Below are 115,343 nucleotides of genomic sequence, written 5' to 3'. Positions count from 1 at the left end.
ATTACCGTAGCCGTTTTGCAGCTTTTTAGCAATAAGTGCTTTTAGCAACCTCTGTGCTTATGTCAGCTCTTTTCTATGCCATGACTTTTTTTTACATTGCACCAATTTTTTATCTCCTTCCCCGTTATGGTGCGGCTTATTAACAATCGTGCACTAAATTAACGAAAATGACAGACAATATTTAATTATTGCTCAATTATTACGTGATTATTGGCTTTTTTGACTTGGCACGGAACTTGAACGCTTAATAACTGTTCAGGAGCAGTATTTTACCTTTTGTGTCTATTTAGGAGATGTCCATGTTTTCGTTACCAACTTTAGCTAACCCTCAGTTTGTTGACGCTCACCTACACGGCAAAATCAAATCACGCTTGTCGTTACTAGCAATTGCCGTCGTTGGTAGTCTGAGCCTCGCTGGCTGTCAAAAGCCTGCCGAAACTGCGGCATCGACAGAGACAACGGCTGAAACCACGACACAGACAACGACCACTCCTGCCGCTGATGGCGATACGATCAAAGTGGGCATCTTGCACTCGCTATCTGGCACCATGGCCATTTCTGAAACTTCGCTAAAAGACACTGCACTCATGACCATTGATGAGATCAACGCCAATGGCGGCGTACTCGGTAAGCAACTAGAGCCAGTAGTCGTCGACCCTGCCTCTGATTGGCCATTGTTTGCTGAAAAAGCCCGCCAGCTACTTACTCAAGATAAAGTCGATGTCATCTTTGGTGGTTGGACATCAGTATCGCGTAAGTCAGTATTGCCAGTGGTTGAAGAGCTGAACGGCTTGATGTTCTATCCAGTGCAGTACGAAGGCCAAGAGCAATCAGAAAACATCTTTTATACTGGCGCGGCGCCCAACCAGCAAGCGATTCCAGCGGTAGAGTATTTGATGAGTGAAGAAGGCGGCGGTGCAGAGCGCTTTGTATTATTGGGTACGGATTACGTATATCCACGAACCACCAACCAGATTCTAAAGGCATTTTTGAAATCAAAAGGCGTGGCCGATGCAGACATCATGGAGGAGTACACGCCATTTGGTTTTAGCAACTATCAAACCATCGTCTCTAATATTAAGAAATTCTCAACAGGTAAAAAGACTGCGGTGATCTCTACTATTAATGGCGACTCAAACGTGCCGTTTTATCGTGAGCTTGCCAACCAAGGTATCAAAGCCTCGGACATTCCCGTCATGGCATTCTCGGTTGGTGAAGAAGAGCTACGCGGTATCGATACCAGCTTGCTACAAGGTCATTTGGCGGCATGGAACTATTTTATGTCGATCAAAAACCCAACCAATAGCGATTTCACCAAACGCTATAAGCAATACGCGCTGGAGAAAAAACTACCAAATGCTGACAAAGTCGTGACCAATGATCCTATGGAAGCCACCTATGTGGGTATCAATATGTGGAAACAAGCTGTCGAAAAAGCAGGCACCACCAATGTCGATAAAGTCCGTATTAGTATGGCAGGACAAACCTTTGATGCACCTTCTGGCTACACCCTAAAGATGGATGACGAAAATCATCATTTATGGAAACCTGTGATGATTGGACAAATTCGTACCGATGGTCAATTTGACATTATTTACAAAACGCCAGAAGTTATCCAAGCGCAGCCATGGAGTGAATACATTCCTAAATAAAAGGTCTCCTAAATAAAGTTGTACTGAAAAATGCATAGATAGTCGGTAGATGGATAAATGAAATAAATAAGCCAACGCCTACTCTTCACATTTATTTTCAACACTTATTTTCAAAACTTTAAACACCTCAAAACCTTATCATCACTTCTGCTGCTTAGTCCGCTAAGCAGCAGAGGCTAAGGGTTTGTTGTCTGTAAAAATAGGGAGCCGCACATGCAGCGCCATACTTTACGCCCGTTTGCAGGGCAAACATCATCCGAACATGGTAATAGTCCAAAAGCATCAGTCAGTAAAGTCATGCGGCACGCGGCTCGTTTTTCCATCTATGCGTCGCTACGGTTACTTGCATTGATGGCGTTATTCATAACCGCCACTGCCCATGCTGATAACGATTCCCAATCGGCAAATATCGCCATTGTCACCTCAGAGTCGATGACCGATAGCAGTGACACGCTACGCAAAAATAACGAGCGATCATTGACTACGCCTACACAAGCCTCAGCTGCTGCATCAGGCGACGCTATCCAACAATTTGTGGCGGGCGATTTTAGTAAGCGCCAAGCCATGCTAAGCGATTGGCCAGGGTCAATTGAGAGTTTGGACAGTTTTGTTGAGTTGATTGCCAATGATGAGCTGTATCAAGGCAACGGCGGACAGACTTATTTACTCAACGCAGAGGATCAACTATTTACTTATCCTGATAAAAAAGAAACGACCGATTGGCCAAGTGATCTATCACAAATCACCCTGACCAATGCCTTACGATCCGCGCTTATTTTTGGACAAGCCAAGGTAAAGCTCGAGTCTGACAAGCCAGCACAGCGCCTGCAAGCGGTGGATATTTTGGCTGATAATATTGACCAAGTTGATCCAGCCATTATCACAACAGCCGCCGCAAACGAAGACAATGCCAACGTTCAAAAAGCATTAACTGCACTACAGGCGCGTATTGATTTCAAAAATGGCGACCTACCTACTCAGATTGCAGCGGTCAATCGACTCGCTGACAGCGACAGCCCGCAGGTATTGGTCGATATTGAGTCTGCCATTGCATCTGACAACTTAGATCCGACGCTTGAGGCGGCACTTATTGATGCCAGAGATAGCGTGGCACGCCGTATTCAGATAAGCACATGGACAGGTCATATTTTCACTGGGATGAGTACGGCCAGTATTTTACTGCTCGCGGCACTCGGTCTTGCGATTACTTTTGGACTGCTTGGCGTGATTAATATGGCGCATGGTGAGCTGATTATGATTGGCGCGTATACCACTTATATGGTGCAAAATTTATTTCAAGCTTATCTGCCAGATATGGTTGGCTGGTATTTGCTTGCGGCTGTTCCCGCTGCATTTTTAGTCAGTGCTGTTATCGGTATGATTATTGAGCGCATTGTCATTCGTCCGCTATATGGTCGTGAACTGGAGACGCTATTGGCAACCTTTGGCGTGAGTCTCATTCTGATGCAGTTGGTACGGATGATTTTTGGCGCGCAAAACGTTGAAGTCAGCAATGTGGCGTGGCTCAGCGGCGCCTATCAAGTGTCATCAAGTTTGGTACTGCCTTATAACCGTATTGCCATCATCGTATTTACGGTCATCATCGTGGCGCTACTGGTGTACTTGCTCAACAAAACCCGCTTTGGTTTGTTTATACGCGCCGTCACTCAAAACCGTCAAATGGCACGTGCCGTTGGTATCCATTCTGCGCGCATCGATATGATGGCATTTGGTTTGGGCTCTGGACTGGCTGGTATGGCTGGTTGTGCGCTTGCTCAAGTGGGCAACGTGGGTCCTGATCTGGGTCAGACGTATATTATTGATACGTTTTTGGTTGTGGTCGTTGGCGGGGTCGGACAAGTATGGGGCGCGGTATTGGCCGCCTTAGGACTTGGCGTCAGTGGCACGGTACTTGAGATTGGCATTGGTGCGGTATTGGCCAAGATTGTGTTATTGGTTCTTGTGATTCTGTTTATTCAGAAGCGGCCACAAGGTTTATTTGCGCTCAAAGGCCGCTTTGTCGAATAAGGAGACTCTTATGATATTGACCAAATTACTGTCTGACACGCGGCGCAGCGCCATTTTAATCGGTTTATGCTTTGCCATACTACTGATATTACCTTGGCTACACCTTATGCCAGAGACCTCACCTTTTCATCTCTCAGCTTACTGGATTACGCTTATTGGTAAGATCATGGCATTAGCGATGGTGGCTTTGGCTTTAGACCTCGTTTGGGGCTACGCTGGTATTTTGAGCTTGGGACATGGTCTATATTTTGCATTGGGTGGTTATGCCTTTGGTATGTACTTAACGCGTGAGGCTGCTGGCGATGGTCTGCCTGATTTTATGCGTTTTTTGAGCTGGACTGAGATGCCGTGGTATTGGGCTGGCACGCAGCATTTTTGGTGGGCGATGGCATTGGTGATCTTAGTACCAGGACTGATTGCCTTTATCTTTGGCTTCTTTGCCTTTCGCTCCAAGATCAAAGGCGTATATTTCTCCATCATCACCCAAGCAATGGTCTATGCCGCAGCGTTGCTATTCTTCCGTAACGAAACAGGCTTCGGTGGTAATAATGGCTTTACCGGTTTTACCACCCTCTTAGGTTATGACATTACTGCTGCCTCAACCCGTGCGGTGCTGTGTTTTGTCACTGCCTTGGCGCTCCTCGTGTCTTACATGGGACTGCGTTATTTAATGAACCAGCCTTATGGACGCGTATTGGGTGCGATTCGCGATAGCGAAAACCGCTTGCAGTATTTAGGCTATCGCACGCTATGGTACAAGCTCTCCGCTTGGGTATTATCCGCTGTCATTGCTGGTGTCGCAGGCGCGCTCTATGTACCGCAAGTCGGCATTATCAATCCAAGTGAAATGAATCCCGTAAACTCCATTGAAATGGCAGTTTGGGTCGCGACTGGTGGTAGAGGCAGCTTAATTGGCGCTATTTTGGGAACAGGTGTGGTGAACGCGGTAAAAACCTACTTTACGGTCGCCTACCCTGAGTTTTGGCTATTGATATTGGGCGGGCTATTCGTTGTGGTCACGTTGTTTTTACCCAATGGCATTATGGGCTTGTTCGACCGCTTTAAAAAGGAGAAAGAGTAATGCTAACTGATAAATCAACAACGTCCGAGCAGCTAACCAATGAGTATGGGCGTACTCATGGTGGCTCTGGCCGCAGCCATCCAAAGCCGTCAGGCGTTGATTTTAGCCATGGTATTGCGCTATATCTAGAAGAGGTAAGCGTTTGGTTTGACTCGTTTCGGGCCCTTAACAATCTGTCGCTCTATATTGAGGAAGGTGAGCTACGCTGTATTATCGGCCCCAATGGCGCGGGCAAAACCACACTGATGGATGTCATCACTGGTAAAACCCGCCCTACCGAAGGCAGCGTGTTTTTTGGTCAAACGCACAATCTTGCCAGCCTATCTACTGAAGAAATCGCTGAGGCTGGTATTGGTCGTAAATTTCAAAAACCCACTGTCTTTGAAAACTTCACCGTCATGGATAATTTGCTACTTGCCGCGCCAAAAGACAAGCGCGTTGTCAAAAGCTTGTTCAATAAACTTGATGCCGATACTCGCGACACCCTCGATGCCACCCTACAGCAGATTCGCCTGACTGACAGAATCAATAAGCCAGCTGGCCTGCTCTCTCATGGTCAAAAGCAGTGGCTAGAGATTGGCATGCTCCTTATGCAAAGTCCCAAGCTAATTTTGCTCGATGAGCCTGTAGCTGGTATGACCGACGCCGAAACCGAGCATACCGCCGAGCTGTGCCTGCGCCTAAAAAAGAACCATACCTTAGTGGTGGTCGAACATGATATGACTTTTATTGATGCCATTAGTGAAAAAGTCACTGTATTAGCCCAAGGGGCGATATTGGCGGAAGGCACCTTAGCGGAAGTGCAAGCCAATGAAGCGGTGATTGAGTCCTATCTGGGTCGATAGTTGGATAATAATTCAATACATCGTTAGCCAATAAGCCGCTAAACCATGCAAATATTAAAAATCATTGAAAGATTAGGAGACCGTCATGTTACAAGTCAATGGTATCAATCAATATTACGGCGGCAGTCATATTTTACGAGATGTCTCGTTCACAGCGCATGTAGGCGCGTGCAGCGTCGTACTTGGCCGTAATGGCGTGGGCAAAACCACGTTACTCAAATGCCTGATGGGGATATTACCAATCAAATCAGGGCAAATTTTGCTCAATGACCAAGACATCAGCAAACTCTCACCCGAGCAGCGTGTGCGAGCAGGACTGGCTTATGTGCCGCAAGGTCGCGATATCTTTTCGACACTGACGGTAGAAGAAAATATATTGATCGGTATGGCAAAGTTTTCACGCAGTAAAGCCAAGCAAGTTCCTAAGCATTTATATGATATTTTCCCAGTACTTGATGAGATGAAACATCGTCGCGGTGGTGATTTATCTGGTGGACAGCAACAGCAGCTAGCCATTGCTCGCGCGCTCGCCTCCGAGCCGTCAGTACTGATTTTGGATGAGCCAACCGAAGGTATACAGCCGTCTATCATTAAAGATATCGGCCGTGTGCTTCGGGACTTGGCTGACAAAGGGGACATGGCCATTGTACTGGTCGAGCAGTTTTATGAGTTTGCTGAAGAGCTTGCTGACAACTATACCGTATTATCACGCGGTAAGGTCGTGTCTCAAGGTGCAGGCGATACGATGATCGAAAACAAAGTACAAGAACTGGTGGCTATCTAACTGTTTTAATCCTATTTACTTGGTAGTGGATATCTTTTATGTGCTAAGAACGTCATGCTCTTATTAGACTGTCCGCTATCAATCACGTCTATTGTCACTTCAACACTTTCTTTTGTTACTGCAACTATATCTGAGATCTATCACTCTTTATTTCTTACATCCATAGCCTATCAATCTATCGACGACACTCAAAACCAGTAGCCAATCTCCTAGCGCCCACTGATTGGGTTGGAGCAATTATGTATGCTGGGCGCATGAAATTTGCTATTATAGTCAGCACTTTATTATCAATATTATGACACCCTTATGATGATTCATCCTCAGTACGATCCTGTCGCCTTGGCACTTGGGCCCGTCGAAGTCCACTGGTATGGGCTGATGTATTTACTGGCGTTTGCTGCCGCTTACGGTCTGGCATGGTATCGCAGCACCAAGCGTGAGGGCTGGACGACAGATATGGTCTCAGATCTTGTGTTCTTTGGTGCACTGGGCGTCATCTTGGGTGGTCGTGTCGGTTACGTGTTGTTTTATCAATTTGGCGAGTTGCTACAAAACCCAGCCTACCTCTTCAAGGTTTGGGAAGGCGGCATGTCATTCCATGGTGGCCTAATCGGTGTCATGCTGGGAATGCTGTATTTTGCTCGTAAATATAAAAAGACCCCGTTTCAAGTGCTCGATTTTATCGTGCCTTGCGTACCGACGGGTTTGCTGTTTGGTCGCATTGGTAACTATATCAACGGTGAGCTATGGGGCCGTGTTTCTGATGGTGGCTATAACTGGCTCACCTACTTTCCCCAAGCGGCTGGCTTTGATATGCAGCAACTACAAGCCAATCCTGAGCTACAAGAGGTGATGACTGAGGTCAATGGTCAGTACTTATTGCCTCGTCACCCGTCGCAACTGTATGAAGCCTTTGCCGAAGGTCTGCTGTTGTTTTTATTCTTGTGGTGGTACTCATCAAAACCTCGTCCGCGCATGGCAGTGACGGGTGTCTTTATGTTGGGCTATGGCTTGAGCCGCTTCATCATTGAGTTCTTCCGTCAGCCAGACGTTGACCAAGGATTTATTTTGTTAGGTTGGGTGACCAAAGGGCAAATATTGAGCACGCCGATGATTATTATCGGTCTGTTCTTAATCGGTTACGCTTATAAGCGCGGTATCTATGATTGGGGTAAGCACGCCGCTTACTAAGGGTCTCGCCTTACTGATAAAACGATTAATCACTTGAATAAGAGGGTACGCCTCATAACGCATACCCTAGCAATACTTTTAACAATGATAGCGTCTATATGGATTACTAGCCTAATCTGTGGACGCTGTCAGCAGTAATTAAAGAGCACTTTTATGAGCAATGGCACCCAAAGTAACAATGAGCAAGCGTATCTTGATTTGCTGCGCCACGTCTTAGACAACGGTACTAAAAAAGGCGATCGTACGGGTACGGGTACGCTGAGTCATTTCGGCGCACAGCTGCGTTTTGACTTAGCGGCAGGTTTTCCACTATTGACGACCAAAAAAGTCCACTTCAAATCCATCGCCTACGAGCTATTATGGTTTTTGAGTGGCAGCACCCACGTTCAATACTTGCAAGACAATGGCGTGCGTATCTGGAATGAATGGGCGACAGCGGAGCAGACCGCACGCTTTAACCGTCCTGCAGGCGACTTAGGTCCCGTATATGGTCATCAGTGGCGTAACTATGGTGCAAGTAAAGGCGCAGACGGCAGCTATAACGATGATGGTGTCGATCAAGTCGCACAGGTCGTTGAGCAAATCAAAACCAACCCTAACTCGCGCCGCTTGATTGTATCAGGCTGGAATCCAGGTGAAGCAGAGCAAGTGGCACTACCGCCGTGTCATACGCTGTTTCAGTTTTTTGTCGCAGACGGTAAACTCTCCTGCCAGCTATATCAACGTTCGGCTGATCTTTTTTTAGGTGTGCCCTTTAACATTGCCAGTTATGCGTTATTGACGCATATGGTTGCGCAGGTTTGCGGCCTAGAAGTTGGTGAATTTGTTTGGACAGGTGGTGATTGCCATATTTACCAAAACCACCGCGCGCAAGCTGAGCTACAACTGACACGCTCGCTGTATACGCCGCCAACATTAACACTGAACCCAAAAGTTAAAGATATTTTTGCTTTTGAATACGACGATATTAGCGTCAATAACTATGAGTCTCACCCGACGATCAAAGCCAAAGTTGCCGTTTAAAATACGTCTCATGCACGACAATAAATAAGACTGTGAGTTAAAATACAGACGTTTAAAAATATAATAGAAAGGACACATTATGAGTTATGCCCACACTGAAGTTGCCCAAATCGCCGCCATAAGTAGCAATCGCTGTATCGGTAAGAACAATGAGCTGCCGTGGCATATCTCAGCAGACCTGCAGCATTTTAAACAATTGACCACACGTGACCCGCAGAATACGGCCTCGAGTAGCGATATGCAGGGCATCGTCATCATGGGTCGCAAGACGTTTGAATCAATGGGTAGCAAACCATTACCAAAGCGTGTGAACTTTATTGTCTCCACTCAGATGGACTATGCAGAGCAAAAAGGACTGGTAGGACACGCCCATGCGCATGTGGTTCACAACTTAGATGACGCCCTGACGCATGCCGCAAGTTTGGCACATGGACTGCATTTAGATACCATTTGGGTGATCGGCGGTGAGCGTATATTCAATGATGCCATGATGTACACGGATCGCATTGAGCTGACCCATGTAGACACCGACATTACCAATGGTGATGCTTTTTATCCTAAGCTACCTGCACGTTATAAAGTAGCTGAGGAGTCTGAGCAGATGCATGACGAAAAAAGTGATTTAAGCTTTAAATTTGTGACTTATAAGGTAGAGAAGACTGACCAATAGTATTTGATTGACTCAAAAAAGGGCTGCCGCAAATAAATTAAATTATCTGCGGTAGCCCCTTTTTTTGGACGTTATCAAGTTAATGGTGGAAATAATGGATCAAGCTATTCATGCAGCACTTTATAAACCGTCTTCGCCAGTACTGGTCCAATGCCTTGCACACCTGCCAGTTCCTGCTGTGACGCGCCAAGCAATTGCTGCATACCGCCGAAGTGATTGAGCAAATCGCGGCGGCGCTTTTCACCCAGACCCGGGATGACCTCAAGCACCGATGATGAACGACGCTTGTCGCGTTTTTTACGGTGTGCAGTAATGGCAAAACGATGCGCCTCATCACGAATATGCATCAATAAATGCAGCGCTTTGCTATCCATGGGCAAATCTAATGGCTCATGATCCAAGAAGTGCAAGACTTCGAGTCCCGCTTTACGCCCTTCTCCTTTCGCGACACCAATGAGCAACGTATCACCAAGAATACCCAATTCAACCAGTACTTCTTTTGCCATACTCAGCTGACCCTTACCACCATCAATCAGCAGTAAATCAGGCAACGGCTGCTTTTTATACCGCCGTGTCAGTACTTGTTTCATTGCCGCATAGTCATCGCCGCCTTGGATATCATGAATCGCATACTGGCGGTAGTCACGCCTGCGCGCGCCGCCTTGATCAAACACCACGCAGCTACCAATGGTCGCCTCGCCCATGGTATGCGAGATATCAAAACATTCGATGCGATCGACCGTTCTGTCTGTCACATCTGATAATACATCTTTTAGCGCGCCAAAGCGTGCGTGCAATTCTAAATAATCACCAAGCTTGGTCTTTAGCGCATTACTGGTATTCAGCGTTGCTAAGTCCAGCCACTCTGAGCGATGCTCACGCACATTGGTTTTGATGACCACTTTATTGCCAAAATGCGTTGCCAATGCTTCACTGACCGCCACCTGATCGGGGATCTCATGACTCAATATAATCTCGGCTGGTAGATCGTCCGTCACCTGGAAATAAAACGAGGTAATAAAAGCCGATAGGTTATCTGCTAGCGGCTCGCTACTGTCTACATCAGGGAAATAATTTTTGCCGCCCAATACTCGGCCGCCGCGTACGGTTAGTACATTGACACACGTCATGCCCGCTTGACTGGCAATGGCTATCACATCTGCCTCACCTTGCACCGTATAGACGGCCTGCTTTGCTTGCACTTCGCGTAGCATCGACAGCTGATCACGATAAAGGACGGCTTTTTCAAAATCTAGCGCTTCAGCCGCCCCTTCCATCTTTTCAATCAGCGTGCTATGAATATCGCTAGAATCGCCCTTCAAAAAGCGAATGGTATTATTAACGTCCTCTTTATATTCTTCTGGCGATACCAATCCTACACAAGGCGCACGGCAACGCTTAATCTGATACTCCAGACAAGGACGCTGACGCTGCTTAAAAAAGGTGTTGGTACATTGGCGCATTTGAAACATTTTCTGCATCAACACCAGTGTTTCTTTTGCTGCATGGGCAGAGGGGAATGGGCCAAAGAAACGGCCCTTTTGATGGTTTCCTTTACCGCGTCCATACGCCAAACGTGGATAAGGCTTATCCGCTGAGATAAACACGTATAGATACGACTTATCATCACGCAGCAAGACGTTATAAGGCGGACGATACTCTTTAATTAAGTTCTGCTCGAGCAACAGCGCTTCGGTCTCACTACGCGTGATAATGGTCTCAATATTATGAATCCGTGCCACCAGCGCCCGCGTCTTTGGATGATCAATTGTCTTGGCAAAGTAACTATTCACGCGGCTTTTTAGCGACTTGGCTTTACCAACGTATAAAATATCGCCGTTTTTGCCCAGCATCTTATATACTCCTGGCAAATTAGGCAGGTTCTTGATCAGATGCTTAAGACGGGCTTTTTTATCATCGACAGGACTCGATTCTGAGACAGTAACCATAGAATTTATTGCTCTTAAAAATCTTAGTAATACTGCTAGTTATGGGGCAGGAATCGTGGTTTTGCAAGCTGATTATTACCCCAATAGCACGCATAAAAAAGCCAGCGTTATGCTGACTTCGTTTATTCGGTCATATACTAATCATGAATGGTCTAATGACGGAAGTTTACCATTAATGCTGGAATACCCGGCAACATACCAACGATAGCCATCACGCCAGTCAGTACCACAAACATGATACCCGGTATGATCCAGCGGCTCATTTTAGTCAAACTGGCGCTGCGCTCTTTTGAGCCAATCAAGCCCAAATTATCAAGCAATAGCGTGAGTGACCAACCAAAAGCTGGGTTCACCAAGGCAGAAGCAAACACCACAATAGCAGCAGACTGCGTGGTTTTACCTTCGCGCGTCATCTCTATACCAGCCTCTAGTAGTGGAATAAACACCCCAACGATCAATGCCACGCACATCACTGGTTGCCAAATGGCCAAATCCATTGGATAGCCCCAAATACCCGCGATAATACAAAATAAGGCTGTCAATAAAGCACCAGCAGGAATCGGACGTTTCGCAATCGCCGCAGGAACAATATAAGTACCCCAAGATGACGCAAAGTTGGCACCGCCTAGCACAGAGCCCACTACCTGACGAAATGAAGCGCTGGTCATCGTATCATCGATGTCCATGAGCACTTTTTCAGTACGCTTAGGATAGCTGATTTTTTGAAATACTTGATGACCTAAGAAGTCTGGCGACCACATAGCAACTGCCAAGATAGCAAACGGCAATACCACAATGAAGCTTTCAATCGTGGGCAGGCCCAACATCCAACCTGTGTTCTCGCCCCACCAGTACATCGGATTCATGTTTGGTAGACCTGGCGATGTCTGAAACTCAAAAGGTGCGCCCAAGGCAAAGGCAAGACCACCGCCCAATACACAGCTGAGCGGAACCGCAAGCCAGCGCTTTTGCCAATGCTCAAGCAATGCATACAGCAGAATGGTTGCCAAAATAATAAAGAATGCAATGTGCGACATACCGATCCCTTCTGCCCAAGCAAAGAGATTCTTGACTTGTGATGTCGTACCGATAAATCCTAAATAAATAAGCAGACCACCGCAGACACCTTTGCTGGTCAAATTCGCCAGCAAACTGCCCCCTTTACTGATAGCGAGAAGCAGACCAAAAGCTCCAATGAGCAAGCCAAATGCCATCGGATGACCACCAGCGGCCACGACAATGGGAATGAGTGGAATAAGCGGCCCATGAGTACCAGCGAGGTTGGCTGTCGGTAGCAAAAACCCTGAAAACAGAACGATAAAGAACGACACAATCAACAGCTCATAGCGTACATTTTCTAGAACAAAAGCATCACCCAATCCTAGCGGCCCTGCAAACGTTGCTGCAATCGCGCCAACCATAACCACTTTACCGATGGTCGCTGCCATTGCTGGAATAGTATCTTCGTACTCAAAACGATAGTCGCGAAACGGTAAATTGGGACGCCAGCGTTTTGGCTGCATGATCTGCAACTCATGATTCAAATAAGCATCACGATTGTCAAAACTTGAGCTTGGCTTATGCAACTCTATATAACTACCTGGCAATTCGCTGTCTTGATTGGTTGGGTTTGGTCGCGGCGTGTTAGACCCTGAAGATGAGGTCTGAATATTACTCATCACATTTCCTTGTGTTGATTGCATTTTTAATTGGCTAAGGATTTTAATTTGATATTCGCTAAATGACCGATCGGTCATAATAAACGGAAAACCATTGTATGTTAAGGGATAAGGAAATGCGAATTTAAGGTAAATTAAAGAGACTGTATGTATCGTTATGACACATAAACTAAAGTTTTCATTGATACAGGAATGAACTTAATAGGAAACTATTAGGAAAAAACAGCGCCGATCTGGGCGTAAAATTAAATCAAAGGCCAGTTTTATTAAGAATGACTTACATCTGAATGTTTTTTATCATATAACTAAATACTAAAGATAGTTATAATAAATACTAAATATCGCTTTGTGATAACTATAAAGACTATGCCCAGTTACGCTTTAAGGCTAGCGAGCGCAGTCATTTTTAACTATGATAAATGTCTTTGTCGTTTATCATCTAATAGTAAGCACTAAAAAAACAGCGTTACCCATATCACTGAAAAATCAACAAAAGCAACAGGATAGATTTATGAGTGTACTACCCAGCAATTTTGAGACTTTGAAGCGTAGAGCCAAGCAAAGTATCATGCCGCTACTGACCCCGCACCTACTAAAGCTGCGACTCAATACTTACGCACCCTATATCGGCGCAGGCATCAAAATCGACCACATCAGCCTCGATCAGGGATTGTGTGTGGTCAGCATGGGACTGACCACTCTCAACAAAAATATCGTCGGTACTCAATTCGGCGGTAGCTTATACTCCATGGTTGATCCTTTCTATATGCTCATGCTGATGCATCAATTGGGTAGTAACTATGTGGTCTGGGACAAAAGCTCACATATTGATTTTGTCGCACCGGGAAATAGCAGAGTCACAGCACGAATGAAAATACCTAGCTCTGAGGTGATTACCATTCAAGAGTTAGCAAAAGACGGTGAACCTGTGTTTCGTGAATATAAAGTCAATATCGTAGACGAACAGCAAAAGCTCATTGCTACCGTCACCAAAACCTTGTATATCAGACTGCGCAAATACAGTAAATCCAAGGAGCAAGCTAGCCGAATTGAAACGCCTCATACTGAATAGCTCTCGACTATCCGTAAGAAGTAGCACCTGTTATCTGTTAATATCCAGCTAATCACCCCGCAAGCCTAAATTGATAAGCGTGCACATACAAAAACCCCAATCCAGCATTCGCATAGATTGGGGTTTTGTCTTTTTTGGTATGGCCCGCTTATTTATAAATAAACCTATGAATAAGGGCTTGTATCTACTATTACCTTGTTTTGAGTCAATTCTAAAACTATACAATCAACTCAAAACGGCAAACTTGTACTTAGATACCAGGCGCAGTATCAACTGCATCAGGTACGCCAGCGTCAGTCTTTTTCTGAGCTGGACGTGGCGCAAGTTTTTCGCGGATACGTGCTGATTTACCAGAACGCTCACGTAAGTAGTACAGTTTCGCACGGCGAACAGCACCACGACGTTTCACTTCAATACTATCGATGATTGGTGAGTGCAATTGGAATGCACGCTCAACGCCAACGCCGCTTGAGATTTTACGTACGGTAAACGCTGAGTTTAGACCGCGGTTACGCTTAGCAATTACAACGCCTTCAAAAGCCTGTAAACGCTCACGCTCACCTTCACGTACTTTTACTTGTACCACAACGGTATCGCCGGGTGCAAAGTTTGGGCGCTCGATCAATTGAGCGTTTTCGATGACCTGAACCAATGGATGCTTGTTGCTCATGAGAGTTATCTCCTCACATTAGATAATAGAGGCTTTACGCATATCACCTGTTTGTAATAATTAATCGTATCTCTTTATAGTGAGATACAACATAAATGGGTTATAACCAACGGCCACTATGCGATGACTCGTTTTATTATTGCTCAAAATTCTGTTTCTTAACTGTTTATCAAGCTTAATGACGATAAAATCAGGTATCAACAACCTACTTTTTATCTGCTTTTGCTAGTGCTTTAAGCCACTTCGCTTGCTCTACCGTCGGAGTAAACGCTTGCCACAAATCCGGACGACGCGCTTGCGTACGACTGACTTGCTGACTAAAGCGCCATTTTGCAATATTGGCATGGTGACCCGAAAGTAACACTTCAGGAACCACCATACCCGCAAACTCATGCGGCTTGGTATAGTGTGGACAATCAAGCAAACCATCGACGAACGAGTCTTGCTCTGCTGACTTATCATCACCCATGATATCGGGTAGACGACGTATCACACTATCCATTAGCACCATTGCTGGTAGCTCACCACCAGTCAACACGTAATCGCCCAATGATACTTCCATATCGACATATTGTGACAGCAGGCGCTCGTCGATGCCTTCATAACGACCGCATAATAAAATCATGCCATCATAATCAGTCATACCGACGACGCTACTCTCACTAAGCGTTTGCCCTTGCGGTGACATATAAATCACCGGACAATGCTCACTATCGACACGGCAACCATATTGCTTGGCACGCAAGCGTGCATCCTCAATGGCTTTCGATAATGGCTCAGCCATCATCACCATCCCAGGACCGCCACCATACGGGCGCTCGTCAATACGGCGATAGTTATCAGTGGTATAATCACGTGGATTAATGCATTCAATCGTAACTTGCTCCTGAGTCACTGCCCGTCCCGTGATTCCAAACTCACGAATCGTGGCAAACATCTCAGGAAAAATACTAATTACGGCAAAATACATCTGATGTCTACTTGCATTGAGGCTAAAATAATCGGTGTGACTATCAATAAACACTAACTAAAAGCTAGAACCGATATTAATAATCACTCGGCCATGCCACAAGTACTGTTTTTTCAGCCATATTGACCTCTATTACAGTTTGCTTATGCCATGGAATTAGGCGCTCTTCATTATCCAAACTGTCTGAATTGGCTGCCACGCGCATAATGTCGTGGGCACCAGTTTCAAACATTTCAGTGATATTGCCTAGATACTCATTCTGCTCGTTCATCACGCGCAGACTGACCAAATCCGACCAATAATATTCGTCTTCAGCTGTTTCCGGCAAGACGTTTTGTTCGACCCAAACGGTAACACCGTTCATGGTCTCAGCAACATTGCGATCAGGAATCTGCTCAAATTGAGCCACAAGTCCTGTGCCTTGCTCACGCCAAGCTTTCACAGTCAAAGGTTTCATGCCAGTAGCGGTTTTCATCCACCACGGCTTCATGTCGAATATCGCTGTACGATCATCCGTATCACTAAACACCCAAAGCCAGCCTTTGATGCCATAAGGCTTCTTAAGTTGACCGATTTTCATAAGGGCACTAGCGTTTGGAGTGGATGACATAGCAGCTAACCTAACAATGATTAAAACAGCAATTGCAAAAACAATTGTGTCAAAAGCGATAAACAGTTAATGGCGCACCCTGGTCAGACCAGTTACGCTATGTATTCTAAAGTCTACTGAATCGTCTTGTAGTCATACTACAAGTGGCTCAGTAGCAACGAAAACTTAAGCAGTTGCTTCAGTTTGTGCTGCAGACTTGTTGTAAGCTTTTGCTAATGAAGCAACGCGATCTGAAGGTTGTGCACCTTTTGCGATCCACGCATTGTACGCTTCCATGTTTAGGCGTACTGCTTCTTCAGACTCTTTAGCGAGTGGGTTAAAAAAGCCGATGTTTTCAATATAGCGACCGTCACGCGCGCGGCGTTGATCAGCAACAACTACTTGATAAAATGGGCGTTTCTTGGCACCGCCCCGTGCTAAACGAATAACAACCATGTGAATTCTCTCTTTCGCAGGTATACCAAAAAGGGCATAATTATATCACAGTCTTTATTTGTTGAAAACATAAACTGTGCATATTTAATTATTTATTAACAATAGCTTAAATACCAGTCTATGTAAAACATAATCGAGCATAACCATGCGTTTTATACAATTATTAAGGACGGTCTATCTTAATCAGTTACTAAAATATACCGTGCTTTAATTTTGATATTATTAAAATATTGGAGAGGCACATAACAAACTACTTAAATAAATAGCCTCACAGTACGATTCATTGATTATGCTATTCTATGGTGTGTTGAAAGAGACTGACACACCCTACTCTCAGCCGCCATTTTTAAAAACAACCTGCTCTTTCTCCAAAATAAAATCGCGGCTTAACTCAAAACCAAATTTAATCAGACATTTTCTTAATCTGCTGGATTTATATGATTACTCCAAACTCAAAGCCCCGTCGCAAAGGTTGGCTACCACGTTCTTATTCCAATACTTGGCTGACAACCTTGATGGTCGCTTTTATTGTCCTCATCAGTGTGAGTTTGTCGATTTTATTCTTTTGGCGTAGTCTGTACCTACCAGAACTCAAAAACCATGCGCGTTATTTGACGAGTGAGCTGCGATTAATTAATAGCGTCAATAAAGATTGGCAATATCGTCCCGATATCCGCCAATGGGTTTATCAACATTCTCATGTAGTGGTGGTGAACAACCCCAGTGACTTTCCGGAGGTGGCTGACAAAGCATTTGTGAGCTTCTTTACTGATGTACTTCAGTATGAGATTGGTGCGCAGCTGGGTCGACCTGTCGAAGTTTATTTCAAGTTCAAACCAACGCCGCAGCTTTGGGTACAAGACAGTCGCGATGACAGCTTCTGGATTCGTGAGCCAGTGGTTTACTACTCGCAGTACAGCCCAACATTGCTCATATTGTTTTTGATTGGATTGCCTATCTTATCGCTGCTGACCATTATCTTGTTAGCACGTCAATTGAACCGTCCACTACGTTATCTACAACGTGCAGCGACTAACTATATTCGTCTGGGTCATGCGACTACACTGCCAACGCAAAAAGGCCCTACCGAGATACGACAAGTAAACATGGCTTTTAACCGTCTATTTACAACGTTGAATCAAGCCCAAAAAGAGCGAACTATTATGCTCGCTGGTATCTCACATGACCTGCGGACACCTTTGACTCGTATGCGTCTGACTGCTGAGATGCTACCAGATGATTTTTTTCGTGAAGGATTAATTTACGACATTGAGGATATGGATGCGATTTTGGAGCAGTTCATCTCATTTATGAAAGATGGTTCCGATGAGCCAGTTAGCTTGACCAATTTGGACACGATATTTAATGAGATCATGGTGCAGTTTGCACCGATGAAGTTCGTTTATCAATCAGAGTGTCACAAGGTCGTTCCTGTACGCCCCTTATCCATCAAGCGTCTCATCATCAATCTGATCAATAACGCCAATCGTTATGGTAAACCGCCGATTTATCTATCAGCCACGGTGATACCAACATTTATAGAAACAGTTGAAGAAGAAGATAGCGATGTCGTCAGTGAGAACGTTGTCAATAAAGAAGCACAAGAGCAACTGATGATTTGTGTGCGTGACTGCGGTGATGGTGTGGCAGAGGATCAATTGGAGCGTATCATGCAGCCATTTGAGCGCGGGGAGACCGCACGTACTACTCAAGGTAGCGGTCTGGGGCTGGCCATTGTAGATCGCATTGCGCGGTTACATCATGGTACGGTCGAGGCCATTAATCACCCTGATGGTGGGTTACAAGTATGTGTGCGTATACCGCTACTTTCTAAAGTTGCTGGAGATAATACCTTGGCTGCTGATGCAGTCGATGACACATCTACAGTCAATAGTATTACATCGAATGAAGATGAGCTATAAATCTATCTTTTGAATAAATTAAGTATCAGGAGATTAATCTTTGCTGCCGATGATGGGCGGAATATATTCAGCACTATTGGTAAATGTCAATGGCTGAGTAATCTCTTCTTTGGCTGTCTTTAGCGTTTGGGTTGTTGATGGCTGCTTTAGAAACAAGTAGTAACCCAGCGTAATCGCATTCAATAGCACCAAGCCACCAAATAAATATGGCATCCTTTGCCTCCTATATTGTCAAACTACCCTAGAATAAGCTGCTGCAAACAAGACACCTGATTATCAAAATATCGGTAATCAGGTTCGTTTAATGATGATAACTTTTCACTTATCATCATTGTTCAGCATTGTTATTTAGTGTCAAAATCGCGTTCGCTTTTTTCTTGCGTCAATTCGTCAGCAGCCAAAATTTGTGTCAATGGTTTGATAGGCCATGTCATTACGAATCTTGCGCCGCCAAGATCTCGGCTCTCATCTACTTTCATACTACCATTAAACCAAAAGGCAATGCGCGATACAATAGACAGACCTAGGCCGTAGCCGCCTGATGCTCGTGTACGGCTATCATCCAAGCGCGAAAACGGTATAAATACTTTTTCACGATCAGCCTCAGGAATACCATGACCGTCATCTTCGACACTGACAAATGCATTGCCCTTTTTGACACCAGCACTAATAATGATCGTGGTCTCGGCATAACGTAAAGCATTACCTGCAAGATTCTGAATCACACGGTGCAGATAGCGTCGATCGGCAATCGCGGTTACTTTTGCATTTGGTAAGTTGGTCACTATTTTAATCGGCTTACCTAATGCATTGGTCTCACGCTCAATCTGCTGTAGCAATTCTCTGAGATTTACTGGTTCTAAATCTAATTTTGGCGAGCCCTCTTCGAGCTTGGCATAAGTCAAAATCTCGTCAATCAAGCCATTAAGTGATTCGATATCTTCATCGATATAGTCACGCTGCATGAAACGTGAATCTTCGTCATCAGTATCAGCCAGCATATCTACTGCAAATCGGATACGAGCAACTGGTGTACGAAGCTCATGTGATACGGCTCGCGTGAGCTCTCGTTGCGACTCAATCAAACGCTTGATATGTGACGTCATTGCGTTAAAGGTCGCTGATAAACGCGCGATCTCATCTTGACCAATTACTTGTACTTGAATATCCAGGTTGCCTTTACTCACCTCATTAACACCAACTTGAATCAGCTGCAGCTTGCGCTCAAGTGGGAAAATGAGCGCATAAACACCCAAACTGATTAAAAACATACTAATCAGGATCATACTAATAATCAAATTAAGTGGGAACCAGTTAAACAATGGTACAGGGCCTATCAATACTGCCATATCATTAATTTCAGACGGAACCACTATCTTGATGGCCGAACTACTGGTACTGCTATTAGGATCTTGTAATGAGATGACTACTTCATCACGGCGTAGGCGCGACATTTGATCTGAATCTAAATCTAGCGTGTTAACAGGCACAAATGCCAGAGGGAAAGAAAATTTCTCCTCAAGTTCAGCCAAGCGTGCACGTTTATCAGACAAGGTGACTTCATAAGACAAGTCGTCCAATAAAAAGACAGCAATTGCTCTGACTTGTTGTTCCGTGACTTCCGATATCCGCGCTGTTAGGACATTCTCATTATCCGGCAAGCGATAATAAACATCTGCATAGACAGGCTGTTCGACGTAACGAACGACAGTATTATCATTTTTAAATCGTCGTAACTCGCTGGCAGTAAAATCTACTTCATCAATAGGTATGATTTTAAAATTTGCACCAAATAAACTACTGGCATCAGATAACCAGTATTCACGCTCTTCTGCAGTATTTTGGTGAGAGATGCCTTCGCTCACCAAATGAAAAGCCCCCATTGCCATGTTTTCACGGTAGGACTGTACACGCTCCTTATTGATAGTACCCATCAATAACTGCGCAAACAATGCTACGCACAAACAGACTATGAGTAGTCCAGCATAGATACGGACAAAAATACTGTGTTTTAAAGAAGAGACTAGTGACATACGTGCCGTGACCAACTTAATAAATAAAAACTGCTGACATCATCTAGCATATAATCGCTGCTATGTGATTGATATCGAACACTGTTGAATAGGATTATCAGACGCTAAATAGTATATTTTAATGGATATGCAATGATCATCCAAAAAGAATAGACATTTTATGCATTTAGTTCGCGTCTATAATAAGTGCTTAATTAAACCACATAACACCGCATTTAAGTTCAAAAATTAGAATTTAGCCACAAAAAAAAACCAGCAACTAGGCTGGTTTTTTCAAACGGCGATCAATATTTAGTCATTAAATGAGCAAAAATGACTTAGTTACCTTCTTTCACAAACAGATAACCCTTACTACGTACTGTCTTGATACGTTTTGGATTTTCTGGATCATCACCGATTTTTGGACGGATACGTGAGATACGTACATCGATTGAGCGATCTTGTCCATCATACTCAATACCACGTAGACGCTCAAAAATATCTTCACGAGATAAGATACGGCCTGCGTTAGATGCAAGCAACCATAGTAGATCGTATTCTGCACTGGTGAAATCAACCAATTCATCACCTAGATTGACTGAACGACCACCATTATCAATGACCAACTCGCCAAACTCTAGACGCTGTGGCACGTCTTCTGATGGTGCATTTTCTGAACGACGTAGCAAGGCCCGAATACGGGCAAGCAATACACGTGGCTGAGCAGGCTTGGCAACATAATCATCAGCACCCATCTCAAGACCCAATACCTGATCCATGTCTTCAGTACGTGCAGTCAACATCAAAATTGGATTTTGATAATGCGGGCGCACTTCACGGCATACGGTCAGACCATCGCTACCAGGAAGCATAACATCAAGTACGACCATGTCTGGTTGCTCATTGACGATACGGCGTATAGCACGGTTACCATCAGTTTCAATTGCTACTTCTAAACCATTTTTGACCAAGTAATCTTGAGTCAACATGGCCAGACGCTCATCATCTTCAACAATCAAGATTCGGGGGGTGTTGTCTTCTTCAGTCGTTGTCATTGTTATATCCTCTAATACATCTAATTTAAAAGCAGTAAAAGTAAGAGCGGTAAAAATTAATAGCACCATAAAGTGGCACAATCGATGTTCGTATAGCTGTTACAAACTTAGCAGCACAGTATACTATTAAACGTATTGCTTCCTATACTATAGCTGATAGTCGTTAACAAAACCTATAAACTATATCGACTAAAACTTTAGTTTACGTCCAAAAATAATGTCATATATTTCTGCATCAGCTAATGGTTTTACTTTTGCAGACTACTTAATATCTAAGTAAATATGAATTATCAAATGAATGATTAAGGTTGCTCAAATACACTCAATCATCGCTGTTTATTTACGATGTTCCATTATCTAATATAACGACATATTACGATTGTCGCCAGTAACTTTTCGGAATATTCTAATATTGTTTCTCTCAATCTTAGATGAACGATTTTACTTTAAAGAATAGAGAATTCATTTACTCATACCTCAGAGCTGAGCGAGGTCAATCATGATAAAGTGAATCAATCATTAACGAGTAGACATAAAAAAACAGCCCATATAATGGACTGTCTTTTTATCATTACTTCTAGCGATAACTCTAAATAATTAGCTAGAACTATCAGTAATGAATTATGCGCGGTTTTTATACTTACGAATAGTCTGTAATTGTCCTACTGACTCTGCAAGTGAGGCCAAAGCCGCATTGGTTTGTAATGTATCAGATTGATTGACCAGCATTTGCTCCGCTTTTTTACGTGCTTCAACGATTTTGCTTTCGTCAAGATTATGCGCACGCATGGCCGTATCAGCCAGTACGGTAACCATTTTTGGTTGTACTTCTAATACGCCACCTGAAACATAGATCACTTCTTCTTCGCCGTTTGCTTTTTGCACTCGCATTGCACCCGGTTTTAGCAAAGTAATAAGCGGTGTGTGACCTGGCAATACACCAATCTCGCCTTCGGTACCAGTAGCTATTAACATGCTAATTTCGCCTGAATACAACTCTTCACGAGCACTTACGACGCGACATTGTAACGTTGCCATACTTAACTCCTTACGATCAAAACTGCGATGCGTTACTTAGTGGCAAATAGAGTTGTGGTAACCTATTTGCCTTTTAGCAAGTGCGAGCACAACTTACGCTGATTTAGACTTCATTTTTTCTGCTTTAGCAACAACTTCATCGATGCTACCAGCCATGTAGAACGCTTGCTCTGGTAGGTCGTCGTATTCACCGGCGATAATTGCTTTAAAGCTCGCAATGGTATCGCGTAGTGGTACGTATTTACCAGGTGCACCAGTGAAGACTTCGGCTACGTGGAATGGCTGAGACAAGAAGCGCTGGATCTTACGAGCACGATAAACAACCAGTTTATCTTCTTCTGATAACTCATCCATACCCAAGATAGCGATGATGTCTTTAAGCTCTTTATAACGCTGTAGAACTTCCTGAACACCACGAGCAACATTGTAATGCTCTTCGCCGATTACTTGTGGATCTAGCTGACGTGACGTTGAATCGAGTGGATCAACCGCAGGATAGATACCTTGTGATGCGATATCACGGCTTAGTACAACTGTTGCATCCAAGTGAGCAAACGTTGTAGCAGGTGATGGATCGGTCAAATCATCCGCAGGTACGTATACCGCCTGAACTGACGTAATAGAGCCTGACTGAGTTGACGTAATACGCTCTTGTAGTAAGCCCATCTCTTCAGCTAGTGTTGGCTGATAACCAACTGCTGACGGCATACGACCAAGCAATGCTGATACTTCTGTACCCGCTAGTGTATAACGGTAGATGTTATCAACAAACAATAGTACGTCACGACCTTTGCCAGTAACAGGATCTTTGGTATCACGGAAGTACTCAGCCATGGTCAAACCAGACAGTGCAACACGTAAACGGTTACCCGGTGGCTCATTCATCTGGCCATATACCATTGCAACTTTAGACTTACTGAAGTCTTCGGTGTTTACAACGCCAGCTTCTTGCATTTCGTGATAGAAATCGTTACCTTCACGAGTACGCTCACCAACACCAGCAAATACTGACAAACCTTCATGTTTTAGAGCGATGTTGTTGATCAGCTCCATCATGTTAACGGTTTTACCAACACCAGCACCGCCAAACAGACCAACTTTACCACCTTTAGCAAACGGGCAAAGTAGATCGATAACTTTAATACCAGTCTCTAGCAGCTCAGTGCTGTTTGATTGCTCAGCATAGCTTGGTGCTTCACGGTGGATAGACCATTTATCGTCAGCAACAACAGGACCTTCTTCATCGATAGGACGACCAAGAACATCCATGATGCGACCTAGCGTACCAGTACCAACAGGCACAGAAATAGGTGCACCAGTATTAGTAACAGGTAGGTTACGCTTTAAACCTTCGGTTGAACCCATTGCAATAGTACGTACGATACCATCACCTAGCTGTTGCTGTACTTCTAGGGTAGTTTCGGTACCATCTACTTGCAAGGCATCAAAAATTTGAGGAACTTCATTACGGTTGAACTCAACGTCAAGAACCGCGCCAATAATCTGTACAATACGACCGCTACTCATTGCGTTCTCCTTGAACTTCTATATATAGGTGTAGTCAATTATGAAACAGCAGCAGCACCGCCAACGATTTCCGAGATTTCTCGGGTAATCGCCGCTTGACGCAGCTTGTTATAAACCAACTGTAAATCGTTAATAAGGTCACCAGCATTATCTGTTGCCGCTTTCATCGCAACCATACGTGAAGACTGCTCAGAGGCGATGTTTTCCATTACCGCTTGATAAACAATCGACTCGATGTAGCGACCAAGTAATTCATCAATCAACGTCTTGATATCAGGCTCGTAGATATAATCCCAGCTAAGTTCTGTCTGTAGACCACTGTCTTCATCACCAAATGACTGCTCTGGTAGAGGAACCAACTGATTGACTGTTGGTTTCTGAGTCATCGCATTGATGAATCGGTTGTAGACCACATAGATACGGTCAATATTGCCGTTACTATAGTCTTCAAGCATCGCTTGAACCGGTGCATTCAATTGCTCAAACGTTGGTTTATCGCCATAGTCGGTCACAGCCGATGTGACTTTACCACCAAAGTTTTTGAAGAAACTCACACCTTTGGCACCGATGACTGCAAACTCAGCTTGTACTGACTGATCTTGATAATCTTGGATACTTTTAGTTAAAGCTTTGAATAGGTTAATATTCAAACCACCCGCTAGGCCACGGTCAGAGGTAATGACAATATAGCCAACCTTATTGACTGGACGCGATACCATATACGGATGTTTATAGTCTGATGAGGCATGCACCAAATGTGAAATAACCCGGCGCATACTATCAGCATACGGGCGACCCACTTCCATGCGCTCTTGGGCACGGCGCATTTTACTTGCCGCTACCATTTGCATCGCACGAGTAATTTTCTGGGTGCTTTTAATACTGGTGACTTTGGCACGTATCTCTTTTAAGCTTGCCATAATGATTCCAATATAAGAGGGTTAAAAAGCATTGGCGCATGCGACAATCGTTTGATATACAACATCAATTTTATAGAATAACATTTTATATCTTGTGGCATTACGCGATCTAATACCGATCATGGTTAAAACAGTGGCGCAAATATCTGATCAGACAACGCGCCACTTTTCAAATAACAGTTATAACCAATTCGGCTTAACCCGTTAAATTAATAACTGTGATTTTGTTTAAAGGTCTCTAGAGATGACTTTAAACGACCTGCGATATCGTCGTTGTAGTTCGCAGTGTCATCAATCTCACGCATCAATTCACTTTGCTCATCATGCATATAACGCAAGTACGCTTCTTCAAAAGAACCAATCTTTTCGACAGGTACATCAGCTAAGAAGCCTTCGTTTGAAGCATAGATAACGGCTGCTTGCTCAGAGATTGACATCGGCTGATACTGCTTTTGCTTCATCAATTCAGTTACACGCTCACCATGATCAAGCTGTTCGCGAGTGGCGTCATCAAGATCTGAGGCAAACTGAGCGAATGCTGCTAGTTCACGATACTGAGCTAGAGCGGTACGAATACCACCAGATAGCTTTTTGATGATCTTAGTCTGAGCGGCCCCGCCCACACGAGATACCGAGATACCAGCGTTGACTGCTGGGCGGATACCTGAGGCGAATAAACTAGACTCTAAGAAGATCTGACCATCAGTGATCGAAATCACGTTGGTTGGTACGAATGCAGATACGTCACCAGCTTGGGTTTCAATGATTGGTAGTGCGGTTAAAGAACCAGTTTTACCTTTCACTTCACCGTTAGTGAACTTTTCTACATAATCAGCGTTTACGCGTGATGCACGCTCAAGTAGGCGTGAGTGTAAATAGAATACATCACCAGGATACGCTTCACGACCTGGCGGACGGCGTAATAGTAGTGAAATCTGACGATAAGCAACGGCTTGTTTTGATAAGTCATCAAATACAATCAGTGCATCTTCGCCGCGGTCGCGGAAGTATTCGCCCATCGTACAACCTGAGTACGGTGCGATATACTGAAGTGCTGCAGGCTCTGAGGCTGAAGCAACAACAACGGTGGTATATTCTAGTGCGCCAGTTTGCTCAAGCTTACGTACGACGTTAGCGATAGTCGAACGTTTCTGTCCGATAGCCACGTATACACATTTAATGCCTGAAGCTTTCTGTGCGATGATCGCATCGATAGCCATCGCTGTTTTACCAGTCTGACGGTCACCAATGATAAGCTCACGCTGACCACGACCGATTGGAATCATGGTATCAACGGCTTTATAACCAGTCATTACTGGTTGATCTACTGATTGACGGTCGATAACGCCTGGAGCGATCTTTTCGACTTTATCAGTCATCTTGGCATTGATTGGACCTTTGCCATCAATAGGATTACCCAAAGCATCAACAACACGGCCTAACAGCTCAGGACCTACTGGTACTTCAAGAATACGACCAGTACAATAGGCTTTTTGACCTTCTTGCAGCTTTAGGTAATCGCCAAGTACTACCGCGCCAACAGAATCACGCTCTAAGTTTAGAGCCATTCCGTAGATTTCGCCTTCAAACTCAATCATTTCGCCGTACATGGCATCTTCAAGACCATGAATCTGCACGATACCGTCAGATACTTTGACAATCGTGCCTTCATTCTTTGCAGTTGCACCCGCATCAAGGTCTTGAATACGCTGCTTAATCAGGTTACTGATTTCCGCTGGATTCAATTGTTGCATTGCCTTGTTTCCTTTAATTTATGATAACCCGCCCACTGACTCAAATGCTCTTGCTATGACGCAGATAATATATGACTGCATCGATAAATGGCATTAGGCAGTTAGCTGTGTTTTTAACTGTTGTAACTTGCCGCGCATCGAATCATCAATGACTTTATCACCGACTTTGATTGTAGCGCCTGCCAATAAACTTGGATCAACTGATTCGTGAATCACTACACTGGCATTTAGCGAGGTAGCAAGACGCGTTTGTAGCATTTGACGCTGGTCATCAGTCAATGGGTAGGCAGAAGTCACATATGCGTCAAGCTGCTTTAAGCTTATTGCCTTGTGACGGCGATAATGCTCATAAACTTCAGGAAGCAGCGCTAGACGCTCTTGTTGCGCCAACTGCTTAACAAAATTATTGAGCTGGGGTGATACTTTAGGGTAGCTAATACTGTTACCGTAGCGAGAACCTTTTCTCTCGCCTAGTAGCTGTTTAAAAGCAGAGTCGCTATCACCGGCCACTTGTGAGTCATAAAGATCGACCAAAGCAGCTGACTTATGCTCAGCAGAAACAGCTGGATTGTCTAGCCAAGTACTGAACGACTTGTCATTGACAACAGTGCTAGCGACAAGTAAGAAATCTTCCCACTCGTGTACAGCGCCGTTTTCATTGGCATAGTCAAACGCGGCTTTAGCGTACGGTCGTGCTAAGGTTGATAAGTCAGCCATTATATCCTCACAATTACAGCTTCGCCGCCAGTTGGTCTAACATACTGGCATGTTTTTGCACATCGACTTTGTCTTGCAAAATCTTCTCTGCACCAAGTACAGCCAGTTCAGCAACTTGGGCACGTAATGATTCACGCGCTTGATTGATTTCTTGGTCGATAGACGCTTGCGCTTGTTGACGAATGCGCTCGCCTTCCGCTTGGGCTTGCGATTTTGCATCTTCGATGAGCTGATTGGCACTCTTGTTTGCTTGCTCGATTAGAGCGGCAGCCTTGGTCTTTGCAAGATCAAGTTCCTGCTGGACATTTTGCTCCGCGGTCGCCAAATCTGCTTTTGCTTTTTCTGCGGCATTCAGACCTTCAGCAATTTTACGCTGACGCTCATTGATGGCACCGATAAGTGGTGGCCACACGAATTTCATGCAAAAAATCACAAATATTGCAAAAGCAATGGCTTGACCGACGAGGGTAAAATTGATATTCACGTGATCACCTCTTTGTTAATGAAAAATCAGTTTCATTGATCATGTTTGGTAGTCAAATCTTGACTATATTTAATAGAAAACCCTTGAGCACCAAACATGTACAACTGAGCTTTCGGATTAACCTGCTAGAGGGTTAGCAAACAACAATAGCATAGCAATACCAACACCGATCATCGGAATAGCATCCAAAAGACCTGCTACGATGAACATACGAGTTTGCAACTGTGAGCCAAGCTCTGGTTGACGAGCTACGCCTTCTAAGAATTTACCACCTAGAATAGCAAAACCAATACCTGTGCCAAGTGCGCCAAGACCGATAAGTAGTGCTACTGCGATAACTGTGTAACCACCTAATACTGGATCCATTGATGTATCCTCATTTACCTATTGAATGTCTAATTAATGTTCAGTTGATGATGCAAGCGACATATAAACTATCGTCAGCATCATGAATACGAACGCTTGAAGTGTAATAACTAAGATGTGGAAGATAGCCCACGGTACCGATAACGCCCATTGAATCCAAAACGGCATTAGAGCAATCAGTATGAAAATCAATTCCCCAGCATACATGTTACCGAATAGACGCAAACCAAGTGATACAGGTTTTGCTATTAAGGTAACTGCTTCTAGGATGAAGTTGATCGGGATCAAAATCGCTTGTACGATTGGGTTTTTGGCGCTAAATGGATGCAATGTTAACTCACCAATAAAGCCGCCCAAACCTTTTTCTTTAATGCTATAAAAGATAATCAGTGCAAAGACAGAGAACGACATGCCAAGCGTGATGTTAGGATCAGTCGTTGGAACAATCTTAAAGAAAACATGATGTGGATCGTGACCCATGGCGGCGCCAACTTGACCTGCAATACCTGGAATAAAATCAACAGGTATCAAATCCATCAAGTTCATCAAGAAGATCCAAACAAAAATAGTCAACGCCAATGGCGCGATCAATTTTGATGTACCACTGTACGAATCACGAACGTTGTTATCAACAAACTCAACGATCATCTCAACCGCTGCCTGAGTTTTGCTTGGTACGCCTGAGGTGACTTTTTTGGCAACCATCCAAAAGATGGTACAAAATAAAATACCTAGACCAACTGACCATAGCATAGAATCAAGATGGATAGCATTGAAGCCCATTTGCCCTGCTTCTTCAGCGTTATAGGCAACTTTCCAACCTTCGCCCGGCAAATAGCCGTACGTCCAATTCGTTAAGTGGTGAGAGATATATTCTGATGATGTTTGCTCGGATGCCATAATGTAAGCTTCTTATTAATCAACGATTTAATCAACTACCAAAAATATGGTTGTCATCTGATGGGGTTTAGTATTTCTATTTGCCTTACAATTAAGCAAACAAATAAATCATACTAAAAGCACCCATGTAACCAACAACATCCAACCCATAGTTCTATTACTAATGCTATATTTGATAACTTGACATAAATTTTAGCTATCAAAAAAGGGCTTATGATAACTCAGTAATAGCCCTTGCATGTATACGCAAAATTATTATATGTGCTTGTCTACTGGCCGTTTTTTACGACCGGCGCTTAGTGTAGCGCTCATAAACAAAATATTTAGCTGCCTATATTAATGCAGCGTTGTATTCGTGTAAAGTCAATTATGATTTTATTATCCACTGTATGAATAAGTTAGCTGACAATAACGGCTACTAATATAGTTAGTCGTCCATAACTAAACTGTAAAAATTTAATCATCAGTGAGGCTAATAGCTTGGTCAACTCTACCCTATCACTGTGTCGTTGCATACTGCGCCTGACATAGAGGCTCATACTTCGATTTTTATAATCATTGGTGCTGTCATAGGACAGTTTTGTACTTTGACTTTCTGAACTAGTCATAGAGAAGTTGGACGGCAGGGTGACTTGCCAGTACTATGAATAAATTATCTATGTAGTGATCATTTATTAGCGCTAGCGTATATGCCACAACATCCAACTGTGACTAATTTGCATTACCATAAAACCGATAAACAGCGCTGGCGCCGATAGGGGTTGTACGGTAATAAAAATTAGTGCGAAACCAAACACAGTCAACAGCCATTTAGCCATTTGACCTCGATATAGCTGGCTAACGATATGTTGGCGCGCGCGATATCCAGTGTACCAAAAGATAAAAAAAGCAAAAACGGCTTGAGTCGTAAAGCTGAGTAGTGCACCAATGGCGGCGCTCTTTGCTACAGTAAGCTCACTACGTAACCAAATCGTATCTATCATCCAAGCAATAATGATAAGGATAAACAATATCCATGCTTGGCGTTTGATATAGATGCCTATTTTATCTTTTTGCGTGCGTTTGGCAGGCTTGGTCATCGATATTCCTATAGCCTTTCAGCATTGGGATAATATAGCATACTTGCGACACTTTTATCCGTAAATGACTTACTCTACAGGCATTACCTTTAAACCAAAATAAAACGCCACTTATTATAAGGAGACCGCCACTATTAAGCAAGTAAAATATGACTTTTATCAGTCACCTAACGCAACCCACTGGTATTGCTATGTTACATAGCCATAGCAGATACTTGAAAAACAGCTGTCTCACTCTTCCTAAAAACTCTAGCCTCTAAAACAACCCTAACGAATGGCTTCCTATCCTAGGATATGCATTGGTGGATTTGCTGAGCCATTGCTGTCCATCCTTCTACAAAGTCTTGGCTATCGCTCATGTCTTCGATTTGGACAGTGGTATTGATAGGCTGCAATTTGGCAAGCAATCCTTTGCTAGCGGTGCTTTGATTGACCAAGCACATCTGTTTGTCTGGACGATTGTCATTAAGCCAGCGCAATTGACTTGCTTTCGGGGCAAGGTGATGGTCTGGACTTAAACTACCTGCCAGCTTTATTTGTGTAGCATTTTCGATATATTGATAGGCGTCGTGATAGGCCCAATAAGGACGCTGTTTTTGTGTGGATTGCTGTATCTTCGCTACAGCATTGTCCATACGCTGCGCAAATTTTTTGGCGTTGGCTTGGTAGGTGCTTTTATACTCTGGATTGGCATGGCTATGAATAACAGCTAAGGCACGAGTAATGGCCTTTGCATTTTCAGGATCAAGCCAGATATGTGGGTCGAATGTGCCCGCAATAGGTTTTCCTTGAATATCACGAAGAGGATGTCGAGTAAAAGCATCAAAAGCAAATAGGTCAATGGCATTAGGTGCCATCTCTAAACTACCAGTCAGGCTGTTCTCTAATGAGGGACCAAACCAAACCACAAATTTACTATCTTGAATGGCTTTCTTATCACTTGGACTAATACTGCCATGGTGACCCACATCGCCAGCTTGTAAAATTTGGTTGGCAGAAGGCGTGCCTTCCGTCACAGCTTGGCTAAGTAAAAACATGGGATGATTGCTGACACTGACCGTTGCTGCGTGCGCGCTTACTGTAAAAGAGCCTAAGACTACCAATCCTGTAATCAGTAAGCGCTGTAACGTAATGATTGAGCGTCGTAAATAAGTAAAAACAGAGTTCATGGTAAGCTCTTTAATCAATGAGTAACAAAATTATGAGTCACAGTGTCGTGCCGCATCATGGATAAAAAATGATCAATATATATAAGAGAGGTAAGACAACTGATTCGATTCTATGTTTATTATGTTATACTATAACAATAAAAAACGCTATCATAAAAAACGTCATGCGATTACCATGCTATTTTTGGGAGCCTGTACTATGTCTACTACCTCATCGAATTGCGAACATTTACATGATGTGCAAGATTTGACTCCGCATGACGTTATTGAACGCTTAACAGCAGCAAAAGAGCACTGTCGTCTGAGTGGGGCACGTTTTACCCCTTTGCGCCAGCAGATATATCAGCTGGTTTTAGAGTCTGATCAACCTGTTGGTGCTTATGACTTAATCACGCAATTGCAGCAAATGCGCCTATTTGAAATGGATGATAGTGATACGCTAAAAGCATCAGGCTTATCAAAGCAATCTGCAGAAAAACCATCAACCAAAAAGCGAGCACCAAAAAATGTTGCGCCGCCAACGGTTTACCGCAGCTTAGAGTTTTTACTAAGTGAAGGTTTGATTCATCAATTAACGTCTATCAATGCTTATGTTCCTTGCTGCCATCCCAGAGCACAGCACACTGCTGCCTTTTTAATCTGCGATCAGTGTCAGCGAGTTCAGGAATGTAGCAGCTTACCAGTACAAGAAATGATGAGTTTCGCTGAGCAAGATGTCGGTTTTACGGTTGAGCGTAGTGTTATTGAGCTTAGTGGTCGTTGCCAAGTTTGCCAGTAAGATTTATTCAGGCTCTTTGGTTGCCTAAAAAGTATGTCACTGTCATTGATTGTTTATTTGTATTATTCATTTACCTATTCGTTGTCATCCTATGAGCCTGTCTACCTCACCCTCTAACCAGTCGACTACTACTATTGTGAATAGTAGTACCACGAATGAAGCTGGCAAACTGCTGAGCTTGAACAACGTCAGTTACCATATCGGGCATCAACGTTTGCTCTCACATATTGATATCGATATTGCAATCAATGAGACCGTCAGTATTATTGGACCTAATGGTGCTGGTAAGTCAACGTTGGTCAAGCTTATTTTGGGTCTGATCGAATCCACAAAAGGCAGTATTACAGCCCATCAACAGCTACAGCTTGGCTATGTACCGCAGCGATTTGCTGTGCCGCCCATATTGCCGCTGCGCGTCTGCGATTTGTTGGGACAAGCAGATAAGAAGCGTCTCACTTCTGAGCAGCGACAGTTTATATTTGATAATTTGTCACTAACGCATCTATTGTCACGACAAATGCTGCACTTATCAGGTGGTGAAACACAGCGAGTACTATTGGCGAGGGCGCTATTAGATAAGCCCAATCTACTTATCTTAGATGAACCGATGCAGGGTCTCGATCCAGATACCGAGGTTTGGTTATATCAATTTATCGATGAGCTGCCGGAGTTTTTGCGCTGTGCGATGCTGGTAGTATCACATGATCTGCACTGGGTAATGAAAGGCAGTCGCCGTGTCATTTGTCTCAACAAGCACATTTGCTGTGAAGGACAACCAAGCGAGCTTGCTATCAGCTCTGAGTTTCAAAAGCTATTTGGTCATCATTATGAGCAGCCATATGTGCATCAGCCGCATGCTTGCGAGCATCATGCACCAAGCGAGTTATAACGATAATGACCAAAAACGTTGATGATCTAAATCGAAAATAGCTAACATCAAATTCGTTAAAGCTAGCGTGACCAGACCGATAGATAGCACTAACTTTTTTTATAAAAATTTTACGGACACTTCTTATGACCGCTTGGTTAGCCATTATTGCACCTGCTTGGATCGCTGGCAGTATTTTAGCACTACTATCAGCGCCTTTAGGATGCTTAGTCTTGTGGCGACGCATGGCATTCTTTGCCGATGCTTTAGCACATGGTACCTTGCTTGGAGTTGCACTTGCTGCTTGGTGGCAGTTGCCCATGGGTATAGGTGTTGCGTTGGTTAGTGCAGCGGTGGTGCTGTGTCTGGTACTGATGGATGATGACCGTCTGCCAGCTGATGCCGTGCTCGCGGTGGTAGCCGTCACGCTGTTGTGTTTGGGGCTATTGACTTTAACGCAGTTGACCAATCAACAAGCCAATGTCTTGGGGTTTTTATTTGGTAACTTACTTGAGCTGGACTGGGCGGATTTGCCACTACTCGCTGGTAGTGTACTGGCTGGGTTGGGGCTACTATTGTATATTTGGCCCGCTCAAATAAAACTGGCGACTCATGAAGCACTAGCTCGTATTCAAGGCATTAACCCGACCCGCCAGCGACTATTTTTTATGGGCGTTCTCGCAGGGTTTTGTGCGATTGCGCTACAGGCTGTTGGCAGCTTATTGATCAGCGGTTTATTGGTGTTACCTGCACTGACGGCACGCTTATGGTCTTCATCACCAAAGCAAATGGTGGTCACAGCGTTTATCATTGCGCAGCTCGGCGTGACGCTTGGCGTGTGGGGAAGTATCTGGCTAGATATCCAGACGGGACTCTCTATCGTATTGATACTAGCGATATTGTTTTTTATCGCGCTAATTGTTTCGAAACTAGCCAAAATAAAATTTCGGTCAGCGCGCTAGCGTGCTGATATATAGGCCGCAGCAGTATTATACACCTCCTTTAGTCAACTTTATTTCATTAATATTACTAGAGCTTTCATTGGCTTTATGTTATAAACTTGCTTTACCATTATTTGTACCGATTCACTATATGACTCGTCATTAAATAGTGTTAATAATAGATTAATATAATTTTGAAAATAGTAGATCATTTATCCATACTCGTTCTCACAATGACCATTGTTTTGATTCGATAAGGGACTAACCCAATGCCGAACTATCCCGTCAATAAAATCAGCACGCCCGATGAACAGATAAATATTTTACAAATCACTGATTTGCATTTATCCACGCCTGTCGCTGCTGATACTGACAGTAGTCATGTCAATGAGGTGGGTGATTGTCAGCGTAATTTTGAAGCTGTACTGCAGCAAGCACTGAATGAAGATATTCGCTGTGATTTGATTATCGTGACTGGCGATCTGGTCAGTAAAGTTAAGCCTGTCACCTATGATCATATCTTTAATGTACTACAGGCAACCCAAATTCCTTTTGTATGTATTGCTGGCAACCATGATGTGACTGATGAGAATGGTGAAGACTTGCCGTTTTTTCAGCGGACACTCATTGCCCAGCCTGCTGACTCCCGCTTACTCAGTCGGCACATCATTGAGAGTGATCACTGGCAGCTGCTGTTACTAGACTCGTCTATCACAGGGAAAGTGGCAGGTGAGATAACCACTACAGATATTGACTGGCTATGCAAACGGCTTGAGGCATGTGATAAGCCTGCGCTTATCGCTCTACACCATCACCTCGTCCCAGTAGATTCTGACTGGATTGACACCCATATGGCGCAAAACGCTGAAACTTTTTGGGAGTATATGGCGCCTTTTGAGCATTTACAGGTGATCATTAGCGGTCATACTCACCAAGAGCAGATTCGTTATCGCCAAGGTGTGACTGTTTATAGCACGCCATCTACCTGCTATCAATTCAAACCTTATTCGCATGATTTTGCTTACGACGAAGCGTGTTCGCCTGGTTACCGCTGGTTGCAATTAGCCAACAATGGAAAGGTTGCAAGCTGGATTGAAAGACTGGATACTTAATGCCCATATTTATTGGTGCATAAAATAGCTATAGCGCTTACACCTCATGGATTTAGCACTTATTAATTGAGGTAGCGCGAGAGAGTATATTAAGAAAAAATGAGATCAGTATAAAAAATAACTTCATTATTATTAAAAACAGTGATACAACTTGTAAAATTAAGCGAAATGACCTGATATCTCATATTAGTCAGCAGTAATTTACCACATGATGGCAGCCATGCTATTGAACCAAAATGTTGCATCGCAGTATACCTAAGCAATGGTGTGTCGATACCGATAGACCAACATAATGATATTATTTGATCAGCTGTGTTACTTGTGTTACCAAGTGGTAAAACGTTTGATAAAGGGACAAATTATAGCGTTTGTAAAACTGATAACGTCTTGTCTTTTGATACGTCGTTTTATTGAATTAATTTGAAAAAGTAGGATACCCATATGAGCACCGTGACCACAAATCCAAGTGAAGTCAAGTTTACTCCTTATGTGCCAGCATCAGACGAAGAGTATATGTCTGATGCACAGTTAGAGCATTTTAAGGCAATTTTGTTGGAATGGAAAAACCAACTGATTGGCGAAGCGGATCGTACCAAAAACTACATCCAAGACGAATCAAGCGCCATGCCTGATATCAATGACCGTGCAACTCAAGAAGAAGAGTTTGCGCTCGCTTTGCGCACACGCGACCGTGAACGCAAACTTATCCGCAAAATCGACAAATCCATACTAGAAATTGAAAATGATGACTATGGATTTTGTGAAACTTGTGGCGTAGAGATTGGTTTACGCCGTCTTGAAGCACGTCCAACAGCGACCCAATGCATCGACTGCAAGACTTTGTCTGAGATTAAAGAACGCCAAAACCAAGGCGCTTAAATCAGATAGAACTAAGATGACTGTAAACCAAAGCGACCCTATGAGTGGTCGCTTTTTGCATTTTAGACGACCGTTTAGACGACCGCCTCCTCACACAAACGCTCCCCCTACTCTGTTTTTGATTATATGACTGATAAAGCATTGGTGAAATGTTGCCTTTGCTCACGAAACAATCTCATTTAATAAATATCTTTTGAACCTGATTTTTATTATTCTATCTGTATTATTTTTATCGATAGCCATTTATTGTGAAAACTATTCCTACTGATATGCCATCTCATATCAAATCATCCCAGCCTATTGGCCGCTTTGCGCCTTCACCAACGGGTGAGTTGCACCTTGGTTCTTTGACCACGGCACTTGCAAGCTTTTGCCATATCAAATCGCTCGGTGGACAGTGGCTGCTGCGTATCGAAGATACGGATACCGAGCGCTGTGATAGGCAGTTCACTGAACAGATTTTGATGGACCTAGAGGTGCTTGGGTTGCACTGGGACGGTGATGTCATTTACCAATCTGAACGTATTGATATTTATAACGAATACTTGTCTTCATCACTACGCCCATTGACCTACGGCTGCCAGTGCTCACGCAAAGACTTAGAGCAATATTGGGCGCAAGAGGAAATTAATAGACATCACAATAATGCGAATTTAACACAACCATGCAACCAAACGCAGCCAAACAGACAGCGTTACCCACGACGCTGTGTCGCTTCTAACCTTGATAGACAACAGCATAAATTACGTATACAGCTGCCAGACTATAAAATTGGCTTTCACGATGGTATCCAAGGACTGCAATGGGACAATCCGCAGCAGACACTAGGAGATATGGTGGCTCGTCGTCAAGACGGCATGATCAACTATATACTGGCAGCCAGCATTGATGACGGCCTACAACAGGTGACTCATATCATGCGCGGTTTGGATATCTTACCCATGACCACAGCGCAGATCAGTATCATGCAGGCGGCACAACTGCCAACCATCGACCATTGGTATCATCTGCCATTAATCAACAATGCTGATGGTCAAAAGCTCTCTAAGCAGAATCTTGCGCAGCCAATTGATACCTCAGATCCAAGCCAGCTTATCGCTGATGCCTTAAAACTCCTACAGCAACCAAAGGTCGATATCGATATACCAGAGAATATGCTCAAGCAAGTAATTGCTCAATGGGACAATACGCCGCTACAAGGGAAACAGCAGTTGAATTCGCCTTATTGAAGATAACTAAAAAGTAATTCACAAAATACAGATAGCAAAAAGCGCCACTATTTGCGGCGCTTTTTTAGTGCTTAATCATAGAATGTATAGACTATGTTTAAACTTTTTAGTAGTAGCGGCATTGGCTTTTTTCAATCTCAGGACTTTCTTTATATATTTTCAATAATAAGGCCACCATAACCAAGCTAATCAACATTGAAGAACCCCCATAACTAAAGAATGGCATGGTGAGGCCTTTGGTAGGAATGGCACCCATGTTCATCGCCGCATTAATAATCGTCTGCGCAATAAACACCACACCGATACCGAACGCGGTATAGCTCATGCGCATTTGGCGACGTTTTAGTGCGTTGTAGCTGATACGCATCGCACTACCGATAATCAGTGCTTCGAGTATCAATACCATACTGACACCAACAAAGCCCAACTCTTCACCCGTAATCGCCAATAAAAAGTCAGTATGCGCTTCAGGCAAATGCGACAGTTTTTGTACGCTTTCGCCATAGCCAACCCCAGTGAACTGTCCACGGCCAAAAGCAATCAGACTACGTGCCAGCTGATAATCGGTATCTTGCACATCATCAAACGGATCCATGAACGACATCACACGTACCAACCGGTACTCTGCCGTGGTCACCATCAACACTGCGCCACCAACGGCAGCCGCACCCAATGCCAAGAAGTGCTTATAAGGTGCTCCAGCGATATAAAAAATCGCGAACAGCGTCCCCAAAATAACGACAAAAGAACCGAAATCTGGCTGCGACAATAGCAGTATTGTTATCAGTGCTACCACTAGCATAATCCGTAAAAAGCCATCTAGGCCATTACGAACCTCAAAAGAGCGGCGCACCACAAAATCAGAGACAAACACAATCATGACCAGCTTGGCCAATTCTGCTACCTGAAAGTTAAAGCCACCCAGCGTGAGCCAGCGCTTAGAGCCGTTAATGGGCGTACTAAACAGCGTTGCCACCAGCAAAATACCCGTGATACCCAACAGAATAAACTGAGTTTCAGTCTTATATAGCGTCCGTAATGACACGCCATAATAAGGAATAATGGCGACGATTAACCCAATCACCATATACAGTAGCTGATTATTGAAAAAATACAGCTCCGTCATACCGCGACTGAGCGCAAAAGGAATAGAAGCAGAAGCCACCATCAGCAAACTGAGTACCATGATACAGCCGACGCTCGATAATAAAACTGCGCGCGCTGATGGCATAGAAAGAACACCGTCTGAGCCAGAGGCTTGTTTGGTTTTGGGCGAAGAACGAAAAAAAGAAGAGAGCGCCATAATTTTATATACACTAACAAACGAAAAAACACGGCGTCTATGAAACGCCACCGTTTAAAAAATCATAAAGTAAATCTTACTAGATAGACGATAAAAACCCTCAATATCAAAAAATGCTTGAGCAATCATTTATCTAGCAATCAGAGTCGTTACGGTTGACAGTAGCAGCAATTTATAAGCAAAACAATCATTTATAAGAGAAATGCTGCTCTGGTTAATAAGTAACTCATGTGCTACTACACCATCTATGCTGGCCTGTTCGAGCCTATAGCCATTTGAAAATTTTAACTGATAATCGTGCTATCTAATTGTGCCGTATCTAACTGAGCAACCAATCGACTGAAATGCTCACCGCGAGCCGCATAACCACTGTATTGATCAAAACTGGCACAGGCAGGTGACAACAATACCGCTTGTACTTGCGATAAGCTGCTAGCAGTGACTTGCTGAATAGTGACAAAGGCGTTTTCTAATGTTTGGCATTGGTGCAATGCGACATCATCGCTTAATTTCGTTGCGCGTAAATGCTGCTCAATTTGCTTGCCATCCTCACCAATAAACAGCACTTGGCTGACATACCGATTGATAAAGGGCGTCAACTCGCCAAACTGCTGACCTTTACCTTGCCCGCCCAAAATCAATAATAGCTTACCATCTTTTGGTGCATAGACCGCACCTAGCCCTTCGATAGCAGCCATGGTCGAGCCAATATTGGTGCCTTTAGAATCATCAAAATAGTCGATATTAGCAAAGCTCCCTACATACTGGCAGCGATGCTCAAGACCTGTAAATTGCTGTAACGTCTCGAGCATACTTTCAAGCGGCAAACCTGCAAGCTCACCAAGTGCTAAAGCTGCTTGCGCGTTGAGCAGATTATGACGCCCTTTAATCAACAGTTTGTCTGCGGACAGTAATCTTTCTGTACCGCGTGCAAGATAAGTTTGGCCTTCTGTGTCTGTAATGAGACCATATTGACCTTTATCAGGCGCATGGATACCCGTACTGATTCTGGGTAGGTTGTCTGCGACCAATGGACGGGTGAGCGCATCTTCGCGGTTAATGACCACTGACTTGGCACCTTGAAAGATACGATGCTTGGCTTGATGATAGCCAAGCATATCACCGTGACGATCTAAATGATCAGGTGACATATTGAGGACAGTCGCTACTTTTGCCCCCAAGTTAGTGACAGTTTCTAATTGAAAGCTAGACAACTCCAGCACTGCCAACTCCATATCTGCATTATCAAGCAAAGTCAGTGCTGGCACGCCAATATTGCCGCCAACACCAACATTGACGCCAGCATCTGCCGCCATTTGTCCAACCAAGGTCGTTACGGTACTTTTAGCGTTAGAGCCTGTGATCGCCACTATCGGTGCAGTACAGGCTTCACAAAATAGCTGAATATCGCTAACTACTGGAATATTTGCTTGGCGCGCGGCTGCAATTGCATCATTTTCGAGCGAAATGCCTGGGCTGATAATAATGCGTGCCGCTTGTTGTAAGAGCTCTGCGTCAATTGCACCAAATTGACGAACCTCGATCTCAGCGGGCAGTTGCTCTGCCAACTTAGGCGCAGCTTGTGCATCTGTTACCGCTACTCGATAGCCTTGCTTGGCCAGATAGTGCGCGACCGATAACCCAGACTGTCCCAAACCGACCACGACCTGTAGACCGTTGCCTTTATGGATTAAGGTTTCTGTTGCGGTATTAGCGGTCATATCTATTCCTTCTAGTAAACGAGCAAAATGGCGTCAAGCAAACTGGGCGTACAGCGACTCTAAATGACACCGGCAAGATGACAAGCATCATAACGGTATCGTTCATATTTCGGTACTGATTTTTTATGGCTTTGTGCTATTATTCGCCTGTTTTTATATTCAGTGGCTAATGCTATAATAGTTAGCTTGATCGATATGTGACATTGTTATGTGACAAGGCGTTTCGCCTGGCTATTTTAGTTTAGCATGTTGTCACATTTATCGCGCTATTGTCACGTTTCTTTAGCAACGATTCGTGTGTGATAGTAATATGCCAGATAGTAGTCATGATTTGGCAGATTGTTTATCACCCTCTACTGCAGCAAGCGATTGCTGATTCTATGTCTTATGGTAGGTGTTTTTTATAGCCTATTTTAAACAACCTGATTCAAACCATATTTTTAGGTCATTTTACTGTCCTTATCATCGTATTGATTATTGATGAGCGTATTCGTGATACCAAAAAAAATCAGTAGACATACTTATTATTGACCTTTCACACTCCAACACAGCAACATGATCCAGTACATGTTGACGTAAAAGAAAAATGAATAGCTATTACTAGCGACGCGATCATTTTATGAATGAGTAATGATTACTTTTTTTGCCTCTAACCCTATGTAGTTTACTTATGACATCTTTTATTGATAACTTGCGTGACGAGTGGTTTTCCAATGTTCGCGGTGACGTTTTATCGGGCTTGGTTGTCGCCTTGGCGCTTATTCCAGAAGCCATTGCCTTTTCTATTATCGCAGGTGTTGATCCAAAAGTCGGCCTATATGCCTCATTCTGTATCGCGGTCGTGATCAGTTTTGTTGGTGGTCGTCCAGGTATGATTTCGGCAGCAACAGGTGCTATGGCCTTAGTCATGGTCGATTTGGTTGCCGATCATGGTTTGCGGTATTTACTGGCTGCGACCTTATTGTGCGGCGTCATTCAGATCGTCATGGGCATCCTAAAGCTGGGTAATTTGATGCGCTTTGTCTCGCGCTCAGTCGTCATTGGCTTTGTCAATGCATTGGCAATACTGATATTCGCCGCCCAGTTACCAGAACTGAATCCTATGACCGAGCGTGTCGGTATGACTGTTTATATCATGACCGCTGTAGGCTTGGGGATTATCTACCTATTTCCACTTATCCCTAAAATCGGTCGCATTATTCCGTCACCATTGATTTGTATCGTTGGGTTGACGGCTGTTGCGATGTATATGAATCTTGATATTCGTAACGTCGGTAGCATGGGTGATCTGCCAGATTCGTTGCCTGTGTTTTTGTTGCCTGACATTCCATTAAACCTAAATACATTGCTGATTATTGCGCCTTATTCTATTGCGCTTGCCATTGTGGGTTTATTAGAGTCTATGATGACTGCGACGATTGTCGATGAGTTGACCGATACGCCAAGTGATAAGAACAAAGAGTGCCGTGGTCAAGGCATAGCCAACGTGGTGTCAGGTTTCTTCGGTGGTATGGCAGGCTGTGCGATGATTGGTCAGTCAATGATTAATGTAAAATCCGGTGGACGCACGCGCCTTTCTACCTTGATCGCAGGTGTGGTACTGCTCATCATGGTGGTATTCTTAAGTGAATGGGTCAGCCAAATCCCAATGGCAGCTCTCGTTGCCGTCATGATTATGGTATCGATTGGCACGTTTAACTGGCAATCTATTCGCGAATTCAAAACGCACCCTATGTCATTCAATATAGTGATGCTAGCGACGGTATTGACCACCGTCTTTACGCACAACTTAGCTTATGGCGTTGGTGTTGGTGTGTTGCTATCTGCCTTGGCATTTGCCAATAAGATTGGTCAGTTCTTAACCATATTCAGTGAGTACGATGATAGTAGCAATACCCGTTATTATTATGTCCAAGGACAGGTGTTCTTTGCCTCTACGACACAGTTTTTGAATAGCTTTGATACCAAAGAAGCGGTAGACAGCATTCAAATTGACGTCAGCCATGCGCATTTTTGGGACATCAGTGCTGTTGATACTTTGGACAAGCTGGTCATGCGCTTGCAACGTGAAGGTATTGATGTCAAAGTGGTAGGACTCAACAATGCGAGTCGAACACTGATTGACCGCTTCTCTGTTCACGATCGCCGAGATATTGGCTTATTAGATTAAGCAAATCAGCGTCTACCTTGTCATTGATGTATGGCAAGGTTGTATGAATCGATGAATGATTTGTGAACCAATGGATGAATAGACAGCTGCGTTGGTCAAAAGAGTTGGGTATGTACGTGATGCCTTAGCCTTATGCTGAGTGGCTGATTTTTATGATTAAAGTGATGTGGCCGTTTTATGAGTAACTTAAAACCAGATAGTGTCATTGCCTGCTTGGACTGTCCTGATCATGTTCAAGCTGTATTAGAGGCCAGCATGTGGGCTTCTATTCGCTTGCGCGCGCCTGTAGGACTACTACATTCAGTCCCAAGCTTACAGCAAAAAGCTGCGGTCAACTATTCTGGTTGTCTCAATATCGATGATGAAAATGCCTTGCTTGAGCAGTTCACAACCAAAGAGCATTTGAGCAACTGTGAGCTAAAAGCACAGGGCAGACTATTACTGTCTCAAGCAACCACGTATTGCGAGCAAAAGCCTCATAAGCTCAAAACTTATACCTTGCATCGTCATGAAAACCTGAACCAGAGTATCGATTACGTCGATGACAAGGCACAATTGATCGTTATCGGTCATCATGTCACGTGCAAATCGACATTAGGACAATTGATCAGAGTCAGCCACTGCCCCATTTTGGTGACACATGCACCATTTTTGCCCCCTACTACCGCTTTATTTGCTTTTGACAACAGTCCCACATGCCATAAGTTACTTAATTGGTTGTGTAAGACCCCGCTCGTGCGAGCCTTGACCATTCATATTGTCATGATCGGTAAAGAAACTTCTGATAACTGTGACGCCCTGCGTGAAGCATACGCGAAGCTCAAGCAAGCAGGTATCAAATCTAAAAAAACATTATTAGACTGCCGTGATGTTGCGGCGGCTTTAAATTATTACCAAAACCAAAACGATATCGGCCTACTCATAACAGGCGCATTTGGCCAGTCGCGTTTACGTGGGTTGCTACAAGGTAGCGATACTAAGAAGTTACTTGGCAGTACCCAAACACCATACCTCCTTTTTCCTAAAGCTTAAGCGTCTGTTTATCTACACTAACATAGCCTATCTATTTAAGCGCAGAGCACCAACGACTCTTTTGGCCTCTGCCACTGACCGCAACCTCTCTTCTATTTAGCTTCAATAAGCTGTCAACAAACGTTTATCTTATTAGTAAACTCAAGTTAGCAAATCGTCACATGAAATAGAAGGATAGCCTCCCCAAGCACCTAAAAAGTTGGTTATAATAAAGTTTTCATTAACCAAACGCTAAAGGTTGATTTACTTTCACTGTGTTTATAATGATGGCTCTCATCATTACATCGTCACTCATATGCTCTGTTGCAACCGCGGTTATTTTTGAATAAATAAACCCAATTCTACCTCCCCCTTGAGTAGGTTGGCACAGTTCTTGAATAACTTACCGTAAGCAAAGCAGAGATACGACGATGCACCATAATGCCTCTATCAATCTGCGGCATCACACAAATAAGGAATTTTTTATGAAGCTAATCACTGCGATCTTAAAACCGTTTAAGCTCGACGATGTGCGTGAAGCGCTTTCTGACATCGGTGTTAAAGGTGTTACCGTCACTGAAGTCAAAGGTTTCGGTCGTCAAAAAGGTCACACAGAGCTCTATCGCGGCGCAGAATACGTGGTGGACTTTTTACCCAAGGTAAAAGTCGAAGTCGCTGTGATCGATGAGATGGTCGAACCTGCTATTGAAGCAATCACTCGTATTGCTAGCACTGGCAAGATTGGTGACGGCAAAATCTTTGTCACTGCGCTTGAGCAAGTCATTCGTATCCGTACGGGCGAAACCGGACCTGATGCTATCTAGATTTGAGGCCATATCTATAAACATCGATTTATAGGAAAAGGCTCTTACTGCATTTTTATCTATCGGTCACGCCGATATCTATATCGTAAATTCAAGGGGAATTTAAATGGAAAGTCAAATCTTTGAGCTTCAGTATGCGCTCGATACGTTTTACTTTTTGATCTGTGGGGCGTTGGTCATGTGGATGGCAGCCGGCTTCACTATGTTAGAGGCCGGACTGGTCCGATCAAAGAATACGGTCGAAATCTTAACTAAGAATGTCGCGCTATTTGCAACCGCTAGTATCATGTACATGATATGCGGCTACGCTATTATGTATGGTGGCGATCTGTTCTTGAGCGGAATTGCAGGCGGCGATACCTTGGTAGAAGACGCGTTAGCAGCCTCTGCTGAAAACGGCTTTGGTGGTGACTCTGTCTACTCTGCAGCCTCAGATTTTTTCTTCCAAGTAGTCTTTGTAGCGACTTGTATGTCAATCGTTTCAGGTGCTGTTGCTGAGCGTATGAAGCTGTGGGCTTTCTTATTATTTGCTGTTGTCATGACTGGTGTTATCTATCCATTAGAAGGCAGTTGGACTTGGGGCGGCAACGATGTCTTTGGGTTATTTAACCTAGGTGACATGGGCTTTTCTGACTTTGCAGGCTCTGGTATCGTCCATATGGCGGGTGCTGCTGCTGCTCTAGCAGGTGTCTTGCTCTTAGGATCACGTAAAGGTAAATACGGTCCTAACGGTGAGATACGTGCGATTCCTGGTGCTAACCTACCACTTGCGGCACTTGGTACGCTAATCCTATGGATGGGTTGGTTCGGCTTCAACGGTGGTTCAGTACTTAAACTCGGCGATATCGCAAGTGCCAACTCTGTTGCCATGGTATTCTTGAACACCAATGCTGCTGCCGCTGGTGGTGCTGTAGGCGCTCTGATAATCGCTCGTATCATCTTTGGTAAAGCGGATCTAACCATGCTCCTAAACGGTGCATTAGCAGGCCTAGTCGCTATTACTGCAGAGCCATCAACCCCTTCTGCGCTACAAGCCACTCTTTTCGGTGTTGTCGCTGGTGTCATCGTCGTGTTATCAATCTTAGCGTTAGATAAAATCAAAATTGATGATCCAGTGGGTGCAATTTCAGTTCATGGCGTGGTTGGTCTGTTTGGTCTACTAATCGTACCAATTACCAACCCAGCATCTACCTTTATCGGTCAGATTGTGGGTGCGGCGACCATCTTTGCTTGGGTATTCATCGCTAGCTTGATCGTTTGGGGAATCCTCAAAGCAGTCATCGGTATCCGTATCTCTGAAGAAGATGAATATGAAGGTGCTGATATTGCAGAGTGTGGTATGGAAGCTTATCCAGAATTTATCAGATAAGATCTCTCAATAGTCTAAACCCTATCGTGCGATACGCTGATACTATTTACCGTAGTATCAGCGTTTATTATTTTAGGGCGTGTCCCTAACTCAAACGTTTTTCACTAAATAGGGACACGCCTTAGTCATCAAGCAATCCCCCTTTCTTAAAACGATAAAATAAGAAGTATAAAAAATCCCGCAAAACCTTTCGGTAATGCGGGATTTTTATCTGTCAAGTTGGGACTTGATAGTTAGGTTTTTATAGATTTATTTCTTTTTCCATACTTGGCTACGTGAGAATGGACCGATATAACCTTTTATGTTTAACGAGTTACCGTTTAGAGTTGCAGTCATACGATAGTCTTTACCTTTTGCTGGATCAGTAATCGTACCCCCACTATATTTACCGTTACCATCAGATTTCAGACCTTTAATGACCGTCGTACCAACATATTGTTTGCCTTTTTCTGTATTGGCAGCAATGAGTTTGCCGGTTAGTACGCCATTAGATTCAGTGATTTTCACCGTGCCTTTTGGTTTACCTTCATCAAATGTCTGCCAAGTAGTATTGGCTAATGGATCAGCGGCAAATGCCATACTAGCAACACTAATACCAGCAACTGCCAAAGTGGTTTTTGTAAATAACTTCATAGATTGACTCCCTTCATACAATGGTTGCTCGAAACATTATGTTTCTGATGTCCTATGCTTATCCTTTGCTAGAATCTTTTATTACAAGCTTTGCGATTCTCTACTTATAAAGCGTAGGTTATCGATATTGCTCATAACTCTTTGTCAAAGATTTTGAGCGACATAAGCGATGTCTTGACTCATTATAAGCAATTTTCCGACTTTGCCTAGTAATTTTTTTATACTTTATTATTTCTATAAAATAAAACCATATCAAAGACTTATAAGAAGGGATTGTCGATATCTCTGCCCGATTGGTCATCATTTTCTTTTGACTTATCACCATTATTATTATAAAGGTTTTTGCTTTCAAATGCGTTTATGACCCGACTCATTAGCTCATGCAATTGCTGAGCGTGTTCATATCCGGATGCATCCAAAGTCAGGTCTATATCACCATAGATAATGACTTTGTCCTTTTGGTTTTCGATAACAAGATCACCAACCTGCATACTTTGGTGATCATTGGCGAATGGGTCAATCATGTGTTCATCCTTATGGTGTATTTAAAACCCAAAAAGTATTCTATGTTTTGCTCTATGCCTTTAGCTGTGCAAGTAACCACTCCAAAATAGCCCAGACAAATAGCATCCAATCCGGCTCCTGAGCTGACGTATCAGTTGTCTCTGAGCTCTCACCTGCCTTTAGCGGCAAATCAAATGCTTCTCGCTTAGTTTGAATGTCCAACATCGGCAAGACATCAATACCAGTTTCAGCGGTCAACTCATCAATACTAATAACATCGATGCGCTCTGACTCGTCATTTGGTGCGTAATATACCCCTGCCTGATTGGTCGCGGGTATATACACTGCTTTGAAAAAATGGCTGGGTACAAGCACACGATTGGCGAGCTGCTTGGTTTTTTTATTGGTAAATGCGACACCTGTAATGGTATAAACCTCACCATATTGCTGCGTCAAATACCGAGTAGCAGACTCAATATTACGCCAAATATAACGATTGTTACGTGGTGACTGCGGCGCAATATTGGCCAGACTGAAGCTATCGTACTGTTGGCTGCGCGTTGCCATATCGGCATTTGGTGCTAGGTGCCCGCGATCATAACCAGAGCCCGAATAATCAGATAATGAAGCACGTGCTGATTCTGGAAGCTTGCTTTCTTCATGAAAGCTATCTTCACGGTCGATCTGTTTGGCTTGCTGCAGACGTGTGCGATCTAGATGTTCTGCTGACCACAGCGGTGTGCGTGATACACCAGAGTACATAACGGCAAAGCCATCCATGCATAATGCTTGTGTCTTATTACTCAGCTTGGTGTTAGTAAATTCAGGATAGATACCGCCATAGAAGGATTGACTACACTGCATGAAATCATCAGCATGTGCCTGAGTGACACCTATTACAACTGTTATGACAGTCATTAGTATGCTGTGTTTAAGTCCATATGTGTGCTCACGGAAACTTATCATTCAATTTTCAACCATTTATACTCATCATTGCGTATCTGCTATCCTAGCAGGCAGTTCGCAATAAAGAAAGATAGCGTGCAAGTCGTGACATTTTAAATGGTATCCGCTATACTTAGGCGTTCAAAAAACGGTGAAGTGGGTGAGTGGCTGAAACCGCACGCCTGGAAAGTGTGTATACGTTCATAGCGTATCGAGGGTTCGAATCCCTCCTTCACCGCCAATCTTATTAAGCCTCAGTTTTCCTATCTTGCCCTACTCTGTCCCAAACACTGCTTAAACCCTTTATAAATAACGCGTCTAGCGTTTTTTTTATGCTTGTTATTTACCTATAGATGATATTTCAATTCTGAATGATTCAGCCTTGTCGATGATATTGGCTCATGATGAGAAATAGTGCATAAAAAACCCCAAGCCACTAAAAAGTTGCTTGGGGCAAAAAATCGATACAGTCTATCAATAATTAATCGTCATGATCCACATGACTACTCAGGACCTTACCCGTTATGCTATCGACCACGACGTCATGAACTTGATTGCCTTTACCAATTTCAATCTTATAAACAGGCTTATTAGCATCCATGTCAAACTCAGCTTCAAGCACTGTACCGTTTAGCGTTTTATTGGCACTTTTCATGGCTTGCGATAGGCTAATTTTTGCTTGTTTCATGGCGTTATATTCGGCCAAGTCATCTCTATCTAAACGCTCCATCTTATCTTTTATCACTTCGCCTGTATTGGCATTTATGATGACTTCTTGCTCATTGTTATTGGCAATAATTTTAATCTCATAATGGTTATTTTCCATACGATCTTCTTGATCAAAGCCTGCACTAATAATATTGCCTGCTACCGCCTTATTGGCGAGAACCATCGCTTGCTCTAGGCTGATTTTACTCTGCGAAGCCGCGACGGTTTCATTCATTGACGTAGCGGCTTGGCTCATTGGAATAGCAACCACGTTAAGGGTAGCGACACTCAAGGCTATTGCTAATAATTTTTTTGACGTTGATATGTTTTTCATAATAAGGCCTTCGGGTTTTCCAGATATGTTATCGAGATCGTTATTTACTGAAATAATGTCGTGAAAGATGGTGACACAATCCGCCGTGTTCTGTCTAAATGAATTATGCTGATAAAACGTAACTTGTGTTGTGTTTACAAGGTAAAGTATTTTGTAACTATGTCAAAGCGTGGACAAATTGTTTGCTACTTTTCAACATATAGGAAACATCAAAACTAACCCCAAAACTTATTACCAGAAGCATTAAAGGATGAGAATCCGTTCAATATTTTGAGATTGGTTAACGGTGAAATGACCCGAAATAAAATTCAGTATGAGAAATTAACGAAAAAAAAAGAGACCAATGAATGGTCTCTTTTTTTATTATATATACTATTAAAAAATGACGCCCATTTAAGGCGCCATTTTTGGATTATCGAAGGTTAGTTTTAAGAACGATGTTCGTGAGCATTTTTACCTTGATATTTACCTTTCACCTTATATTTAGCAGCTGCCGCCTTTGATCTATCGTGAGAATCCTTCGCCTTATTTTTGACAACTTTATGCTTACTATCTGCCTTGTTACCATGTTTTTGGTGTTGTACTTGAGACGCATGATGTTGTGAATAATTTGGTGCAGCATTGGCTTGACCAACCATCGACAAACAAGCAGTAGCGGCTAGAATCGAACTTACTATTATCTTTTTCATTGTTTTTCCTAATTTAATTCATATTAATAAATTATGATTAAAGATACCTTATGAAGTATCACGATAAAGCATCGCTCTATCGACAAAGAAAATGATAACTGGTTCTCGTATTAAGTAGCTTTATGAAACTTGAAGAAAGGTTGCGATTGTTACCACTGCTAAGCGTATTCACACACTAAACGGTAGAAAGCTACAGAGTTGTACTATTGGCTGGTATTCATTGAACCCACCAATCTCTATATGATGATTTTCCCAACCGTACAACTAATTTATATCGATTAGCATCTGACAACTATACACAGCGCAACTATTCTATCAGCGCTGATTGGATAACAAATTTATGTGTGGGTTATTACGTGTTTTATTAACTGTAATTGGGGCGATACTAATTATCGACTGCGTTACTTTGATTGCCGTTGATAAGGTCAATTTTGGTACAGTGCTGCCTTTTTTGATAGGCGTGGTTTTTGTAGGGCATGGACTGTTTGCGCCCTTAATTACGAAAATACTTTCCAACAATCCTTTATTGCGGCGTGTTTGGTACGGATTGTGGCTGATGTTTGGGTTATGGCTCGCCAGCTTTTTGGTCTTTGTTTATTCATTGCAGCAGCAAATTGCCCAGGGCAGACAAGATTTGCCACCTGTAGCAGCTATTATTGTACTCGGTTCTGGGACGGTCGATGGTAAGCCTACCCCCACCTTAGCTAGTCGCTTGGATACAGCAGCACGACTGATCGAGCAGCAGCCACAGGCGCTCATTATTACGAGTGGCGGTGTGGGCTATGAGCGCACGCGCAGTGAGGCGGACATCATGGCGACTTACTTGCAGCAAGCACATGATATTCCACTAGATCGTATTTATCAAGAAGGTAAAAGCACCAGTACTGAGGAGAATTTGGCGTACAGCCAAGTCATACTTGAACGGCATGGTATTGATAAAGAGGCATCCATCGCGATTGTCACCAGCGATTTTCATACTATCCGCGCGGCCGCTATAGCTCGCCATCAAGGTTATACGCAACCAATCACGCTTGCCAGTCCAACCCCATTGTCTATTCGCTACAATGCATGGTTTCGAGAGTATTTTGCCTTTGGTAGCGGTTGGCTACTACAAGAATACTGATTAATGGATACCGTAACAAAAATATTAAAAGGCGCTCAACTTAACGCTTTTTTTTGCAAAATATAAACCACGAATTTTGCCTCTGTTTTAAATGATGCTTTCTCTACTGCTGTCAGCAACGCTTGTCTTTTTTCACTACGTGCGCGATAGGCATATGGGGTCATGGTCATTAAATCAGCCAAATCATCCGTTGATAATGTCATCTCTGTACTGACATTATCAGTCCCAAGCAACGTAAAGTATGGTGCCAATTCGTGTAAAAACTTATCAGAATCATGCTCACGCACGTCATCAAACAAAGCATCACGCATCGTCGCTAAGTGTCCGGCATCTGGTTTAGCAATGATTAAATATCCATCATCAGCCAATACTTCAGCAAACGCTTCAGGCAAAATAGGACTAAAAATACTGCTAATACCCGTCACACTACGAGAGCGTAACGGTAGATGCGCGGCGCTGGTCACTAGCGGATAAATCGCCGTCGTTTTGGCAGCGCTACTCTCATTTTGTTGATACCAAAGACGACCTGCTGCTTTACTCACTTTAGCCAATTCCACTAATGCAGGTTTGCTGATATCCGCCGCTATGAGAGTATCTATAATATCCGAGCCCAGTTGTGCCATTGCTTGCGTGTAGTAGCCTTCGCCGCAGCCAATATCAAGCCAATTCACAGACTGAGTATCCTTCGCCTCTGTCGCCTCACTTTTTGACAGTAACGCTGCCATCTTTTGGACAATCAGATTTTGTAACGGTGCATAGTGACCATGGTTCAAAAATCGTTTGCGGGCATTGATAGATTCTTGACTGTCGCCAGGTGCTTTTGATTTCTTCTGCTGTACAGGCAACAGGTTGACGTAACCTTGGCGAGCCACATCAAACGGGTGTGAGGTTTGCTTGGGGTGTAAACTACCATCACAGCGCCACGTATCTGCAGCTGGCTGTAGTGGTGACTGGCAAAGTGGACAAATAAATAAGGACACAGGTATCTCAAAGTCATAGCAATATGACCCGCATTTTAACAAATTTCGTGTGCCTTAAACGATAAAAAGCCACCTCAATACTCATTGAGATGGCTTCTAAGCAGGAAAATTAGGTATATTTGAGGCTTGTTTTTCTAACGCAGCTTCAAGGTCATTAGCCCAAGAATGACGAGAATAATAGCGATAATCCAAAACCGCGTCACCACCTGCGTTTCTTTCCAGCCAATTTCTTCAAAATGATGATGCAGCGGAGCCATACGGAAAACGCGTTTTTTGCGCAATTTATAAGAGCCAACTTGCAGCATTACTGATAGCGCTTCAGCGACAAATAGACCGCCCATAATGGCAAAGGCAATCTCTTGTCGCGTCATCACGGCAATCGTACCGAGCATCGCACCCAGTGCCAATGCGCCCACATCACCCATAAATACTTGTGCAGGATGCGCGTTGAACCACAAAAAGCCAAGACCCGCCCCGACCATGGCGCCACAAACGATAATGACTTCAGAGTTGTAGGGAATATACGGAACGTGCAAATAATCCGCAAAGCGCACATCGCCCGATACATAAGCCATCGCACCTAAGCCTGCTGCGACCAGCACTACTGGTAGGATTGCCAAGCCATCCAAGCCATCCGTTAAGTTAACCGCATTGGACGCACCATTGATCACAAAATAGGTAAAGATAATAAAACCAATACCAAAAGGCACTACCGAAAATGGAATCATCCAATCTTTAAAGATCGGTATCAACAAGTCCTGCATCTCGCGAGTGGTGTTGATATCCGGCTGTAGTGTGGCGATGTAGTATAAAGAGACGCCGACGAATAATGCACCCATCGATAACCAAAAATATTTCTTTCGCGCAATCAGACCTTTGGGATCTTTGTACTTGATTTTGAGCCAATCATCCGCCCAACCTACAGCACCAAAGATCACCATAACAACGAGCAAAATCCACACATAAGGATTGTTCAAACGTGCCCATAGCAGGGTCGATACGCCAATAGCACTGAGAATCAATACCCCGCCCATGGTTGGCGTACCGGTCTTGACCAGATGCGATTGAGGCCCATCATTGCGAATGGCCTGACCGTATTTGAGTGACCGTAAGTGCTGAATGACACGCCCACCAAAAAACATACTAAATGCAAGGGCAGTGACCACCGCAAGCAGCGCTCGCAACGTCAACGAAGAAACCGCAGAAAACGGCGTATAATACTGGCCAAGCCAGCCAAACAACCAAACTAACACCGCCTACTCCTCTACTAGCGCATGAATAAGTGTTTCCATTGTCATGGAACGCGAGCCTTTGAATAACACAGTACAAGGCTTAGCTTGTTGCGCTTGCAAATACGGCTGTAAATACTGTAATAAACTGTCTTTGTCTGCGAATGCATGAGCATTAATATCAGCAATTTCTTTCGCACCAGCAACGGTAGCCTTGGCATATTCACCAACACAGAGCAGCACATCGATACCTGTGGTCGCGATAGTACGGCCGAGGCTTTGATGCTCACTAACTGCCGCCTCTCCTAGCTCGCCGATATCACCCAACACCATCACTTGCGTACCCGTTTGTGCAGCCAATACTTTGGCAGCGGCACGTACCGAGTGTGGGTTGGCATTGTACGTATCATCAATTAGGCGGTGCTTACCCAGTATTTGACTGTTCAGACGACCTTTGGCTGGACGCGCGTTTTCAAGCCCAATAACAATGTCACTGACGTCGATATTTAACGCATGCGCACAGGCTGCAGCAGCCAAAGCATTATTGACATTGTGTTCGCCTGCTAATGGCAAATTGATATCATGAATCTGATTACCGATATGTAGCTTAAACTCACTACGCTCTGGCTCTACATCTAAATGACTTGCGCTGATATCAGTATTACCAAAGCCAATCACATGTGACGTATGCTTTTCAGCAATGCGGCGCAATTGGTTGGTAAAATCGTCCTTATCAGGAACAATAGCAAACTGCGCATCCGTTAAGGTATGATAAATCTCTGCTTTGGTTTGGCAAATGCCTTCACGGCTACCGAACTCACCCAGATGAGCCGTACCAATATTTAGGATACAGGCCACATCAGGACGCACAATCTCAGTCGTATAGGCGATCTCACCAATGTGGTTGGCACCTAACTCTAAAATGGCATAACGATGATGGTCTGATAACTCAAGCAGCATCATTGGCACACCCAAATCATTATTGAGGTTACCGCGGGTAATCAATGTCGGTGCCAATCGACCAAAAATGCTACCTAGCATTTCTTTGCAGGTGGTTTTCCCGCTAGAGCCAGTAATCGCTATCACGGTCAGATCTTTATGCTGCTGACGACGATAGCTTGCCAGCTGCCCTAACGCCAAACGGGTATCACTGACAACCAGCTGCGGAATCGCATTTGACTCAGATAAGATAGGACGAGACACGATGGCTGCGATGGCACCTTTTGATGCTGCCATGTCGATATAGTCATGACCATCGAAATTCTGACCACTTAACGCCAAAAAGATATCACCAGGCTTTATCGTACGAGTGTCGGTCGCAATACGCTTACTAGCTAATGATGCTTGCTCTGCATCTGCATAGTCTTGTGGCAACTGCCAGTGACTATCGAGCGATGCTGTCGCTGCGAGCATATTATCCATTTGCCAGACATAAAGCCCTGGCGACTGGATGGTGTTATCGTGGTCAGCTGTCATAATGGTTACCTTATATAATGACTACTTCATTTTTATATTTAATGATTAACTTTTTGATAATAAGCGTATCGATAGTCAATCGACTATATACGGCCCGCTTGCGCTAACGCCTGCTGCAAAATAACACGGTCATCAAAATCGTAACGGACGTTGTTAATCTCTTGATAGGTCTCGTGACCTTTACCAGCGATGACGACAATATCGTCTGGACCTGCCTGACTCACGACATACTCAATGGCCTTTTGGCGAGCAGGTTCTATATGCGTACATTGATATTGCTCAGCACTCATTCCAGCCTGCATATCCTGTAAGATTGCATTAGGGTCTTCGGTACGTGGATTGTCAGCGGTCAAGACAACTTGATCAGCACCTGTGAGGCCCGCTTGCGCCATCAATGGACGCTTGCCTGCATCACGATCGCCGCCACAACCAAACACTGCCCACAGCTGGCCTTTACAGTGAGTTTTCAGGCTCGCCAGCACTTGACTTAGGGCATCTGGCGTATGCGCGTAATCAACGATAAAACAGCCATCATTCGATGGCACGCGCTGCATACGCCCAACCGCACCTTGTAGCTGCGTGACCGCAGTAGCAATGCGCCCAATATCCACATTTGACTCAGTAGCAGACTTAGTACCAGCAACGGTACTAGTCGCTACTGCTGCTGCGATAGCGGCAAGCAAATTAGCAACATTAAAGCGCCCGAGTAATGGACTGACAATCTCGATAATATCCGTTTTCTCATCACCAACTGTTTTATCATTAAAGTCAGTACGCAGACTTATCTTGACACCCTGTAGACTTGGCTCGATATCAGCTGCGACAAAAGTAGCAGATGTTGCAGGATCTAGACTATACGTCCATACCGTCAAGTCGCTAGCAGTGGCTGTATCCAACATAATCTGAGCATGCTCATCATCGACGTTTATAATGGCATGGGTCAAATCTGGGAAGTGGGCTTTATCAAACAGCTTGGCTTTGGCAGACGCGTATTCTTCCATATCAGCATGATAGTCTAAGTGGTCACGACTCAGATTGGTATAAATCGCAATGCTAACTGGCACGCCTTGTAAACGCTGCTGATCCAAACCATGAGAGCTGGCCTCTAACGCCAATATTTCAGCATTCTCAGTACCCATTTGATATAAAAACTGCTGTACAGCCAAGGCGTCTCCAGTGGTATGACTGGCTTGTACCAAAGCGCCAAGGCGACCGTTACCTGCCGTACCCATCACTGCACTGCTCATGCCTGTTAATTGCGTCAGTTGCGCCACCAATTGACTGATGGTGGTTTTACCATTGGTACCCGTGACAGCGACTACCTTTGGCAGTGTCACTGGCTGCTGATATTGCAGATATGCTTGGATTAAGCTGCCTAAGAAATCACGAATATTAGGGACGTATAAGATTGGGCACGGCAGCGCTGCTAATAGCTGCTGTGCGTTAGACTCACCATCCATCTTCAGAGGGGTATTTGCTTCGCTAATCAAGGCAGCAGGATCCATCTCTGAGAGGACAAAAGCGGCCTTTTCAGCGGCTTGTAGCAAATAGTGTCGGCTCTTTTGGCAGTTTGGATTGTGGCTTTTTAAAAGAATGAATACGTCATTATTGGATAGTTGACGGCTGTCCAGTCTGAACTGCTGAAAAGGAATATGAGCAATAGATTGAATCTGATCCACCCCTGACTGACTCGATGCCTGTTGAACCGATGCTGCGATCATCGCGATTAGCTGTTGCGCGAGCCTATTATCGCTCGTATCGATAAGCTGCTGTAGAGTGGCCGTCGTAACAGTGGCGCTATTTGGCGATAAGGTAGGCATGGTCATGGGCAAATCCTAAACAGTTAATACAAATCAGCCCCTAAAGAGCTGACTACTTAAAATCATTAAACGCCTACTGTGGTTCTGTTTTTAGCGGCTTATCCAAAGGCACATTGTATAATCGTAACGCTTCTTTCATCACGTTGTGGAACACAGGTGCGACCGTTAAACCCGCATAAATCTGACCGCGCGGATCTTCAATAAGCATGACGCCCACAAGCTTTGGATTAGACGCTGGGGCCATACCAGCAAAGACGTTACGATACTGATCAGTATAATAACCGCCTTCTGGATTGATACGGCGCGAGGTACCAGTCTTGCCTGCCACACGGTATCCGTCAATGGCGGCGGCTTTAGCTGTTCCACCTGCCTCGGTCACGCTCTCAAGCATCTGTACAATAGACATCGCCTGCTCGCGCGCCATAATGCGTTTGCTTGGTTGCGGTTTGTCGTTCTTAATCAAAGTTAATGGGTGCATCACTCCGCCTGCTGCGAGGGCTGAATAAGCCTGCGCTACTTGCGCTAATGTCACTTGTAAACCATAACCATAACTGACTGTCGCACGGCGTGAGGTTTCTTTCTCTTTTGGTGTCACAATGAGACCACTGCCCTCACCTGGGAACTGTAAAGGCGTTTTTGAACCAAAGCCAAACTGTCGTTGCATATTAGTAATGGCATCAGGCGGTAGCGACAACGCAATCTTAGTCGAAGCCACGTTACTAGACTTCTGTAGTAGCGTCGCCATGTTGATCATGCCCAAGTTATTATGATCGCGGATGGTATAGCCGCGCACGCGAATTGAGCCTGGGTTGGTATCAATTAAAGTAGTCGGCGTATATTTACCTGAGTCTAGAGCGGCGGCAACGGTAAAGGGCTTCATCACCGAACCTGGTTCAAACACATCCAATAGCGCACGGTTACGCTGGTTTTCACCAGTCATCTCATTGAGATTGTTTGAGTTGAATGATGGCCATGTGGATAGTGCTAGCACTTCACCAGTCTGTACATCGACGATCATACCCGTCGACCAGCGCGCTTTTTGCAGACGCCCTGCTTTTTCTAGCTCTTTATAGAGCAAATATTGCAACCGCGAATCAATCGTCAGCGCCACATCTTTGCCTGGTATCTCAGGCTCAAGTTGCTTGATCTCTTTTAAGCTGTTTTGTTTGGCATCTTTTAAAACAAGCACTTTGCCATCATCACCTGCTAAATCTTTTTCATACTGGCGCTCAATACCAGCACGTCCTTCATAACCACCCTCAGGGTCGTTGGCGTTTTGTCCCATAAATCCTAACAACTGCGCGTTAGATTGCGGCTGCGGATAATAACGCTGAAAGAAGTTTTTCTCATGGACACCAGGGAAATCAAGCGAGCTAACACTTTGTGCAATCTCAGGTGTGACTTTATTGAGAAGGGGTAAATAATGCGAGCCTGCACCGGACGGCAGTGCTGCTTTTACCGCCTCCTCATCAGTTACATCAATACTGTCATCGATTGATGTGGCTTTTTTGAGTTCATCGACCGAAATATTGGCAGCAGCAGCAAGTGTCGTCAGATCCATATTATCTAGACGCTTTTGCATACGTGCTTGTAGTTGCGGACTGCTAGGATTGGTTAAAATAATGCGCTTAAGCTCGTAATACTCACTGGCATAGTCGTGCGGACTAAAAGACACGGTCGCGAGCGGCGCACTAACCGCAAGTGGTAAATCATTACGGTCGGTAATCATACCTCGATAGGATTTTTGCGTGCGCTCACTGGTAATGAGCTCATTACCTTTGTCTTGATAGAACTGCGCGTTGGCCACCTGAATATAGTAGGCACGGCCAATCAAGAGCACCAATATAACCAGCGCCAAACCCCAAACGGTACGAAAACGGTTTTTGTCTTGCTCAAAGCCGCCACGAGAGGACGCGCCAGAGGCTTTACCTAAAAACCCTCTTTTACTCTTTGGGTTTCTGGCACTGGCATGCGTCCCTTTCGTGTCACTCTTTTTGATACGATCAAATAATTTGGCTTTACGACTGCCTGCCGCCTTATCACTCGTTTGTCCAGATCGGGCAGCGCTTGCACGGCGTAACGGTTTGGTCACCTTGCCACTGGCTGGTTTTTTACTGGTGTTTTTTGCTGGTGTGGATTTAGGTTTTTTGTCGCTCATTGTCCTGCCTCCGCTACCGGTTCTTCAGGGGAGATATCGGTAGAGGCTCGTGGTCCGGTCACATCTAAGTCTAACTCATCGTCGTCGTCATCAGAGACTACTGGTACCAAGGCGGTGGCGACACCAGGCTGAATAATCAGCTTATCCTTCAATGTCGGTGAGTACATACCCAATTCCGCCACTGCACGACTGGCAATTTGCGGTGTGGCACTAAAGGTTTGCTGCTCAATCAATAGACGCTGATGTTCTATTTGCAGCTTACGCTCTTGTTTTTTCATGTCTTGCAAGGTTTTATAATCCTGATGATATTGCTGAACAGCTTCGGCAGTCTTGATGCCGCTCCATACGATTGCGGCTGCCAAGAGCAGTAATACGACCACATAAATGCTCACCACATTGAACCGACGCACGAATAGCTCGCCGATATCGGTGTTATAGGGTGCGGCGGCGCGGCGGTTTGCAGGTTTGTCAGATATTGCCATGACGATCTCAAAAAGTGAACGTAAACGATAAAGTAGATAATGGCCTGCAAGCAATGAACGCATCATTGCTCAGCCATACCATTGATAAAAATAAAACCAAAGATAACCGCCTTGTAGCGGCAACAGCCTACCGCTATAGCGATGTGTCATATCAAAACCTGCTGTCTTACCAAACCTGCTGTCTTACAAAGTCGAATAGGTCGAATAAATAACCATGTTATTTTAGAATAAAGAATGACTGAATTGCTTGATATCTCAGACACTCTCAACTAATAAATGACGGAAAATTATTTGCTGAGCCTAACAGACAATATTTACAGCTTTTTAACAGTGGCGTAGCGATTAAGACATTTATGCATCATTCAGACAAACAATAGCAATCATATGCGATTTGCTCAGTGTTTTCATCCATGATTTATGGCGCAGCCGTCTGCTGATATTCTGTGTCGGTGCGAGTTGCCATACGCAACCATGCACTGCGCGCGCGCGGGTTTTGGCTCGTTTCAGCTTTGCTTGGGCCAACGCGTTTTGGCTTGCTAAAATAGCGCGGACGATTGGGCGGCATCGGTAGATTTTCATCTTCTGGATACTGGCCTTTGCTATGACGCTGCAAAAACTGCTTGATACGGCGATCTTCTAATGAATGAAAACTAATCACTGCAAGCTGCCCGCCTGACTTTAAGATAGTAATACTTTGCGCTAAAAAGTCGTCGACATCGCCCAGCTCATTATTAATAAAAATACGCATGGCCTGAAAGCTTTGTGTGGCTGGGTGCTTGCCGCGCTGCCAATTGGGATGCGCCACTTTGATCACCTCTGCCAGCTCAAGCGTAGACTCATAGCTGTCCATCTGTTTGATAGCGCGCGCAATACGGCGACTATGACGCTCTTCACCAAACTCATAAAGCACATTGGCTAAGGTTTCATCGTCAACCTGCTCAAGCCATTCGGCAACTGACTGGCCACGGCTTGTATCCATGCGCATGTCCACTGCCCCGTCGCGCATAAAACTAAAACCACGGCTACCATCATCAATCTGCGGTGATGAAATACCCAAATCCGCCATCAAGCCATCCACTTCACTAATACCCATAGCAGCCAAACTATCAGTCAACGTTGCAAAGCTGTCATGAACCACGTGCACACGGCTATCTGTCTCTGCTAGCGCTTTCGCTACGCTAATCGCGGTCGGATCTTTATCAAAGACAATCAATGTGGCGTCATCGGCAAGCTGGCTCAATAGCAGCTGGCTATGACCACCACGACCAAAGGTCGCATCAACGTAGATGCCGCTTATATTTAAGCCATTTTGGTCGCCGTCTTTTTGCTTGGGTAGGGATTTTACCCCTAGCACGGCAGCGACGGTCTCCTCTAGCAGTACCGCATCATGGACAAAAATTAATTCATCAGACGTGATATCACGCTCAGTATCGGATTGAGTCAGGTTTATGGGTTCATCTTGCATGGTGACATCCTCACTAGAGAATGGACTGGGCGCTGATTCAGTGCGGTCAGTGGGAGCAAGACTGGCTTTCGATTTTGACGTAGACTTTGATAGGGACACAAACAACTCAATAGATGACGACCATACTGGCCAGTAATTGGATGAAAATAAACAAGTTATGACTTGCCTAGCATTATTATCGCAAGGATACACGGCTAGTCAAGCACTAGAAGGGCTTTTCATTAAAAATATCACATGTCTCTGTTATACTAGCGCTATATTTTACGCTATTTCTTCACATCGACTTCATATCTTTCATCGCTATTTATACTAATAGCCTATATCGATAGTAAACTTTGAGACTTTTATCATGCACACCTCTACTGACAGCAAGCGCCCTGTACGCACGCGTATCGCCCCATCACCAACTGGCTTCCCGCACGTAGGCACTGCTTATATCGCCCTATTCAATTTGGCTTTCGCCAAAGCGCACGGCGGCGAATTTATCTTACGTATCGAAGATACCGACCAGACGCGCTCGACTGAGCAATCAGAGCAAATGATTTTGGATGCCTTGCACTGGGTTGGCCTAGACTGGAGCGAAGGTCCAGATATTGGCGGCCCACACGCCCCTTATCGTCAAAGCGAGCGTAGCGACATCTACAAAAAGCACGCCGAGATACTCATAGAAAAAGACCATGCGTTCCGCTGCTTTTGTACCCCTGAAGAATTAGATACTATGCGTGCTGAGCAAATGGCCAATGGCGAAACCCCTCGTTACGACGGTCGCTGCGCACATCTTGCTCCAGAAAAAACCGAGCAATTAGTAAGCGAGGGCAAACCACACGTGATTCGTATGCGCGTGCCGACCGAAGGCACTTGTCAGGTACAAGACATGCTACGAGGTACGGTTGAGTTCCCTTGGACCCAAGTCGACATGCAAGTACTGCTAAAAACGGACGGCATGCCAACCTACCATCTCGCCAATGTCGTCGATGACCATTTGATGGAAATCACTCATGTGATGCGCGGTGAAGAGTGGCTCAACTCTGCGCCTAAGCATCAACTGCTATATGATTATTTTGGTTGGGAAATGCCAACGCTTTGCCATATGCCACTACTGCGTAACCCAGATAAATCAAAACTGTCTAAGCGCAAAAACCCAACGTCTATCACCTACTATCGTGATGCAGGCGTATTGCCTGAAGCGTTGCTCAACTATCTCGGTCGTATGGGTTACTCCATGCCCAATGATGCTGAGAAATTTACCTTAGATGAGATGATTGCCAGCTTTGATATCCAACGTGTGTCGCTTGGCGGCCCGATTTTTGATATCGAAAAACTCAACTGGGTCAATAGCGAGTGGCTACGCGCGCTCACCCCTGAAGAGCTAAAAAATAAAATCCTTGAATGGGCCAGCAACAGTGACAAACTGACTGCTATTGCAGCCGCGATTCAGCCACGTATCGAGCTATTGTCTGATGCGGTTAATTGGGGTGGTTTCTACTTCCAAAACCTACCTGACATCAATGCTGAAAGCTTCACTCATAAATCGCTCACCCCTGAGCAAATTATCGAGATACTGCAATTAGCGCTTTGGCAATTAGAAGTCTTGCCAACGTGGTCAGAAGAAAATATCTACGCCACGCTAAAAGGCCTAGCCGCTCACCTTGATATTAAGATGCGCGACTTCATGGCACCATTCTTTATTGCTATCGCTGGTAGCACCTCATCGACGCCCGTCATGAACTCTATGGCGATTATTGGCGCTGATATGACCTTGACGCGCTTGCGTCACGCCGTTGATGTATTAGGTGGCCTCGGTAAAAAGAAATTGAAAAAACTTGAGAAACAAGCGGCAGAACTGCCAGATTTTTTGGCTGCTGCTGAGTAGTTTAGAAGCTGAATAACTTATCTGCTGAATAGTCAGTTGGCTAAACTTGTCGAATGTAAAAGGGTCAGGCCATCTCTGACCCTTTTTTCGTTGTTAATAAGTACTACTACTCTCAGAATATAAAAACCTCTTATTCAATATTTCAATTGGAAATAAACATGGCCACCAAAACCGTCACAATAGAAAGCAAAGATTATGTCTTTAACACATTAAAAGAAGCTCAAAAATACTACGATGCCATCATAAAGGAGCTTTTTGAGGCAAACCTTACCCTAACCACAGGTCAGGATTTTGAAGATTTAAAATGGATATACAGTACTTATTGCGGTTATACCAAGCATAATCTAGATAAATTGGGCAAATATGACATCATTGGCGTCAAAAGTATCAGAACGATCCGAGAAAAAGGCGGTCAATATGTACCAACGGAGTGCTGTGCAATTATTTTTTCTGATGGTAGCGAAGCAGAGTTTTATACCGATAAAGCCATCAAAGAGATCGCGCTTAAGCAAAATCCACGCTAATTTGGGCTTCTTGGGCCTTTAAAATAGGATAAATCACTTTTTTTTGCATATTTATGAATTATTTTTAAAATAGTGGTTGACAAGACTGCCGCTCTTACATAAAATACGCACACTCTTAGCGAGGGGCTATAGCTCAGTTGGTAGAGCACTTGCATGGCATGCAAGGGGTCAACGGTTCGACTCCGTTTAGCTCCACCATACTTATTTATAGCAACGCTCAGTATTACTGAAACGTAATCATAAATACTCGCTAGTAGGACGATATCAGCACCTAGGCAACGCTTATTTACTAAGCTATCTGATATTGTGAAGTACCGTTGTAACCACTGGTTATAACACTCTATGCGTCCCCATCGTCTAGAGGCCTAGGACACCGCCCTTTCACGGCGGTAACGGGGGTTCGAATCCCCCTGGGGACGCCACTATTCGGCGTCACTTATTAGCACTTTTGCTTAGCATTAGATCAGACTAATAAGCGAACACTAAAAAAGCCCAGTCATCATACGGTGACTGGGCTTTTTTACGTCTATCATTTCTCCAATATGTCTTAACGCAGTTCTTTTCATAGCTATCCGCGCTATTGCCAACCTATCTAATGCTCGCTACTATCTATCTCATCATCATTTTATACAATATAAAAATTCCCTACGATGTATGAATTTTTGGTGCTATTAAAGGAAGAGATTAGCTATGTTTGGTATTGAGAATTACCTAGGGTTTGTCTTAGCCGCTGTTTTATTAAACCTCACGCCCGGCACCGATAGTATGTATATCATCACCCGCAGTGTGTCGCAAGGACAAGCTGCAGGGGTTTATTCTGTGTTAGGCATTACCTCGGGTATTTTGGTGCATACGTTATTGGCAGCGCTAGGATTGTCCGTATTACTTGCCAACTCCCCTACGGCATTTATGCTCGTGAAATATATTGGTGCGGCTTACTTGTGTTATTTAGGCTTTAAGATGCTGACGAGCAAAAACTCGAACTCAATCGCAAACAGTTTGTCCAAAGCTCAGGACGTGACTAGCCAAAAGGCTGTAGACGGCTGGAAAATCTATCAGCAAGGCGTGTTGACCAATCTATTTAACCCAAAGGTAGCCTTTTTCTTCTTGGCGTTCTTCCCTCAGTTTATCGACGCTAGTTATGATTATGGCATGCTGTCATTTCTGATATTAGGACTGACTTTTGCCACTACAGGCTTTATATGGTGCTTATGTTTGGCGATGTTGGCTGCGCGGTTTAGTACACGCTTGCGGGAAAATCCCTCTATTGAAACAACGCTCAATAGAATCAGTGGTATGGTGTTTGTGGGGCTAGGGATTAAGTTATTAACTGAGAAGAGCTGACTAGACATGAATAAGGCCGCTATCTTAATGGGCTATTTTCATATATCTTAAAAGAAGCTTTTCAAATCATGACTATTTCACAATAACTAGTTGTGTATGAAAAAACTCAGTAAATATCAAGCCCTAGGAGAAATAATGAGCATTATTCAAAATGCAATAGATTCAATCCAAATTGGGGTTGAGGATTTTGAAAGTGATGACAATAGACGTAGTGTTTCTGCCATGAGAAATATCGCAGCTGGAATTTTATTATTGTACAAGGAAAAGCTTTGTCGATTATCTCCACATGATAATAAAGAGCTATTGATAAAGCAGAATATTGTGCCTGTGCAGAATGCGAAAGGTGAAATAACTTTTGAAGGAAAAGGTACTAAGACAGTTGATGTTCAGTCCATAAAACAAAGATTCAAAAGTTTAAACATTACAACAGTAGATTGGGACAGATTTGATGAAATCAGTAGACTAAGAAATGATTTAGAACATTACTACACGTCTAAGTCTCCCGATGCTATCAGAGAGATTATAGCCAAGTCCTTTTTGCTGATTAGAGACTTTCTATCAGAGCATTTGCAGGAAGATCCTCAGGAGATTCTGGGCGATGATTGCTGGAAAGCTTTACTCGAGATAAATGATGTTTACTCGGCAGAAGAAAATGCTTGCAAAGCAAGTCTTGATGCAGTTGATTGGAAATACCATTCAGTTGAAATAGCTCTTAAAAACCTTCGTTGTGAACAGTGTCACTCTTCATTAATACAAGCCCCACATGCTGAAGATGTTTACCCAATGATTGACTTACATTGTAAATCATGTGGGGAGGACTTTAGCTTTTACGATGTACTTGAACAATGCATTGAAGACTCTTTGGCTGGAGAAGCCTTTATGAATGCAATGAATGGTGATGAGTCTCCGTATGGCGCATGCCATGAATGTTGGAAAAACACTTTCATCTATGAAGAAGATTGTTGTGTAGCTTGTAATTATGAAATGGAATATAACGAATGTGAGATGTGTGGAACCTGTCTTAGTTTAGAAGATCAATACAATGAAGGTAAATGCGGTTACTGCCAGTATAGGTGGGAAAAAATTATGGCAGAATAAGCTTTCTCAACTTAAAAAATCATTCAAAAATAATGCATAAAAAAGCCCAGTCGTGACGACTGGGCCTTTTTATATTAAACCTAATTAAACACTAGCCTGCTTCTTTACTCTCAGCAGCCAACTGACGTAGCACATAGTGCAACACGCCACCATGACGCACATATTCGCGCTCTTTTGGCGTTTGTAGACCGACATTGACCTCAAAGCTCTCGCTCGATCCATCAGCACGGGTAGCCGTAACGGTGGCGGTTTTACTTTCGCCATTGTCCAGACCTGTGATGCTCAGTACTTCAGAGCCATCTAGTTTGTATGTCTCTGCATTTTGACCGTCTTTAAACGTCAATGGCAACACGCCCATACCGACGAGGTTTGAGCGGTGAATACGCTCAAATGAGCTGGTCAATACCGCTTTTACGCCGAGCAAGATCGTACCTTTGGCTGCCCAGTCACGGCTAGAGCCTGAACCATACTCTGACCCACCAAGTACGACGAGCGGACGCTTATCTTCTTTATACTTCATCGCTGCGTTATAGATGGGCATTTCTTCGCCATCTTGTAGCGTAGCGCTGTCATCTTTGAAGTAATAGGTATAGCCGCCCTCTTTGCCACCCATCATGGTATTTTTGATACGGATATTGGCAAAAGTACCACGGGTCATGACTGCATCGTTACCACGACGTGAACCATAGCTGTTAAAGTCTGCTTCCATCACACCGCGCTCTTGCAAGTACTTGCCTGCTGGTGAGTCTGGGTCGATATTACCTGCTGGTGAGATATGATCGGTCGTAATTGAGTCACCAAATAGACCCAAAATACGTGCGCCTTCGATATCAGGGATGCCTTCTGGATCCATAGTCATATCATCGAAGAACGGCGGGTTTTTGATATACGTCGATCCTTCATCCCACGGATACAGCTGGCTATCCGCTGAGCTAATGGCGTTCCATGCGGCACTACCGTCGAACACTTCGCCGTAGTTTTTACGGAACATATCAGCATCGATGTTATTGGCAATCAACTCGTTAATTTCTTCTGAAGTTGGCCAGATATCTTTTAAGAATACATCATTACCGTCTTGGTCTTGGCCTAGCGGATGGGTCGTCATATCAATATCGACCGTACCTGCAAGCGCGTAGGCAACAACTAGCGGTGGTGATGCCAAGTAACTGGCTTTCACGTGTGAGTGAATACGACCTTCAAAGTTACGGTTACCAGACAGTACCGCCGCCGCGACTAAGTCGTTTTCTTCAATTCCTTTTTCGATCTCTTCTGACAATGGGCCTGAGTTACCAATACACGTTGTACACCCATACCCTACTAGATAGAAGCCTGTTTTTTCTAGCTCATCCATCAGATGGGTTTTTTCTAAATAATCAGTAACGACTTTAGAACCCGGTGCCAGTGAGGTTTTGACCCATGGCTTAGCTTTTAGGCCTTTAGCAGCGGCTTTTTTGGCAACTAGACCGGCACCAATCATAACGGCTGGGTTTGAGGTATTGGTACAAGAAGTAATGGCAGCAATCACGACTGAACCGTCACGCAGTTTGTGCTCTTTGTCGTCAATATTAACGCTTGAGAACACATTATTAGCTGGCTGGTAACCTTTACTATCGTCAGTTTCGGTATCAACGTCGATATTCGGCTCAGCCGCCAAGTGTTCCGCTTGCTCTTGCTCGCCGCCTTCTTGGTCAAAGCGTACTTTGCCTTCGACTTCTGACTTGCGATCTTTGGTCATTTTTTCTAGCGTTTCGCCAAACTTCTCATGCATATCAGACAAATTAATACGCTGCTGTGGCAAGTTCGGACCAGCAAGGGCTGGTTGTACTGACGATAAATCTAGTTCTAGCTTGCTCGAATAAGTCGCCGCTGGGGTATCGGCATCGTGCCATAGACCTTGCGCTTTAGCATATTTTTCGACCAGTTCAATCTGCGCTTCCTCACGGCCTGATAGACGCAGATAATCAATCGCCATTTGATCGATTGGGAAAATACCACAAGTTGCGCCATACTCTGGAGACATATTGGCAATGGTGGCACGATCTGCAAGCGGCATACTGTGTAAGCCTTCGCCATAAAACTCGACGAACTTACCAACCACACCATGTGCACGTAGCATTTCAACCACACGTAGTACCAAATCGGTTGCCGTGACGCCTTCGGTTAGCTTACCTTTTAACTCAAAACCGACCACTTGCGGAATCAGCATCGAGGACGGTTGACCGAGCATCGCCGCTTCCGCTTCAATACCGCCCACGCCCCAACCAAGCACGCCAATACCATTGATCATCGTGGTATGACTGTCGGTGCCAAATACCGTATCTGGATATGCCATCAGCTCGCCATCAACATCTGCTGCCATCACGACGCGCGCTAGATACTCAAGGTTGACCTGATGCACAATACCCGTCGCTGGTGGTACGACAACGAAGTTTTCAAAGGCTTGCTTGCCCCAATGCAAAAACTCATAGCGCTCATTGTTGCGTTTGAATTCAATCTTTTCGTTCAAATCGAGCGCGTCTTCGCGGCCATAAGCATCGACCTGTACAGAATGATCGACGACCAGCTCACTAGGGATAAATGGGTTAATCTGCTCCGCTTTGCCGCCAAGCTCGACCACTGCATCACGCATCGCTGCCAAATCAACGACTGAAGGCACACCAGTGAAATCCTGCAATACCACACGCGCTGGCATAAAGGCGATTTCTTTTGACGCCTCGGCGCCTGCATCCCAATTGGCAACCGCTTCGATATGGTTCTTGCCGACTGACTGGCCACCGTCTTCGTTACGCAATAGATTCTCTAACACGACCTTCATACAAAATGGTAGTGTCTTGATATGCTCATAAGTTTCGGTAAGTTTGGGCAGGCTGTAGTAGGCATGTTCCTTGCCAGCAACTGAAAGGGTGTCTTTTACATTAAAAATATCACTCATGATAGCTTCCTTATCGTTGTTATAGATCCTAGACATAAATTATTATAAGTTTATGTATAACGGGTGGCTCAATAGATGATCGATATATCTTTAATCAGCAGAGCAGTTTAATAACACTGTCTGATGTGACTCTGTGTTAACAAAAGAGATAACCATCTCTTTCCTGTTTAACAGAAACGTTCTTTTACCATAACAAACATACAAGGCTTTGTTAACGTCTGGACGTTGTCAAATCGTGGCACAATCGTAAACGTAACAAAGGTTTGGCTAACCAATCTTAAGTGACTCATTCCTCTTTATTTTTTATTTTTCTGACGACGTCCACTGCGAAATACATAGCTGTCTTCATAAAAGTCAGTATCGGTATTTTCTGCCCAAAAATGCGGCACGCCTAAGATCGGTAATGGCGCAAGTTGGCGTGGTGTCACGTCATCTTTTGATAATAATGTGTCCATGTATTCGGCAACTTTGTCATCCAAATAACTCATACGCTCAGCTAATGATAGGGTAAAAAATACTTGTGAAACCTGAATGACAATGCTGTGCGCGCATAAGGGTTTGCGTGGGTGTACCAACTGCTCAAGCAGAGCATGCCCAAAGATATAGACGGCAGCCTGAGCACTGCTCTCCGGCTGTACTGGATCATCCCATTTAGCACGGGGCGTCACCAAACTTGCCTGCCAGTCAAAATCAATCAATGCCTTACCAATATTAGGATCTGCCGTGACCAGTACTGCCCCATTTTCATCAAACACCGTAATAGTGTCGCGCACACGCCCTCGGCGCTCACTGATGCCTTGTTTGGCGATTTCCAGCATGTGGTAATAATTCAGCACCGCTTTGGTCTTGGGAAACGTCAGCCAGATACTGCCGTTAAATAAGTCATGCAAGTTATCACGCGTCGGAATGTTGCCAGTTATACCGATGAAATGCTCGTAAGCCTCCCCCTCAGGCAATGCAGTTTGAGAGACAAATTGTAGCGTTTGAGGCGTTTGGTTATGGGTAGGTTTGGTCTGCGGTAATGGCTGCTCTAAATGATCAGCCTGTTGCATCATCGCCGTCTTTAAGACCTTGGCAATCGTGTCAGGCGTCTTGATGTCAGAAGCATTTATATGCTGCTCATCTAAACTACCCGATTCACTTAAGCTATTCTGCTGACTTGGCCTACTGAGGCGCTCAATGCTGTTGCTGAGGTAATGTAGTTGAATAATGTGTGACAACCATGGTGCTTGCCAATCAATCTCAGCAAAGCTGTTATCAAGCTTGCCTTCTATAACAGGCGAGTGGTCGGTACAGGTATCAGAATCAAGTTTGGCGGGTAAATCATTGGCAGGCATAGAAGCTCTCTCTTACAGGCTATCTCTGTTAGACGTATGGACGGTCTATGGTATCATGGTGCGCTTTTTTACAGCTAGATGCACCGCTCGAAAGGACTTTTTGAGCGCTATGGATGAATGAGTTTTATGGCAAATTTTAATACCCACTTAAATGTCGCTTTTATGGTGAGTGGCACCCTGAGTTTGACGGTTTATAAAGCAGGATTGATTGATGATTCAGGGTTTTTAGTATGCGTGGCGCTTGGTACCATCGGTGGATTGCTACCAGATTTGGATTCGGATAACTCAACACCGATCAAGCTAGGTTTTAATATTACCTCGTTTGTCTTTGCCTTTGGCTTGGTCATGCATTGGCGCAGTGATTTGAGCTTGCTGGCATTGATCGCATTATGGCTGGCGGGTTATGGTTTTATGCGTTATGTGATCTTTCATATCTTTACTACTATGACGGTGCATCGCGGCGTTATCCACTCTGTGCCTTATATGGCGATACTTGGACTGGGGTTAACCTGTCTAAGCTATTATGGTCTGCATCTACCGCTGACGACCAGTTGGTTTTATGGTCTGTTTTTATTTGGTGGTGCGATGGTACATTTATCATTAGACGAGCTGTATAGCGTCAATTTGTCCAATATGAAAATGAAGCGCTCATCGGGCACGGCAATGAAGTTTTATCAGCCAAAAGACAAATGGTGGTACCTGCTCTTATATACTATTCTTGCACTACTGGTATATGTTGCCCCGCCTTTTGAGATGTTTTGGTCACGACTGAGCGACCCTTCTGCATGGGCGCAGCTCAAAGTTGGTATATTGCCAGAGTTAATAAAAAGCATGCTGCAATAAAGTTATCATAAGACCATTAAGCATAAACGAATAAACCCAGACGAATATTAGAGTCAAATATGCAACCTTACCCAGATACTTGCCCTTGCCAAATCAATCCAACAGCAGAGACGGCAAACGCGGCTCTTTCCTATCAAGACTGCTGTCAGCCCTATCATGATGCTTTTTATAATGATGAGGTTGATAAAGCAGATGGTATAAAAGCGGTGACAGCCGAACGGCTTATGCGGTCGCGCTATAGTGCCTTTGTGCTCATAAAACCAGAGTATATCGTCAAGACCACAGTGCCTGCGCAGCAAGGCTTGCTTGACTTTGACGCGATTGAGAGTTGGGCTAAAGAGACGGACTGGGCAGGATTAGAAATCGTAGCGCACACGCCAAAGCTTGGTAAAAGACATGCACAAGTTGAGTTTAAGGCATATTTTAAAAGTCCTGAGGAAACAACAAGTGGTTTAGCAGAAAAAATACAGGCACATCATGAGTTATCTACCTTTGTAAAAGTAAAAGACAAAACTAGTCATGATGCGCGTTGGTATTTTTTAGATCCCACGGTTGCGATGACGGTGACGCAAAAACAACCGTGTATTTGCGGGTCTGGAGAGAAGTTTAAGCGGTGTTGTGGGGGTTATATTTAAACAACATTAGATATCTATTAACCGCTAAACACTCGCCCCAACTTCCCTTGCAATGGCAATGCCTTCTTCAACCGTTAAAAACTTGCGCTGACTTGGACTGTCTTTATAAATGACATCACCATCTTGAAATATTAAGCATTCATTGACCGCCAATTGCTGCCATTTCTCATTTTCAGTCAATGGCACAGTGACCAAAATCGTGACTTTATCCGTGTCTGTAGTCACGTCACCAAAGTTAATCGCCATATCATCGTCCGCCAGTTTGGCTTCCCCAAATGGCGCTTTGCGCGTGAGATAAAACAGTAAGCTACCTGCATAGGCCAGTTGCCACCTGCCATTGGATATTAAGCAATTAAATAGCCCATTGGCCGATAGATAACGACATTGCGTGGTCAAAAAATTGAACAGCGTTTTGTCATCAGGACGAGATTTAAAGCTACTTTTTAGACGATTGACCAAATAGCAGAATGCCATTTCAGAGTCAGTATTGCCTACTGGCTGACAATGCGCGGCATTGCCATTGTCTTGCAAGCGCTGGCAGCGTTTGATAAATTCGCTATTCATCTGCCCATTGTGCGCAAATACCCACTGCTCGCCCCATACTTCGCGGACGAATGGATGGGTATTTGCCAAGCAGTTCTGCCCTTGCGTCGCCTTGCGAATATGCGCAATGACGTTCATGGCTTTGATTGGGTAGTTATTGACCAAATCGGCGACTGGCGATAGATGGCTTGGACGATTATCATGAAACAAACGCAGACCCGTTGAGTCATTTGCCGTCTCATCGTTGGTTTTGTCATTATTGCTGCATTCGCTGCGCTCAAAAAAGGCAATGCCAAAGCCATCTTCATGACTGTCCGTCATACCGCCGCGCTTGCGAAATCCTGCAAAGCTAAAGCCAATATCCGTTGGGGTATTACAGTTCATTCCTAAGAGTTGACACATTTATAAAGTACCGCCGTTATTGTCGTCTATTATTGAGTTGCCTTGAGTAGCATTGCTTTGAGTGGCAGATAGCGCATCAAAGTCAGCATCACTCATCTCATCAAGCAAAGCGGCGCCATCAGTTGGGATGGTATCCAAAATGCGCTGAGCTTCTGCCAAGTCGGTGTCCTCTACCCAGAGAACGATACCAGAGTTCATACCAGGGATCGCACTGAGCGGTTGCAAGGACACGGTGATACCGTTATTACGTAGCAGATTGGCATGCAGCTCGCCTTGCATATTGGTATCAAAGCGCGCCAGTTTGTGCCAGTTATCAACTTGATCGGTCATGGGGTCGCCTCTAAGGTTTCGGTACTAAAATTAGTACTAGCATTGGTACTAGAATAAATGAATAAGCAACGCTTACGATAATTGATCGAGCGTATATTCTTTGATTGCAAACTCACTACTATTTAATTTTTCTTGTGCTTGCTCAGCTTGGGTAATACTGCTAAACACACCGACTATTTGATTGTCTGTTTTGCATAATAGTACAAATACGGTATTTTGCGACTTTTCAACATGCGCCCAATGGTAAGCGGCCAGACGTTTCATCAAGTCAGGGTTTTTGACCATGATGTTATCACCCGTACGACCTTCGGTACGGTTGTAGTGAATCACATTTAGACGTAACAACCAGAAAATCACCGCAGCTTTTGCCAGCATAACAGGTAGTGCACGTTTTTCATCGTTATTTAGCGGGCGGGTCGATTCATAACCTTGTAAAAACGCTGCCATTTTACTGCGGTCAAAGTTAACGGATTCGCCTTGCTCTGCAACGCCCCACGTGGTACAAAAATCATTGATAGTAATGGCTATATCCATTACGTAATGCTCGACACTGACTTCGGTAAAGTCCAACAGGCCTGTCAGACGCGCTTCGCCTTTTTGTAGATTCCATAAGGTATTGTCGGCAAACATATCTAAATGGCACAGACCTTTTGGCAAAGTTGCCAGTGGTAATTCTGAATAAGCGCGCCAGATATCGCTCATCAGCTTGGCTTCGTCACCTGGCATGAACTGCATTTCACGGTCGCGCACCTCGCTCCATGGGTACAAAGGCACGCCGTACTGCTCGCTTGGTTGTAGTGCTTGTAACGTTTCATGCAGCATTGCTAATGCCGCACCAATATCATGACACATCGCTTGCGTGGTTTGCTCGGGATGTGAGCCTGCTAGGCATGGCACTAGCGTAATCGCTTTGTTTTCATAATGGATGACATAGCGTTTATCCTCGCCATCCGCCTGAGCACTATTTGATTTAATAACAGCTAACGGTGCGGCGACTGGTAACTTACCATTTAACTGATTGAGGATAACGGCCATTTTTTCGATATCAGCGGGCGGACGCTCTTCAAACAAAGTGAACACGTAAGAATATGTACCATCTACATCGTCAGTCGTTTGAATAAACCAGTTTGAGTTTTTAATACCCTGAGTGATCGGAATCGCGCGGGCAAACGACACGCCAAAGCTTTGGCAGAAGGCGGCAAACTGATCATCGGTTAACTGGGTATAGACGGACATGACATCTCACTTATAGCAATTGGATAAGAAGTTAAATAGGATAAATTTCTGCGGTAATGACAGCAATTGTACCGCGCATGATAAAACGATGGTAAAAAGCGTAATAATCTTGCGAAAACCTGCCTGAAATAGCAGTGATTTTGCTAGACTAGCGCCTATGAATTGATTATAAGGTGAAAGACCCTATGTTAGCAAAGCGTATCATTCCTTGCTTGGACGTTGACAATGGCCGCGTGGTCAAAGGCGTACAGTTTGTCGATATCAAAGACGCAGGCGATCCTGTTGAAGTCGCCCGCCGCTACAATGAACAAGGCGCTGATGAGATTACTTTTTTGGATATTACTGCGACTAATGACGAGCGTGATACCACGTATCATACCGTTGAGCGCATGGCAGAAACGGTATTTGTTCCGCTGACTGTCGGTGGCGGTGTGCGCAAAATCGCTGACATCCGTAATTTGCTCAATGCGGGTGCGGATAAAGTGGCGATTAACTCAGCAGCGGTATTTACGCCAGAGTTCGTTGGTGAAGCCGCGCAAAAATTTGGCAACCAGTGTATCGTCGTTGCCATCGATGCCAAACGTGTCGCTGACATCAACGTCGATGGCATTGTCGTGCCACGTTGGGAGATTTTCACTCACGGTGGCCGTAAGCCAACGGGTATCGATGCCGTTGCTTGGGCGAGTAAAATGGCTGAACTGGGCGCTGGTGAATTACTGGTCACCTCGATGGATGGTGATGGCACCAAAAAAGGCTACGATTTGGCGCTGATGCAGCAAATTACGAGCCGCGTCAATGTACCCGTGATTGCCTCAGGCGGCGTTGGCAACCTACAACATTTGGCAGAAGGCGTACTAGAAGGCGGCGTCGACGCCGTACTTGCTGCTAGTATTTTTCACTTCGGTGAGTACACGGTACAAGAGGCCAAAGAATATATGGCAGCGCAAGGGATACAGATGCGTCTTTAGTACGCTCGTAATATACAAATAAAACCCAAAAAAATGCTATCATAGCGCTAACCATTTATTTTCGTTCAATTAACTCGGGAAACGCCAAAATAATAGGTGGCCAAGTCGATTGAACACATCAGACTATTTAGCTATTTATTGACGCCTATATTTCAATTGAACGCTTATTAAGCAAAGGATTTTTTATGTCAAACTTACAACAGCAGCGCAACGACGTGACCCATATCGATGGTAACTTGCATCAAAACGCTGATGCTCGCATTGGTATCGTTGTTGGTCGCTTTAACGGTTTTGTCGTCGAGTCATTGGTTGATGGCGCGATTGACGCCCTACTCCGTCATGGCGTGTTGGGTAGCAACATTACTGTTATTCGTGTGCCTGGTGCATTTGAGCTACCACTTGTCGCCCAGCGCGCTGCGGAGTCTGACCGTTTTGACGCGATTGTGGCATTGGGTGCAATCATCCGTGGCAGCACGCCGCACTTTGATATTGTAGCCAGCGAGTCGGCCAAAGGTTTGAGTGCTGTGGCAATGGATTATAATATCCCTGTTGCCAACGGTATCATCACTACTGACAGCATCGAGCAAGCCATTGAGCGCTCTGGTACAAAAGCAGGTAATAAAGGCTCTGAAGCTGCGATGGTCGTATTAGAGATGATTGCTGTTTTGTCACAGCTAGACATCGACGACGATATCGATGAAGCTTAAGCTTCGAAGCTAGACCTTACTGTTTCAACTGGTGCTGCTATTTAGTAATAACAGCACCTTATAGCTTGACGCCAGCTATCAACACACTGGCTATTTTTTGAATTTTCGCCGTATTTCTATACCCTTTAAAATTTTGAATAAACAAAGCTAAAAAGCTACTTTGCTGATTCATATTTTGACTAGGTATCATCTCAAAAATTTAGGTACAGACCCCCTATGACTGACCAACTCAAGCGCGCTATCAGCGCTGCGAAAACCGCACAAGCCAACCAAGCTGAAGCTACCCGTATAGCGAGCAGTAGTGCAGGTGATCAAACCTTCGATATGAGTGAGTCTTCTTATAAGACCAGTCACACTGCTATCCGTAAGGCGCGCCGCTTTGCCATGCAAGGTCTATACGAGTGGCTCGTCACCGACCGCCGCTTTGATGTAGATGGCAAGCTTGGCTGGAAAGACAATGCACCGCATGATATCGCGGCACGCACGCGCGCAACCAACGCTATGCACACCGTCCATATCGGCTATTATCACGAAATGATGCGCGATATCCCAGAGCAAATTGAAGCGTTAGATGCGCTTATCAGTCAGCATCTCGATCGTGAGGTTGACAAATTAGATACGGTTGAACATGCTATTTTGCTCATTGGTGCGTACGAGCTACAAAACCGTATGGAGATTCCTTACAAGGTTGTGCTTGATGAAGCAATGAAGCTAAATAATCACTTTGGCGCGACTGACGCTCATAAATTGATCAATGCGGTACTGGATAAAATGGCCGGTGAGTTGCGTGCTTTAGAGGTACAAGCAGATACCAATGCCAATCTACGTACGTCACAAAAAGCGGCGGCTAAACAATCTGAAGCGAATTCGGCTGAAGTAACCGTAGCTGATAATATCGAAACGGCTACTGAAACAGAAAGCACGATCGATAATGCACCGACTGCATCAAACAAGCCGCGTATCAGCGCCAACAAAGCCAATGTGAAACGCAGTAGTGCCAGTAAAGCAAGTGCAAATATCAGTGACTTTAAGGCGAGCAAGAAAAACGCTAACGATACTAAAGACTAAGACTAGCCATGAACGAGTTTGAGCTGATTGAGCGTATATTCTCACAGATGCAGGCCAAACATGCGCCATTAACGGGTATCGAAAAAGGTATCGGTGATGACGCGGCTGTGATGGCATTGCCAGCAGGATCACGCTTGGTTAGCTGTATCGATACCTTGGTTCAGGGCCGTCACTTTCATGCTGACTTTGCACAAGTGCATAAACTTGCGTTTGAAATTGGCTATAAAGCTGTCGCGGTTAATGTCTCAGACATTGCAGCGATGGGCGCGACGCCGCATAGTATTTTGCTAGCGTTGGCATTGCCTGAGCGTCTAGCAAATCATGAATGGCTCACGACATTTGCCAAAGGCCTATTCCATGCTTGCCAGCTGTTTGGCGTGACGCTGATTGGTGGTGACACGACGCGCAGCGAGCGCCTAGTGCTGAGTGTCAGTGCTCAAGGGTTGCTTGCCGCAGGTACACCAGCTGTTTATCGCTCAGGGGCACAAGTTGGTGATAAGGTCTATGTCTCAGGCACCCTTGGTGATGCAGCTTTCGCCTTACAGCATCCTGACAGCGCACAAGGCATAGAGTTGGCGCATCGCTTGCACATGCCGACGCCGCGTATTGCGCTAGGTGCAGCATTAGCAAAAACTGGTGCCACATCGATGATCGATATCTCTGACGGTCTTTATCAAGACCTTGGTCATATCTGTCAGCAAAGCTCAGTCAGTATGCGTATTTATTTAGATCAATTACCGAGTAGCGAGTCACTGGCCACAGTAGAGTTATCTGAGCGTTTGTTATGTCAATTAGCGGGCGGCGATGACTACGAATTGGCGTTTACCTTGCCTGCACATATTGAACCACCTGTTACCAATATGCCTATCACTTGTATTGGAGAAGTCGTTGCGCTCGCAGATTCTATTGCGACAGATGCCAAATCGCCTCATCGCTCACGTCTTGAACTGTTTTATCAAAATCAGCCAGTCACGCCGACCCAATCTGCCCCCTTCTCTACGTGGCCCAATCTCACCGGTTATCAACATTTCACAGGCTAATCCATGACTGATCAACACCTATCTAAGCCTGATATCCGACAAGCAAATGACTGCCCACCTCTACCAATCGGTGCCAGTATGCTTGACCGCATGGTTTATTGGCTCGGACTAGGTTTGGGCAGCGGCCTACCTCGACGCGCGCCCGGTACGTGGGGCACGGTTGGTGGTCTGATTGTGGGTGTGCCACTCATGAGCTTGGGTTTTGTTCCTTTTTTAATCTTGACGATTTTGTCGTGTTTGGTTGGTGTTTGGATTTGCGGGCGTACGTCTGAGTTGATGCAGGTACACGATGATCCGCATATTGTGTGGGATGAATGGGCTGGTATGTGGATCACCTTATTGCCGTTATCTTATATATTATCCTACGTATTTCCTACGTCTGAAAATACTTTATCGATAATGATGCTACCGATGTTTTGGGGCTGGCTACCGACTGCTTTTATCCTATTTCGCGTATTTGATATTTTAAAGCCACCACCGATTGGCTGGGCAGACAAAAAGGTTGCGGGCGGTCTTGGGGTAATGTTGGATGACATTATTGCAGGGATTATGGCAGCCGTGATTTGGCTGATTATTTACATCATTGTGATGATGTTTATGTCTGTTTAATATTGTTTCGCGGAAATAATTACTTCGGTTTAGCCTTCTTGCTCATTTGATTTTGCTTGCGTAAGTTTTGGGTATTCGAGTTACAAAGCCTGCACGTCATAATTTTTTATGTGCAAGTTTTTACGCTATAATTCAACATTATATTTTGTTACATTTGTAGGCTTATTATGACATCTCCTCTTTCTGTAATTATTTTAGCGGCCGGTAAAGGCACACGTATGCAGTCGGCAAAGCCAAAGGTTTTGCAGACCCTAGCTGGTAAGTCATTATTGGCCCATGTATTAGATACCTGTCATCAGCTCACTGTCGATGAAACCATCATTGTTCATGGTTTTGGCGGTGATCAGGTAAAGTCAGAGATTACCAACCAATATACGCAGTCGTCGTTTACTTGGGTTGCTCAAACTGAGCAGTTAGGAACGGGGCATGCGGTCAAAGTGACACTGTCTGATTTGCCGAAATCAGGGCAAAGTCTCATTCTGTATGGTGATGTGCCATTGGTCAGCTGCCAGACATTAGCTGCTTTAAAAGCTGCCAATACTGATGGTATGTCTATGCTGACGTTGACTGTCGATAATCCGTTCGGATTGGGTCGTATCAAACGTGACCAAAACGGTAACATTGAAGCCATCGTTGAGCAAAAAGATGCTAATGCTGACGAGCAAAACATTAGAGAAATCAACAGTGGTATCTACTGCGTAGACAACGCCCTACTGCATAAGTATTTGCCAGAGCTCTCTAACAATAATGCGCAACAAGAATATTACCTCACTGACATCGTCAAAATGGCCGTCGCTGATGGTATTACGATTGCGGCGATTGAGCCTGAGCATACGTTTGAGATTGAAGGGGTTAATAACCGCCAACAACTCGCAAGCCTAGAGCGCACGTGGCAACGCAAAATAGTCGCCGACTTACAAGAAGCGGGCGTTCAATTTGCCGATCCCACGCGCGTGGACATTCGCGGGTCGTTGATTGCCGGACAAGATGTATTTATTGACGTCAACGTGGTCTTTGAAGGCGACTGCACTTTAGGCGACAATGTCTATATTGAGGCGGGCTGCGTCATCAAAAATGCCCAGATAGGCAATGCTTGTTATATTAAGCCTTACTGTGTGATTGATCGCGCTGACATCGGAGCTGGTGTTGACATAGGACCTTTTGCACACCTGCGTCCTGATACGGTATTGTCTGACAACAGCAAAGTCGGTAACTTTGTTGAAATTAAAAAATCAACAATCGGTCAAGGCAGTAAAGTAAATCACTTAAGCTATGTTGGTGATGCAACTATCGGCACAGGCGTCAATGTCGGTGCAGGTGCCATTACTTGTAATTACGATGGTGTCAACAAGTCGCAGACTATCATTGGAGACAATGCCTTTATTGGTTCTAATGCGAGCCTAGTCGCGCCAGTAACCATCGGAGATACGGCTACCATCGCTGCAGGTTCTGTCATTACCAAAGACGTTGATAGTAGTGCTTTAGCGTTTGGCCGAGCTCGTCAGGTACAAAAAAATGACTTTCAACGACCGACTAAAAATAACTGATTTATCGAAAGTTTGATCAATCGCCGTCATTCTTGAGTAAACCTAAGCAGTACGGCAATCGTGGTAGTACTGCTTCATCATACTTTTGAGCTAATAACTGAGCCTTGGTAGCTAACGAAATTTACTAGTCTTGTACCATCATATATTGAATTATTAAAAAACAAATTTAAGGAAAAGCCATGTGTGGAATCGTTGGCGCAGTTGCTGAACGCAATATTGCGAATATCTTGCTTGAAGGTCTTAAGCGTCTAGAATACCGAGGTTATGACTCAGCGGGTCTTAGCATCATCCATAATGGCGAGCTACATCGTGAGCGTCAAGTGGGCAAAGTTCAAGCCTTGGTCGATGCGGTTGAAGCCAGCACTGATTTTTTTGATGGGCATATTGGTATCGCTCATACTCGCTGGGCCACGCATGGCGAGCCTGCACAGCGCAATGCCCATCCGCACGTATCTGGTAAGATTGCCGTTGTTCATAATGGCATCGTCGAAAACTATGCTGAACTCAAAAAAGAGCTCATCGCAAAAGGCTACGAGTTCACCTCACAGACCGACACCGAAGTGGTGGCGCATCTGATTCATGACATTTATGAACAAACCAATGATTTGCTAGAAGCAGTACGCGCAGTGATTCCTAAGCTACATGGTGCATTTGCTTTAGGCATCATTCACGTGGACACACCAGACGAGCTGGTCACAGTACGCTTAGGCTCGCCTTTGGTCATCGGTGTCGGTATTGGTGAAAACTTTATTGCCTCAGATCAGCTGGCATTACTTCCCGTCACCAACCGCTTTATGTACCTAGAAGAAGGCGATATTGCCAAATTGACCCGTGACAGTATTAAAGTCTATGTCGATGGCGAGGAAGTTAGCCGCGAAGTGCATGAAATCGATGCCAAGCAGAATAATGCTGACAAAGGCGAGTTTAAGCACTATATGCTCAAGGAAATCTATGAGCAGCCAGATGCTGTCGCTCGTACGCTTGAAATGGCGATTGATAATCGCCAAGCGTCAACCTTACGCGATGACTTTTTAGCACGCAATGAAGCGCAATTATCAGGCGTACAGCACGTACAAATTATCGCCTGTGGCACTAGTTATCATGCGGGGATGGTTGCTAAATATTGGTTTGAGAGCTTGATGCGCCTATCCTGCTCTGTTGAGGTTGCCAGCGAATTCCGCTATCGCAATCCTGTGGTACTCGACAACTCGCTGGTGATTTGTATCTCTCAGTCTGGTGAAACAGCCGATACCTTATCAGCCCTGCGTGACATCAAAAAACAAAACCCAGCAGGACTGGTGAGTCTAGCACTATGTAACGTGCCTACCTCATCATTGGTTCGCGAGACAGACATATTCTTGCCGACCCTTGCAGGTCCTGAAATTGGTGTGGCATCGACCAAAGCCTTTACCACCCAGCTGGTCGCACTCATGCTATTGATCTTAAAAACAGGCGCAGTACAGCAGCGTATCGACAGCGCAAACCTAAGTACTTTACTCAGCGAGCTACAAAAGCTGCCCGGTCAACTCTATGCCAGCTTGCACCTTGATGCTCCGATCAAAGCGATGGCAGAGCACTTTGAGGATAAGAAAAGCTGCTTATTTTTAGGGCGCGGTCTACAGTTCCCAATCGCCCTAGAAGGCGCATTGAAGCTCAAAGAAATCTCTTATATTCATGCTGAAGGCTACGCCGCAGGTGAGCTCAAGCACGGCCCGCTAGCGCTTGTTGACAAGGACATGCCAATCGTAGTGCTGGCACCCAAAGACAGCATGCTCGATAAGCTCAAAGCCAACATGCAAGAAGTACACGCCCGTCACGGCGAGCTGTTTGTCTTCGCTAGTGAAGATAGCCAAATCGTTGCCGAAGATCGCCTGCATGTGGTATATGTTAAAGCGGTTTGCGAGACACTTGCCCCTATCGTCTACAGCGTACCAGTACAGCTGCTCTCTTATCATGTGGCCGTGATGCGCGGTACTGATGTCGATCAGCCACGCAATCTTGCCAAATCAGTGACGGTTGAGTAATATAAGATATTGATTTTATTATAATTTTTATTAATAAATTACTCGTCATGCTATTGTGTGACGATTCATCCTTTGCTATCTTGTATCAACGAGGTGGCAAAGGATTTTTTTTGAATAATGAAATAAGAAACTATCCATCATTTATATGGTTATAGTCTCTACAGTATAGGCATTGAACACATGGATATTGAAAACGACACCGCGAACCAAATAGACATCATCTATGAAGATGAACATCTGGTGGCGATTAATAAAGAAGCGGGGCTGTTAGTGCATCGCAGCTGGCTGGATAAAGGCGAGACGCGCTTTGCCATGCAGCTCACCCGTGATGCAGTCGGTTGTCATGTGTTTCCCGTGCATCGGTTAGACAAGCCGACATCGGGTGTGTTGTTGTTTGCCAAAAGCTCAGGCGTGGCTCGCACCTTGACCGAGGCATTTACTGAACGTAAGGTTACCAAGCAGTATTTGGCCGTGGTGCGCGGCTTTATGCCAGAGCAAGGGACGGTCGATTATGCGCTTAGCTTTAAGCCCGACGCCATCGCCGATAAGTTTGCCAACTTAAACAAACCCGCTCAAGAGGCGGTGACTCACTGGCAAAGTTTGGCACAGATTGAGCTACCATTTGCGGTTTCCAAAAAGCACGCCACCAGCCGTTATAGCCTTGTGCGCTTGATACCTGAGACGGGACGCAAGCATCAGCTGCGTCGGCACATGAGACATGTATTCCATCATATCGTCGGTGATACCAGCCACGGTGATATAAGGCATACGCGATTTTTTCGCACTCATTATGACTGTACGCGCATGCTACTACATGCTCAGACATTAGCGCTCAGCCATCCGGTCACTGGTGAGCCATTATTATTAAAAGCAGGATTTGACGATCAATGGATGCGTATCTTAGAAGCGTTTTCTTGGGTAGAGAGCGCTAAAAATTAAATAGCATAAATTTCACTTGGCGCTAACGTTTTAAAGAAATGAAAATATCGATAACATGTCTGAAAATTTAATACTCAGACAGGAATTTGTTAATTCTAGTATTTTGATTGGGTCAGATTAAATCATTTCTCAGAACTATTTACTTTTTGAAGGCCCTTATAGATGGCTAAAAAGGTTAAACAAAAGCTTGAAGTAGATAAATCAGTTCTTACAGTACGAATTTCTTATTCTAGTAATAAGTATTTGGCTAACTAGAACTTGCGACTCCAACTTTGATCTACCGACATCAATAAGATGAGATATTGGCAAAGTTACCATACTTTTTAAGAGGCCATTCCGTTCTAAGCGTTGTGTAACTCTGATTTGCTCAATAAAGTCAACAGTTCTACTCTCTTAAACAACTATATCAATAGATATATTTTACGTTCGATACTTGTTAGTATATACGGTTATTTTTGAGAAAATAGTATCAAACCCTATACTAAAGTAGTAATTTGATCTTAGCTAAATAACATATCAATCTGCTGAAGGTAATTGCCTCAGCTAGTATTTTTCTTTCTAATATCAACAATATTTCTTTTAAGAATAAACAATGGTTTTTAAATATTTAAAGAAGCCCTTCTTTTACAATAGAAGAAAAAGGTCTTATCTTGGTGAAAGCTTAACTGTAGCTGCCAAAGCGCATCAAAAAGCAGCTGAGCAAGGACATGTCACATCCCAGTATCAACTTGGTACATTTTATAGAGAGGGCAAAGGTGTTCGTCAGGATTTGGCGACGGCTATAAATTGGTATCAAAAGGCAGCTGAGCAGGGTCATGCCATTTCCCAGTATCATCTTGGTTCATTTTACCAAGCAGGTAATGGGGTTCATCAAGATCTAGCGACGGCTATAAGTTGGTATAAAAGGGCAGCTGAACAGGGTCATGCCATTTCCCAGTATCACCTTGGTTTGCTTTATCAAGAGGGCAAAGGCGTTCATCAAGATTTATCTGCAGCTGTAAGTTGGTATCAAAAGGCCGCTGAGCAAGGTTATGTCACTGCCCAATATCATCTAGGTTTACTTTATGAAAATGGCAAAGGTGTTAGTCAAGATTTGACGACGGCTGTTAGTTGGTATCAAAAAGCAGCTGAGGAAAATTATGTCACTGCACAATATCATCTTGGCTTACTTTATCAAGAAGGCAAAGGTGTTCGTCAAGATTTATTTGCAGCTATCAGTTGGTATCAAAAGGCAGCTGAACAGAGTCATGCCATTTCCCAGTATCGTCTTGGTTTGCTTTACCAAGAGGGCAAACATGTTCGTCAAGATCTCCCTACAGCTATCAGTTGGTACCGAAGAGCTGCTGAGCAAGGTCATGCCATCTCCCAATATCATCTTGGTCTACTTTACCAAGAAGGCAAAGGTGTTCGTCAAGATAAGTTTCAAGCAAAAGAGTGGTTTGGTAAAGCTTGTGATAACGGTTATCAAAATGGGTGCGATAAGTACCGAATACTAAATGAAGCAGGTTACTGACCTGCTATATGCACGGTATCTTTTAATGCACTAATTCAAACTATTAAACTAACCCTTTATATAGAAAGAAGCAGCTCACAATCATGAGTAGCACCGCAAAGCATTTTTTCAATAGAATCGGCGAGAGTTGGTGCGCGACTTTTGCGCCTATCTTGGCGGTAAAAAAGCTCATGGCACCGATGCCCACAAAAGCATAAATATGCACGAAGCCAATCGCGTTGGGAATATTGACGTGCTCTTTCATCCCAAACACCATAAAACCCAGCGCGCCAGCAATGGCAATCGGCAGACCGCAGGCAGCGGACGTGCCCACTGCTTTTTGCATAACCACATTATAGCGAGTGAGATATGGCACGGTTAAACTACCACCGCCGATACCAAAAATAGCAGATGCCACACCAATGCCCGCCCCTGCTGCTAGCTGCTTAGGTGCTGATGGTAATACAGCATCGCCAGTACTGACATCAGAACCTAGCCGCTTTTTACCGCCCGTAAACATGTTAAAGGCGACCCATAGCAAAAACGTACCCACGATAATTTGTAGATGACCGCCCGAGATCGCGCCTGCCATTCCTGCCCCAAAAAAACAACCAATCGCCATGCCTGGTGTGAGATTTTTAAAAACAGGCCACATGACCGCGCCTTTTTTATTATGCGCCATGAGCGAGCTGATAGAGGTGACGATGATGGTGGCAAGCGAGGTGCCGAGTGCCAGATGCATGACTATATCAGGACTGTAGTCCATCTGGGTAAAGACTATGAATAATAGCGGTACGATGATGGTGCCACCGCCCACCCCAAACAGGCCTGCTGCAAACCCTGCCAGCGCTCCAATGATTAAAAAAATGATAAGTTCCACAGAATCGTTACTTTTGGTTGGATGATGGAAGAATATGGCTAAGCCATGTCAATTTGACAGACTTGACCAACCGAGTGATAGCGACGATTGAAATAGACCAAACTCTCGTCTGGCTCACCCGCTCGCTCAGAATGCTTGATGGCAACGACGCGGCACATAAAGACGCTGTGCGTACCCACGGCTTGCACTTGCTCAATCTCACAATCAAAGCTAACGAGTGCATCGTCTAGCACAGGCGCACCTGTTGCTAAGGTGTGCCACGCGCCATGGGTAAAGCGCTCATCTGACTCGAGCTTTGAGGCAAAAATGTTGGATAAGTGCTCATGCTGCGCGCCAAGTACGTTGACGCTTAATACTTTATTATCCACAAAGGGCATGTGCGAGCGCGATGATTGATTCATACAGACCAGCAAGGTCGGCGGATTGTCGCTGACACTGCACACCGCTGAGGCAGTGAACCCGTGTGTGCCCGCATCGCCTGCGGTCGTGACCACATTGACTGCTGTCGTCAGCAGTGACATAGCGTCTCTAAAACTGCTTGCTTCACTCATTACTCACACCCCAAATTTGGATTATTACTGACCGTTCTTTAGCCTACTAGCTCTTGACGAACGATGTCTGCGCCTGCGCTCAGTGCTTGCAATTTACCTTTTGCCACTTGGCGCGACAACGGTGCCATGCCACAGTTAGTCGATGGATAGAGCTTATCAGCATCAACAAACTGCAATGCTTTACGCAACGTATCAGCAACTGCTTCAGGCGTCTCGATATCATTGGTCGCCACATCAATCGCACCGACCATCACTTTTTTACCACGAATCAGTTCAATCAAATCCATCGGTACACGCGAGTTCTGACACTCAAGCGAGACAATATCGATTTTTGACTGCTGCAGTTTAGGAAAGGCTTTTTCGTACTGACGCCATTCTGAACCCAGTGTTTTTTTCCAATCGTTATTGGCTTTGATACCATAGCCGTAGCAAATGTGTACCGCCGTTTCGCACTTTAAGCCCTCGATCGCGCGCTCAAGGGTCGCGATACCCCAGTCGTTGACATCATCAAAGAACACGTTAAATGCAGGTTCATCGAACTGAATGATATCCACACCCGCTGCTTCCAATTCTTTGGCTTCTTGGTTAAGAATGGTGGCAAATTCCCACGCCAGTTTTTCGCGGCTTTTATAATGATTGTCATACAGCGTATCAATCATGGTCATCGGCCCAGGCAATGCCCACTTGATCGGCTTGTCAGTATGCTGACGTAAAAACTTGGCGTCTTCGACGAACACAGGCTTTTGGCGGCTTACGGCACCAACTACTGTCGGTACGCTGGCATCATAGCGATTGCGGATGCGCACGGTTTCACGCTGGTTAAAATCCACGCCGTCTAAATGCTCAATAAAGGTAGTGACAAAGTGCTGACGGGTTTGCTCGCCGTCACTGACGATATCGACGCCTGCTCGCACTTGCTCTTGCAATGACACCAGCAGCGCATCCTGTTTTGCTTGGTGCAATTCTTTACCGTCAAGTTGCCAAGGCGACCAAATTTTCTCAGGTTCTGCCAGCCAAGAGGGTTTTGGTAAGCTGCCAGCGGTCGATGTTGGTAATAATAAAGTCATGTCGTATTGTCTTCTCTATTTTAGGTGTTCTCTATTTTAGGTGTTGTAGCGTGCGCTTTTATATTTGGATTTTTTAAGCGACGTTCTTGTTTACAGCGTAATTGGCCGCCCATGTTTCAAGAATATCTTGGTAAGGCTTGATAAAATGCGTTTCGGTAAATTTGCCTTGCTTGACCGCCATTTGGCTGCGCTCGACACGATCGTAGACCACTTGTGTCAATGAATAGTCTTGGTAGTTCAGGCTGGGTTGATACACTTGACCCGCGCTTGAGTTGGCGTTGTAAATCTCAGGACGGTAGATCTTTTGAAAGGTCTCCATGGTGCTGATTGCACTGATGAGCTCAAGATCGGTATAGTCGCTGGTCAAATCACCTGCAAAATAGAACGCTAATGGCGCGGCGCTGCCCTCAGGCTTAAAGTAGCGCACGGTTAAGCCCATTTTGTGAAAATAGTCGTCGGTTAAGGAGTACTCGTCTTGCTGGTACTCAACGCCCAATACCGGATGCTGATTGGTAGTACGATAATAGGTCTTGCTGGTTGAGACACTCAAGCAGATGACTGGTTTTTTATCAAAATTGGCTTTATAAGCTTCTGAATTTAGTAAGTATTGAAACAGTTTGCCATGTAGCTCGCCAAAATTTGCGGGCGTGAGCGAGTCTGACTGCTGGTCGCGGTGCTCTGGGAGTACAACACTAAAATCATAATCACGCACATAAGATGAGAAGCTATTGCCAATCATGCCATCGATGCGCTTGTTTTCTTTGTGATCGATGATCGTCGTTTTTAGCGTTTCGATAACAGGGAAAGCATCGCCATTGCCCGCAATATCCATGTCTACAGAGATGATGTCGACTTCGACAGAATAACGGTCGGCATTTGGATTGTCCCAATGCGCCAGCGCGTTGAAGCGATTGTTAATCATCGTCAATGTTTTGCGTAGATTATCCTCACGCTGCTCGCCGCGTGCCAGATTGGCAAAGTTCGTCGTCAGACGCGTGCTGTCAGCAGGCTGATAATTTTCATCAAAACGAATGCTCTTAATGGAACAGCTAAATTCTTTAGTCATGGCGATTCACTACCTTAATATCAAATAGAACAAAATGTCGGTATGGGTGAATCATACCCAAATCCTCACATGAATAAAAACGATACTATTTTAATATAAGATGAATAAAATTCATTATACTGACAATTTAAAAGGCAATGTAGCTGAACAATCGTAGTTCTGACTACTGGACGAAAGAGGATTTGAGTATATAAAGGAGTAAGAAATAAGTAGTGAGAAATGAGGGCTTTGGTCATTGAATAGGACAGATAATTGACGTACAACTAGAGTTTGTAGACGAGTGATAAAGTATTATCCTAGTTATTAAAATACATACCCCCACTACACTGAATTGAGTAGCAGGGATTGTGGGCTTTCAAATTTTTATACTTCTAAGAGCGTGTAAAACGGATTTAACTGATTACTTTAGGCTTAGGCTTATTACTCGAATAAATAAAATACAGCGCAACCGCTAGACAAACCAACGCACTGATGCGACTGCCTGACAGGCTTATCGCTTCATTGCCGAGCCAACCAAAATTATCGATTAATACGCTCATGCTCAGCTGACCAAAGATCACCGCCACCGTAGCCACAGCTGTGCCAATACGCTGTACCGCAACTACCATGATGACGATATAAGGCACACCGCACAATGCGCCAAGCAGCTGCCATTTAGGGACATCCATCAACGTAACCGCGTGATTGGGCTCAAAGAAGAAAATCAGCAGTGCGGTCACAACGGCACCAACAGAAAACGTCAAAAAGGCACTTTTGAACACGCCAACATTACTACCTAGTCGACCATTCAATGCCGCTTGTACGCTCAAGGTCGCCCCGCCAATCACTGCTAGTACAATCATTAAAATAAGCATCATGTGATCTACCCCTTTGCCATAAAAACAAGCGCTGCAATGATGAAACCTAACGCAATCACTCGTCTAATATCTATTTTGCGCTCCTCGGTTTCAAACAGCCCATAGTGGTCAATGATCAAGCTCTGAAAGACCTGACCTGCAAGTATGCCAATCATCGTCAGTGCAATCCCAATGAAGGGTGTGACGACTGTTAGTACCACCACATAGACAGGCCCCAAAATGCCACCAATCAATAGCAGTGGCGGCTGTGAGAAAAACGATGGACTCTCTCGCGGACTAAAAAATAGCATCAAAAAGAACGTCAAGGCGGCCCCGACACCAAAGATACTGAGCGTCGCCCAGAGCTCACCCACCTGACTGCCTAGGGGACCAAGCAGTCCAGCCTCGACCGATAGCCCCATACCGCCTAAAACCACCACCAGTATCAATAAAATCTGCATAAAACAATCCTCAATGTGCAATGCCGCGTAGTTTAGCGCAGCCTATACCCACGAAAAACGCTATAATGTAGAAATGACTTTTGCATAAGTTGCACAGATGAATAACGTCGACAATATCAGCATACAAACCTTACTGCTTTTTATCAGCGTCTTTAATGCCCAGAGCTTCTCTGTCGTGGCACGAAAAGAAGGAGTATCTGCTTCAAAAGTGTCTCGTATTATTAAGCAACTAGAGGATTCGCTAGGGCAGCAGCTTTTTTATCGTAATACACGCGCCGTCATTCCCACCGAGGCGGGACGCGTGTTTATGGGCTACGCGCATGCTATTACTGAAAGCATGAATGCCGCGCAGAAGGAGTTGCAAGATAGGACTTTAGAACCGGGTGGTTTATTAAGAATTAACGCCCCTGTGTTTTTTGGTCAACGGCACATCGCACCTTGGATACCAGCACTGAGTCATCGCTATCCCAAATTGCAGATAGATTTGACGCTCACTGATGATTTTGTGGATCCCCATCATTATGCAACCGACGTTATTTTTCGCATTGGCACATTGAATGATTCGTCCTTTCATGCGCGTATTTTTGGTGAGCAAACCTATCACCTTGCAGCCGCTCCAGCATATATAAATAAGCACGATAAACTACAAGCGCCATCTGACCTAGCTCATCATAAATGCTTGGTCTATAAAGGCTCATCAGGGCCAAACCGCTGGTTTTTCAAAACAGAAGATGAAAACTGGACACCATTTGCCGCCCCTGCATTGCTTATGTCAAACAATGCAGAGTCGTTACTGGTATCGGCGCTCAAAGGCATGGGGGTTGTGTTATTTCCTGATTGGTTGATCGGTGATCATCTTAAGAGTGGTAAATTGGTGAAGCTACTGCCTGAGTATGAAGCCGCCATCAAAACGACGCCTCAGCATATCGCGGCTATCTATCCGAATACGCGTCATGTATCGTTAAATGTGAGAACCTTGATCGATTATTTCGCTGAAGTTTATGGCGAGCCGTTATATTGGCAGGTTAACTAAGAATTTATGTATGACACGCCATAACCTGCCGCAAGTTTTATAGAAAAATTCAGATAGAACAAGAAAAATAGCCTCAAGCGTTTATACTAGACAAAAAAATAGTAGCGATACGTCATTTTTTAGATGACCTATCGCTACCATGATAAAAACTAGCTACCTTTGAATGTTAGTAGCTTTTAGCAATTTTTATTCTCTTTCTAACACCACTCTATAGCGAGCATTACCGCTTTCTAAGCGCTCAAATGCTTCGTTAATCTCAGACATTTTATAGGTTTCAGTTACTGGCTGAATATTATGTCGCGCCGCAAAATCTAGCATTTTACGCAGTGTCGATGGTGAGCCAACGGGTGAGCCTGATAGGCTTTTTTGCGCCATAATCATTGGCGCGGCCGATATCTCTAGCGGCGCTTCTAATATACCAACAAAGTGTAGTTTGCCCTTTGGTTTCAACGTCTGGACGACAAGTTCCCAATTCATATCGACGTTCACGGTTGAGATGATTAAATCAAAAGAACCCGCTACTTTTTCGATTTCGCTGTCTTCTCTTGAATTCAGCGAATGATGAGCACCCATCTCTTTTGCTTCTTCCAGTTTCGACTCGCTAGTAAACGCCGTCACTTCACAGCCCCATGCATTGGCAAACTGTAACGCAAGGTGACCCAAGCCACCGATACCGATCACGGCTACTCTTGATGTTGGTGTGATACCGTACTCTATAAGTGGGTTAAACACCGTGACACCGCCACACAGTAGTGGTCCCACCGCATTAAAATCTAAGCCTTCAGGGACTTTAATGACACTGGTGTCTTTTGCACGTACTTTATCTGCAAAGCCGCCGTGGTTACTAATGATCGTACCTTCTTGCTCAGGGCATAGGTTATGGTCGCCACCGATACATAGATCGCAGACGTTGCAGTACCCTTTATGCCAACCAAGTCCGACTTTGTCGCCTAGCTCCAGATGCTTGACATGTTTGCCTTTATTGAGGACTTTGCCTGCAACTTCATGACCACCGACGAACGGGTACTCGGTCATGCCCCACTCGTTTTGCCACATTGATAGATCACTGTGGCATATGCCGCAGCTGTGTACTTCGATTTCTACTTCGTGATCGCCTAGTGTGCCAGGATCGTACTCATAGGGTTCAAACTTGCCACCTTTCTCTTTTGCTGCATATGCATTAATCATAATTATCCCTTGTTTTTAATATGGATGGAGGCTGGTTTATATCGATAAAAAGATATAAAAACTTTATTTGGTAACGTTAACTAAAACGACTATAGCAAAGAGCTGTTCGAGCGCACCACCCTATTTAACAAATTAGGACTAGGCTAATACAAAGTGTCATATTTGATAGCGGTTGAGTCCTCACATTTAACCTTCATCCACCGCAACCTGCATCTTCAGCTGATAGGTAATCTGTGGTTTTCTGGATTTACTTTTGGCTTTGGGATTTTGATGACTTGTAATAATAAACAGATCACCATCAGCCCCATCCCTAGCCAACCGATAGAAGAGAAAGCTTCTCCAATGATGATGATAGCGAGTATGGTCGCTACAATGGGTTCTAGCAATGTAATGAGTGTGGCTCGGCTCGCCTCAATCACTTTTAACGCTTGACCAAAAAGTAGGTAACCCAAAAACATCGGAGCAATGGCCATATATAGCGCAACACTGATATGTTTAATGTCTAAAAATAAGTTGTCACCTGTAAATAGCAATGACGGCAACAGTAATATGGCTGACAAACCAAACATACTTGCCATGGCTGACTTGGCATTGACCCCATTTTCTATCATTTGGTGCGCTGACCACGAGTACGTGGCGTAGGTCAGTCCGGCAACCAATCCGAGCAACACGCCCAACACCTGATTGCTCGACGCTACAGTTACGTCCAAATAGTGCGTTTTCCCCAAGGTTAGCAAGATAACGCCAATGCCACCAAAGGTAAAACTTATCTTCCAGCGTCTAGTGATATTTTTATTGCTGATCAGACGCTCCATCATGACGGTAAAAAACGGTGCGCTCGCAATGGATATAACGGTGCCGATAGCCACACCCGCGAGCCGCATGGAGGAATAAAAAGCCAAAGGATAGATGGCAACACAGAGACTGCCGATAAGTAAAACTTTCGGCTGAGACAGTAGTTTTGCTTTATCGCTGACTAGGTATTTTTTGGCATTTAATACCAGTAAAATACCGCCTACACCCATGGCAAACGCCCCGATACCTAACGGACTCACGTCAGGTATAAAAGCAGAAGCAGTCCCTGTCGTCCCCCAAAATATACTGGCGACTACCACACATAGTACTGCGCTCAAACCAGATTGAATCTGCAACATAACGGTCATCTCAAAAGTTATCGTGAATGATACTATTATAGAACGCTAGTTATGAGATACTTTGCAGATAGGACGGTTTTGTTGGCAGGTCAGACGTGCTTTAATTTGGAAGGAGCAACACCGAAATACTGTGAAAATCGGCGGCTAAACGCACTGACATCGGTATAACCGACCAGCTCAGCGACGATAGAGACGGGGGAATCTGTATGTAGTAGTAAGGCCTGCGCCTTTTGCATTCTGAGTTTAGTAATGTACTCAGTCAAGGTCTGCTCAGTTTGCGCCTTGAAGTTCTTTTTAAGCTGCGTAGGACTTAAGCAAGCAATATTGGCTAATACGTCTATGGTGAGATTTGTCGAGAGGTTATGAGTGATATAAGACACGACCGCTCTGATTCTATGGTCGTATTGAAAAAACAGCTTTTGTTCTGCTAAAAGTTTATAGAAGGTAGCAAACATCAATGCTTCAATATCAGGGTTGATCTGATGCTTTAATTGACTCTCCGAAAACGCCAAAAATGACAATAATGGCGCGCTTATCGAAAAAACAATGTGTGCTGAATTTAAAATATGTGATGGCAAACTGTCTGTGTCCACCACAATAAACTTGGCATTCTCTTCGGCATTAAAATAGTGCGTTTCATTGGCTTTGACGATGACACATTCGCTTGGCGTTACTTTACCACGATAGCTTGCCACTTCAATATTTATCACGCCTCGCAGTGGCAACACAATCTGATGAAAGTCATGAGAATGCCCGCGGGTTTGACGAGTATACGACCTGATAGAGAGTGTATTGATCATTTATAGTGTTCCGCCTGCATCGTTCTTCCTATTGATACTGCTATTCGCTATTCGGCTCACTACTTTATATCACGCTGTTTACCATGTGGCACTAGCCATTTGGCAAACCAGCCTGACACATCGTCCATCAACGTATAGACAACTGGAATGACCACCAGACTGAGTAGCGTTGACGTCACTAGCCCGCCCAATACCGCTGCTGCCATCGGTCGTCTAAACGTAGGATCGGCATCGCCCCAGCCAAAGACCAAGGGTAACATGCCTGCACCCATCGCAATGGTGGTCATGATGATAGGCCGCGCACGTTTGCGACAGGCATCCATAATGGCCTCAAAACGCGCCAGCCCTCGGCGCTGAGCAATCAGCGCGTAATCGACGAGTAGGATTGAGTTTTTGGTTGCGATACCCATGAGCATAATAAAGCCAATCATCGACGGCATCGACAGACTGCTATTGGTAATCACCAAACCCACAAACGCACCGCCTATCGACAACGGCAATGCCATCAAAATGGTAAATGGCTGTAATAAACGGCCAAATAATAAAATGAGAACGCCTAAAATACAGACCACACCCACCGACATCGCAATGATAAACCCACTAAAGAGATCCGCCATGTTCTCAGCTTGACCTTGATCAATGATGGTAATCGAAGGCGGTAATTGCTGCATTGTTGGCACGGATTTGACCGCTTGTACCAAATCGCCTAACTCGCCATCTGCTGGTTGCACTGTGATGCTAATTGCACGCTCCCGATCTAGCCTGCTAATCTGCGCAGGCCCTGTACCAAAATCAAGTGCTGCGACTTCGCCCACGCGCACTCCTTGCCCTGCAGGCATGGTACTCGGCACGTACAGTCCTTCTAACTGACTGACGTTTTGCTTGGCAACATCTGGTAGACGCACCACGATAGGAATCTGACGCGTATCAAGATTGAGCTTAGACAAGCGCTGCTCATAGTCGCCAACAGTCGCCACACGTAACGTGGTCGCAATATCTTGCGTCGTCACCCCTTTGTCAGCCATCGCTAGTCTATCTGGCGTCACCGTCAGCTCTTGACGCGGCAAACTGCGATCGCTGGTCACCGCGCCTGCACTTGGCAAACCGCGTATCTCAGTCATGATTTTTTGCGCAGTCTGTTCGAGTAATTGAGGATTGGTACTGGTTAATGAAAAGTTATATCCACTCTCCCCGCCGCTCGATAGTCCAACGGTAAAGCGAGCACCTGGCACTTCAGTCATTAATTTACTAATTTTGCGTTCTATTTCTTGCTTGGTGCCTCGTTCTGCACGCGGGGCAAGTACGATATCCAAGCCCGCAATATTTTCAGCTTTAACGCCACCACCGTCCGACGCACCCATCGACGCCTGTGCCTCTCCCACCGAGGTAAAGATATTCGTCACCTCAGGCATAGCCAAAATACGCTCACTGGCAAGCGCAGCCACCCGCTCTGTATCTGCTAATGCCACATCGGGTGTCAGCTCAATCGCCACTCGAGTTTGATCGATATCGTTATCAGGGATAAAGGCAGTTGGCAACAGCTTGACCAGCCCAAGTGAGGCCACAAACAGTACTAGCGTTGCTCCCATGGTGAGCCAGCGATGATGTAATGTCCACGAGACGATTTTGAGATAATACCCCATCATCGCGCTTTGCTTCTCGACGTGGTTTTTTTCAGGTCGAAGTATGTATGCCGCCATCATCGGTGTAATCAAACGCGCCACCATGAGCGAGGCAAAAATGGATAACGCCGCCGTCCAACCAAACTGACGGAAGAACTGTCCAACGATACCGCCCATAAAGGCTGTTGGTAAAAACACCGCAATCAAAGTAAAGGTCGTGGCAACCACCGCCAGACCAATCTCATCAGCTGCTTCCATCGCGGCTTCATAAGGGGTTTTACCCATACGCAAATGTCGTATGATGTTTTCGACCTCAACGATCGCATCATCGACCAATACGCCAATGACCAGTGATAATGCCAATAGCGAGATAATATTGAGGCTGAAGCCGAAAAGATACATGCCCAAAAAGGTAGGGATCACGGATAAAGGCAAGGCGACAGCGGCAACAATCGTCGCTCGAATATTGCGTAGAAATAAAAATACGACGACGACCGCTAAAATGCCACCTTCGATTAACATCCGCAGAGAGGCTTCATAATCCTCAGCAATGGGCGTCGCGCGATCATAGACTTTTTCGATACTGATATTGCCAGTATCAGCAGTCAGCTTGGCAAGCTCATCATCAACAAGCGCCATGACATCGACCTCACTGGCACCGCGCGAGCGAGTGATGTTAAATGCCACTACTGTTTTACCGTCAAGTTTAGCAATCGAGCTTGGGTCGGCGGCGCCATCAGTGATCTGTGCCATCCGTCCAAGCGCTTGCGTACCGCCAGTGGGAACCGCGACTTGTACATCGTTAAGCTCATTCGCTCGCTCAACCGCACCAAGGACACGGATCGTCTGCGTCGTATTTCCAACTTCTGCCTCACCGCCAGAGCTGTCTTGCTGAATGCCCGCGATTTGTTGCGAGAGCTGCGAGATGGATAGTGTTAGACCACTTAGCGCAATCGGATCAGCGGCAACAGTAATCTCACGCTGAAGCCCGCCAACACGGCTAACGGTACTCACACCCGGTATATCAGAGAGCCGCTTGGTGACCGTATCATCCACAAACCATGACAGATCCTCTACGCTCATATTGTCAGAGGCCACAGAGTACGTGACTACCGGGAATCCTGCCGTAGATACTTTGGTAATAATAGGATCGTTAGCAGCGGCTGGTAGATCGCCACGCACCTCACCCACCGCAGAGCGTACATCGTCGACGGCTTCTTGAATGTCTTTTTCTAACACAAATTCGGTCGCCATTGTCGCAGCACCAGTCTGCAACGTGGTGCGGATATGACTTACGCCTTCGATACTGGTCAGTTTGTTTTCAATTTTCTTAGCGATATCGTTTTCAAGCTGCGAGGGCGCGGCACCAGGCAACGTGACTGTCACTACCACAGCGGGCAGGTCGATATCCGGAAACTGCTGCACCTTCATTTTCATAAAGCCATAGGTGCCGCCGAGTGTCAGGAGCACAAATAGCAATATCGCGACGAGCGGGTTTTTGATCGAGTAAGCGGAGACGTTTAGACTCATGACTGTGCCTGCGCTGCTGTATTGACAGCGGTACTGGTTTGGCTCACACCATTAACAATACGTACCAAATCTCCATCATTTAAGAAACTACCGCCTTGCTTCACAATATGACTGTCGCTTGGCAATGGCTCTAGTACGGCGACATTTTCACCAAGTCGCTCGCCTAAGGTCACTCGTTGTTGTTTGATACGTCCCATTGACTTACCGTCAGTCGTGGTCAGATCAGTCACTAGCATCACATAGTCATAGCCATCGTTACTGACGATAGCGCTATTAGGAATCGTTTGGGTGCTGGCACTACCGAGCAGGAACTCACCAGTCTGATACATGCCAGCGCGGATTTTTGAATTAGCCGCGAGGCTCGCATAAATCGTGATTTGGCGATTATTATCTGCCGTCGGTGCAATACGGCTCACCTGCCCCATCACACTATCATTACCCGGTAGAGCGACTCGTACGGGTGTACCAATATTGATATCGCCAATCAGCTTCGGATCTAACTCTGCTCGCCATTCCAATATGCCGCCTTTGATAATCGTAAATAATGGATCACCACCTGCGACCTGCCCAACTTCGATCATTTTTTCACTGATGATGCCACTGACAGGCGCGACTACTGTGGCATTGTTGAGGGTCAAACGCTGATTACTTAAACGAGCTTTAGACGCTTGCAACGCTGCGCGGGCACGCACCTCAGAGGTACGATAGCGATCGGCTTCTTGTTTACTGATGGCGTCAATATCGATGAGTGGCAATACGCGGGCCGCATCGGCGCTGGCGTTAGCGAGCGTGGCTTCTGCCTCTGCCACGTCTGCCTCTGCTTGCAGCACTTGCTGCTCCATCGCATCGGTATCAAACATGGCGAGCACTTGCCCCGCTCTCACGCGGTCACCCTCTTCGACCAATACACGCTCAATAGCCACACCACTGACTTTTGCACTGACATTAGCGATATCTTTGGCGTTGATGGTGCCATCAGCGCTAATTGTGCGACCGATATCATCTTGGCTTGGGCTGACTGTTTCTACTGACAAGACAGACTGCTCCGTACTCGCAGCGCTATCAGCTTCATTGCCACCTGCCACACCACTAGAGGCTACCGACTCCTCTCGTAACTCATCTGTACTACTGCCCCAATACTTACCTAGCACAACTCCAATCACCAGCACCGCAACCAATGCTGGTATGAGCCACAGTGGCATTTTTGCGGGAGAATTTTTAGATGAGGCATCAGTTTGACGATACGGTGGTAGCTCAGCGTGTTGAGGTGTCTCAATATTGGTTTGCTGTCCGCTAGTCGGTTCTTGCTTATTATCAGGGTCTTTAAAGTCACTCATAGTCGGTCTCTATAAATACGGATAATAATAAAAGCAGCGCTTAAACGTTCACTCAAAAACAATCACTGGACAGCTACTAGTCAGAATAGCTTATGAATTAGTGGTTAGTGCGCTATCTTTTTGCAACAAGCTCATTGCGAGATTTTTTGCAAACGATTTAAGCTGTTGTTGTAACTCTGGTTGTTCATAAACCGACCCGCCAAGCGTGGCTTGTTGTAGTGACGAGTCAGTAAACATACCGATGGTAAAATAAAGCAAGGTGAACAGGCGCAATGGCTTAGTATGATCGTCAGCGGGACCAAGAAATGTGGACAGATAGCCTTGAAACCGTGCCAATACTTGAATGTCATGTTCAAACAAAGTCACCATTTCTGGGTTATTCTGTACCGAGATATTCTGTGACGCTAGCTTAGCAATTGCTGGATTCTCAATGAGTAAATCCAAAGTTTTATCGATCCACTGCTCTAACGCTTGGGCGGGCTCAAGTGTGCTATCTGCAATCGCGGCTTCCGTTTGAGATACAAAAGCTAACAGCTGACGAGCATGCATTCTACATACCGCTTCATACAGCGACCGTTTGCTTTGCCAGTGAAAGTGAATGGTGGAGATATTCTTGCCAGAAGCCTTTGCGATATCTCGAGTAGTAACTGCTTTAAAACCTTTAGTCGAAAACAGCGCTTCGGCACATCGTAAAATGGAGGCGGCACTACTATCAGGTTCGGATTCGACCCGATCCAGCGCGGTTTCAAAGTCAATTTCAGATAATTTTGTCATGGGTCATTATTAATCAATCAATTGATTGAGTCAAACGTTTTAGATATCCAAATGGTATATAATAATAGCCCTTTTAAGCATTGGTATAACGACTTGCCTCAGGCATCCAGCGGTGAATCAGTTGGCTGACATCTGCTTTTCTCGCAGGATCTGCAATCAAGTGCTTCGCCAAACGCTGCGCAATGGCAAATAACTGCTCATCACGAATAAGATCGGCCAAATAGTAGCCAGTATTACCTGTCTGACGTTTACCGAGCAGTTCACCCGGCCCGCGCAGCTCTAAGTCTTTTTGAGCAATGACAAAACCATCGGTGCTATCACGTAGTACGTTCAAACGCTCTATGCCTGTTTCTGATAATGGTTTTTGGTATAACAACACACAAAAGCTCTTAGTTGAGCCGCGCCCAACGCGCCCGCGCAACTGATGCAACTGCGACAGACCTAGACGCTCCGCATTTTCGATCACCATGAGCGACGCATTGGGCACATCGACCCCCACCTCGATGACGGTTGTGGCAATGAGCAAATCCAAATCACCCGCCTTGAATGCTTGCATGATGGCTTGTTTATCCGCAGATTTCATTTTGCCATGTACCAATCCAATGCGAATATCTAAGCGCTCATTCAAATCTTCATACGTGGCTTCAGCTGCTTGCGCATCCAATACGCTAGATGCTTCTACTAAGGAGCACACCCAATATGCTTGCCTGCCCGCTTCGCAATTCACGGCAATGCGTTCGATCACCTCATCGCGTCGATTACGATCGATGGTCACCGTCGTAATTGGGGTACGCCCTGGCGGTAACTCATCAATAATAGAGGTATCCATATCACCATAGACGCTCATGGCAAGCGTACGCGGAATGGGGGTAGCTGTCATAATTAGCTGATGCGGTGTGCTATTGGCCACGCCTTTGTTGGTCAATGCCATACGCTGCTCAACACCAAATCGATGCTGCTCATCAATGATCACGAGGCCTAGTTTGGCAAACTGCACTTGCTCTTGAAACAACGCATGCGTACCAACGACGATTTGTACCGTATTTTCCGCAACTGCTTCCAATGCTTCACGGCGTTGTTTAGCAGTTTGCTTACCCGCGAGCCAACCAACACCGATACCTAGCGGCTCAAACCATTGTTTAAAATTCACAAGATGCTGCTCTGCTAAGATTTCCGTCGGCGCCATGACTGCTACCTGCCAGCCACTATCAAGCGCATAACCCGCCGCTCCTGCTGCAACCAACGTCTTGCCAGCGCCCACATCGCCTTGTACCAGTCGTAGCATTGGGATAGAGGTTGCCATATCAGTGGTGATGTCTTTCATCACTCGTTTTTGTGCACCTGTTAGATCAAACGGCAATGCACCAAATAGCTTATCAGCAAGCGGACTGCGGGTCGTACATTTGGGTGATTTATGCTGATGCAGCTGTTGACGACGGTACAACAGGCTGAGCTGATGGGCGGTCAGCTCTTCAATGATTAAACGCTGACAGGCAGCATGAGTACGCGCAGTCAGTTGGGTCAACAGTTTATATTGCTGGCTTGCATTAGTATAAGTGGGCGGTGTGTGTAGCAGCACTAAGGCTTCAAATATCGTTAAGTTGTAGACATTACTATGAGCGATACGAGCAGCCGCGCTATGAACATCGTTATTGACGTTGTAAACGGACGCAGTAGGCCTATTCACACTACTGCCAATCATATTATCAGGCACACTTCGCGCCAGCATCGAAAAAATATCTTCTGGAAATTCTGTCTCTAACAGTACAGATTTGGCTGGCTCAAAAGGTACTAATGGTAAGTCAGCCACAACAGCAAAATCATCCATCGTAAACAGCGTCATCGGTAGACCTTGACTACGAACCGTTTGCAGTGCCAGTTTGATCAAAGTGCGTAGCTTATTTTGGTGCAAGCCTTTCACACTAGGATAAATGGGCTGTAGACCCGTATCGGTCGTGGCTATATTATCTGTGATAATTTGATATTCAGGATGGTGTATTTGTTTGCCGTAACGACTGACTTTGACTTCACCAAACAGCTGTAATCGCGTCCCCAAATTCATGGTCTGCGCAAGGCCGCGATAGACTTTAAAAAACCGCAAAGCTATGGTGCCTGTATCATCGTCCACAGTGACGGTCATACCGCTACGTTTAGTATCGACATGGACCACGCGTCCGGTAATCATAGCCGACTGTCCGTGCGCCACTTCTGCGATTGATACCAGTCGACTGCGATCTTCATAATCACGCGGCAAATGCAGTAGCAAATCAAATATTCGCTTGATATTCAATTGTGCCAATTGCTCAGCCACCTTTGTCCCGACACCTGCCAGCGCCGTCACTGGCATATCTAACGCCGAGAGTGGCAAATCAAGCCTTGATTGGCTCATTGGACTGGCTGAAGAAACATTCACCGATACTGGCATCAAAGATCCTAACAAGGTTATTTATTATTTTTATCTGTGTCATCGACTGTTTTAAATATAACTCACCCAGGCAGGATTGTCATAAAATTACCCGTAAAAACAGCAAAATATAAACATCAATTCATCTCATTATAGCTGAACAGTCAATGACTTATGCTAAGCTATTCCGTCATGACTGCAAAACCCCTTAAGACAACTTGTTTACATCTATCATATGAATAATAGTAGCTGTCTTATTTTCTACATCATGGTTTTTATAAATCACGGTCATTTTATAAGGTGTTTTTTATGTCAGACTCTGCTCTGTATCGACCGTCTTATCAAGGTTTAAGTATATTACGTCTTAGTATGCTTGCCGTCGCTGGGTTATGCGTCAGTGCTTGCAGTACCCTAACACCCACTGCTCAAATACCTAAAACGCCAGAGCCTATCGTGGAATTACCTAGCGTCGCCTTGGTCTTGGGTGGCGGCGGTGCCAAAGGGTTTGCTCATGTGGGTGTGATAAAGGCATTGGAAGAGAATGGCATCAAACCAACACTGATCGTCGGTACGAGTGTCGGCAGCTTAATCGGTAGCCTGTATGCCAGTGGTTACACGCCAGTACAGCTTGAGCAATTGGCACTGACCACCACCGATAGCCAGTTGACGGACTTCACACTGTCCAATCAAGGCTTTGTCGAAGGCATTAAACTCAAAAATTTTGTGAATGAAAAAGTTCGCGGACAAGTCATAGAAGACTTTCCAATTACCTTTGCCGCCGTTGCAGCAGAAAAAGACACTCTAAAAAAAGCCGTGCTGACCACTGGCGATGCTGGGCTTGCTGTCCAAGCATCCTGTAGCGTGCCTAATATTTTTATTGCCCCGCGTATTCCAGAAAAAGTGGGTAAAAAATATATCGATGGTGGCGTGGTCAGCCTCGTACCCGTTGACAGCGCACGCGACTTGGGCGCTGATATTGTTATCGCTGTTGATGTGACTGCCGCTCAAGTCAATGGACCTACTGATAATAGAGCACTAACTATCAGCTCATTAAGCGACTTTTGGGGATTTCTCGAAACCAATATCGTATCCACTACCAATCGCTCCTCATCAATACGCCGCGAACGAGATCGCGCGGATATTGTCATTACGCCAAATGTCGGTCGTAACAGCTCAATAGATACCAGGCAACGTCGTGCGCTCATAGAAGCAGGTGCGCAAGCCACAACGCCACAAATCAACGCCATCAAACAGCTGATTCGAGAGAAATCTACTAGCAAATACGCAACGCTTTAAGTAACTCTATCTGAATACTAATGAATACGGATTTCAATCAGCGTCGAACACAGCACATAAAAAAGCACCACCGTTATAAACGGTGGTGCTTTTTCAATAATAAACATCAATATCTGGCGAACTTTTTACTATAAAGGTCTTAGCGTTATTTAACGCGCGCGCGATATTTTACTGCAACGGTGTCATTCAAACCGACACCTTCAAGATCCCAACGAACCGCTTTGTAATACTTGAGCGCGACATCTTGTAGCTGGTTGTCTACCTTGGTACGTAGTGGCATACGGGCGAAGTTATTGCCATCGACGCTACCATATGGGAACTCAGGTGCCACTGTACCAAGTAATTCTACTTGATCTGGGATACTCATTGTGACCGTCATCTTACGGACGCGATCGGCATTGGTGTTGGTAAAGTACCCTTGATACTCCAGTACATTACCTGATTGCAGACGAGTATTTGTATCGACAGGGACGAGTACTTCTTGACCATTGGCATCAACACTGACCAACGATGCTGTGATTTTACTATTGACCGCTTGAGCACTTGAATTGCTACTCGCATTTGTATTGGCTTGAACTGCCATTGAGCTATCAACTGCTTGCTCTGGTGTTGGCAGCATGGCAGATGCCTGCGTGACTACCATCGCACCGATGAGCGTACCGGCAACAACGTGAAATAAGCGATGACCGCTCCAAGCACTAAATGGGCTAGCAAATTGGTTACTTTTTTTCATAATTCTCATTATCCCTGATTGATATATCGGTAAAGCACAGATGACAAAAACTGAGTTGTCTTAACACATAGTCAATAATTAAAAGAATCAGATTCATTATTTTTATTGATTATCTTCGTTCATTGACAGTAAAGCAATAGCGCTTAGCATAGCAAAAAGCATTTGTGTGTACATTAACCCCGTGTTGAGGTTGTGTATATCACCAATGGGCAATGAAAAGACCTCAATACAGCTGAAATAAAAGATAGCTCATAACCGCGTTTTTTGCTATGGTAAATCTTTAGCGTTAGGCATTTTTTTGCTACGCCCTTTTTCTTATTCTAACGACTACTGCTCCCATTATGACTACTAGTTCCATGCCACAGATTAACCCTGAATACGTCCATTGGTTCCGTAACTCTGCCCCATACATTAATACGCATCGCGGTAAGACTTTCGTGATTATGTTTGGCGGTGAAGCGGTCAATCATCCTAACTTCAGCACGCTGATTCATGACTTTGCCTTGCTCCATAGTTTGGGTATCAAACTGGTACTGGTACACGGGGCGCGACCGCAGATCGAAAAAAACTTAAAAGACGATAATATTGAATCTCCGCTGCATCAAGACATTCGTATCACGCCGCGTGCCGCCATGCCTGCTATCCTGCAAGCGGTTGGCGCGATTCGCTTACAGATCGAAGCACAACTGTCGATGGGGCTGGCCAATTCGCCCATGTACGGTTCACGTATTGACGCCATCTCAGGCAACTTTGTCACGGCGCGCCCTTATGGCATTCGTGAAGGCATTGACTATCAAATGACAGGGGAAGTGCGCTCTATTGACGTTGAGGCTATCAAAAACAATCTACTGCATGACCATATCGTGATATTAGGCTCGATGGGCTATTCTGCGACGGGTGAAGTATTCAATTTGCTGGCTGAAGACGTTGCGCTTAGCGCCGCGGTAGAATTGGGTGCTGATAAGCTGATATTCTTGGGCGAAGAAGCAGGTATCAATGATGGTGATCGCTTGCTACATGAGATGATTCCTAACGAAGTGGATCGCTTCTTACGTGACCGCGATTTGAACTGTGAAATCAATTATTTCTTGAACTGCGCAAGCTTGGCTTGCCGCCAAGGTGTCCATCGCACGCATATCATCTCCTATGCTAAAAACGGTGCCCTATTAGAAGAGTTATTCACTCGTGACGGATCTGGTACGCTAATCAGCCACGACCCATACGAAGAAATTCGCCGTGCTAATGTCGATGATGTGGTTGGCCTTCTTGAGCTGTTATCACCGCTAGAAGAACAAGGTATTTTGGTCAGTCGCTCGCGTGAGCGCTTAGAGCAAGAGATCGATAACTATAGCGTCATCGAACGCGATGGGATGATTTTGGGCTGTGCAGCCTTGCATACGCTAGACGCAGAGTCCGCAGAAGTCGCTTGCGTTGCCGTACGTCCTGAATATCGCAATGGTAGCCGCGGCGCTGACTTGCTCGCGTTTTTAGAGCAGCAAGCCCGCAGCCATGGTTTATATAAGCTGTTTGTATTGACTACTCGTACCGCGCATTGGTTCGTGGAACAAGGCTTTGCGGAAGTTGAGGCAAGTGCCTTGCCATCAGCACGTCTGGAGAAGTACCACAATGGTCGCAACTCTAAAGTCTTTCAAAAAAACCTATAGTTTATAGCCAAACTGATATAAAAACCTTTGCTCACAAAAAAGCCTTCATAATGTCTATGAAGGCTTTTTCATATACTAATGCTTCAATCGCGCATTACTTTACTTTCAATAGCTCAACCGTAAAGATAAGCGTGCTGTTTGGCTCAATACCAGCGTTACCCGCTTCGCCATAGGCGATATCTGATGGGATATAGAACTCGTACTTGCCGCCCTCTTTCATCAACTGTAGACCTTCTGTCCAGCCAGCGATTACTTGGTTTAGTGGGAACTCAATTGGCTCACCACGCTCATAAGAGCTGTCAAATACGGTACCATCGATCAATTTACCTTCGTAGTTCACTTCCACCACGTCAGTTGCTTTTGGCGATTTACCTGTACCTTCTTTCAATACTTTATATTGCAAGCCAGAATCCGTTTGCTTCACACCTTCTTTTTTCGCATTTTCTGCTAAGAATGCTGTGCCAGCGGTTTTATTTTCTGTTGCTTTGGTTTGCATGTCTTTTGCGAACTGTTCTTCTTGCTCTTTTTGATACGTCATCAATACTTCTTGCATTTGCTCTTGGGTCAATGCTGAATCATTGCCTTCGTAACCATCACGGAAACCTTTTTCAAAAGTATCCAGGTTCAAATCTTTGACAGCTTCTTTATTGCCTTCTGCCATCATGAATCCTAAGCTATAGCCCACTTTTTCACTTGCTGAGCTCTGTTCAGTGATAGAAACGCTTTGAGCAGCTGTTTCTTGACTGCCGTTATTGGTGCTACAGCCTGTCATTAACAACATAGCACTAGCAAGAGCGCTAATGCTTAAAGTAGTGATTTTTTTCATAGATTACTCTCTGATTGTAAGAATAGTGGCGAGATGTCACATTGTTCTATAATAACAAATCTTAGTTTTGGGAACCACGCTTTACATGAAATTATCGGGCTAATGTACAGTCTGTGTTAATATTTCCTATTATAATAACAAGTTATCACACAAATATAGTGGCAGGTAAAGCTTTCTATCTTTAAATCCATCAATACATAGGCTAAGCTAAATTAGTTAAGGAGATAAGTAATCGAATGTTGGTATTTATTGTTGATATATGAGTGTCAGTAGCAAAGCGATAACTAAAAACCAGACTGATACTTTTGATAATCCTCTTTATTCGAAAATTATAATATCTTCGCATAACTCAATTTAAAGACACTATTTATAATAAACCATCTATATATTTGTCTCGTTCAACAGTGATTGTACTAACAATACTTTTGAGTGTTACCTATAGGATGATTCAAGGAGGATAAGATGAACCCAATGTACACATCTTTTAACGGTTATCTTGGTGGGCCTATCGGTTCTATCATTGGCGCTATTTTGATATTTATCATTGGTTGGCTGGTCGCACTCGGTATCGCAGCACTTGTCCGCGGTGTGCTCTCTAAAGTCAATCTTAATCAACGCATGAACTCTTCAACCGGTAAAACTTACGATCTTGAGGGAATTATCTCCAAGATTGTTTTTTGGTTTATCTTTATCATTGCTATTTCAGGGGCGCTTAGCCAACTAAACTTAAACTCAATTTCGGCACCATTTGCAAATATGGTTAATCAAGTATTGGCATTTATCCCTAACCTCATCGGTGCGATTGCGCTTGGTGTGATTGGTTGGGTCATCGCCACGGTCGCACGCACTGCCATCAATGCGGCGCTTTCTAAAACAACAATGGACGAGCGTCTAAGCGCACAAGCAGGCGTAAAACCAATGAGCAGCACCATCGCTGATATGGTTTACTGGTTTATCTTATTGGTTGTTTTGACCATGGTACTCGGTCAGCTAGAGCTTGATGGTTTGTTTGCGCCATTAACAAATATGGTCGACAAAATTTTCAGCTTTATCCCTAACATCCTAATCGCTGGTGTGGTCTTTGTCGTCGGTTACATCATTGCCAAAGTCGTACGCGGCATTGTGACCAACCTTGTTTCTACTTTTAATGTTCAAGAGTTAGCGACGAAAGCGGGCTTAAGTGAACAGAACAGCCTACCTAATATTGCCGGTTCGCTAGCATTTTTAGTGGTTATTATCCCAACGATTATTGCTGCTTTGAATGCATTAAAAATCGATGTTATTGCTCGCCCTGCGACCAATATGCTAAATAAAATCATGGAAGCATTGCCAAACATCTTCATGGCAGTGGCTATCTTGTTTGTGACTTTTTATGTTGTACGTATGGTTGCAAATATCGTCAAAGGATTGCTTGAAAACACTCAAATCAATCAAATGCCTGCCAAAGTTGGCTTGCAAGAGACTATGGGTGACAAGAGAATCTCTGACTTAGTTGCTTATGCGATTATCTTCTTTGCTATGCTATTTGCTGCTATCGCAGCTGCTGATTTACTAGGTTTCGAGCCTATCTCAGCTATTATTACGATGTTTATCGCATTTGGCGCTAACATCATCTTAGGTGCGATTATCCTGTTCATCGGATTTTGGCTTGCCAATATTATTGCAGGTGTTGTTGAGCGTTCTGAACAAGGTTCACAATTCTTAGCAAACATTGTCCGTGTATTGATTATGGGCCTTGTACTTGCTATGGGTCTAAAAGCAATGGGTATTGCAGATTCAATCGTGAATCTAGCATTTGGTCTAACGCTAGGTGCTGTAGCCGTCGCCTTTGCCCTATCATTTGGTCTTGGTGGTCAAGAAGCAGCCGCACGTTTCCTACGTAAAATGCAAGATAAGATGGATCGTGAGCGCGACGAAGCAAAAGCAAAATCTACGCTGCAGCCAAGCTCATCAACGCAAGAAAAAGTTGCTGATTCAGTTCGTGACAACACACCTTCAGCCGCTAGCACATCAACGACTGATTTGCGTACAGATGTAGTCGATACGACTCGTGTCGATACTAATGATATTTATAATAATGATGTGAGTGATAATAACATCATCAATAACGACCCATTGTTACCTGGTAACGGTCTTGATGACGACTTCAACAATAAGTATTAATACATCGTTCTTCATTTTTAAATAAAAAAAAAGACAGCCTAGGCTGTCTTTTTTTGTGTGCGTCATTATTTCTTTCGCGCCGGTATAGTAAGACTTAGACGTACTTGAGATAACTTGTCAGATTGAGGATAACTCTCAGAGTTTTGAGCGGTTTGCTTCTCTGCATCTTGCATACTTTGATGCGATTTTCTACTCTTTAGTTGTTGTATTTGCTTGGTTAGCTGCCGCTCTCTTTGCGTCATCGCGTCCACTGACTGAATCCACACATCAATATCGATGAACGTTTCATTTGCCTCAGTAATAAGGTCGATACCGAGTACAACGATATGATGCAGCTCTGCTATCGGTAATCGAGTCGCAACATCCTGTGCAATTTTTGCTAGATTCGGTTGAATAGCATTTCTGCTATTCTTTGCTTGAACGTCTTGTCCATAGAATATCAGTACATAATGTCGACCCAAACTTTCGTAGGAATGCTGATGTACGATATAACCATCTTGTTGCAGCGTCTTACTTTGCTTAGGATGTCTATATAGCGTACGGATCAGCTCATGACGCGAAAATAAAGACTCATCTAATAGTTGCTGCTGCCAACGAAACCCCAACGGCTCAGTTGATGATTTTTGGTCATTACTAGATGTCTGCTTATCAGCATATGCTGCTATCATTTGTGTACTGAGCTGTGACCATAGCGTGGCTGCCTGCTGCATATGCTGTTGGTACATCTGCGCAGTCGTGCTCTGATTCTTGTATGCAAGCGCCATGGCCACCAACGCTGGATTAGGTTTGTCCTGAATGTCGTACTTGATAAGCGCATTGTCTACTGTGATTGCAGGTGTGAATAAAGAGGCGCTTTGCAAAAATTCAGCGACTAGCACTTCTTCTGATACAAAACTTGGGATATGGCTGATAGCCGAATATTGTAGTTGCCCTAAGTGATAATTCAAAAACCGCCATAACTCACAGGGTGTCTGTAACGCAACCAGTATTGAATGCCAGTCATGCCAGCTGAAGACTTGCAATTGCTGCCCGCCCTCACTCATGTCTACAACCAAGTCCTCCAAAAAATAACGAGCACCAAAAGCATGTTGCAAGTGATTTGAGTGCTTGCTGTCCTGACTATCAGTATTTTTCTTATGACCATCGACTACATCATCAGTAAGCTGAATATCAAAAACCAAAATATTATGAGTCTCTGCAACATGTTCATTTTGAGACAATGATGATTTATGCCGTGCCAGCGCAGCCTTTATAGCAGCCATACGTGCTCGCTCAATATCAGCTGAGCTTGTACTCATGGGCAAGTATAATGTCAGTGCCAGCAGTTGCAGCTTGCCGCCCGAGAGCTGGTGATGATAGTGGCGGGCGCTATAGCGAGCATCATATTGCTGTTCAATAGTCTGCATACCAGCCAGAGCGATGTCTACCGCTGCTGTCTGTAAGTAACAGGCCAGCTCACTAGCAAGATAGCCCCCATCGGATATTGTAGTAGACGAATGAGACACAGATTCTAGCCCTTTATAGTCTTATGGTATGTGATGAATGGCATTTTGGCTGATTAAAATGACGGCATATCTATAAATATAGTTATCAGCGTTTCAACATTTTTACGAATGTAAAATTACGCTACATAAGCACTATCAGACACAGTCGCTTTCAACGTAATGACTTGTTATGATGATATCAAAGCAGCAATGCTTGTGCGTGGATCTTATAGTTATAAGCTGCGCTCACGTATCAATGTCAGGTACGTTTATCGAATTTTAATAAGCACTATATAATAACAAGGATTGAGCATTATGAAGCGTTTTAAAGAAAAAACCGTCATCGTTACTGGAGCAGGCTCAGGCATTGGCCGGGCAACTGCTATTCGCTTCGCCGAGGAAGGCGCGAGAGTCGTTTTGGTAGGACGTACAGCTGAAACATTAGAGCAGACAGCAGCAGAATTCCCAGAAGATCATACATGGATTCATACCGACAACTACCTATGTGTCACTTGTGATATCAGCGTGCAAAGCCAGGTACAAGGGATGATTAGCAGCGCGATTGATAAGTTTGAGAAGATTGATATTTTGGTAAATAACGCAGGAAAGGCGATTCAAGGTAAAATAACAAACCTATCCTCTGAAGATTGGCACTCGGCTATTAATATTAATTTAAATGGCACGTTTTATGTCTGCCAAGCCGCCATGCCTCATCTAATCGCCACCAAAGGCAATATCGTCAATGTCTCATCTCTCTCAGGTATGGGCGGTGATTGGAACATGGCCGCCTATAACGCTGCCAAAGCGGGCGTCACCAATCTAACGCGTACGTTAGCAATGGATCATGGGCCCGATGGTGTACGTGTCAACGCCGTCAACCCAAGCGTGACCAAAACCAATATGACGACTGCTATTCAAGACAATGACAGCAAAATAGATAAGTTTTTAGCCCGTTGTCCACTTGGACGTTTGGCAGCACCAGAAGATATTGCCGCCGCCATTACCTTTTTAGCCAGTAATGATGCCTCTATGATTACTGGGGTAAACCTACCAGTTGATGGTGGTGTCAGCGCGTCTAATGGGCAGCCACAGTTTTAGTATATTGGCTGTCTGATGGATAGATACTAAAGCGATCTTATTTAAAAAAGCCCCTGATATTAAATTATCAGGGGCTTTTTTGTTTTTAGAGCTAAATTATAGAAATTTATTAAAATTAGTACCAATAACAACGTCAGTACCAATAATGCTGCCACAAGCTTTATTCAGCTGCGTTATTAACATCCTGTAGCGGCTGCGATAAGCGCTCAGGGTGGCGCGGCATCACGCCTTGGTATTGAGCATAGATTTTGGGTAAATCTGCTTCGATATCGCCAGTTGGATGGACCAGAGACAAAAAACGCACTTCCTTGGTATTATAATCTAGCGCAACTGGCAAGATAGGAACGCCAGCACCGACGGCTAAATAATAAAACCCCGTCTTCCAGCTTTCGGTATATTCTCGTGTACCCTCGGGTGCCAATCCCAAAAACAGCGGCTTGCCCGTTTTGAATTTATCGATACTTGATTGTAGTACTGAGCCCTTATCACTACGATTGATAGGAATGACCCCTATCCAATTCAATAATTGCGCAAATACAGGCACCTTAAATAGTGTGTGCTTACCCATGATACTAATTTTCAAATCCAGCGCAAATAAGCTAGGAATCGCGTAAACCCCATCGACATTAGAGGTATGCGGTAGTGCCAATACCACGGCCTGAGAGATATTAGGTATCTCACCGACCGTCCGCCATCCTGCTGTTTTCATCAACCAAGAGCCAATGATGGGCGATACTTTATTGCCACGCCTAGGCACGTTATCACCCACCTGCTTTCTACTAAGATTCGGCAGTATTTTTGAGCGCGTAGACGGAGCAGCATCAGACTTAGAGCGTTTAAAAATCTTCGGTATCATGACAGTATAATATAATGAATATACTGACATCATAACATTAAGCCTATAAGGCGAGGCTGATTTTTGCGTGCTTTTACTATGGCAAAAAGTGCTTAGCTATAAATATAAGTAATGATCCATTACGATATTTTATACATACATTTCTGAAAACTCACTACTACTTCTTAAGAAATATCAGCCAAATCACCTTTACTCTCAAGCCACGACTTGCGATCAGCGGCACGTTTTTTCGCTAGTAACATGTCCATAATACCATTGGTCAATACCATATCATCCATATCCAGCTGTACTAATCGACGCGTATCACGGCTCATCGTCGTCTCGCGTAGCTGCTCGGCACTCATCTCACCCAGCCCTTTAAAGCGGGTAATTTGCGCTTTTTTATTGCCCGGTACCTTGGCTAAAATATGCGCAAGCTCTGGCTCATCTAACGCATAGTGGACTTCTTTACCCACGTCTACTCGATACAGTGGCGGCATGGCAACGAATAAATGCCCTGCATCCACTAGCGCAGGGAAATGCTTCACAAACAACGCGCAAATCAGCGTCGCAATGTGTAGGCCGTCAGAGTCAGCATCTGCCAAGATACATATCTTGTCGTAACGCAGCTCGGACAAATCATCAGAGGCAGGGTCGACACCGATAGCTATGGCAATATCATGAATCTCTTGGCTGGATAGTACCGTATCTGATGACACTTCCCACGTATTCAAAATCTTACCACGCAGTGGCAATATCGCCTGATAATGACGATCACGTGCTTGCTTGGCACTACCGCCTGCCGAGTCACCCTCTACTAGGAACAGCTCAGCCCCATCACGCAGATCACCGCGGCAATCTGCCAATTTACCCGGCAATGCAGGCCCTTGTGTGATTTTCTTACGGGCAACTTTTTTGGCCGATTTTAGGCGACGTCCTGCTTTATTAATCGCTAATTCCGCAATCTGCGTACCCATGTCCGCATGTTGGTTTAACCACAAACTAAATGCATCTTTTGCCAATGTCTGTACGGCGCCAGCAGCCTCGCGACTCGATAGACGTTCTTTAGTCTGCCCAGAGAACTGCGGCTCAGAGAACTTCAAGGATAAGATATAGTTCACGCCATCCCAGACATCCTCAGCGGTCAGCTTTACACTGCGCGGTAGCAAGTTATGTATATCACAAAACTCACGCAATGCTTCTAGGATACCTGTACGCAGTCCATTGACGTGGGTACCGCCCTGCGCTGTCGGGATCAGGTTCACATAGCTTTCCTGAATAGGTGTGCCACCATCGGGCAACCAAGACAATGCAAAGGTAATAGCAGCACGTTCGCCCGCTTTCGCATCATAATTATAATAGAACGGTGCTTCAGGTAATGTTTCAAGACCATCTAACTGTTCGCTTAGATATTCAACAACACCATCCGTAAACTGCCAAACGACCTTTTCATCATTAATATCATCGGTGAACTCAATCGTCAGTCCCGCTGCCAAAACTGCTTTGGCTTTTAGATTGTGCTTGAGCTGCTTCACATTAAATTTTGGTGTATCAAAAAAGCTACCATCAGCCCAAAAGTGCACTCTCGTACCACGTTTGCGTTTGTTGGAGCTGACCGCTTCCGTCAACGGCGTCACGGCTGCGCCATTTTCGAACGCCATATCAAACTGGGTACTATCACGCCATACCGTCACTTCAACGCGCGTAGATAACGCATTAACGACAGAGATACCCACCCCATGCAAACCGCCGGAGACTTCATAATTGGAGGTCGAAAACTTGCCACCCGCATGCAAACGGGTCAAAATCAGCTCAATCCCGGATTGACCAAACTCAGGGTGAATATCCGTCGGCATACCGCGCCCATCATCTTCGACAGACAGCGACCCATCACTGTGCAACTGCACTTTGATGGTTTTGGCATAACCCGCTAACGCTTCATCCACCGAGTTGTCAATGACCTCTTGCGCCAAATGGTTTGGACGCGTGGTATCGGTATACATACCTGGGCGACGACGGACAGGTTCCAGCCCTTCTAAAACTTCTAACGATTGCGCATTATATTGACTCACAAATGCATCCTTAACTATTCATGTGCGTTTAACTCTATAAAACCATTATAACCAAAAACAGCGACGTTAAGGTCAATAGTCCATTGTTCACGTCATATAATGTCGTCTATCTAAGACTTTACTAACTCTCGTAGCATCTCTATCACCATCGGTAGCTGCTCACCGAAGTCACTAAAGCGATGATCGCCGCCTGCTTGTACGGTTACTGATACACCCTGCCCTTCATAAAAGGCCTGAGACAACTTAGAGTCTAATAGCTCATCCCCTTTTTTGAGCAGTACGGCAACTCTATTGGGATAAGTGACTTGAGATATCCGATGATCTGCAAACCACTGTAAATCTGCAGGCGTAATACTCCAGCCACCCGCCGTCGTATGCAGGACGTTATTATCCGATGACTCATCACTACTAACTTGATTTGATACTAAGTTATCAGAAAAACGCTGTAGGGTAATATGAGGCTGCGTGCTAGGGTTTAGCAAAAGTGCGGGGAAACCTATTTGGTTACTGATTAAGGTAGAAAAATAACCACCTAATGAGCTACCGACCAATACTGTATTGGACGATCCCGTCTGCTCATTTTTGCTATTGTTCAAACCTTCTACCAATGACAGCAGCTGCTCACGCACTTGCGCAGGCGATTTATTAAGATCAGGGCGCAGCACCGTGATATCAAGATGATGGCTCTGGCAATATTTTTCTAACAACAGCCCTTTGGTCGAGTTTGCATCGCTGTCTAGTCCATGGATATAAATCAGGTTCACGTATCATCTCACTTATTAATTTTGTTATGATTGTCTTATATAGGCCAGTGACGCTAAGCATAGCACCCGATGCGCAAAAATAATAACAATAAAACGGCACACTATTAGTCGGCATTTGCGACATAATAATATGGTCATAATCGTTTTGTGCCAGTCAAAGGAATGACGGTAATAGCAATGGAGTCGCCATGAATCAACAGTTTGAGCTGTTCGACATTGACAACCCTTGTATCGGTGTCTGTCAAAGCAATAAAAAAGGCTATTGCTTTGGTTGCCTGCGCAGTCGAGCCGAGCGCCAACGATGGCATCATATGACGACAGAGCAGCAACGCGAGGTACTAAGACTTATCGCAGGGCGTCAACTGCGTATTGAGCTCATGCGACTGCGTAAAAACGAGCAGTTGGGATTTGATTTTGAAGAAGAGTTTGAGATGGGTGAGTTGTTTTGAGAAAGATGAATTAAATAATAATTCCTATTATTTTTGCCCTGAATTAATAATTTTTATATCACATTTGCGCCCTTTAATACCCAAACAATTACGCCCTCTTTTTCTAGTTGAGGTTGACGACCTAATTCAAAATTAAGGCATATAAAAAACACAAACTTCAATTTGGCATCAGTTGCTAGTACTTTATTTATATCTTTCTTAAGTTTTTGATTACTTGTTGGAGCCACTGCAGCAAAAACCTCAGCAGCTAAGCCACCACATTCAGATTCAATATCAGAGCCTGGAGCAGTTCCTAGATTAAGCTGAAATGGAGCTAGTTCTGGATATTCAGTAAATAGAACTTCCAATGCGTAAAACGATGCTAGATAAGTGAAAGACTGATTGATCTGTTTAATGATATTGAGCGGACGATTAGAGTCTAAAGGATCAAAACCTATACCGCTAAACTTCATTTTTGAAAAAAGCGTTTGTGAAGAGATTGAACTGACGTTGGAGTTAATCTGCAATAAGGTCTTATCCATTGACTCGTATAGCTTTTGCTCAAGTTGTTCGAGTTCATTGATATCATTTACTTTAAAAGACTTAAGCATTTATTATAGCCATCTCAATACATCCAGATAACCAGATAAGTTGAGTTAAGTTATTTCTTAGTCATCGTATAGTATTAAATTATTTTTAGATAAGTCAGAAACTACCTCAGAATATTCAAATGTAAACCAAGAACTATGCGACTCAAATGTGACTTTGACAGGCGCTTTAGCGTTACCATGGATAAAATCTCCCATCTCATGTTCAAAAATAATTCCGAAATTTTCCTCAAAACAGTTACCCCAACAGTTTTGATCTTCCATATCAAATAGATATACATTTGGATGATGGTTTAATGTATCTAAATTCCAATTCTCCAAGGTAGGATGACTCTTTTTAACCCAGTTTAAAAAACTTTCTGTTCTATATACTGTAATAGCACTTCTATTTAGATATTTCACTTAAGACTGTCCTTGCAAGTTGCTGATGAAATTGTATGACATCTAATTGAAATTCTGAACAAGTATTATAGAAATTATATCACTGCACTAATCTTTCAAGATTATTACCATGAACCCAGATACTAGGCTTTACAAAATCACCAATTTTTCTTTGATCTCTACTCTCATATATTATAGACATGTTATAAGAAATATAAGCAATAACTTCTACTTCGATTTCTAAGACTTTTCCCAGTTATCTATAGCTTCTGCTACTCGCATATCTTTCAAATACGGTGAAATTGCATTGTGAAAATCTAGCATCAACGATCATAGTAATTGAAAATCAAATTCCAATAATACTGAACAAAGAAAAGCCCCTTGATACATTAGTATCAAGGGGCTAGTCAGAATAGAGAGCTGACGATGACCTACTCTCACATG

Annotated in this window: 100 protein-coding genes, 3 tRNA genes and 2 pseudogenes; 46 read left to right on the top strand and 59 right to left on the bottom strand. The window is 44.5% G+C overall.

From position 1 onward, the window contains the following. The first annotated feature begins 299 nt into the window (after window positions 1–299). The 8 genes and pseudogenes from urtA (at window position 300) to I3255_RS09620 (ending at window position 9,274) form a co-directional block, all read left to right on the top strand. The gene (gene urtA, locus I3255_RS09655) at window positions 300–1,652 is read left to right on the top strand and encodes an urea ABC transporter substrate-binding protein (protein WP_238038643.1); all 1,353 of its coding nucleotides are present in this window, start codon (window positions 300–302) and stop codon (window positions 1,650–1,652) included. 432 nt (window positions 1,653–2,084) lie between these two features. Next, complete coding sequence (urtB, locus tag I3255_RS09650; protein WP_238038689.1) at window positions 2,085–3,680, top strand: urea ABC transporter permease subunit UrtB; 1,596 nt, start codon at window positions 2,085–2,087, stop codon at window positions 3,678–3,680. Window positions 3,681–3,690: 10 nt separating this feature from the next. Continuing rightward, entirely contained in the window at window positions 3,691–4,761 is a 1,071-nt protein-coding gene (urtC, locus tag I3255_RS09645) for an urea ABC transporter permease subunit UrtC (RefSeq protein WP_238038642.1), read from the top strand. Window positions 4,762–4,859: 98 nt separating this feature from the next. Beyond that, window positions 4,860–5,606, top strand: a pseudogene (gene urtD, locus I3255_RS09640) (urea ABC transporter ATP-binding protein UrtD); the annotation flags it as partial. Between the two features lie 85 nt (window positions 5,607–5,691). Then, window positions 5,692–6,390 (top strand): urea ABC transporter ATP-binding subunit UrtE, encoded by a 699-nt coding sequence (gene urtE / locus I3255_RS09635; RefSeq protein ID WP_238038640.1) that lies wholly within the window; start codon window positions 5,692–5,694, stop codon window positions 6,388–6,390. A gap of 306 nt (window positions 6,391–6,696) precedes the next feature. Further along, the gene (gene lgt, locus I3255_RS09630; RefSeq protein WP_075106443.1) at window positions 6,697–7,581 is read left to right on the top strand and encodes a prolipoprotein diacylglyceryl transferase; all 885 of its coding nucleotides are present in this window, start codon (window positions 6,697–6,699) and stop codon (window positions 7,579–7,581) included. Window positions 7,582–7,734: 153 nt separating this feature from the next. Beyond that, window positions 7,735–8,604: a thymidylate synthase gene (locus I3255_RS09625; RefSeq protein ID WP_238038639.1), complete on the top strand. Its 870-nt coding sequence runs from the start codon at window positions 7,735–7,737 to the stop codon at window positions 8,602–8,604. A gap of 79 nt (window positions 8,605–8,683) precedes the next feature. Then, window positions 8,684–9,274, top strand: a complete 591-nt coding sequence (locus tag I3255_RS09620; protein ID WP_238038638.1) for a dihydrofolate reductase — start codon at window positions 8,684–8,686, stop codon at window positions 9,272–9,274. Between the two features lie 104 nt (window positions 9,275–9,378). On the opposite strand, the gene uvrC is transcribed toward I3255_RS09620, so the two are convergent. Next, window positions 9,379–11,223 (bottom strand): excinuclease ABC subunit UvrC, encoded by a 1,845-nt coding sequence (gene uvrC / locus I3255_RS09615; protein ID WP_238038637.1) that lies wholly within the window; start codon window positions 11,221–11,223, stop codon window positions 9,379–9,381. A gap of 152 nt (window positions 11,224–11,375) precedes the next feature. Beyond that, entirely contained in the window at window positions 11,376–12,902 is a 1,527-nt protein-coding gene (locus I3255_RS09610; protein WP_238038636.1) for a DUF3360 family protein, read from the bottom strand. Between the two features lie 511 nt (window positions 12,903–13,413). Here I3255_RS09610 and I3255_RS09605 point away from each other — a divergent pair. Then, window positions 13,414–13,974, top strand: coding sequence for a DUF4442 domain-containing protein (locus I3255_RS09605; protein ID WP_238038635.1), 561 nt, complete (start codon window positions 13,414–13,416; stop codon window positions 13,972–13,974). Window positions 13,975–14,224: 250 nt separating this feature from the next. Here I3255_RS09605 and rplS read toward each other — a convergent pair whose 3' ends face one another. The 4 genes from rplS to rpsP form a co-directional block, all read right to left on the bottom strand. Further along, complete coding sequence (gene rplS / locus I3255_RS09600; RefSeq protein ID WP_102093129.1) at window positions 14,225–14,644, bottom strand: 50S ribosomal protein L19; 420 nt, start codon at window positions 14,642–14,644, stop codon at window positions 14,225–14,227. 205 nt (window positions 14,645–14,849) lie between these two features. Continuing rightward, window positions 14,850–15,614: a tRNA (guanosine(37)-N1)-methyltransferase TrmD gene (gene trmD / locus I3255_RS09595; protein WP_238038634.1), complete on the bottom strand. Its 765-nt coding sequence runs from the start codon at window positions 15,612–15,614 to the stop codon at window positions 14,850–14,852. Window positions 15,615–15,690: 76 nt separating this feature from the next. After that, entirely contained in the window at window positions 15,691–16,224 is a 534-nt protein-coding gene (gene rimM / locus I3255_RS09590) for a ribosome maturation factor RimM (protein ID WP_238038633.1), read from the bottom strand. A 165-nt stretch (window positions 16,225–16,389) separates the two neighbouring features. Then, window positions 16,390–16,659, bottom strand: coding sequence for a 30S ribosomal protein S16 (rpsP, locus tag I3255_RS09585; RefSeq protein WP_021812802.1), 270 nt, complete (start codon window positions 16,657–16,659; stop codon window positions 16,390–16,392). 437 nt (window positions 16,660–17,096) lie between these two features. On the opposite strand from rpsP, the gene I3255_RS09580 reads away from it, so the two are divergent. Next, a complete protein-coding gene (locus I3255_RS09580) occupies window positions 17,097–18,581 on the top strand; it encodes an ATP-binding protein (RefSeq protein ID WP_238038632.1) in 1,485 nt (494 codons plus the stop codon). 33 nt (window positions 18,582–18,614) lie between these two features. Here the strand turns inward: I3255_RS09580 and I3255_RS09575 are convergent, their stop codons facing one another. From I3255_RS09575 to I3255_RS09515, 13 genes are all read right to left on the bottom strand, one after another. Continuing rightward, on the bottom strand, window positions 18,615–18,794 hold the full coding sequence (locus I3255_RS09575) for a hypothetical protein (RefSeq protein WP_238038631.1): 180 nt from the start codon (window positions 18,792–18,794) through the stop codon (window positions 18,615–18,617). Window positions 18,795–18,925: 131 nt separating this feature from the next. After that, window positions 18,926–20,614, bottom strand: coding sequence for an ATP-binding protein (locus I3255_RS09570; RefSeq protein ID WP_201601548.1), 1,689 nt, complete (start codon window positions 20,612–20,614; stop codon window positions 18,926–18,928). A gap of 317 nt (window positions 20,615–20,931) precedes the next feature. After that, window positions 20,932–21,648: a response regulator gene (locus I3255_RS09565; RefSeq protein ID WP_058023509.1), complete on the bottom strand. Its 717-nt coding sequence runs from the start codon at window positions 21,646–21,648 to the stop codon at window positions 20,932–20,934. A 621-nt stretch (window positions 21,649–22,269) separates the two neighbouring features. Next, on the bottom strand, window positions 22,270–22,686 hold the full coding sequence (locus I3255_RS09560) for a F0F1 ATP synthase subunit epsilon (RefSeq protein ID WP_058023508.1): 417 nt from the start codon (window positions 22,684–22,686) through the stop codon (window positions 22,270–22,272). A gap of 93 nt (window positions 22,687–22,779) precedes the next feature. Next, the gene (gene atpD, locus I3255_RS09555; protein ID WP_238038630.1) at window positions 22,780–24,213 is read right to left on the bottom strand and encodes a F0F1 ATP synthase subunit beta; all 1,434 of its coding nucleotides are present in this window, start codon (window positions 24,211–24,213) and stop codon (window positions 22,780–22,782) included. Between the two features lie 38 nt (window positions 24,214–24,251). Next, window positions 24,252–25,133: a F0F1 ATP synthase subunit gamma gene (gene atpG, locus I3255_RS09550; protein ID WP_238038629.1), complete on the bottom strand. Its 882-nt coding sequence runs from the start codon at window positions 25,131–25,133 to the stop codon at window positions 24,252–24,254. Window positions 25,134–25,342: 209 nt separating this feature from the next. Next, entirely contained in the window at window positions 25,343–26,887 is a 1,545-nt protein-coding gene (gene atpA, locus I3255_RS09545) for a F0F1 ATP synthase subunit alpha (RefSeq protein ID WP_201601534.1), read from the bottom strand. A 93-nt stretch (window positions 26,888–26,980) separates the two neighbouring features. Continuing rightward, window positions 26,981–27,604, bottom strand: coding sequence for a F0F1 ATP synthase subunit delta (locus I3255_RS09540; protein ID WP_238038628.1), 624 nt, complete (start codon window positions 27,602–27,604; stop codon window positions 26,981–26,983). Window positions 27,605–27,617: 13 nt separating this feature from the next. After that, window positions 27,618–28,088, bottom strand: a complete 471-nt coding sequence (locus I3255_RS09535) for a F0F1 ATP synthase subunit B (RefSeq protein ID WP_058023503.1) — start codon at window positions 28,086–28,088, stop codon at window positions 27,618–27,620. A gap of 117 nt (window positions 28,089–28,205) precedes the next feature. After that, a complete protein-coding gene (atpE, locus tag I3255_RS09530; RefSeq protein ID WP_010197960.1) occupies window positions 28,206–28,454 on the bottom strand; it encodes a F0F1 ATP synthase subunit C in 249 nt (82 codons plus the stop codon). A gap of 33 nt (window positions 28,455–28,487) precedes the next feature. Then, window positions 28,488–29,354 (bottom strand): F0F1 ATP synthase subunit A, encoded by an 867-nt coding sequence (atpB, locus tag I3255_RS09525; protein ID WP_238038627.1) that lies wholly within the window; start codon window positions 29,352–29,354, stop codon window positions 28,488–28,490. A gap of 680 nt (window positions 29,355–30,034) precedes the next feature. After that, on the bottom strand, window positions 30,035–30,433 hold the full coding sequence (locus I3255_RS09520; RefSeq protein ID WP_238038626.1) for an ATP synthase subunit I: 399 nt from the start codon (window positions 30,431–30,433) through the stop codon (window positions 30,035–30,037). Window positions 30,434–30,720: 287 nt separating this feature from the next. Next, on the bottom strand, window positions 30,721–31,602 hold the full coding sequence (locus I3255_RS09515; RefSeq protein WP_238038625.1) for a zinc ABC transporter substrate-binding protein: 882 nt from the start codon (window positions 31,600–31,602) through the stop codon (window positions 30,721–30,723). A 199-nt stretch (window positions 31,603–31,801) separates the two neighbouring features. On the opposite strand from I3255_RS09515, the gene I3255_RS09510 reads away from it, so the two are divergent. The 6 genes from I3255_RS09510 (at window position 31,802) to gluQRS (ending at window position 37,409) form a co-directional block, all read left to right on the top strand. Continuing rightward, on the top strand, window positions 31,802–32,380 hold the full coding sequence (locus tag I3255_RS09510) for a transcriptional repressor (RefSeq protein WP_238038624.1): 579 nt from the start codon (window positions 31,802–31,804) through the stop codon (window positions 32,378–32,380). A 91-nt stretch (window positions 32,381–32,471) separates the two neighbouring features. Next, the gene (locus tag I3255_RS09505) at window positions 32,472–33,269 is read left to right on the top strand and encodes a metal ABC transporter ATP-binding protein (protein WP_238038623.1); all 798 of its coding nucleotides are present in this window, start codon (window positions 32,472–32,474) and stop codon (window positions 33,267–33,269) included. 125 nt (window positions 33,270–33,394) lie between these two features. After that, window positions 33,395–34,210: a metal ABC transporter permease gene (locus I3255_RS09500; protein WP_238038622.1), complete on the top strand. Its 816-nt coding sequence runs from the start codon at window positions 33,395–33,397 to the stop codon at window positions 34,208–34,210. 248 nt (window positions 34,211–34,458) lie between these two features. Next, window positions 34,459–35,301 carry a metallophosphoesterase gene (locus I3255_RS09495; protein WP_238038621.1) on the top strand — a complete coding sequence of 281 codons (843 nt, stop codon included), beginning with the start codon at window positions 34,459–34,461 and terminating at the stop codon, window positions 35,299–35,301. 441 nt (window positions 35,302–35,742) lie between these two features. Then, the gene (gene dksA / locus I3255_RS09490) at window positions 35,743–36,180 is read left to right on the top strand and encodes an RNA polymerase-binding protein DksA (RefSeq protein ID WP_238038620.1); all 438 of its coding nucleotides are present in this window, start codon (window positions 35,743–35,745) and stop codon (window positions 36,178–36,180) included. A gap of 269 nt (window positions 36,181–36,449) precedes the next feature. Next, a complete protein-coding gene (gluQRS, locus tag I3255_RS09485) occupies window positions 36,450–37,409 on the top strand; it encodes a tRNA glutamyl-Q(34) synthetase GluQRS (RefSeq protein ID WP_238038688.1) in 960 nt (319 codons plus the stop codon). Between the two features lie 106 nt (window positions 37,410–37,515). Here gluQRS and ftsW read toward each other — a convergent pair whose 3' ends face one another. Together ftsW and murD are read right to left on the bottom strand one after the other, a co-directional pair. Further along, a complete protein-coding gene (ftsW, locus tag I3255_RS09480; RefSeq protein WP_238038687.1) occupies window positions 37,516–38,640 on the bottom strand; it encodes a putative lipid II flippase FtsW in 1,125 nt (374 codons plus the stop codon). A 356-nt stretch (window positions 38,641–38,996) separates the two neighbouring features. Beyond that, entirely contained in the window at window positions 38,997–40,433 is a 1,437-nt protein-coding gene (gene murD, locus I3255_RS09475; RefSeq protein WP_238038619.1) for a UDP-N-acetylmuramoyl-L-alanine--D-glutamate ligase, read from the bottom strand. A 670-nt stretch (window positions 40,434–41,103) separates the two neighbouring features. On the opposite strand from murD, the gene I3255_RS09470 reads away from it, so the two are divergent. The 4 genes from I3255_RS09470 (at window position 41,104) to I3255_RS09455 (ending at window position 45,807) form a co-directional block, all read left to right on the top strand. Beyond that, window positions 41,104–42,603 carry a SulP family inorganic anion transporter gene (locus tag I3255_RS09470; RefSeq protein WP_238038618.1) on the top strand — a complete coding sequence of 500 codons (1,500 nt, stop codon included), beginning with the start codon at window positions 41,104–41,106 and terminating at the stop codon, window positions 42,601–42,603. 177 nt (window positions 42,604–42,780) lie between these two features. Beyond that, window positions 42,781–43,635 carry a universal stress protein gene (locus I3255_RS09465; RefSeq protein WP_238038617.1) on the top strand — a complete coding sequence of 285 codons (855 nt, stop codon included), beginning with the start codon at window positions 42,781–42,783 and terminating at the stop codon, window positions 43,633–43,635. A 464-nt stretch (window positions 43,636–44,099) separates the two neighbouring features. Then, window positions 44,100–44,438 carry a P-II family nitrogen regulator gene (locus I3255_RS09460; protein WP_010197981.1) on the top strand — a complete coding sequence of 113 codons (339 nt, stop codon included), beginning with the start codon at window positions 44,100–44,102 and terminating at the stop codon, window positions 44,436–44,438. Between the two features lie 106 nt (window positions 44,439–44,544). Continuing rightward, entirely contained in the window at window positions 44,545–45,807 is a 1,263-nt protein-coding gene (locus I3255_RS09455; protein WP_238038616.1) for an ammonium transporter, read from the top strand. 249 nt (window positions 45,808–46,056) lie between these two features. Here I3255_RS09455 and I3255_RS09450 read toward each other — a convergent pair whose 3' ends face one another. The 3 genes from I3255_RS09450 to I3255_RS09440 form a co-directional block, all read right to left on the bottom strand. Further along, window positions 46,057–46,440, bottom strand: a complete 384-nt coding sequence (locus I3255_RS09450; protein ID WP_238038615.1) for a DUF2147 domain-containing protein — start codon at window positions 46,438–46,440, stop codon at window positions 46,057–46,059. A gap of 260 nt (window positions 46,441–46,700) precedes the next feature. Then, window positions 46,701–46,964, bottom strand: coding sequence for a hypothetical protein (locus tag I3255_RS09445; protein WP_238038614.1), 264 nt, complete (start codon window positions 46,962–46,964; stop codon window positions 46,701–46,703). Between the two features lie 52 nt (window positions 46,965–47,016). Further along, complete coding sequence (locus I3255_RS09440) at window positions 47,017–47,862, bottom strand: DNA/RNA non-specific endonuclease (RefSeq protein WP_238038613.1); 846 nt, start codon at window positions 47,860–47,862, stop codon at window positions 47,017–47,019. 177 nt (window positions 47,863–48,039) lie between these two features. Between I3255_RS09440 and I3255_RS09435 the strand changes: the two genes are divergently transcribed. Then, window positions 48,040–48,130, top strand: a tRNA-Ser gene (locus I3255_RS09435). Between the two features lie 240 nt (window positions 48,131–48,370). On the opposite strand, the gene I3255_RS09430 is transcribed toward I3255_RS09435, so the two are convergent. Then, a complete protein-coding gene (locus I3255_RS09430; protein ID WP_238038612.1) occupies window positions 48,371–48,931 on the bottom strand; it encodes a PepSY domain-containing protein in 561 nt (186 codons plus the stop codon). Window positions 48,932–49,138: 207 nt separating this feature from the next. Here I3255_RS09430 and I3255_RS09425 point away from each other — a divergent pair. Next, window positions 49,139–49,240: pseudogene (locus tag I3255_RS09425) on the top strand (ketoglutarate semialdehyde dehydrogenase); the annotation flags it as partial. A 119-nt stretch (window positions 49,241–49,359) separates the two neighbouring features. On the opposite strand, the gene I3255_RS09420 reads toward I3255_RS09425, so the two are convergent. Further along, entirely contained in the window at window positions 49,360–49,620 is a 261-nt protein-coding gene (locus tag I3255_RS09420) for a hypothetical protein (RefSeq protein WP_238038611.1), read from the bottom strand. 340 nt (window positions 49,621–49,960) lie between these two features. On the opposite strand from I3255_RS09420, the gene I3255_RS09415 reads away from it, so the two are divergent. After that, complete coding sequence (locus tag I3255_RS09415; protein WP_238038610.1) at window positions 49,961–50,743, top strand: YdcF family protein; 783 nt, start codon at window positions 49,961–49,963, stop codon at window positions 50,741–50,743. Between the two features lie 35 nt (window positions 50,744–50,778). On the opposite strand, the gene I3255_RS09410 is transcribed toward I3255_RS09415, so the two are convergent. From I3255_RS09410 to rsmH, 7 genes are all read right to left on the bottom strand, one after another. Further along, window positions 50,779–51,729, bottom strand: a complete 951-nt coding sequence (locus I3255_RS09410) for a putative RNA methyltransferase (protein ID WP_238038686.1) — start codon at window positions 51,727–51,729, stop codon at window positions 50,779–50,781. 128 nt (window positions 51,730–51,857) lie between these two features. After that, complete coding sequence (mraY, locus tag I3255_RS09405) at window positions 51,858–52,976, bottom strand: phospho-N-acetylmuramoyl-pentapeptide-transferase (RefSeq protein WP_238038609.1); 1,119 nt, start codon at window positions 52,974–52,976, stop codon at window positions 51,858–51,860. Between the two features lie 3 nt (window positions 52,977–52,979). Then, a complete protein-coding gene (gene murF / locus I3255_RS09400; RefSeq protein ID WP_238038608.1) occupies window positions 52,980–54,428 on the bottom strand; it encodes a UDP-N-acetylmuramoyl-tripeptide--D-alanyl-D-alanine ligase in 1,449 nt (482 codons plus the stop codon). Between the two features lie 83 nt (window positions 54,429–54,511). Beyond that, on the bottom strand, window positions 54,512–56,254 hold the full coding sequence (locus I3255_RS09395) for a UDP-N-acetylmuramoyl-L-alanyl-D-glutamate--2,6-diaminopimelate ligase (RefSeq protein WP_238038607.1): 1,743 nt from the start codon (window positions 56,252–56,254) through the stop codon (window positions 54,512–54,514). A 67-nt stretch (window positions 56,255–56,321) separates the two neighbouring features. Next, complete coding sequence (locus I3255_RS09390) at window positions 56,322–58,406, bottom strand: penicillin-binding protein 2 (RefSeq protein WP_238038606.1); 2,085 nt, start codon at window positions 58,404–58,406, stop codon at window positions 56,322–56,324. Then, window positions 58,403–58,888 (bottom strand): cell division protein FtsL, encoded by a 486-nt coding sequence (locus I3255_RS09385; protein WP_238038685.1) that lies wholly within the window; start codon window positions 58,886–58,888, stop codon window positions 58,403–58,405. Before I3255_RS09385 ends, I3255_RS09390 begins: the two co-directional genes overlap by 4 nt. 415 nt (window positions 58,889–59,303) lie before the next feature. Further along, the gene (rsmH, locus tag I3255_RS09380) at window positions 59,304–60,353 is read right to left on the bottom strand and encodes a 16S rRNA (cytosine(1402)-N(4))-methyltransferase RsmH (protein WP_238038684.1); all 1,050 of its coding nucleotides are present in this window, start codon (window positions 60,351–60,353) and stop codon (window positions 59,304–59,306) included. Between the two features lie 349 nt (window positions 60,354–60,702). On the opposite strand from rsmH, the gene gltX reads away from it, so the two are divergent. The 6 genes from gltX (at window position 60,703) to I3255_RS09350 (ending at window position 65,192) form a co-directional block, all read left to right on the top strand. Continuing rightward, on the top strand, window positions 60,703–62,226 hold the full coding sequence (gltX, locus tag I3255_RS09375) for a glutamate--tRNA ligase (protein WP_238038605.1): 1,524 nt from the start codon (window positions 60,703–60,705) through the stop codon (window positions 62,224–62,226). A gap of 158 nt (window positions 62,227–62,384) precedes the next feature. Then, window positions 62,385–62,750 (top strand): hypothetical protein, encoded by a 366-nt coding sequence (locus tag I3255_RS09370; RefSeq protein WP_238038604.1) that lies wholly within the window; start codon window positions 62,385–62,387, stop codon window positions 62,748–62,750. A gap of 122 nt (window positions 62,751–62,872) precedes the next feature. Further along, window positions 62,873–62,948: transfer RNA gene (locus I3255_RS09365), tRNA-Ala, on the top strand. Window positions 62,949–63,096: 148 nt separating this feature from the next. After that, window positions 63,097–63,172 (top strand) — tRNA-Glu (locus I3255_RS09360). Window positions 63,173–63,440: 268 nt separating this feature from the next. Continuing rightward, a complete protein-coding gene (locus tag I3255_RS09355; RefSeq protein ID WP_238038603.1) occupies window positions 63,441–64,094 on the top strand; it encodes a LysE family translocator in 654 nt (217 codons plus the stop codon). Window positions 64,095–64,229: 135 nt separating this feature from the next. After that, complete coding sequence (locus tag I3255_RS09350) at window positions 64,230–65,192, top strand: hypothetical protein (protein ID WP_238038602.1); 963 nt, start codon at window positions 64,230–64,232, stop codon at window positions 65,190–65,192. Window positions 65,193–65,283: 91 nt separating this feature from the next. Here I3255_RS09350 and acnA read toward each other — a convergent pair whose 3' ends face one another. After that, window positions 65,284–68,124 carry an aconitate hydratase AcnA gene (acnA, locus tag I3255_RS09345; protein WP_238038601.1) on the bottom strand — a complete coding sequence of 947 codons (2,841 nt, stop codon included), beginning with the start codon at window positions 68,122–68,124 and terminating at the stop codon, window positions 65,284–65,286. A gap of 296 nt (window positions 68,125–68,420) precedes the next feature. Beyond that, window positions 68,421–69,461 carry a DUF3025 domain-containing protein gene (locus tag I3255_RS09340; protein ID WP_238038600.1) on the bottom strand — a complete coding sequence of 347 codons (1,041 nt, stop codon included), beginning with the start codon at window positions 69,459–69,461 and terminating at the stop codon, window positions 68,421–68,423. 126 nt (window positions 69,462–69,587) lie between these two features. Here I3255_RS09340 and I3255_RS09335 point away from each other — a divergent pair, with 126 nt between their 5' ends. Continuing rightward, window positions 69,588–70,304, top strand: coding sequence for a metal-dependent hydrolase (locus tag I3255_RS09335; RefSeq protein ID WP_238038599.1), 717 nt, complete (start codon window positions 69,588–69,590; stop codon window positions 70,302–70,304). A gap of 59 nt (window positions 70,305–70,363) precedes the next feature. Then, the gene (locus I3255_RS09330; protein ID WP_238038598.1) at window positions 70,364–70,939 is read left to right on the top strand and encodes a YchJ family protein; all 576 of its coding nucleotides are present in this window, start codon (window positions 70,364–70,366) and stop codon (window positions 70,937–70,939) included. A gap of 24 nt (window positions 70,940–70,963) precedes the next feature. On the opposite strand, the gene I3255_RS09325 is transcribed toward I3255_RS09330, so the two are convergent. From I3255_RS09325 to I3255_RS09315, 3 genes are all read right to left on the bottom strand, one after another. After that, window positions 70,964–71,884: a class II glutamine amidotransferase gene (locus I3255_RS09325; protein WP_238038597.1), complete on the bottom strand. Its 921-nt coding sequence runs from the start codon at window positions 71,882–71,884 to the stop codon at window positions 70,964–70,966. After that, window positions 71,885–72,214 carry a DUF2007 domain-containing protein gene (locus tag I3255_RS09320; protein ID WP_238038596.1) on the bottom strand — a complete coding sequence of 110 codons (330 nt, stop codon included), beginning with the start codon at window positions 72,212–72,214 and terminating at the stop codon, window positions 71,885–71,887. A gap of 72 nt (window positions 72,215–72,286) precedes the next feature. Continuing rightward, complete coding sequence (locus tag I3255_RS09315) at window positions 72,287–73,450, bottom strand: homoserine kinase (RefSeq protein ID WP_238038595.1); 1,164 nt, start codon at window positions 73,448–73,450, stop codon at window positions 72,287–72,289. A gap of 185 nt (window positions 73,451–73,635) precedes the next feature. Between I3255_RS09315 and hisF the strand changes: the two genes are divergently transcribed. From hisF to I3255_RS09270, 9 genes are all read left to right on the top strand, one after another. Then, window positions 73,636–74,418: an imidazole glycerol phosphate synthase subunit HisF gene (gene hisF / locus I3255_RS09310; protein WP_238038594.1), complete on the top strand. Its 783-nt coding sequence runs from the start codon at window positions 73,636–73,638 to the stop codon at window positions 74,416–74,418. A gap of 185 nt (window positions 74,419–74,603) precedes the next feature. Beyond that, window positions 74,604–75,125: a 6,7-dimethyl-8-ribityllumazine synthase gene (gene ribE, locus I3255_RS09305; RefSeq protein WP_058023462.1), complete on the top strand. Its 522-nt coding sequence runs from the start codon at window positions 74,604–74,606 to the stop codon at window positions 75,123–75,125. A gap of 216 nt (window positions 75,126–75,341) precedes the next feature. Next, entirely contained in the window at window positions 75,342–76,193 is an 852-nt protein-coding gene (gene nusB, locus I3255_RS09300; protein WP_238038593.1) for a transcription antitermination factor NusB, read from the top strand. A gap of 8 nt (window positions 76,194–76,201) precedes the next feature. Beyond that, window positions 76,202–77,233 carry a thiamine-phosphate kinase gene (thiL, locus tag I3255_RS09295; protein ID WP_238038592.1) on the top strand — a complete coding sequence of 344 codons (1,032 nt, stop codon included), beginning with the start codon at window positions 76,202–76,204 and terminating at the stop codon, window positions 77,231–77,233. A gap of 3 nt (window positions 77,234–77,236) precedes the next feature. Next, window positions 77,237–77,842, top strand: coding sequence for a phosphatidylglycerophosphatase A (locus tag I3255_RS09290; protein ID WP_238038591.1), 606 nt, complete (start codon window positions 77,237–77,239; stop codon window positions 77,840–77,842). Window positions 77,843–78,009: 167 nt separating this feature from the next. After that, entirely contained in the window at window positions 78,010–79,389 is a 1,380-nt protein-coding gene (gene glmU / locus I3255_RS09285; RefSeq protein ID WP_238038590.1) for a bifunctional UDP-N-acetylglucosamine diphosphorylase/glucosamine-1-phosphate N-acetyltransferase GlmU, read from the top strand. 179 nt (window positions 79,390–79,568) lie between these two features. After that, a complete protein-coding gene (gene glmS, locus I3255_RS09280) occupies window positions 79,569–81,413 on the top strand; it encodes a glutamine--fructose-6-phosphate transaminase (isomerizing) (protein WP_238038589.1) in 1,845 nt (614 codons plus the stop codon). 180 nt (window positions 81,414–81,593) lie between these two features. Next, entirely contained in the window at window positions 81,594–82,352 is a 759-nt protein-coding gene (gene truC / locus I3255_RS09275) for a tRNA pseudouridine(65) synthase TruC (protein ID WP_238038588.1), read from the top strand. Between the two features lie 592 nt (window positions 82,353–82,944). After that, window positions 82,945–83,865, top strand: coding sequence for a tetratricopeptide repeat protein (locus tag I3255_RS09270; protein WP_238038587.1), 921 nt, complete (start codon window positions 82,945–82,947; stop codon window positions 83,863–83,865). A gap of 43 nt (window positions 83,866–83,908) precedes the next feature. Here I3255_RS09270 and I3255_RS09265 read toward each other — a convergent pair whose 3' ends face one another. From I3255_RS09265 to I3255_RS09240, 6 genes are all read right to left on the bottom strand, one after another. Next, window positions 83,909–84,724: a sulfite exporter TauE/SafE family protein gene (locus tag I3255_RS09265; RefSeq protein WP_238038586.1), complete on the bottom strand. Its 816-nt coding sequence runs from the start codon at window positions 84,722–84,724 to the stop codon at window positions 83,909–83,911. Window positions 84,725–84,762: 38 nt separating this feature from the next. Beyond that, window positions 84,763–85,275 carry a flavin reductase gene (locus tag I3255_RS09260; protein WP_238038585.1) on the bottom strand — a complete coding sequence of 171 codons (513 nt, stop codon included), beginning with the start codon at window positions 85,273–85,275 and terminating at the stop codon, window positions 84,763–84,765. 38 nt (window positions 85,276–85,313) lie between these two features. Continuing rightward, window positions 85,314–86,342, bottom strand: a complete 1,029-nt coding sequence (locus I3255_RS09255; protein WP_238038584.1) for a methionine synthase — start codon at window positions 86,340–86,342, stop codon at window positions 85,314–85,316. Window positions 86,343–86,415: 73 nt separating this feature from the next. After that, entirely contained in the window at window positions 86,416–87,408 is a 993-nt protein-coding gene (locus I3255_RS09250) for a DUF1852 domain-containing protein (RefSeq protein WP_201600153.1), read from the bottom strand. A 392-nt stretch (window positions 87,409–87,800) separates the two neighbouring features. After that, the gene (locus tag I3255_RS09245) at window positions 87,801–88,262 is read right to left on the bottom strand and encodes a DMT family transporter (protein WP_238038683.1); all 462 of its coding nucleotides are present in this window, start codon (window positions 88,260–88,262) and stop codon (window positions 87,801–87,803) included. A gap of 8 nt (window positions 88,263–88,270) precedes the next feature. Then, a complete protein-coding gene (locus tag I3255_RS09240) occupies window positions 88,271–88,705 on the bottom strand; it encodes a DMT family transporter (RefSeq protein ID WP_238038583.1) in 435 nt (144 codons plus the stop codon). Window positions 88,706–88,802: 97 nt separating this feature from the next. Between I3255_RS09240 and I3255_RS09235 the strand changes: the two genes are divergently transcribed. Then, window positions 88,803–89,738 carry a LysR family transcriptional regulator gene (locus I3255_RS09235; protein ID WP_238038582.1) on the top strand — a complete coding sequence of 312 codons (936 nt, stop codon included), beginning with the start codon at window positions 88,803–88,805 and terminating at the stop codon, window positions 89,736–89,738. A 186-nt stretch (window positions 89,739–89,924) separates the two neighbouring features. Here the strand turns inward: I3255_RS09235 and I3255_RS09230 are convergent, their stop codons facing one another. From I3255_RS09230 to recG, 7 genes are all read right to left on the bottom strand, one after another. Beyond that, entirely contained in the window at window positions 89,925–90,926 is a 1,002-nt protein-coding gene (locus I3255_RS09230; RefSeq protein ID WP_269117305.1) for an NAD(P)-dependent alcohol dehydrogenase, read from the bottom strand. A gap of 215 nt (window positions 90,927–91,141) precedes the next feature. Next, a complete protein-coding gene (locus tag I3255_RS09225; RefSeq protein WP_238038581.1) occupies window positions 91,142–92,080 on the bottom strand; it encodes an EamA family transporter in 939 nt (312 codons plus the stop codon). A gap of 89 nt (window positions 92,081–92,169) precedes the next feature. Further along, the gene (locus I3255_RS09220; RefSeq protein WP_238038580.1) at window positions 92,170–92,880 is read right to left on the bottom strand and encodes an AraC family transcriptional regulator; all 711 of its coding nucleotides are present in this window, start codon (window positions 92,878–92,880) and stop codon (window positions 92,170–92,172) included. 59 nt (window positions 92,881–92,939) lie between these two features. After that, window positions 92,940–96,032 (bottom strand): efflux RND transporter permease subunit, encoded by a 3,093-nt coding sequence (locus I3255_RS09215; protein WP_238038579.1) that lies wholly within the window; start codon window positions 96,030–96,032, stop codon window positions 92,940–92,942. Continuing rightward, entirely contained in the window at window positions 96,029–97,369 is a 1,341-nt protein-coding gene (locus tag I3255_RS09210) for an efflux RND transporter periplasmic adaptor subunit (RefSeq protein ID WP_238038578.1), read from the bottom strand. The genes I3255_RS09215 and I3255_RS09210 overlap by 4 nt, the downstream gene beginning before the upstream one ends. Window positions 97,370–97,459: 90 nt before the next feature. Beyond that, on the bottom strand, window positions 97,460–98,143 hold the full coding sequence (locus tag I3255_RS09205) for a TetR/AcrR family transcriptional regulator (protein ID WP_238038577.1): 684 nt from the start codon (window positions 98,141–98,143) through the stop codon (window positions 97,460–97,462). Window positions 98,144–98,216: 73 nt separating this feature from the next. Next, window positions 98,217–100,568: an ATP-dependent DNA helicase RecG gene (gene recG / locus I3255_RS09200; protein ID WP_238038576.1), complete on the bottom strand. Its 2,352-nt coding sequence runs from the start codon at window positions 100,566–100,568 to the stop codon at window positions 98,217–98,219. Between the two features lie 288 nt (window positions 100,569–100,856). Between recG and I3255_RS09195 the strand changes: the two genes are divergently transcribed. Beyond that, complete coding sequence (locus tag I3255_RS09195) at window positions 100,857–101,843, top strand: patatin-like phospholipase family protein (protein ID WP_238038575.1); 987 nt, start codon at window positions 100,857–100,859, stop codon at window positions 101,841–101,843. A 145-nt stretch (window positions 101,844–101,988) separates the two neighbouring features. On the opposite strand, the gene I3255_RS09190 is transcribed toward I3255_RS09195, so the two are convergent. Continuing rightward, on the bottom strand, window positions 101,989–102,576 hold the full coding sequence (locus I3255_RS09190) for a hypothetical protein (RefSeq protein ID WP_058025061.1): 588 nt from the start codon (window positions 102,574–102,576) through the stop codon (window positions 101,989–101,991). A 341-nt stretch (window positions 102,577–102,917) separates the two neighbouring features. On the opposite strand from I3255_RS09190, the gene argA reads away from it, so the two are divergent. Next, window positions 102,918–104,240: an amino-acid N-acetyltransferase gene (argA, locus tag I3255_RS09185; RefSeq protein WP_238038574.1), complete on the top strand. Its 1,323-nt coding sequence runs from the start codon at window positions 102,918–102,920 to the stop codon at window positions 104,238–104,240. A 94-nt stretch (window positions 104,241–104,334) separates the two neighbouring features. Here argA and I3255_RS09180 read toward each other — a convergent pair whose 3' ends face one another. Continuing rightward, the gene (locus I3255_RS09180; protein WP_058025059.1) at window positions 104,335–105,066 is read right to left on the bottom strand and encodes an FKBP-type peptidyl-prolyl cis-trans isomerase; all 732 of its coding nucleotides are present in this window, start codon (window positions 105,064–105,066) and stop codon (window positions 104,335–104,337) included. Window positions 105,067–105,528: 462 nt separating this feature from the next. Between I3255_RS09180 and I3255_RS09175 the strand changes: the two genes are divergently transcribed. Beyond that, entirely contained in the window at window positions 105,529–107,229 is a 1,701-nt protein-coding gene (locus I3255_RS09175; RefSeq protein WP_238038573.1) for a mechanosensitive ion channel, read from the top strand. A 65-nt stretch (window positions 107,230–107,294) separates the two neighbouring features. On the opposite strand, the gene I3255_RS09170 is transcribed toward I3255_RS09175, so the two are convergent. Further along, window positions 107,295–108,734 carry a hypothetical protein gene (locus I3255_RS09170; RefSeq protein ID WP_238038572.1) on the bottom strand — a complete coding sequence of 480 codons (1,440 nt, stop codon included), beginning with the start codon at window positions 108,732–108,734 and terminating at the stop codon, window positions 107,295–107,297. Between the two features lie 294 nt (window positions 108,735–109,028). Here I3255_RS09170 and I3255_RS09165 point away from each other — a divergent pair, with 294 nt between their 5' ends. After that, a complete protein-coding gene (locus tag I3255_RS09165) occupies window positions 109,029–109,811 on the top strand; it encodes an SDR family oxidoreductase (protein ID WP_075106519.1) in 783 nt (260 codons plus the stop codon). Between the two features lie 160 nt (window positions 109,812–109,971). Here I3255_RS09165 and I3255_RS09160 read toward each other — a convergent pair whose 3' ends face one another. The 3 genes from I3255_RS09160 to I3255_RS09150 form a co-directional block, all read right to left on the bottom strand. Beyond that, entirely contained in the window at window positions 109,972–110,700 is a 729-nt protein-coding gene (locus I3255_RS09160) for a lysophospholipid acyltransferase family protein (protein WP_238038571.1), read from the bottom strand. Between the two features lie 131 nt (window positions 110,701–110,831). Next, entirely contained in the window at window positions 110,832–112,718 is a 1,887-nt protein-coding gene (gene parE, locus I3255_RS09155) for a DNA topoisomerase IV subunit B (protein WP_238038570.1), read from the bottom strand. A 110-nt stretch (window positions 112,719–112,828) separates the two neighbouring features. Then, a complete protein-coding gene (locus tag I3255_RS09150) occupies window positions 112,829–113,482 on the bottom strand; it encodes a YqiA/YcfP family alpha/beta fold hydrolase (RefSeq protein ID WP_238038569.1) in 654 nt (217 codons plus the stop codon). Window positions 113,483–113,670: 188 nt separating this feature from the next. Here I3255_RS09150 and I3255_RS09145 point away from each other — a divergent pair, with 188 nt between their 5' ends. Beyond that, the gene (locus tag I3255_RS09145; RefSeq protein WP_238038568.1) at window positions 113,671–113,931 is read left to right on the top strand and encodes a DUF1289 domain-containing protein; all 261 of its coding nucleotides are present in this window, start codon (window positions 113,671–113,673) and stop codon (window positions 113,929–113,931) included. A gap of 53 nt (window positions 113,932–113,984) precedes the next feature. Here the strand turns inward: I3255_RS09145 and I3255_RS09140 are convergent, their stop codons facing one another. Next, the gene (locus I3255_RS09140; RefSeq protein ID WP_238038567.1) at window positions 113,985–114,521 is read right to left on the bottom strand and encodes a hypothetical protein; all 537 of its coding nucleotides are present in this window, start codon (window positions 114,519–114,521) and stop codon (window positions 113,985–113,987) included. Between the two features lie 57 nt (window positions 114,522–114,578). Continuing rightward, window positions 114,579–114,920, bottom strand: a complete 342-nt coding sequence (locus I3255_RS09135; protein ID WP_238038566.1) for a hypothetical protein — start codon at window positions 114,918–114,920, stop codon at window positions 114,579–114,581. Window positions 114,921–115,343: the final 423 nt, after the last annotated feature.

The sequence above is a fragment of the Psychrobacter sp. Ps6 genome (genome assembly GCF_022129235.1).
GTDB lineage: Bacteria > Pseudomonadota > Gammaproteobacteria > Pseudomonadales > Moraxellaceae > Psychrobacter.
Note: the sequence above shows the minus strand (reverse complement) of the source record. Positions and strands in the feature narration are given on the sequence as shown.

What these genes read in the sequence shown, in the direction of transcription:
- urtA (WP_238038643.1), top strand. Translation starts at nt 300, where the DNA reads ATGTTTTCGTTACCAACTTTAGCTAACCCTCAGTTTGTTGACGCTCAC.
- urtB (WP_238038689.1), top strand. Translation starts at nt 2,085, where the DNA reads ATGACCGATAGCAGTGACACGCTACGCAAAAATAACGAGCGATCATTG.
- urtC (WP_238038642.1), top strand. Translation starts at nt 3,691, where the DNA reads ATGATATTGACCAAATTACTGTCTGACACGCGGCGCAGCGCCATTTTA.
- urtE (WP_238038640.1), top strand. Translation starts at nt 5,692, where the DNA reads ATGTTACAAGTCAATGGTATCAATCAATATTACGGCGGCAGTCATATT.
- lgt (WP_075106443.1), top strand. Translation starts at nt 6,697, where the DNA reads ATGATGATTCATCCTCAGTACGATCCTGTCGCCTTGGCACTTGGGCCC.
- I3255_RS09625 (WP_238038639.1), top strand. Translation starts at nt 7,735, where the DNA reads ATGAGCAATGGCACCCAAAGTAACAATGAGCAAGCGTATCTTGATTTG.
- I3255_RS09620 (WP_238038638.1), top strand. Translation starts at nt 8,684, where the DNA reads ATGAGTTATGCCCACACTGAAGTTGCCCAAATCGCCGCCATAAGTAGC.
- uvrC (WP_238038637.1), bottom strand. Translation starts at nt 11,223, where the DNA reads ATGGTTACTGTCTCAGAATCGAGTCCTGTCGATGATAAAAAAGCCCGT.
- I3255_RS09610 (WP_238038636.1), bottom strand. Translation starts at nt 12,902, where the DNA reads ATGAGTAATATTCAGACCTCATCTTCAGGGTCTAACACGCCGCGACCA.
- I3255_RS09605 (WP_238038635.1), top strand. Translation starts at nt 13,414, where the DNA reads ATGAGTGTACTACCCAGCAATTTTGAGACTTTGAAGCGTAGAGCCAAG.
- rplS (WP_102093129.1), bottom strand. Translation starts at nt 14,644, where the DNA reads ATGAGCAACAAGCATCCATTGGTTCAGGTCATCGAAAACGCTCAATTG.
- trmD (WP_238038634.1), bottom strand. Translation starts at nt 15,614, where the DNA reads ATGTATTTTGCCGTAATTAGTATTTTTCCTGAGATGTTTGCCACGATT.
- rimM (WP_238038633.1), bottom strand. Translation starts at nt 16,224, where the DNA reads ATGTCATCCACTCCAAACGCTAGTGCCCTTATGAAAATCGGTCAACTT.
- rpsP (WP_021812802.1), bottom strand. Translation starts at nt 16,659, where the DNA reads ATGGTTGTTATTCGTTTAGCACGGGGCGGTGCCAAGAAACGCCCATTT.
- I3255_RS09580 (WP_238038632.1), top strand. Translation starts at nt 17,097, where the DNA reads ATGATTACTCCAAACTCAAAGCCCCGTCGCAAAGGTTGGCTACCACGT.
- I3255_RS09575 (WP_238038631.1), bottom strand. Translation starts at nt 18,794, where the DNA reads ATGCCATATTTATTTGGTGGCTTGGTGCTATTGAATGCGATTACGCTG.
- I3255_RS09570 (WP_201601548.1), bottom strand. Translation starts at nt 20,614, where the DNA reads ATGTCACTAGTCTCTTCTTTAAAACACAGTATTTTTGTCCGTATCTAT.
- I3255_RS09565 (WP_058023509.1), bottom strand. Translation starts at nt 21,648, where the DNA reads ATGACAACGACTGAAGAAGACAACACCCCCCGAATCTTGATTGTTGAA.
- I3255_RS09560 (WP_058023508.1), bottom strand. Translation starts at nt 22,686, where the DNA reads ATGGCAACGTTACAATGTCGCGTCGTAAGTGCTCGTGAAGAGTTGTAT.
- atpD (WP_238038630.1), bottom strand. Translation starts at nt 24,213, where the DNA reads ATGAGTAGCGGTCGTATTGTACAGATTATTGGCGCGGTTCTTGACGTT.
- atpG (WP_238038629.1), bottom strand. Translation starts at nt 25,133, where the DNA reads ATGGCAAGCTTAAAAGAGATACGTGCCAAAGTCACCAGTATTAAAAGC.
- atpA (WP_201601534.1), bottom strand. Translation starts at nt 26,887, where the DNA reads ATGCAACAATTGAATCCAGCGGAAATCAGTAACCTGATTAAGCAGCGT.
- I3255_RS09540 (WP_238038628.1), bottom strand. Translation starts at nt 27,604, where the DNA reads ATGGCTGACTTATCAACCTTAGCACGACCGTACGCTAAAGCCGCGTTT.
- atpE (WP_010197960.1), bottom strand. Translation starts at nt 28,454, where the DNA reads ATGGATCCAGTATTAGGTGGTTACACAGTTATCGCAGTAGCACTACTT.
- atpB (WP_238038627.1), bottom strand. Translation starts at nt 29,354, where the DNA reads ATGGCATCCGAGCAAACATCATCAGAATATATCTCTCACCACTTAACG.
- I3255_RS09520 (WP_238038626.1), bottom strand. Translation starts at nt 30,433, where the DNA reads ATGACCAAGCCTGCCAAACGCACGCAAAAAGATAAAATAGGCATCTAT.
- I3255_RS09515 (WP_238038625.1), bottom strand. Translation starts at nt 31,602, where the DNA reads ATGAACTCTGTTTTTACTTATTTACGACGCTCAATCATTACGTTACAG.
- I3255_RS09510 (WP_238038624.1), top strand. Translation starts at nt 31,802, where the DNA reads ATGTCTACTACCTCATCGAATTGCGAACATTTACATGATGTGCAAGAT.
- I3255_RS09505 (WP_238038623.1), top strand. Translation starts at nt 32,472, where the DNA reads ATGAGCCTGTCTACCTCACCCTCTAACCAGTCGACTACTACTATTGTG.
- I3255_RS09500 (WP_238038622.1), top strand. Translation starts at nt 33,395, where the DNA reads ATGACCGCTTGGTTAGCCATTATTGCACCTGCTTGGATCGCTGGCAGT.
- I3255_RS09495 (WP_238038621.1), top strand. Translation starts at nt 34,459, where the DNA reads ATGCCGAACTATCCCGTCAATAAAATCAGCACGCCCGATGAACAGATA.
- dksA (WP_238038620.1), top strand. Translation starts at nt 35,743, where the DNA reads ATGAGCACCGTGACCACAAATCCAAGTGAAGTCAAGTTTACTCCTTAT.
- gluQRS (WP_238038688.1), top strand. Translation starts at nt 36,450, where the DNA reads ATGCCATCTCATATCAAATCATCCCAGCCTATTGGCCGCTTTGCGCCT.
- ftsW (WP_238038687.1), bottom strand. Translation starts at nt 38,640, where the DNA reads ATGCCATCAGCGCGCGCAGTTTTATTATCGAGCGTCGGCTGTATCATG.
- murD (WP_238038619.1), bottom strand. Translation starts at nt 40,433, where the DNA reads ATGACCGCTAATACCGCAACAGAAACCTTAATCCATAAAGGCAACGGT.
- I3255_RS09470 (WP_238038618.1), top strand. Translation starts at nt 41,104, where the DNA reads ATGACATCTTTTATTGATAACTTGCGTGACGAGTGGTTTTCCAATGTT.
- I3255_RS09465 (WP_238038617.1), top strand. Translation starts at nt 42,781, where the DNA reads ATGAGTAACTTAAAACCAGATAGTGTCATTGCCTGCTTGGACTGTCCT.
- I3255_RS09460 (WP_010197981.1), top strand. Translation starts at nt 44,100, where the DNA reads ATGAAGCTAATCACTGCGATCTTAAAACCGTTTAAGCTCGACGATGTG.
- I3255_RS09455 (WP_238038616.1), top strand. Translation starts at nt 44,545, where the DNA reads ATGGAAAGTCAAATCTTTGAGCTTCAGTATGCGCTCGATACGTTTTAC.
- I3255_RS09450 (WP_238038615.1), bottom strand. Translation starts at nt 46,440, where the DNA reads ATGAAGTTATTTACAAAAACCACTTTGGCAGTTGCTGGTATTAGTGTT.
- I3255_RS09445 (WP_238038614.1), bottom strand. Translation starts at nt 46,964, where the DNA reads ATGATTGACCCATTCGCCAATGATCACCAAAGTATGCAGGTTGGTGAT.
- I3255_RS09440 (WP_238038613.1), bottom strand. Translation starts at nt 47,862, where the DNA reads ATGACTGTCATAACAGTTGTAATAGGTGTCACTCAGGCACATGCTGAT.
- I3255_RS09430 (WP_238038612.1), bottom strand. Translation starts at nt 48,931, where the DNA reads ATGAAAAACATATCAACGTCAAAAAAATTATTAGCAATAGCCTTGAGT.
- I3255_RS09420 (WP_238038611.1), bottom strand. Translation starts at nt 49,620, where the DNA reads ATGAAAAAGATAATAGTAAGTTCGATTCTAGCCGCTACTGCTTGTTTG.
- I3255_RS09415 (WP_238038610.1), top strand. Translation starts at nt 49,961, where the DNA reads ATGTGTGGGTTATTACGTGTTTTATTAACTGTAATTGGGGCGATACTA.
- murF (WP_238038608.1), bottom strand. Translation starts at nt 54,428, where the DNA reads ATGACAGCTGACCACGATAACACCATCCAGTCGCCAGGGCTTTATGTC.
- I3255_RS09395 (WP_238038607.1), bottom strand. Translation starts at nt 56,254, where the DNA reads ATGACCATGCCTACCTTATCGCCAAATAGCGCCACTGTTACGACGGCC.
- I3255_RS09390 (WP_238038606.1), bottom strand. Translation starts at nt 58,406, where the DNA reads ATGAGCGACAAAAAACCTAAATCCACACCAGCAAAAAACACCAGTAAA.
- I3255_RS09385 (WP_238038685.1), bottom strand. Translation starts at nt 58,888, where the DNA reads ATGGCAATATCTGACAAACCTGCAAACCGCCGCGCCGCCGCACCCTAT.
- rsmH (WP_238038684.1), bottom strand. Translation starts at nt 60,353, where the DNA reads ATGCAAGATGAACCCATAAACCTGACTCAATCCGATACTGAGCGTGAT.
- gltX (WP_238038605.1), top strand. Translation starts at nt 60,703, where the DNA reads ATGCACACCTCTACTGACAGCAAGCGCCCTGTACGCACGCGTATCGCC.
- I3255_RS09370 (WP_238038604.1), top strand. Translation starts at nt 62,385, where the DNA reads ATGGCCACCAAAACCGTCACAATAGAAAGCAAAGATTATGTCTTTAAC.
- I3255_RS09355 (WP_238038603.1), top strand. Translation starts at nt 63,441, where the DNA reads ATGTTTGGTATTGAGAATTACCTAGGGTTTGTCTTAGCCGCTGTTTTA.
- I3255_RS09350 (WP_238038602.1), top strand. Translation starts at nt 64,230, where the DNA reads ATGAGCATTATTCAAAATGCAATAGATTCAATCCAAATTGGGGTTGAG.
- acnA (WP_238038601.1), bottom strand. Translation starts at nt 68,124, where the DNA reads ATGAGTGATATTTTTAATGTAAAAGACACCCTTTCAGTTGCTGGCAAG.
- I3255_RS09340 (WP_238038600.1), bottom strand. Translation starts at nt 69,461, where the DNA reads ATGCCTGCCAATGATTTACCCGCCAAACTTGATTCTGATACCTGTACC.
- I3255_RS09335 (WP_238038599.1), top strand. Translation starts at nt 69,588, where the DNA reads ATGGCAAATTTTAATACCCACTTAAATGTCGCTTTTATGGTGAGTGGC.
- I3255_RS09330 (WP_238038598.1), top strand. Translation starts at nt 70,364, where the DNA reads ATGCAACCTTACCCAGATACTTGCCCTTGCCAAATCAATCCAACAGCA.
- I3255_RS09325 (WP_238038597.1), bottom strand. Translation starts at nt 71,884, where the DNA reads ATGTGTCAACTCTTAGGAATGAACTGTAATACCCCAACGGATATTGGC.
- I3255_RS09320 (WP_238038596.1), bottom strand. Translation starts at nt 72,214, where the DNA reads ATGACCGATCAAGTTGATAACTGGCACAAACTGGCGCGCTTTGATACC.
- I3255_RS09315 (WP_238038595.1), bottom strand. Translation starts at nt 73,450, where the DNA reads ATGTCCGTCTATACCCAGTTAACCGATGATCAGTTTGCCGCCTTCTGC.
- hisF (WP_238038594.1), top strand. Translation starts at nt 73,636, where the DNA reads ATGTTAGCAAAGCGTATCATTCCTTGCTTGGACGTTGACAATGGCCGC.
- ribE (WP_058023462.1), top strand. Translation starts at nt 74,604, where the DNA reads ATGTCAAACTTACAACAGCAGCGCAACGACGTGACCCATATCGATGGT.
- nusB (WP_238038593.1), top strand. Translation starts at nt 75,342, where the DNA reads ATGACTGACCAACTCAAGCGCGCTATCAGCGCTGCGAAAACCGCACAA.
- thiL (WP_238038592.1), top strand. Translation starts at nt 76,202, where the DNA reads ATGAACGAGTTTGAGCTGATTGAGCGTATATTCTCACAGATGCAGGCC.
- I3255_RS09290 (WP_238038591.1), top strand. Translation starts at nt 77,237, where the DNA reads ATGACTGATCAACACCTATCTAAGCCTGATATCCGACAAGCAAATGAC.
- glmU (WP_238038590.1), top strand. Translation starts at nt 78,010, where the DNA reads ATGACATCTCCTCTTTCTGTAATTATTTTAGCGGCCGGTAAAGGCACA.
- glmS (WP_238038589.1), top strand. Translation starts at nt 79,569, where the DNA reads ATGTGTGGAATCGTTGGCGCAGTTGCTGAACGCAATATTGCGAATATC.
- truC (WP_238038588.1), top strand. Translation starts at nt 81,594, where the DNA reads ATGGATATTGAAAACGACACCGCGAACCAAATAGACATCATCTATGAA.
- I3255_RS09270 (WP_238038587.1), top strand. Translation starts at nt 82,945, where the DNA reads ATGGTTTTTAAATATTTAAAGAAGCCCTTCTTTTACAATAGAAGAAAA.
- I3255_RS09260 (WP_238038585.1), bottom strand. Translation starts at nt 85,275, where the DNA reads ATGAGTGAAGCAAGCAGTTTTAGAGACGCTATGTCACTGCTGACGACA.
- I3255_RS09255 (WP_238038584.1), bottom strand. Translation starts at nt 86,342, where the DNA reads ATGACTTTATTATTACCAACATCGACCGCTGGCAGCTTACCAAAACCC.
- I3255_RS09250 (WP_201600153.1), bottom strand. Translation starts at nt 87,408, where the DNA reads ATGACTAAAGAATTTAGCTGTTCCATTAAGAGCATTCGTTTTGATGAA.
- I3255_RS09245 (WP_238038683.1), bottom strand. Translation starts at nt 88,262, where the DNA reads ATGCTTATTTTAATGATTGTACTAGCAGTGATTGGCGGGGCGACCTTG.
- I3255_RS09240 (WP_238038583.1), bottom strand. Translation starts at nt 88,705, where the DNA reads ATGCAGATTTTATTGATACTGGTGGTGGTTTTAGGCGGTATGGGGCTA.
- I3255_RS09235 (WP_238038582.1), top strand. Translation starts at nt 88,803, where the DNA reads ATGAATAACGTCGACAATATCAGCATACAAACCTTACTGCTTTTTATC.
- I3255_RS09230 (WP_269117305.1), bottom strand. Translation starts at nt 90,926, where the DNA reads ATGATTAATGCATATGCAGCAAAAGAGAAAGGTGGCAAGTTTGAACCC.
- I3255_RS09225 (WP_238038581.1), bottom strand. Translation starts at nt 92,080, where the DNA reads ATGTTGCAGATTCAATCTGGTTTGAGCGCAGTACTATGTGTGGTAGTC.
- I3255_RS09220 (WP_238038580.1), bottom strand. Translation starts at nt 92,880, where the DNA reads ATGATCAATACACTCTCTATCAGGTCGTATACTCGTCAAACCCGCGGG.
- I3255_RS09215 (WP_238038579.1), bottom strand. Translation starts at nt 96,032, where the DNA reads ATGAGTCTAAACGTCTCCGCTTACTCGATCAAAAACCCGCTCGTCGCG.
- I3255_RS09210 (WP_238038578.1), bottom strand. Translation starts at nt 97,369, where the DNA reads ATGAGTGACTTTAAAGACCCTGATAATAAGCAAGAACCGACTAGCGGA.
- I3255_RS09205 (WP_238038577.1), bottom strand. Translation starts at nt 98,143, where the DNA reads ATGACAAAATTATCTGAAATTGACTTTGAAACCGCGCTGGATCGGGTC.
- recG (WP_238038576.1), bottom strand. Translation starts at nt 100,568, where the DNA reads ATGCCAGTATCGGTGAATGTTTCTTCAGCCAGTCCAATGAGCCAATCA.
- I3255_RS09195 (WP_238038575.1), top strand. Translation starts at nt 100,857, where the DNA reads ATGTCAGACTCTGCTCTGTATCGACCGTCTTATCAAGGTTTAAGTATA.
- I3255_RS09190 (WP_058025061.1), bottom strand. Translation starts at nt 102,576, where the DNA reads ATGAAAAAAAGTAACCAATTTGCTAGCCCATTTAGTGCTTGGAGCGGT.
- argA (WP_238038574.1), top strand. Translation starts at nt 102,918, where the DNA reads ATGACTACTAGTTCCATGCCACAGATTAACCCTGAATACGTCCATTGG.
- I3255_RS09180 (WP_058025059.1), bottom strand. Translation starts at nt 105,066, where the DNA reads ATGAAAAAAATCACTACTTTAAGCATTAGCGCTCTTGCTAGTGCTATG.
- I3255_RS09175 (WP_238038573.1), top strand. Translation starts at nt 105,529, where the DNA reads ATGAACCCAATGTACACATCTTTTAACGGTTATCTTGGTGGGCCTATC.
- I3255_RS09165 (WP_075106519.1), top strand. Translation starts at nt 109,029, where the DNA reads ATGAAGCGTTTTAAAGAAAAAACCGTCATCGTTACTGGAGCAGGCTCA.
- I3255_RS09160 (WP_238038571.1), bottom strand. Translation starts at nt 110,700, where the DNA reads ATGATGTCAGTATATTCATTATATTATACTGTCATGATACCGAAGATT.
- I3255_RS09145 (WP_238038568.1), top strand. Translation starts at nt 113,671, where the DNA reads ATGAATCAACAGTTTGAGCTGTTCGACATTGACAACCCTTGTATCGGT.
- I3255_RS09140 (WP_238038567.1), bottom strand. Translation starts at nt 114,521, where the DNA reads ATGCTTAAGTCTTTTAAAGTAAATGATATCAATGAACTCGAACAACTT.